Source organism: Pseudomonas botevensis, assembly GCF_019145475.1.
Lineage (GTDB): Bacteria > Pseudomonadota > Gammaproteobacteria > Pseudomonadales > Pseudomonadaceae > Aquipseudomonas > Aquipseudomonas botevensis.
Map to the genome: position 1 here is coordinate 1 of NZ_JAHTKI010000020.1, position 88,038 is coordinate 88,038.

General features: G+C 59.7%; 57 protein-coding genes and 2 pseudogenes. 40 read left to right on the forward strand and 19 right to left on the reverse strand.

Annotated features, from left to right (window positions below; all coding sequences use genetic code 11):
* Positions 1-418: 418 nt before the first annotated feature.
* Positions 419-1,597, forward strand: a complete 1,179-nt coding sequence (locus KVQ74_RS21930) for an ATP-binding protein (RefSeq protein ID WP_225930133.1) — start codon at positions 419-421, stop codon at positions 1,595-1,597.
* A gap of 147 nt (positions 1,598-1,744) precedes the next feature.
* Positions 1,745-2,497, forward strand: coding sequence for a hypothetical protein (locus KVQ74_RS21935; RefSeq protein ID WP_217833459.1), 753 nt, complete (start codon positions 1,745-1,747; stop codon positions 2,495-2,497).
* A 165-nt stretch (positions 2,498-2,662) separates the two neighbouring features.
* Here the strand turns inward: KVQ74_RS21935 and KVQ74_RS21940 are convergent, their stop codons facing one another.
* Positions 2,663-2,974 carry a hypothetical protein gene (locus tag KVQ74_RS21940; protein ID WP_217833461.1) on the reverse strand — a complete coding sequence of 104 codons (312 nt, stop codon included), beginning with the start codon at positions 2,972-2,974 and terminating at the stop codon, positions 2,663-2,665.
* Between the two features lie 490 nt (positions 2,975-3,464).
* Positions 3,465-4,952: a hypothetical protein gene (locus KVQ74_RS21945; protein WP_217833462.1), complete on the reverse strand. Its 1,488-nt coding sequence runs from the start codon at positions 4,950-4,952 to the stop codon at positions 3,465-3,467.
* A gap of 310 nt (positions 4,953-5,262) precedes the next feature.
* Here KVQ74_RS21945 and KVQ74_RS21950 point away from each other — a divergent pair, with 310 nt between their 5' ends.
* Together KVQ74_RS21950 and KVQ74_RS21955 are read left to right on the forward strand one after the other, a co-directional pair.
* The gene (locus KVQ74_RS21950; RefSeq protein WP_217833463.1) at positions 5,263-5,550 is read left to right on the forward strand and encodes a hypothetical protein; all 288 of its coding nucleotides are present in this window, start codon (positions 5,263-5,265) and stop codon (positions 5,548-5,550) included.
* A gap of 473 nt (positions 5,551-6,023) precedes the next feature.
* Positions 6,024-6,383, forward strand: coding sequence for a DUF6124 family protein (locus tag KVQ74_RS21955; protein ID WP_217833464.1), 360 nt, complete (start codon positions 6,024-6,026; stop codon positions 6,381-6,383).
* Positions 6,384-6,626: 243 nt separating this feature from the next.
* Here the strand turns inward: KVQ74_RS21955 and KVQ74_RS21960 are convergent, their stop codons facing one another.
* Complete coding sequence (locus KVQ74_RS21960) at positions 6,627-7,037, reverse strand: hypothetical protein (RefSeq protein ID WP_217833466.1); 411 nt, start codon at positions 7,035-7,037, stop codon at positions 6,627-6,629.
* Entirely contained in the window at positions 7,034-7,507 is a 474-nt protein-coding gene (locus KVQ74_RS21965; protein WP_217833467.1) for a hypothetical protein, read from the reverse strand. Before KVQ74_RS21965 ends, KVQ74_RS21960 begins: the two co-directional genes overlap by 4 nt.
* A 650-nt stretch (positions 7,508-8,157) precedes the next feature.
* On the opposite strand from KVQ74_RS21965, the gene KVQ74_RS21970 reads away from it, so the two are divergent.
* The 3 genes from KVQ74_RS21970 to KVQ74_RS21980 are packed head-to-tail and all read left to right on the forward strand — an operon-like array spanning position 8,158 to position 15,130.
* On the forward strand, positions 8,158-11,289 hold the full coding sequence (locus KVQ74_RS21970; RefSeq protein ID WP_217833468.1) for an RCC1 domain-containing protein: 3,132 nt from the start codon (positions 8,158-8,160) through the stop codon (positions 11,287-11,289).
* Positions 11,290-11,342: 53 nt separating this feature from the next.
* Positions 11,343-13,223 (forward strand): RCC1 domain-containing protein, encoded by a 1,881-nt coding sequence (locus KVQ74_RS21975; RefSeq protein ID WP_217833469.1) that lies wholly within the window; start codon positions 11,343-11,345, stop codon positions 13,221-13,223.
* A gap of 56 nt (positions 13,224-13,279) precedes the next feature.
* Positions 13,280-15,130, forward strand: coding sequence for an RCC1 domain-containing protein (locus KVQ74_RS21980; protein WP_217833471.1), 1,851 nt, complete (start codon positions 13,280-13,282; stop codon positions 15,128-15,130).
* A 59-nt stretch (positions 15,131-15,189) separates the two neighbouring features.
* On the opposite strand, the gene gspI is transcribed toward KVQ74_RS21980, so the two are convergent.
* Positions 15,190-15,576, reverse strand: coding sequence for a type II secretion system minor pseudopilin GspI (gene gspI, locus KVQ74_RS21985; RefSeq protein WP_217833472.1), 387 nt, complete (start codon positions 15,574-15,576; stop codon positions 15,190-15,192).
* Positions 15,577-15,721: 145 nt separating this feature from the next.
* Here gspI and gspG point away from each other — a divergent pair, with 145 nt between their 5' ends.
* From gspG to KVQ74_RS22080, 20 genes and pseudogenes are all read left to right on the forward strand, one after another.
* Positions 15,722-16,180: a type II secretion system major pseudopilin GspG gene (gene gspG / locus KVQ74_RS21990; RefSeq protein WP_217833474.1), complete on the forward strand. Its 459-nt coding sequence runs from the start codon at positions 15,722-15,724 to the stop codon at positions 16,178-16,180.
* An 8-nt stretch (positions 16,181-16,188) separates the two neighbouring features.
* Complete coding sequence (gspK, locus tag KVQ74_RS21995; RefSeq protein ID WP_217833476.1) at positions 16,189-17,142, forward strand: type II secretion system minor pseudopilin GspK; 954 nt, start codon at positions 16,189-16,191, stop codon at positions 17,140-17,142.
* On the forward strand, positions 17,139-18,305 hold the full coding sequence (gene gspL, locus KVQ74_RS22000) for a type II secretion system protein GspL (RefSeq protein ID WP_217833478.1): 1,167 nt from the start codon (positions 17,139-17,141) through the stop codon (positions 18,303-18,305). The genes gspK and gspL overlap by 4 nt, the downstream gene beginning before the upstream one ends.
* Entirely contained in the window at positions 18,298-18,843 is a 546-nt protein-coding gene (gene gspM, locus KVQ74_RS22005; protein ID WP_217833479.1) for a type II secretion system protein GspM, read from the forward strand. The genes gspL and gspM overlap by 8 nt, the downstream gene beginning before the upstream one ends.
* A complete protein-coding gene (gene gspD, locus KVQ74_RS22010; RefSeq protein ID WP_217833480.1) occupies positions 18,840-21,206 on the forward strand; it encodes a type II secretion system secretin GspD in 2,367 nt (788 codons plus the stop codon). The genes gspM and gspD overlap by 4 nt, the downstream gene beginning before the upstream one ends.
* Positions 21,203-22,609 carry a type II secretion system ATPase GspE gene (gspE, locus tag KVQ74_RS22015; RefSeq protein ID WP_217833481.1) on the forward strand — a complete coding sequence of 469 codons (1,407 nt, stop codon included), beginning with the start codon at positions 21,203-21,205 and terminating at the stop codon, positions 22,607-22,609. Before gspD ends, gspE begins: the two co-directional genes overlap by 4 nt.
* Complete coding sequence (gene gspF / locus KVQ74_RS22020; protein WP_217833482.1) at positions 22,609-23,820, forward strand: type II secretion system inner membrane protein GspF; 1,212 nt, start codon at positions 22,609-22,611, stop codon at positions 23,818-23,820. The genes gspE and gspF overlap by 1 nt, the downstream gene beginning before the upstream one ends.
* Before the next feature lie 408 nt (positions 23,821-24,228).
* Positions 24,229-25,335, forward strand: coding sequence for a substrate-binding domain-containing protein (locus KVQ74_RS22025; protein ID WP_217833483.1), 1,107 nt, complete (start codon positions 24,229-24,231; stop codon positions 25,333-25,335).
* Between the two features lie 190 nt (positions 25,336-25,525).
* Complete coding sequence (locus KVQ74_RS22030) at positions 25,526-38,020, forward strand: filamentous hemagglutinin family protein (protein WP_217833484.1); 12,495 nt, start codon at positions 25,526-25,528, stop codon at positions 38,018-38,020.
* 237 nt (positions 38,021-38,257) lie between these two features.
* A complete protein-coding gene (locus tag KVQ74_RS22035) occupies positions 38,258-39,949 on the forward strand; it encodes a ShlB/FhaC/HecB family hemolysin secretion/activation protein (protein ID WP_217833515.1) in 1,692 nt (563 codons plus the stop codon).
* Positions 39,950-39,991: 42 nt separating this feature from the next.
* Entirely contained in the window at positions 39,992-52,936 is a 12,945-nt protein-coding gene (locus KVQ74_RS22040; RefSeq protein WP_217833485.1) for a two-partner secretion domain-containing protein, read from the forward strand.
* The gene (locus KVQ74_RS22045; RefSeq protein ID WP_217833486.1) at positions 52,933-53,367 is read left to right on the forward strand and encodes a hypothetical protein; all 435 of its coding nucleotides are present in this window, start codon (positions 52,933-52,935) and stop codon (positions 53,365-53,367) included. The genes KVQ74_RS22040 and KVQ74_RS22045 overlap by 4 nt, the downstream gene beginning before the upstream one ends.
* 17 nt (positions 53,368-53,384) lie before the next feature.
* The gene (locus tag KVQ74_RS22050) at positions 53,385-53,780 is read left to right on the forward strand and encodes a hypothetical protein (protein WP_217833487.1); all 396 of its coding nucleotides are present in this window, start codon (positions 53,385-53,387) and stop codon (positions 53,778-53,780) included.
* Positions 53,780-54,160 (forward strand): hypothetical protein, encoded by a 381-nt coding sequence (locus KVQ74_RS22055; RefSeq protein ID WP_217833488.1) that lies wholly within the window; start codon positions 53,780-53,782, stop codon positions 54,158-54,160. Before KVQ74_RS22050 ends, KVQ74_RS22055 begins: the two co-directional genes overlap by 1 nt.
* 24 nt (positions 54,161-54,184) lie before the next feature.
* Positions 54,185-54,610, forward strand: coding sequence for a hypothetical protein (locus KVQ74_RS22060; RefSeq protein WP_217833489.1), 426 nt, complete (start codon positions 54,185-54,187; stop codon positions 54,608-54,610).
* A gap of 288 nt (positions 54,611-54,898) precedes the next feature.
* Positions 54,899-56,584, forward strand: coding sequence for a glycohydrolase toxin TNT-related protein (locus KVQ74_RS22065; RefSeq protein ID WP_217833490.1), 1,686 nt, complete (start codon positions 54,899-54,901; stop codon positions 56,582-56,584).
* 1 nt (position 56,585) lies between these two features.
* Positions 56,586-56,993: an Imm63 family immunity protein gene (locus KVQ74_RS22070; RefSeq protein WP_225930131.1), complete on the forward strand. Its 408-nt coding sequence runs from the start codon at positions 56,586-56,588 to the stop codon at positions 56,991-56,993.
* 46 nt (positions 56,994-57,039) lie between these two features.
* Positions 57,040-57,393 (forward strand): annotated as a pseudogene (locus KVQ74_RS29660) (polymorphic toxin type 43 domain-containing protein); the annotation flags it as partial.
* Positions 57,356-57,698, forward strand: a pseudogene (locus tag KVQ74_RS29775) (cytidine deaminase-like fold-containing protein). The pseudogenes KVQ74_RS29660 and KVQ74_RS29775, both read left to right, overlap by 38 nt.
* Positions 57,699-58,103 (forward strand): DUF6911 family protein, encoded by a 405-nt coding sequence (locus tag KVQ74_RS22080; RefSeq protein ID WP_217833491.1) that lies wholly within the window; start codon positions 57,699-57,701, stop codon positions 58,101-58,103. It begins immediately after the preceding pseudogene.
* Positions 58,104-58,633: 530 nt separating this feature from the next.
* On the opposite strand, the gene KVQ74_RS22085 is transcribed toward KVQ74_RS22080, so the two are convergent.
* A complete protein-coding gene (locus KVQ74_RS22085; RefSeq protein WP_217833492.1) occupies positions 58,634-59,536 on the reverse strand; it encodes a LysR family transcriptional regulator in 903 nt (300 codons plus the stop codon).
* 109 nt (positions 59,537-59,645) lie between these two features.
* On the opposite strand from KVQ74_RS22085, the gene KVQ74_RS22090 reads away from it, so the two are divergent.
* Genes KVQ74_RS22090 through KVQ74_RS22100 form a run of 3 tightly spaced genes read left to right on the forward strand, consistent with a single transcriptional unit; the run spans position 59,646 to position 61,911 of the window.
* On the forward strand, positions 59,646-60,542 hold the full coding sequence (locus tag KVQ74_RS22090; RefSeq protein WP_217833493.1) for a pirin family protein: 897 nt from the start codon (positions 59,646-59,648) through the stop codon (positions 60,540-60,542).
* 38 nt (positions 60,543-60,580) lie between these two features.
* Positions 60,581-61,048, forward strand: a complete 468-nt coding sequence (locus KVQ74_RS22095) for a pirin family protein (protein ID WP_217833494.1) — start codon at positions 60,581-60,583, stop codon at positions 61,046-61,048.
* A gap of 2 nt (positions 61,049-61,050) precedes the next feature.
* Positions 61,051-61,911: an SDR family NAD(P)-dependent oxidoreductase gene (locus KVQ74_RS22100; RefSeq protein WP_217833495.1), complete on the forward strand. Its 861-nt coding sequence runs from the start codon at positions 61,051-61,053 to the stop codon at positions 61,909-61,911.
* Between the two features lie 81 nt (positions 61,912-61,992).
* On the opposite strand, the gene KVQ74_RS22105 is transcribed toward KVQ74_RS22100, so the two are convergent.
* Together KVQ74_RS22105 and KVQ74_RS22110 are read right to left on the reverse strand one after the other, a co-directional pair.
* Positions 61,993-62,151 carry a DUF2986 domain-containing protein gene (locus tag KVQ74_RS22105; RefSeq protein ID WP_217833496.1) on the reverse strand — a complete coding sequence of 53 codons (159 nt, stop codon included), beginning with the start codon at positions 62,149-62,151 and terminating at the stop codon, positions 61,993-61,995.
* A gap of 6 nt (positions 62,152-62,157) precedes the next feature.
* Positions 62,158-64,737: an EAL domain-containing protein gene (locus KVQ74_RS22110; RefSeq protein WP_217833497.1), complete on the reverse strand. Its 2,580-nt coding sequence runs from the start codon at positions 64,735-64,737 to the stop codon at positions 62,158-62,160.
* A 388-nt stretch (positions 64,738-65,125) separates the two neighbouring features.
* Here KVQ74_RS22110 and KVQ74_RS22115 point away from each other — a divergent pair, with 388 nt between their 5' ends.
* Both KVQ74_RS22115 and KVQ74_RS22120 read left to right on the forward strand, forming a co-directional pair.
* On the forward strand, positions 65,126-68,173 hold the full coding sequence (locus KVQ74_RS22115; RefSeq protein ID WP_225930132.1) for an EAL domain-containing protein: 3,048 nt from the start codon (positions 65,126-65,128) through the stop codon (positions 68,171-68,173).
* Between the two features lie 105 nt (positions 68,174-68,278).
* Positions 68,279-68,539: a DUF2790 domain-containing protein gene (locus tag KVQ74_RS22120; protein ID WP_217833498.1), complete on the forward strand. Its 261-nt coding sequence runs from the start codon at positions 68,279-68,281 to the stop codon at positions 68,537-68,539.
* Between the two features lie 45 nt (positions 68,540-68,584).
* Here the strand turns inward: KVQ74_RS22120 and KVQ74_RS22125 are convergent, their stop codons facing one another.
* From KVQ74_RS22125 to KVQ74_RS22145, 5 genes are all read right to left on the reverse strand, one after another.
* Entirely contained in the window at positions 68,585-69,517 is a 933-nt protein-coding gene (locus tag KVQ74_RS22125) for a LysR family transcriptional regulator (protein ID WP_217833499.1), read from the reverse strand.
* Positions 69,518-69,618: 101 nt separating this feature from the next.
* Positions 69,619-70,572, reverse strand: a complete 954-nt coding sequence (locus tag KVQ74_RS22130) for an aldo/keto reductase (protein WP_217833500.1) — start codon at positions 70,570-70,572, stop codon at positions 69,619-69,621.
* A gap of 15 nt (positions 70,573-70,587) precedes the next feature.
* A complete protein-coding gene (locus tag KVQ74_RS22135) occupies positions 70,588-72,087 on the reverse strand; it encodes an efflux transporter outer membrane subunit (protein ID WP_217833501.1) in 1,500 nt (499 codons plus the stop codon).
* A 19-nt stretch (positions 72,088-72,106) separates the two neighbouring features.
* Positions 72,107-73,582: a DHA2 family efflux MFS transporter permease subunit gene (locus tag KVQ74_RS22140; protein ID WP_217833502.1), complete on the reverse strand. Its 1,476-nt coding sequence runs from the start codon at positions 73,580-73,582 to the stop codon at positions 72,107-72,109.
* Positions 73,582-74,718, reverse strand: a complete 1,137-nt coding sequence (locus KVQ74_RS22145) for an HlyD family secretion protein (RefSeq protein WP_217833503.1) — start codon at positions 74,716-74,718, stop codon at positions 73,582-73,584. Before KVQ74_RS22145 ends, KVQ74_RS22140 begins: the two co-directional genes overlap by 1 nt.
* Here KVQ74_RS22145 and KVQ74_RS22150 point away from each other — a divergent pair.
* The 3 genes from KVQ74_RS22150 to mug are packed head-to-tail and all read left to right on the forward strand — an operon-like array spanning position 74,717 to position 76,105.
* Positions 74,717-74,935 (forward strand): hypothetical protein, encoded by a 219-nt coding sequence (locus KVQ74_RS22150; RefSeq protein WP_217833504.1) that lies wholly within the window; start codon positions 74,717-74,719, stop codon positions 74,933-74,935. The two genes, KVQ74_RS22145 and KVQ74_RS22150, sit on opposite strands and share 2 nt — an antisense overlap.
* Positions 74,936-74,969: 34 nt before the next feature.
* Positions 74,970-75,593: a TetR/AcrR family transcriptional regulator gene (locus tag KVQ74_RS22155; protein ID WP_217833505.1), complete on the forward strand. Its 624-nt coding sequence runs from the start codon at positions 74,970-74,972 to the stop codon at positions 75,591-75,593.
* A gap of 8 nt (positions 75,594-75,601) precedes the next feature.
* Positions 75,602-76,105 carry a G/U mismatch-specific DNA glycosylase gene (gene mug, locus KVQ74_RS22160; RefSeq protein WP_217833506.1) on the forward strand — a complete coding sequence of 168 codons (504 nt, stop codon included), beginning with the start codon at positions 75,602-75,604 and terminating at the stop codon, positions 76,103-76,105.
* 88 nt (positions 76,106-76,193) lie between these two features.
* Here the strand turns inward: mug and KVQ74_RS22165 are convergent, their stop codons facing one another.
* The 3 genes from KVQ74_RS22165 to KVQ74_RS22175 all read right to left on the reverse strand — a co-directional run bounded on the left by KVQ74_RS22165 (position 76,194) and on the right by KVQ74_RS22175 (position 82,056).
* Complete coding sequence (locus KVQ74_RS22165; protein ID WP_217833507.1) at positions 76,194-77,699, reverse strand: MBL fold metallo-hydrolase; 1,506 nt, start codon at positions 77,697-77,699, stop codon at positions 76,194-76,196.
* On the reverse strand, positions 77,689-81,327 hold the full coding sequence (locus tag KVQ74_RS22170) for a S8 family serine peptidase (RefSeq protein WP_217833508.1): 3,639 nt from the start codon (positions 81,325-81,327) through the stop codon (positions 77,689-77,691). Before KVQ74_RS22170 ends, KVQ74_RS22165 begins: the two co-directional genes overlap by 11 nt.
* A gap of 75 nt (positions 81,328-81,402) precedes the next feature.
* The gene (locus KVQ74_RS22175) at positions 81,403-82,056 is read right to left on the reverse strand and encodes a TetR family transcriptional regulator (RefSeq protein ID WP_217833518.1); all 654 of its coding nucleotides are present in this window, start codon (positions 82,054-82,056) and stop codon (positions 81,403-81,405) included.
* A gap of 112 nt (positions 82,057-82,168) precedes the next feature.
* Between KVQ74_RS22175 and KVQ74_RS22180 the strand changes: the two genes are divergently transcribed.
* Positions 82,169-82,825: an O-methyltransferase gene (locus KVQ74_RS22180; protein WP_217833509.1), complete on the forward strand. Its 657-nt coding sequence runs from the start codon at positions 82,169-82,171 to the stop codon at positions 82,823-82,825.
* A gap of 287 nt (positions 82,826-83,112) precedes the next feature.
* Here the strand turns inward: KVQ74_RS22180 and KVQ74_RS22185 are convergent, their stop codons facing one another.
* On the reverse strand, positions 83,113-83,853 hold the full coding sequence (locus KVQ74_RS22185; protein ID WP_217833510.1) for an SDR family oxidoreductase: 741 nt from the start codon (positions 83,851-83,853) through the stop codon (positions 83,113-83,115).
* Between the two features lie 97 nt (positions 83,854-83,950).
* On the opposite strand from KVQ74_RS22185, the gene KVQ74_RS22190 reads away from it, so the two are divergent.
* The 3 genes from KVQ74_RS22190 (at position 83,951) to KVQ74_RS22200 (ending at position 85,911) form a co-directional block, all read left to right on the forward strand.
* Complete coding sequence (locus KVQ74_RS22190) at positions 83,951-84,862, forward strand: AraC family transcriptional regulator (protein ID WP_217833511.1); 912 nt, start codon at positions 83,951-83,953, stop codon at positions 84,860-84,862.
* 170 nt (positions 84,863-85,032) lie between these two features.
* Positions 85,033-85,434, forward strand: coding sequence for a hypothetical protein (locus tag KVQ74_RS22195; protein ID WP_217833512.1), 402 nt, complete (start codon positions 85,033-85,035; stop codon positions 85,432-85,434).
* An 84-nt stretch (positions 85,435-85,518) separates the two neighbouring features.
* The gene (locus tag KVQ74_RS22200; RefSeq protein ID WP_217833513.1) at positions 85,519-85,911 is read left to right on the forward strand and encodes an Imm41 family immunity protein; all 393 of its coding nucleotides are present in this window, start codon (positions 85,519-85,521) and stop codon (positions 85,909-85,911) included.
* A gap of 12 nt (positions 85,912-85,923) precedes the next feature.
* Here KVQ74_RS22200 and KVQ74_RS22205 read toward each other — a convergent pair whose 3' ends face one another.
* Positions 85,924-86,301, reverse strand: a complete 378-nt coding sequence (locus tag KVQ74_RS22205) for a c-type cytochrome (RefSeq protein WP_217833519.1) — start codon at positions 86,299-86,301, stop codon at positions 85,924-85,926.
* 442 nt (positions 86,302-86,743) lie between these two features.
* On the opposite strand from KVQ74_RS22205, the gene KVQ74_RS22210 reads away from it, so the two are divergent.
* The gene (locus KVQ74_RS22210) at positions 86,744-87,652 is read left to right on the forward strand and encodes an alpha/beta fold hydrolase (protein ID WP_217833514.1); all 909 of its coding nucleotides are present in this window, start codon (positions 86,744-86,746) and stop codon (positions 87,650-87,652) included.
* Between the two features lie 149 nt (positions 87,653-87,801).
* On the opposite strand, the gene KVQ74_RS22215 is transcribed toward KVQ74_RS22210, so the two are convergent.
* Positions 87,802-88,038, reverse strand: a 237-nt coding sequence (locus KVQ74_RS22215; protein WP_404822719.1) for a DUF6124 family protein, incomplete at its 5' end; no start/stop codon positions are given.

Genomic DNA, 88,038 nt, shown 5'->3' on the forward strand with positions numbered 1-88,038 from the left:
GAGGTTGGGGGTGGAGAGATTGGGGGAGGGGGTGGAGATGCCTAGGTTGGTGAGACCGTGAGTTGTGGGAAGGATATAGTAGTTTTGCTGTTTTAATCGGGGTAGTCCGCACTGGGACGACTGGCTCAGAAAGATCTGGAAAAGAGAAGTACGAGTAAGCAAAGAATGTTGTGGTCACTTTCGATCATAATCAGAAAAAATAGGTACCGGTCTGTTTTTTGCTAAATAACCACGCCCCTATTTTGCGTTGCATTTTGGTCCGTCCCCATTTTGGCCATTGTGGATATCTAGTAGTATGCGGGCCACGAAGCTTGGGTGAGCCCGGGCTGCCCCGTCACATCACTGATGGACTTCTATGTCGCTTAGGAAAGAGATAACCGAGGTGTTTACGCCTCGGCGCAGCGAAGTAAACGTGAACATGTATGTGCATCGGCCAAGGCTTGAGCTAGAGCTATCGCGTGCATTCAAGCGAAATTCCCATACGCTCATTTTTGGTGAAAGTGGCAACGGGAAGTCCTGGCTTTACAAAAAGGTTCTTGAAGATGACGGGATCACCTACGTGACCGTCAATTGTGCGAATGCTGCCCGCATCAAATCTCTGACTGCTGAAATTTGCAACTGCCTCATAGCTCCAGGTACGGCCGTAAGTCTGGGGTACAACGTCGAGAAAGTGTCGGAGCTTTCTGCAGCTTTTTTAAAAGGTGGGCTGAAACAGAGTGATCGTTACGACGTCACCCAAGAAGAACCACTACTCAAGGCCTTCAAGCTGTACGCATCTGCGAACAATGCAAAAAAAATAATCGTGCTGGACAATCTAGAATCGATATTCAGCTCCGAGGAACTGATGGATGAGTTGTCGAACATCATCATCCTTCTGGATGACAGTCGATACGCCGAGTGCAACATAAATTTTCTAGTTGTTGGGGTTCCTAATGGGGTTCTCCAATACTTCCGTGAAATAAAAAACGCAGAATCCGTCGCCAATAGATTGCAAGAAATTCAAAAAGTAAGTGGCCTTGATTCAGGCCAAGTGCGTGAAATTGTGAGTAAGGGGTTTGCGCATCTGCAAATACCTCTTTCCGGCGCCTCGCTAATTGAGATATCGGAGCATGTATCGGATGTGACGCTGGGCATCGCGCAGCGCGTTCACGAATTCTGTGAGCACCTTGCATACGCGATCCAAGACAATAAGTGGACGTATATACCGAAAACGCTCCAAATAGCTGATCTTGCATGGCTGACGGCTGGATTACGGCATGCCTATTCTGTTGTAGAAAAAAATCTGAATAGCCGTGAAACTACCGTTGCACGACGTAATCAGGTGATTTACTGCATTGGTAAGGTTAAAAGGCACGAGTTTGACTCAAGTGACATCGACAGGCTTGTCAGAGAGAACTTCCCTCGAACTGTACCCAATACCAACATGGGCATAGGGTCAATTTTGGCTGATCTCACTGGGGGATCAAGTCCTCTTATTTTAAAAAATGAGCACACTGGTGGTTACTCGGTGAAGGACCCTCGGTTTATTATGTGCATAAAGCTAATGTTGTATACGGATTCAGCTGAAAAGGTCCAGTGCCGAAAATTTCAAGTATAAAGAAACTCCTGTTTAGGAGGGATGTTTGGAAAGTCGGGGGTAAAAGTAAAATCACCCATTTTTGAGGTAGGGGATAGGGGCTTTTTACCTATGTATAACGGAATTTAGGGTCACCAAATGCTTTGGATAATAGCCACGGGATATACTATGCTAGTAGGTTCTATTGCCTACGCGGCGTACCAGTTAAAGTTGATTAGCGTAATCTTAGATAATCTGCCTGGAATTGCTGAGAATGAGGAGTTCCTCAAAAATTATGCTGTTCAAATAAAAATTAATAAATTTTTGGAAAGGATTTGGCCCGGAGTCAAGCGTGCTGGGCTTTCAGGTGTATCGAGTGGGGTTCATAAGGTTGTTAATTTTTTGTTTCTATTTTTGCTGTTGCTCCAGTTTTTCTTTTCCGACTTTTTATCGTTTGCAGCTCCAGCTATGTTTCTTTCTTTGGGTTTTTTGGCGGCCATCGGAAATGCTCTTCAAGATAAAAAACGCAGTGTAGAAATAAATAAAAAAGTTTTGATGCCATTTTCTATATTGTTCCCTCTCTTTGTTGCCTATCACATTGATACATCCGAAAAGTTATTAAAAATGAAAGCCGTATTTTCTGCCCAGACCATAGGGTATGAAGCTACGTTAGCGTCTATGGTTGTAGGGTTGGGTTTGTTTTGTTATTTTGGGCTAAATGTCATTGATCGTTTTCAGCGAGTTATAGTCTTTTGGTTGCTGAATAGGGCGTTGATTCTATCCAAGAATATGGTTTTGGTTGGTGTTAATCCAACTATGCCCGGAGAAAAAGAAATGCGAGCAATAGCGAAAGAAGCAATAGTGGTTACAGCTAAGAATATGACAATTTTTGGCGTGGTAGTCGGTGCGTTAGTGGCGCTTGTTAGGCGTATGGTGGAGTGATGCTGTAGATTCTAGGTCTGATTTATTCCTGAAGTTAAATTATTCCCCATTGGTTGCATCGCAAGAAAAAAAGGAGGGGGCTTATTTATTTCTATGAAATAAATAATCTATCTTGTTTTTTAAAAAAAATAAATCAGTCTCCTTTGTTCTTTTGAATGATTATACTCAGTCAGCCATTTTTGTAGTGAGTGCTCTAAGGTCATCTATATATGGGATCACCCCTGCTTCGATGAATCGTCCATCAATATCAAAATTTTGCATGGCTATTAACTTAAGGTTGGCGGCGCGAAAAAGTAACTCGCGTGTTTTTGGAAAAAATTTTGATACATAATCAGCGGAAAATTTTTTTCGAAAAACTATGTAGCGTTGTGCATGCTCTTTATCTGATTCTTGCGTGCTTTCGCTGTTGAATTTTTCACTCTCGCTGGACAGGAATTTTGTAACGAGCTCCAAGTGTTTCTTAATGTCAGTTTTCAATGTTCGCTCTAATGCCAGGCGTTTAGGGGCTTCCGCAGCCTCACTTGTTTTTTTCTTCCAGAGCAGCGTTATTTTGTAATAGTTGGATGTTTTGTTTGGATAAAATGGATGACGAATCCTTTAGCGACTGTAGAGTCTGGCTGATAATCGAAGCATCTCGTTCCGCCCATTGACGATCCACTATCGTGGTTGCAACGGCCAGGACCGAGAGGGCAACGAATAGTCCTGCCACGACCATTTTTGTACTTCTCGATTTTGGGGATGCAGTGATACGACAACCCCTATAACGCCGAGAATTATCCCGATTACACCAGCACACACACCGATAAACGTTTCCATTCTACGTCTCCCAAAAAATCGGAGTCAGTACACAAATCGAGCCACGATGACCTCAACGATTCGTATGCGGGAACGATTGTTGTTACTCCTCCAATTTGTTGCATTTTTGTCATTTTTCAATACAAATTAAATCAAGTTGACCGGTTTCCAGTTAGTTCGTTGGGTCCGGTGCGTCCGATTCATAAGGGGCATCCGATTTCGGTGAGGGCACACAGTTTGTTGCTTGTGAAAATTCATCTTTGAATAGTTCTGAGTCATCAGTGATACCGCCCATAGCTGGCAGGTGCAGTTTGATTTCGTCGCCATCCGAAAATACTTTTCCTTCGGATAGTTTGAAAAGTAAGTGAGTTATATCTTTAAGCGGAGGTGGCTCTTCCATGGCGTTTTCTTCTGAAACATCAGTTTCATTGTCAGAGTTATCGAGCTCTGAATTGTCCGATGGTAGGTTTGAAATAACAGTCGCTTTTATTTTTACAAATTTGTTATCTGATTTTCTCATGGTCAGATAGTAGGTTTCTGGTTTTTCGTCTTGGCTAATTGCAAACCACAGATAGTGTTTCCCATTGATAATTCCCTCAGCTTCTCTGAGGTTACGAGGATCCTGCATGTAAGCAAGGTATAGGGTTTTGGTACGTTCATCGAATTTCATTACAGGCCCTTTAAAAGGAACCATCCATGTGTCGTTGTCAATCGTAATAGTGCAAACACTTCGCTCGCGAATATCCTTTTCAATGTTTTTGTCTGTGATGGGGATGATTTTTATGTCACCGTCAAATCGATCAATTCCATTTTCTTCAAACCATTTTTTTGCGTGAAACGCCGGGAACCAATCAAATGTATAGCTTTCGTCTAACAAACCATTGTGAAATGCGCCAGATGGTAGCTTTGTCCAATCATCACCATGCGTGAGTATTTCAAGCGACTTTCGAGCAAGCCACTCTTTTACGCTGTCGTAAGTGATGTTTGTCGAAAATTGCGGGCGCATGAAGGGCACACCGGAATACATGGAGTCTTCGGCGGTAAAAATTATATTTGAGTCAATAGGGGATAAGTAAACAACTCCGCGCTCACCCCCGCTGGTAAATTGCCTCTCGACTCCATAGAGCATCAATTCTTCAGTTTCTTTGTTGCTTTTCAGGTGCGCAAATCCAAAAAAATGAAGATTGGCACGAATTAAATTTTCTCCTTCAAGAGAATTCAGTTCTGTCTGGATGCCAGTAAGCTTTATACTTGCGCCGACTTGATATGGGGTATTCGCTCTGATCTCGAATGCGCTGATGATGTTTAAATTATCTGCTATTTTGTAAGTTGCTGCTATATATTGCTTTCCTGTTTCGATGTCGTAATAACCAAGAGCGGCTACGGTTTTTGAGCCATGTTGAGTCATTCTTGCATATTTGATAGCTGTGGCTGAGTCATCAAACCCATAGTATTTTGCTCTTGTCCAATCGATGGCTTCTTTCCAGAAATTGCTGGCGAGTGTGATACCTAGTCCGGCTACTAATGCGATAAGTGCTGTTTTCCAATAGTCAAGGATGGCCAAGATCAGACCTTTAATGACGGGTTGTCCCCCTCTAGTGTTCTCTTTGGCTGTCTTTGTATTGCTTGAATCGTCCGGTTCGGGTATGTGCTCGGTCATGACCTCTCTCCATAAATTAGTCATTCAAGAGACCACAGCAAGATACGACATTCGCATACAGTCAATGGTGAATGGTGGGACGTATTTTGTGCTAATGATTTCTGACTATAGTTCAGTTTCTTGAGTTTTGATTTCAATACTCCTACGCGACTGGTAAGGCGATCAGGGAGGATTGAGCATGCTGCACAGTGAGTTTTTGGCCGAGATCAGCAGGATTCAGAAGCAATATGGGGACTGATTAACTTTCTGAAATTCAATCAGTCTCCTTTCATGCTAAAACTCTTCAGCCTCCACCATCGGCGTAAAAGGAATGAAAAGGAATCTAATCGTAGCGATGCTCGCCGTAATGATGGTGCTCTACGTCGGCTACTACGAAGCCCTTGAGGACGGGGGCATCGAGACCATTGTCTTCATCAAGAACCACCCCACGTTTCAGATGAGGTTCTACAACATTCACGCTAACGATGGAGAGATCAGAAAGGTAGAGCGCCTGACGGCAGAGGAGCGGGGGTGGATTATTGATTACTGCAGGTACCGGTTGGGGATCGACACCCACCTTAAAACTCAGGATGACGTCGAGATGTGCCGGCAAAAATAGAGCTGTTCATCTGGCCTAGGTTGTCAGTTACGACTGGCAATCTGGGCCATTTTCCTCCATCTGTTGGGATAACGGGACGGATCTGTTGAAGGATAAGTGACGGAATGAGGCCTTGATAAACACCAATGTTTAAAAAGACATCTCCAGACACTCTCTCGGGCTACATATCCTTGCGCCGTTGCCTACAGCTACGCCAGAATCCGCCGGCTTGTGCGCTTTGTACCTGGTCTTTATCGTCTATGGGTCGCTGGCAACCTAGCGACCGGGTTTAGCGACCCGACCAGGTATAAGTTCAACGACGCTCCAGCTTGTCGCAGACTTTTGCGATGACGATATGGTGGCTGTGCGTGGGAGACCTTCGGGTCTGCCGGGTCTTATACCTCTCGGTTCGCTAACCCGCGTACAGCTGCCACCCTTACTTGTTTAGCGACAGGTGTTGGTGGTTTCACCAGGTATAAAAATGGAGCTTCACCATGATCAAACCAACACCCAACCCGCCCGAAACCGATTCGGTTTCCCCCTACGAATCCATCGACTCCAGAAAACTCCACGAAGCCGCCGACCGCGCGCTCGACCATTACCTCTGTCCGCCCGGCTCCTCGCCGTCCCCACGTAAAAATCGTGGGATGTATGCCGTGACTGCGGACAACAAAAACGAAGAACTGCTGATCGATGCCAGTGAAACACTCGCTTCGGCCCAAACCATTGCCCATAACGTCGCCAGTCTGATGCCGGCTTCGCAGCGTCGGGCGTTGTTGGGGATTGCGCAGTTGATCATGCTCGGGGAGCTGGCGGTGAATCGGGCGTTGGATAATTTGCAATTGCCAGGGTGAGGCAGACCTCGGGATCGCCTGCTGATTGAATGGGTGTGAATTCTGGCGCCTTCGCGAGCAAGTCGAATCGTCGCACCGTCGCTCCCACAGGGTTTTATGTTGTTCACAGATAGTGTGTAGGACGCTGAAATCTGTGGGGGCTGGGCTGGCAGAGATGGCGATGGCACATGCGCTGTTTCTGATGCCTGGTCGTCAGTGGGGAAAAGGGGACTGATTCATTTCAATCGATCCCCTTTTTGTTTCTTAACCCGCGTCGCCGCTATCTGGCTCTGAAGATGCATCCGGACATTCATCGGCCCATCGCGTAACCGTCATGTCTTTGAGCTGCTCACCCATGGTGTCGACGCGCAAGCAGGCGCCTTTCTTTGAGTAGAACAGGATGCAGCGCGAGCTATCAAAAGAGCAGGTGTCGAGTTCCAGGAAGTTGCGTGCAGCCAGCTCCCGCTCGACACCGCTGTATTCATAGCCATCGCCGGTGTGCATTCGGGTTGGCTTCCATCCTTGTTTGATCAGCTTGGATCTGGCCGACACCAAGGGCTCATCGACGGCGATGCCTGCTGGTCCATATTTGTCGTTCGCCGCTTGAGAGCCATCAGCGAACGCGACGCTTGTACCCGTGCAGCAAATGGTAATGAGGAGGATCGGGGCCTTCATTTAGCTGTTCCCGTGATTTTTCTTGCGGCGTAGTAAATGGCGGCTATCAAAAAATTCTTGAGTTCCCACGCCCAGGCGCCCAAGAGCATGCAGATAACCAGAAAAGTAAAATACTGATGGAAGTCCGTGTGGGGCACTTTTTGTGTGCTTTTTCCAACCAGTCCGAGACTCATCAGGCTGATGCAAAAAGCAGACATGCACCGTAAGGCGAGATAGCAAAGGTCTTTGATGTCGGTCGTGTACACCCAGCTCTTTGCAGATTCAGAAAACAAGGCAGACCACACCAGATGGAACAAGCTTGCGTAGATGAAGCTCAGGCTAAGCCGTTGTGCCACGTCAATGCCGGAACTCAGGAAAAACTCGGAATAGAAATGGTCGAGAGAAACGCCCACTGGACGCAATAGGTCGAGGAAGGGAAACAGGGCAACCCCACCGGCGAGATAGATAGCGAAAAAAGCGATGGTTTTCATCTCGCACTCCATTGCGCCATTTAACCGCTCGATTTGTGCCAGTGAAGTGTCTTGCTCTCTGTGCATCAACCTGGCTAACGGGATCGGCTGACGATTTTTCGGCCGGGGGAAGCCAACAGCATAGTCATCCTGGCCACTTCCGGTAATTCATTCGGCGGAGATCAGAAGGGTAGAGCGCCTGACGGCAGGATTGTGTCAGCCCCGCTGAGGCCAATGCCACCTCACCCAGCCCTTCCGAAACCTTGGACCGCCCGGTGGGAGTGGGAGCTGACCGAGGTGTCTTTGTGGAGGTCAGTTAAACAGCGTTCAAAAAGTCGCTTAAAACAGTCGCTTAAAACAGTCGCTTAAACAGACGGATTACCAAACGTCAGTGACTAACCCGCGTCGCCGCTATCTGGCGACTGGTCGTTTGCGCGAAATTCGTAACGCCTTGGACTGGCGGATTTTCTTGTGCAGGCTGCCAAACCAGATCGTTGTTTTTCAGTGACCCTCACCGGATGGAAAGGGCGTCGGCTGCGGTTTCACGTGGTCACCCGTACATGCCGTTCGTCTTAAACCTTTATGCACCTGTCAGATCTGACAGGTGACTGCGCCTGCGTTTCGAGCCATTAATCACTCCGTCGTCACGTACCTCGACCGGAGTCCTGCGCATGTCTACCACCAACCTGCCTGGCAACACCCCGCTGATTCTGGATGAACTCGACTGTCCCGGTCGCACGGGGCCTGATTCTTCGATACCTCCGGTTTGGGGCCTCAACATCGCCGCCGTGCTGGGCAACTTTCCCCGTCAAGGGTTGCTGTGCCGGATGGGGCCTTGGGGGGCGATGGGCGAGGGCGACAACGTGACGGTGTTCCTGGACCCCGGACAGCAGGTGTTGCAAAAAACCGTACAGAGGGACGAGGTCAACACGTTACTGCAGATGTTCGTGCCGGCGGGACGCATTAGCGAGGGGCGGCACGCCATGTCATACAGCGTCAAGCGATTGGGCCAGGTTGTAGAGCCATCCCAGGTTCTGGAGGTGATGGTCAAACTTACCCGGCCCGCCGGCCACGACGATAACGACGAGCCTGGTCACTCGAAACTGGTCATGCGCCTCCCGCCGGAAATCGTTGAAGGTGGCATCGACAAGGACAACGTGGCTGATGGCGTGGATATCACCATCGAGCTTTATCCGAACGTCCATGTGGGCGATGTCATTCAGGTGAGCTGGGGTGGTGTGTTTGTGTTGAGTTCGCCACTGACTCAGGACCAGGTCGATGGCAAGACTCCGATCGTTGTACACATCGACGAAGCCACTATCCGTGAGGCGGGCGATTCCGATGATGTCGGCGTGGCCGTGGCTTTCGAAGTCTACGACATGGTCGACAACCGCTCCGAGGACTGGAGTCCCGCCCAGCGAGTGATCGTGGTCGTGGACGCGAGCCGCCTTATCGCGCCACTGCTCAAGGAAGCGCGCAACAATGTGCTGAATCTCGACGAGTTGGCAAGCGCTGACGGCACCGCGCAAATCTGGGTCATGGCCGGCGGTCAGTTCACGGTTGGCGACAGGCCTGTCATCCGGGTCAAGGGCTCACCGGTGGAGGGTGTGCCGATTGATGTCGAGTTCAGCGGTGAACCGCTGATCAGCGTGCCGACAACTGCGGAAATCCCGATCGCCAATGACGTGCTGCGACAATTGGCGAAATCGCAGATGGCCTTGTCCTATCGACTGGAAAAAGCTGACGGCTCCGCAGCTCTGCACTCAAAGACGCAATTCATCAGCGTCATCGGCGAAGTAGAACAGCTGGCGGCACCCAACGCGCTGGAGGCTGTCAGTGGGGCGCTCGACCCGGCATTGGCTCGGGTGCGGGTGGAGATTCCATTTGATAAGTCCTTTACCTCCGACGGTGTTCTCAAGCTGTTCTGGCTCGGCACTGGCCCCGACCTGATCCCGTACCTGCCCGATCTACCGCTTCGACCGATTACTAACGGTGAGATCGTTGCGGGCAAACCGCTTGTGATCGAAGTTAGCGGTGAGCATTTGGCCCCGATCAACGGCGGCAAGCTGGAACTTTATTATCAGTATCTGACTGACGACACAGTGCTGAGCACTCTCAATCGGGTCAATGCCACGCATGCCGTACGCGAATCTATCCACGCCGATGAGCTGCGAGTCGGCGAGCCACGCCTGGAGCTGCCCCAGCCGGAAGTGGCCGGGGTGCTGGATGGTGCTCTGCCGGCCGACACCGCCGGCACGACCCTGAAGGTGACGTATCTGGGCACCGTCAAGGATGATGAGGTGGTCTATGAATGGGTCGGCTCGCAAACCGGTACGGCTACCGATTCGATCAGACTGAATTCGCTCACCGCCGCAAAGCCGGTGCTGTTCAACATTGACGCGACCCTGATCAAGGGCAACGAGGGCGGCGAGGTCTCCGCGTCGTACTTCATCAAGCGGGCGGCGGGGGGCACCAGTTATTCAAATCCGCTTGAGTTTGTAGTTGGCGAGGTTGCCAGCGATTTGCACATTGTCGGGCAAAGATCTCAGACAGGGATTCATTACCACGCCAACCCCAGCCGGCTCATGGCTTCGGCGTCGGTCGGCGATGAGTTCGCATGGAGTTATCTGGACGAAACGCAGAGCGTTTCAGGTACTGCGTTTCTTGATGAAAAGCCGGAAAAGGCGCTGGTGGTCACCGTAAAAAAAGACGGCAGAAACATCGCGCGCAAAGTGTTGCGTCCGAGCAATGTCACGGGTGTTTTCAACCTGAATGGTCGTCACAGCGGCTGTATTGTCAAAGACGATGGCAGCGTTTTCGGGTGGAGTGACAACAGTGAAATGCGGCCTCCTGCCGGGCTCGCGGGGGTGCGTTGTGTGACCGCCGGTGGACAAGCGTTTGCCGCATTGAAGAAAGACGCCACCGTCACTGCATGGGGGGCACCCGCTCATGGCGGAGTCATTGCTCCCGATATCGCAGCACAACTGACCAGGGTCATCAAACTGGCGGCCACCGCCGGAGCCTTTCTCGCCTTGCGTGAAGATGGAACGTTGGTGGCATGGGGACATCCAGAATACGGCGGAGTAATTCCGGACGCCGTTGTTTCGCAACTCACGGCAGCTGACAAGATCATTGGCAACACGGCTGATTTCAGTGCGGTGCTGCGTGATGGTCGGGTCATCAGTTGGGGTGCCGGTTTTCCTGATGGTCAATGGATAACGGGGGCCAATGGTGCAACTCAGCTCTGTGCCAGCGACCGCGCATTCAGCGCACTCAAGCCTGACCGAAGCGTATTTGCATGGGGATCGGCGGACCACGGGGGGGCGCTGCCTGGACCCCTGACCAATGTGACGTTCATTGCGTCCACCAGTGCTGCATTCACTGCGTTGAAAACCGATGGTTCTGTGACGGCCTGGGGGCATCAACGGTTTGGCGGTGATGCCCCTCCTGAGCTGCGGCAGGTTCAGCACCTGACCGGGTCAACCACGGCTTTCTGTGCTCTTAAGGCAGACGGTTCACTCGTCGCCTGGGGAGAGCCGGGCGAAGGTGGAACAGTGCCACCGGGATTGAGTCCGGCCACTTCAATATCCGCCTCTTACGGCTCTTTCACTGCGCTGTTGAACAATCAGCTCGCGGTGTCGTGGGGCGTCAATGCTTCATCACCCGATCTTGCATCCGTTGTTTGTGCCTATGCCGCCGGTCCTCATGTGGTGGTGCTCGGTGCGGGGGGCACCGTGCAGGCGGCAGGTCCCAATCCTCCCGATCTCGAGAACTTGACCGGAAAGGTTTCATATTTCGAGTGATTCACCATCAATCCTTCCCTTCGAAAGGGAAGCTGGTTCGAGGAGTTTTCGTCATGAACATGAATGTCGAAGCGATACCTACGGTCAAGCAAGTCGCGGTCATGGGTGAACCCTTGGTCGGCGGAACGGTGAGTGGCAGTTACCTCTATGAAAATCCGGATGAGAACCCTGAGGGCGCATCGGTTTTCCGTTGGTACAAGGGGGGAGCGGACGGTAGCGTTATCGCCAATACCCTCGATTTGACGCTGACCGCAGAGCACTCGGGCATCAGTCTGGTCTTCTCGGTCACGCCAGTGGCGGCGTCGGGTGAGCAGGGTGTTGAAACGTTTTCCGATCCCGTGGAGGTTATCCGGGACGGATTCCAGAACATTTCGGACGAGGAGAGTGAGAACAGTTTTCTGAAACAGCGGGGTCAGTTCGCATTCCATGCCGAAGAACCCAAGGACAGGGTCTTTACGTCCACCGCCGGCGCATTCGCCCTGAAAAACAGACTTACGCAGAACGTTATGGTCGTCGGTACACAGGCTTTTGGAGGGACGGTGCCCCCGGAGCTGGTCACCTACCTGCAAAACAACCCGGCCATCACGATGTTCTCGACGCAGAACAGTTTCGGGGCGTTGGTTCCGGTGCTGGGGCACAACCAGCTGCTGGTCTGGGGGCCTGGAATACCGGCTGCTTTGCCCAACCTTCAGGACATTCGGTCGGTTTACAGCAATGGCTCCTCGCTCGCGTTTATCTATGAGGATCCCGCTCCCGGCGAAAACACGATTGGCGCGGTAGGGACCGCCGCCACGGGTGGCGAAGTACCCGTCGAGATACAGAACAAGCTGATGTTCGACCGTCCCCGTGCGATCTACGCCACCCTCGATGCCTTTGCGGTGCTGACCGAAGCCGGTCGGGTATACGTGTGGGGTGCCGCAGCCAACGGTGGTTCGATTCCGGTCGATATCCAGACGCAACTGAACAGCATGAAAGTGCAGCGTATCGTGGCGTCTCGTACGGCGTTCTGCGCCGTGACCGCCAGTGGGGAGATCATCGGTTGGGGGGCGAATGGCGTCATTCCCGCCGCCGCACTGGAGAAGATCTATGACGACGACGGTGCGCTCAATGTGATTGCCAATGACAGTGCCTTCGTAACGATCACCAAGGGCCGGCGCAAAGCTGTGACATGGGGGCTGGCCGCACATGGAGGAACCATGAGCGAGTACGCCGCCAGTCTGGCAGCTCGGGGGAATCTGGCGCTATGTACAGCCGCACCCTGGGCGATGTGCCTGATCAATGAAAGCGGGCAAGCGGCGGCCTGGGGATCCGCTGCCCATGGCGGCGGGGATATTCCTGCGCAAGGCCAGGACGCAGAAGCCGTTGACCTGCCGTTGAACGCTCAGGCACTGCTTGAGCACGCCGACGTTGAAACGCAGATCGAGGCGATGTTCAGCAACGCCAGGTTTTCCAAAAGCTTGCAAAGCAGGGTTGGTTCCCGCGTCACGTTGCTGGACGGCGAGGAAATCCAATTGGTGCGCAACGATGGCAGCTTTGTATTGCTCAGTCGTCATCCGGATGGCCGGACAAAAAACGTGGTCGCCTGGGGGGTGGCGGCAGCGGGCGGCACGATTCCCGGCGATGTCAAACAGACGCTGATGGCAAGCCGGATTCGCAAGATCTTCAGCAGCAATGGCGCGTATGCAGCGCTGGTCGATCAAGGGATGACCGAGGGTGTGGTCGTCGCTTGGGGGCGAGCCACCCAGGATGGCGGAACGATACCCGATGCGCTGCGCTCCGCCTTAAGCGGTGGTGTTGTCGAGTTGTACACCATTCAAGCCATGCCCGTACCTAACGGAACGGCTGCCGCTGCTTTTGCCGCACGTAAATCGAACAACAAGTACGTGACATGGGGCGCTCACGTCAAGAATGAAGAGTTCGATCCTTCAGTCTGATCAATGAGCGTTTTTGTGCAACGCAACGCCATTCCCTCTCGCCAAGGAAAACTGAGATGAATACGAGAGCCGAACCTGTCGCCCGCAATGTCATCATCATCGGAGAAACGCTGACTGGTGGTGTCGTGCGCGGCAGCTACAAGTATGAAAATGCCGATGAGAACCCTGAAGGCACCTCCCTGTATCAGTGGTATCTGGACGACTCGCCGATAACCGGGCCGGCAGGCACTGCAGTTGATCTGAGAATCAAGGAAGAGTACAGCGGACGATCCGTTGTGTTTGCGGTAACGCCTGTCGCGTCCACGGGCGAAACCGGCAAGGAGGTGCGTTCTGACGCCAAAAAGGTGAGCTCCGATTTTCAGGGCATCAGCCATGGCGAAAACGAAAGCAGCTTTCTGAAACAGGTCGGTAATTTTTCCGTGCATATCCCAGAACCGTCAGATCGAGTGCTCGTCTCCACGGGCGGTGTATTTGCGCTGCTTGATCCTGTTACCCAACAGAGTTACATCCATGGCCAGTCGGGTTGGGGATTCCCCGTACCATCCGACATTATCAATTTTCTAAAGAACAACCCGGCCACTCGGTTCTTTTCAACTGAAAGGGATTTTGGCGCACTGGTAAACAACGGACCAGGCAATCAGCTCCTGGTATGGGGCACCAATATTCCGGCTACTCACTCGGTAAAGCTGACGGACATCAAATCGGTCTACAGCAACCGCGTGTGTTTTGCGTTTATCTACAAAGAGGGTGCGCCTGGCTCCGATCGAATCGGTGCAATCGGCTTGAAGGGTTCCGGCGATGTCATTCCCGACCTGATTCAGCGAGCGCTGTGGTTCGATGAACCCGTCGCCATCCATGCCACGGAAAATGCCTTCGCGGTTCGAACGGTAAACGGCAAGGTCTACGCGTGGGGCAATGCGGCCAATGGCGGCACGATCGACGCACAAGCCCAGTCGTACCTCGACAATATGTTTGTCGAGCGGATCGTTGCCGCTGCGGCTGCGTTTTGCGCTATCGGGCGCAATGGCGAGATTGTTACCTGGGGGGTGGGGCCGAACGGCGGGGCCATTCCGGCAGCCAAGCTGGAGTCGATTCTCAACGATGGCGGCGTGATCTCGGTAACGGCAGCCACCACCGCATTTTGTGCAATTACCCGTGACAGAAGGAAGGCCGTCAGTTGGGGGCTGGCAGGTGAGGGCGGCACAATGTCCGAATCGGCGTCGTTGATCGCCGTGCGCGGCGGGGTAGTGATATGCAAGGCCACGCGGTGGGCATTCTGCATCATCACTGAGCGTGGAGAGGCAGAGGCTTGGGGAGCCCCGCAATACGGTGGCGCATCACTGACTCAAGCCGTGCGCGACGAAATTGAGGCAGCAGTCAAGGATACCCAGCCAAGGCCGGCAGACAGCAAAGGTCATGTCGGCAGCAGAGCCATTACGGTTCCCGGAGTGCTGAGTCTCTACTCCAATGACGTGAGCTACTTCCTGCTCAGTCAGCATGAAGATGGTCGAACCCGTGCAGTGGTGGTCTGGGGGGCGAAGGAACATGGCGGCGAAATGTCTTCGGGCGTCCGCCAGTCACTGATGGCCAGCATGATCATCGGCGTGTATTGCACGAATGGCGCCTATGGTGTCGTAGGTGCGCAAGGTCCTGTGTATGGAGCCGTGATGGTGTGGGGCGCGACATTGGCCATGGAAGACGCCGGGGAGATTCCACCGGAACTCGCTCAGTATCTGCGCAGTGATGTTGTGGAACTCTATTCAATCAAACGCTACCCGTTCTACCAGGCTCCACCCCCGATCCCGCCTCGTCCCGACCCATCCTTTGCAGCAAGGCGCCGGGATGGCAGCTATGTGCTTTGGGGGGGAAACGTCGACAATCAATATTACAAGCCCGAGCCTGAGTGATTCGTCGTTCAGGTCGATGGATCGTGCAAGACGCCTCACCCTGTCCCTCCGTAAGAGGGCTAGGGTGAGGGCTGCTCCAGTCGATTCAACACAGTCTCGATCCGCGCCAACGCCGGCCCCTCCCGACTCCGATCAAACACCTGCACCCCAACCCTGAGTAACCGCCCATTCTCCGCCACCCCAATCACCTGCTCACACCGCAACAACAACCGCCCCTGATCACACTCCAGCACCTTCATCCCCATCGGCAATCGCCCCTCCAGCCGCAGCTCCGCCATCCGACTCTGCGCCGCAATCATCGCAATCGAGCGATCCCGCAATATCCCGCTGCTCTGTGTCATCAACCCCGCCACGCGCACGGCGGCGGACAGGGCCACGGCGATGATCGCCAGCGCCACCAGCACTTCAATCAGGGTAAATCCAGCTTCTCGGGAGGGGGCGCGCATCGGGTTCTCGGGGCTCGGGCAGCCCTTGAAGCTAACGCCCGCGCTTGACCGCTTGACGACCAAAACTCCCGAGGATTTTCAACATCCCTGACATATCTTCTTGCAACACTGCGCGTCGAATTGAATCAAGCCAGGAAATGACGAGATGGATATCGTGCAGTTCAAACAGCCTGTTCAACCGCCCCGGCTGCCGCGCGCGCAGCAGGGTTTTACGCTGATCGAAATCATGGTCGTGGTGGTGATTCTCGGGATTCTCGCGGCGATGGTGGTGCCCAAGGTGCTGGATCGGCCGGATCAGGCGCGGGCCACGGCGGCGAAGCAGGACATCGGCGGTTTGATGCAGGCGCTGAAGCTGTATCGCCTCGATCACGGTACGTATCCGACCATGAACCAGGGCCTGAAAGTGCTGGTGGAGAAACCGGCCGATGCGAAGAACACTAACTGGCGTTCGTATCTGGAACGCCTGCCGAACGATCCCTGGGGACGTCCTTATCAATACCTCAACCCCGGCGCCAACGGCGAGATCGATATCTTTTCCCTCGGCGCCGACGGCCAGCCTGACGGCGACGGCGTGAATGCCGACATCGGTTCCTGGCAGTTGTAAGGCCGCCCATGAACAGCCGACCGGAACAGCAGGGGATGGCGATCATCAGCGCCTTGCTGATTGCCGCCGTGGTGGCGGTGATTGCGGCGGGGATGCTGACTCGCCAGAGCGTGTCCACCCGTGCGCTGGAAGCCGAGCAACTGCGCGTGCAGGGTCGTTGGTTGCTGCTCGGCGGGCTGGAGCTCAGCCGCCAGTTGCTGTGGGACGCTCGCCAGCGCGACCCGTTGACCCGACTCGATCAGCCGTGGGCGCAGCGTCTGCAAGCCCAGGGTTTCGACGGGCGGCTGGAGGACGAGCAGGGCAAGTTCAACCTGCGCAACCTGGTGGCCAACGAACGGGTCGACGAGGCCCAGGTCGAGGCGTTTCAGCGTCTGTGTGAGCTGATCGGTGTCAGCGGCGCGTTGACCCAGCGCATCACGACGCGGGTGATCGCCTCCTATCCTCATCTGCTGAACGCGCCCGTGGCAGACAAGAATCTGGCGAGCAGCAGTTTCGACAGCGGCCGTAGTACCTCGCCGGGGGCTTCGCGCAAACCGCAGCCGCCGAGCTTGCCGATGCTGCGCACCCTCGACGATCTGCGCAGTGTCGACGGGGTCAACGATGCGGTCATCGGTAAACTGGCTACCTACGTGACGGTGATCCCGGCCACCACCTGGCTCAATGGCAACACCGCCACGGCACCGGTGCTGGCGGCGTATGTGCCGGGGCTGTCACTGGAGCGCGCGCAGGCATTGATTAACGAGCGCGACGCCGGACGCTGGTTCATCAACCGGGGCGACTTCGTCAACCGCCTGCGCATGCCGCAACTGGACATGATCACGGTCAAGGTCGGCATCACCAGCGAATGGTTTCGCCTGCGTGGCGAGGCCCGTCGCGAGCAGCGCCGGGTCAATCTCGATGCGTTGCTGCATCGCGGCGAAGACCGGTTGCCGCAAGTGATCTGGTCGCGGGTGGGTGTATGAGCCAGTTGCGCGTGAGCCTGTCGCCACTGGCGCAGTTGAGCCCGGAGAGCGAATTGAGCTGCGTCTGGCTGGATCGCCAGGGCCAGGTGACGCGCGAAGAACGCCTGCGCCTGAACCAACTGCCGAAGCAGCCACTGGTGTGTTTTCTCCATCCCGCCGACAGCCTGCTGGCGAGTATCGACCTGCCACCCTTGCCGGCGAGCAAAACCACCGCCGCCGTGCAATGCGCGGCCCAGGCCTTGATGCTGGGTGACAGCAGCCAGATGCACATTGCCCATGGCCCGCGAGATGCGACGGGGCAGGTACGGATTGCCTGGCTCGCGCTGAAGGATCAGCAACAGCTGTTTCAGGTGTTGCAGCAAAACGGTCTGAGTGTGAAAGGCCTGTACCCGGCGGCCTATGGTTTGCCGGTGATGGCCGGTGGCGTCGGTTGCCGCCATGACGATCATCTGCTGTCGCGCGAAAGCCTCGATGCGGCGCAGGTGCAGCCGCTGATCGACGAGGACTGGTCGCTGGAGTCCGGCCTGCCGGTGAACTGGATCGGTGCAGCGGCGCCGGAGGGTGTGCAGTCGGTATTGGCCGACAACCAGCGCTGCGCCGGACCGCTACCGGGTTGGGGGCTGCACAACGGCATGCAATCCCACGGCAGCGAACATCGCGGCTGGGGCCGGGCACTGGGCTGCTGCGCGGTAGCGCTGGCGGTGTGGGTGATTGGCCTGAACCTGTACGCCGCCCGCGAGGCCGGTCAGGGCCAGCAACTGAAGGTGCAGATGAGCCAACGGGTCAAACAGGCCTTTCCGGAATTGCCGGTGATCCTCAATCCGCTGCAACAGGCTCGCCAGCAATTGGCGGCGCGCAAAGAGGGAGCGGCGGACGATCCCGCGCAACTGTTCAAGCGACTGGTGTTGCAGGCCGGCAGCGGCATGCCGTTCATGGCTGGCAGCGTGGAGCGGCTGGTATTCGCCGAGGGCACGTTGCAACTGACACAACTGGCCGATGCGCGGCGGGTGGGCGGCGACAAATCCTGGCAAGACACCCTGGCCCAGGCCGGCATCAGTGCCAGCGCCGACGACGGCGGCTGGACCTTGCGTCCTTCCGGGGACGTCAGCGCCGCAACCACTGACGCCGATGCCGACGACAGCAGCGGAGCAGAAGATGAATAACCCGTCGCTGGCGATGTATCGCGCCCGTTGGCAACATTTTTACAGTCAGGCGCGCACCCGTTGGCAGGCCCTTGCACTGCGGGAAAAACGCATGGTCGGCGGCATGGCCGTGGTTGTCGTCAGCCTGCTGGTGTGGGTCGCGTTGATCGAGCCACCGCTGAAAAAGATTGCCTACTGGCAAGCCGAAACGCCAAAGCTGCGGGCGCAGACCGAAGCGCTGGAGGTGCTGCTGCGCGAGGTCAACGTCAGACCGGACGGGCAGCACCTCGAACAAGCGCTGCAACAGACGCTGCAGGCCAGCGGCCTCAGCGGGCATTTTCAGCTCAAGCCTGCGCAGCCGGGCACTTGGGAGTTGAGCTTCGACGCGGCCCCGGCCGATGCCGTGCTCGACTGGCTGCTGAGCAATCCCGCGCAATTTTCGCTGCAAGTGGTCGAGGCCCGGTTGCAACGGGCCGACGCCACCACCGATGACACCGCCGGCACTCTGTCGGGCACCGTTCGCATGGATCAGGCGCTGGGCGCTAAGGAAGCTTCATGAAGGGGTCAGGATCCAAACGCATGGCGCTGCCGATGCTGTTGATGGCACTGAGCGCGTGCAGCACCACCACCGCGCCGAATCAACCGCCGTTGCTGGTCGACAGCGAACTTGGCCGGCCCTTGGGCAACACCCAGCGCAGTGGCGACGCGGTGCTGGACCGCGAGCGCGCGCAAGCACAAGCCCGGCCGGCGCCCAAGCAACTGCACAACATCACCGAACGGGCGCGCAGTGGCGGGGCACGCGGCAGCGCATTGCCGGCCAATCCACTGGGCGATCAACCGGTGACGCTGAACTTCGTCGACGCCGACATTCAAGCGGTGGTGCGCGCATTGTCCCGCTCCACCGGGCAGCAGTTTCTGGTCGATCCTCGGGTCAAGGGCAACCTGACTCTCGTGTCCGAAGGGCAGGTGCCGGCGCGTCAGGCCTACGACATGCTGCTGGCGGCGCTGCGCATGCAGGGCTTCAGCGTGGTTGATGTCGGCGGCGTCGCCCAGGTGGTGCCGGAGGCGGACGCCAAGTTGCTCGGTGGGCCGATCTACAGCGCCGACAAACCGGCCGGCAACGGCATGCTCACCCGCACCTTTCGCCTGCAATACGAGAACGCGGTCAACCTGATTCCGGTGTTGCGTCCGATCGTGTCGCCGAACAATCCGATCAACGCCTATCCGGGCAACAACACCATTGTCGTCACCGACTATGCCGAAAACCTGACGCGTGTCGCGCAACTGATTCAGGGCATCGACACGCCAAGCGCCATTGACACCGACGTGGTGCAGATCCAGAACGGCATCGCCGCCGACATCGCGCCAATGGTCGCCGACCTGCTCGACGCGCCGGGCAATGATCCGACGCAGAAAATCGCCGTGATCGGCGACCCGCGTTCCAACACCATCATCATTCGCGCCGGCAGCCCCGAGCGCACGGAGCTGGCGCGCAACCTGATCTACAAACTCGACAACGCCCAGAGCAACCCGAGCAACCTGCATGTGGTGTACCTGCGCAACGCCCAGGCGGCGAAACTGGCCCAGGCCCTGCGTGGGTTGCTGACCGGCGAGAGCGACAGCGGCACCAGCGACAATGCGCGTTCGGTGCTCAGTTCAATGGGCAGCAGCAGCGGTTCCGGCGGTCAAAACGGTCAGAGCGGCACGCAAACCACTGGCACGACATCGACCGGTTCCAACGGCAACACCGGGGGCAGCTACGGCCAGACCGGCAACTCGACCAGCAGCAGCGGCAGCGCCCAAAGCAGCGAACAGAACGTTGCCTTCAGCGCTGGCGGGGTGACGATCCAGGCCGACGCCACCACCAACACTTTGCTGATTTCCGCGCCGGAGCCGCTGTATCGCAGCCTGCGCGAAGTCATCGACCTGCTCGACCAGCGCCGCGCCCAGGTGGTGATCGAAAGCCTGATCGTCGAAGTCGGCGAGGACGACGCCAGCGAGTTCGGCGTGCAATGGCAGACCGGCAACCTCGGCGGCAACGGTGTGATTGGCGGAGCGAATCTTGGCGGGTCCGGGATCAATACCAATGGCAAGACCAGCATCGACGTGCTGCCGCAAGGCTTGAACCTTGGTTACGTCAACGGCACGGTGGACATCCCCGGCATCGGCAAGATCCTCGACCTCAAAGTGCTGGCCCGGGCCTTGAAGAGCAAGGGCGGCACCAACGTGCTGTCGACGCCGAACCTGCTGACCCTGGACAACGAAGCGGCGAGCATTTTTGTCGGCCAGACCATTCCGTTTGTCAGCGGCAGCTACGTCACCGGCGGCGGGGGCACCAGCAACAACCCGTTCCAGACCGTGACCCGTGAAGAGGTCGGCCTGAAGCTCAATGTGCGGCCGCAGATTTCCGAGGGCGGCACGGTCAAGCTCGACATCTATCAGGAAGTCAGCAGCATCGACGAGCGCGCTTCCGCTGCCGCCACCTCGGCGGGGATCGTCACCAGCAAACGTGCGATCGATACCAGCATCCTGCTCGACGATGGCCAGATCATGGTGCTCGGCGGCCTGTTGCAGGACGGCTACAGCCAGAGCAACGATGCGGTGCCCTGGCTGTCGACCCTCCCCGGCATCGGCGCGCTGTTTCGCAACGAACGCCGTTCGATCACCAAGACCAACCTGATGGTGTTCCTGCGCCCGTACATCATTCGCGACAGCGAAGCGGGGCGCAGCATCACCCTCAATCGCTACGACTTCATGCGCCGCGCCCAAGGCGGCCTGCAACCGGAACGCAGTTGGGCGATGCCGGACATGCAGGCGCCGCAATTGCCGAGCGCGGCGCAAGGTGTACCGGCACCGAACGCCGTTTCCGGCCCGCGCGCGACGATCAAAGCGGTGCCGCTCGAGCCAGGGCCACGGTTATGAGCAGCCTGCCGTACGCCTGGGCCAAGGCCCAACGCATTCTGCTGTGCGACGGCGTGCTGACGGTGTGCCCGTCGACGCCGGGCTGGTCGATCAGCGAGGTGCGCCGACAGTTCGGCCCGACGCAGCTTGCGCGGGTGCGGGATGACGAACTCGATGGCCTGCTCGCCAGTGCCTACGCCGATACCGGCAGCGCGGCGGCGGTGGTCGGGGCGGCGGAGAACGAAGTCGACCTCGATCGCCTGATGCAGGACATGCCGGAAATCACCGACCTGCTCGACACCCAGGACGGTGCGCCGGTGATTCGCATGATCAATGCCTTGCTCACCCAGGCCGCGCGGGACGAGGCCAGCGACATTCACATCGAGCCGTTCGAAACCCATTCGGTGGTGCGCTATCGGGTCGACGGCACCCTGCGTGACGTGGTGTCGCCGCGCAAGGCGTTGCACGGCGCGCTGGTGTCGCGGATCAAGATCATGGCCCAGCTCGATATCGCTGAAAAGCGCCTGCCTCAGGACGGGCGTATTGCGTTGCGGGTGGCCGGGCGGCCGATCGACATTCGGGTGTCGACGGTGCCCACCGGTCATGGCGAACGGGTGGTGATGCGTCTGCTCGACAAACAGGCCGGACGCCTGCAACTGGAAACCCTGGGCATGGACGCGCAGGTGTTGGCCAAACTCGACAACCTGATCCGCCAGCCTCACGGCATCGTGCTGGTCACCGGCCCCACCGGCAGCGGCAAGACCACCAGCCTCTACGCGGCGCTGGCACGACTCGACGCCAGCACCAGCAACATCCTCACCGTGGAAGACCCGGTGGAATACGACCTGCCGGGGATCAGCCAGATTCAGGTCAACGCCAAGATCGACATGACTTTCGCCCTGGCGCTGCGGGCGATTCTGCGTCAGGACCCGGACATCATCATGATCGGCGAGATCCGTGACCTGGAAACCGCACAAATCGCGGTGCAGGCGTCGCTGACCGGTCACCTGGTACTGGCGACGCTGCACACCAACGACGCGGTGTCGGCGGTCAACCGCTTGATCGACATGGGCGTCGAACCGTTTCTGCTGGCCTCGTCGATGCTCGGTGTCCTCGCGCAACGGCTGGTGCGACGGCTGTGCAATCAATGCAAACAGGAAGATCCGGCGACGCCGGGGACGTGGCGTCCGGTCGGTTGCGCGGCGTGCAATCACACCGGCTACAGCGGTCGCACCGGCATTCATGAGCTGTTCTGCATTGACGACGACATCCGCACCTTGATTCACAACGGGGCAGGGGAGCAGGCCTTGCGCGCGGCAGCGCAGCAGGCCGGGATGTTCAGCCTGCGCGAGGACGGTGAGCGCTGGATCCGCAGCGGCGCCACGGCCCCTGAAGAAATCCTGCGCGTGACACGGGACGCCTGATGAATCGCTATCGTTTTGAAGCCGCCGACGCCAGCGGCAAGATCGAAACCGGGCATCTGGAGGCGGACAGCCAGGGCGCGGCGTTCGGCGTGTTGCGCGGCCGTGGTCTGACGGCGTTGTCGGTGCAACAGGAAAGCAGTGTCGCCCACAGCGCCGGGGGTGGATTGTTCAGCGCCAGGCTCTCGGACAACGATCTGGCCTGGGCCACCCGGCAACTGGCAAGCCTGCTCGGCGCCAGCCTGCCACTGGAAGCCGCGCTGAGCGCCACGGTCGAACAGGCGGAAAAAAAGCACATCGCCAATACCCTCAGTGCGGTGCGTGCCGATGTGCGCAGCGGCATGCGCCTGGCCGAAGCACTGGCGGCGCGGCCTCGGGACTTTCCCGACATCTACCGCGCACTGATCGCGGCGGGGGAAGAGTCCGGCGATCTGGCGCAGGTGATGGAGCGGCTGGCGGACTACATCGAGGAGCGCAACAACCTGCGCGGCAAGATTCTCACCGCGTTTATCTACCCCGGCGTGGTCGGGCTGGTGTCGATCGGCATCGTGATTTTTTTGCTCAGCTACGTGGTGCCGCAGGTGGTGAGTGCGTTTTCCCAGGCACGCCAGGATCTGCCGGGGCTGACCCTGGCGATGCTTACTGCCAGTGATTTTATCCGCGCCTGGGGCTGGTTGTGTGCCGGGCTCATGGCCGGGGCGTTCTGGAGCTGGCGTCTGTATCTGCGCAATCCGGCGGCGCGGCTGAGCTGGCATCACCGGCTGCTGCGATTGCCATTGTTCGGGCGCTTCATTCTCGGTCTGAACACCGCGCGTTTCGCTTCGACCCTGGCGATTCTCGGCGGTGCCGGGGTGCCGTTGTTGCGTGCGCTGGAGGCGGCGCGCCAGACCCTGTCCAACGACCGTCTGAGCCTGAGCGTCAGCGAGGCCACGGCCAAGGTCCGCGAAGGGGTGAACCTGGCGGCGGCGCTGCGGGTGGAGAACGTGTTTCCACCGGTGCTGATTCACTTGATCGCCAGCGGCGAGAAAACCGGCGCACTGCCGCCGATGCTCGAGCGCGCGGCGCAAACCCTGTCCCGCGACATCGAGCGGCGGGCGATGGGCATGACCGCGTTGCTCGAACCCTTGATGATTGTGGTGATGGGCGGGGTGGTGCTGGTGATCGTGATGGCGGTGCTGTTGCCGATCATCGAGATCAACCAGTTGGTGCAATAGTCACCTCGAAGTGTCCCTCGTGGGAGCCGGCCCGCCCGCGAAGAGGTCGGCCCCAACAATAAATTCCGCAAATTTTTTCACCCGCCGGGCATCACCCGAGTGCCGTCCCAGCCATCCTCGGGTTCTCCTTTCTGTCATCTGCGACGGCCCTTCAACGGCTCCAGCCCGTTTCGCCGCAAAGCCCGGTCCAGACAGGCCCGAGCGGCCGCGAAACACCCGAGAAAATCGCCTTGAAATCAGCCCTCGGCTCCCGAGGTTTTTTCCTTTATCTGTCACCGGAAACTGCGAATTTCTCAGTGCGACTCAACCACGGACCCCGCTTGCGAAGGTCAGCGGTGAGTCCTCCCAGTGTCATGCAAGAAACCTGAAACCCTCAGTCCACAACCTGTGTTGAAAAGGAGATTCTTCATGTTCAAGCGCACTCTGATCGCCGCCTCACTGACCATCGCTGCTTTGTCTTGCGCCCAGGCCATGGCCGCTAACGTAACCGGTGGTGGCGCGACTCTGCCTGCCGCTCTGTACAAAGGCTCTGCCAACAGCATCCTGCCTGCCAACTTCAGCTACCTGGGCACCGGTAGCGGCACTGGCAAGTCCGCTTTCCTGACCAACAACTCGGCACTGTTCAACACCACCGGCACCGTTCACTTCGCCGGTAGCGACTCGATCCTCAGCGCCACTGAAATCAGCACCTACAACGGCGCCTTCGGTGCTTCGTACGGCCCGCTGATCCAACTGCCATCGGTGGCCACTTCGGTTGCCATCCCTTACAAGAAAACCGGTCAAACCGCGCTGAACCTGACCAGCGCCCAACTGTGCGACGTGTTCTCGGGCACCGTCACCAAGTGGGGTCCGCTGCTGGGCACTTCTGACAACACCGACATCCGCGTCGTGTACCGCAACGTTTCCAGCGGCACCACCGAGATCCTCAGCCGTCACCTGGCGTCGATCTGCCCAACCAAGTTCACCGTCAACTCCACCTTCACCAACGCACGTCTGCCAGCCGGTTCCGCGCTGCCATCCAACTGGGTAGGCGTGGCTGATACCTCCGCCGTTGCCTCGACCGTGAACGCGGTTGACGGTTCGATCGGTTATGTCGGTCCGGACGGTGTCAACGCTTCGAGCAACGCTGTGGTTGCCCGCGTCAACGGTGTTCAGCCGACCACCGCCAACGTGACCGCCGCGCTGTCGACCGCTCCACTGCCAACCGCACCCGCCAACCCGGCTCAGTGGGCACCAGTGGTTGCCAATCCTTCGACCGGCTACCCGATCTCTGCCTACACCAACTTCATCTTCGGCCAGTGCTACAAGGATGCAACCGTGGCGGCTGACGTGAAGGCCTTCCTGACCCAGCACTACAGCGTGCCAGGCAACACCGTCGCTACCGTGGCTCACGGCTTCAGCGTGGTTCCGACCAACTGGAAAAATGCTGTAACCGCCAACTTCGTCACCAACTCCACCGGCAACAAGCTGGACATCAACAACGCCAGCGTCTGCAACACCATCGGCCGTCCATAAGCGTCACGATTCACCCCGCCGTACCGATGGCAGCCCCTTTTGGGGCTGCCATTTTTTTTTGCCGCGGCGCGCCGTTACACCGCCATCGTGAAGTTTGTGTGACATCCGTTCGGTCGCGCGCCTCGCCAACCGCCTATGTCGTAACAGCAGGTTGTTGCCGACCTGCGGCCAACAAAAGGATCTCGTAGTGATGCTCGCTCGCCCGTCCCGTCGTCGTACCCCCGTCCAGTCCTTCCCGCGTGATGCCGTGGACCCGGCGCTGTGGCTGCTCAAGCCGCTGGCGCAGGCCGTGGCGTTGTGCCTGGTGGCGGGCAGTGCGCACGCGCAGACGGCGTTCAGCTCAAGCTGGTTCGCCGCCAAGGGGGCTGCGCAACAGGCGGCCGCCGCGCGGCCGAGCGTGGGCGGCTTGCCGGGCATGACGCCGCCGCTGGCGCAGCAGCAGAAAGCCAACCAGCAGTTGCAGCGCTCGATCCAGACCCTGAACAACACCGTGGCGGCGATTGCCGCGCAACAGGCCGCGCAAGCGGCCGGGCGGGCTGCTGCCTTGGGGACGGTGCAGTTTGTCCCGGACGGTCTGGGCGAGGGTGGTCTGAAGGTCGACACCAGCCTCACGCAAGGCTGGCAGAACGCCAAAGGCCCGCAGCAGACCCAGGCGGACGGCAAGACCAACGTGCGCATCGAGCAGACCGCTGACAAGGCGATTCTCAACTGGGAAACCTTCAACGTCGGACGCAACACCACCGTCGAATTTGCCCAGCAGGCCAATTGGGCGGTACTCAACCGGGTCAATGATCCAAGTGCCCGGCCAAGCCAGATCCAGGGCCAGATCAAGGGCGACGGCACGGTGATGCTGATCAACCGCAACGGCATCGTGTTCAGCGGCAGCAGCCAGGTCAACGTGCGCAATCTGGTGGCCGCGGCGGCGAACATCACCGATATCCAGTTCCGTGATCGCGGCCTGTACTTCGACAGCACCGGCAGCCAGCCGACCTTCACCGACGCCGCCGGTCAGATGCTGGTAGAGCGCGGTGCCTCGATTGAAACCCGAAAACCCGCGACGTCCACCGATGCCGGCGGCTATGCCTTGCTGCTCGGCAGCGAAGTGCAGAACGACGGCAGCATCAGCACCGCCAAGGGGCAGACAGTGCTCGCTGCCGGTGATCGTTTCTATATCCGCAAAGGCTCGGGCACCGAGGGGAACGGTTTCTCCACGACCTTCGGCAGCGAAGTCGTTCCCGGCTTCAAGGCTGACAGCAACGCCGGCAAGGTCAGCAACAACGGCTTGATTCAGGCCGCCACCGGCGATATCACCCTGACCGGTCATGACGTTCAGCAAAACGGCGTGCTGCTGGCCAGCACCTCGGTTGCGACGCGCGGCACGATTCACCTGCTCAACCCGGCCAGCGACACCAGCGGCAGCGTCACCCTGGGTCAGGGCAGCGCCACCGCGATCATGCTCGACAGCAGCGACCTGACGGCACTCGACAGCCAGCACAAGGCCGCGCTGACCGGCGTCGACGCCAACAACCGGATTCGCGGCGACCAGTCGCGTATCGACATCCAGAGCGGCGGCAGCGTCGAGTTCCAGAACGGTTCGATCACCCTTGCCACCGGCGGCCAGATCGCGGTGGCGGCGGGGCGGCGCAGTCTGGTGCGCGACGGCGCGATGATCGATGTGTCCGGCGCCATCGGCGTGAAAGTCGCGATGGAATCCAACAACATCAAGATCAACGTGCAGGGCAACGAGCAGCGCGATGCGTCGGTCAACCGCGAAGGCGCGGCGCTCAACAGCAATGACGTGTGGGTCGATGTGCGCGAACTGGTGTATGTGCCGGCGGGCACCAACGGCTATGCGACTGATCGTTGGTACACCGCCGGTGGCCTGCTCGAAGTGGGCGGTTACCTCGGCACCCAGGGCCACAGCGTCGGTGAATGGATGGCCCAGGGCGGCACGGTCAGTTTCGCCGGCAACGATGTGGTCAGCGAGAAAGGCTCGCTGATCAACCTGTCGGGCGGCACCCTCGACGTGCAGAGCGGCGAGATTCGCCAGAGCTGGTTGCGGGGCGCCGACGGGCGTCTGTACGAAGTGTCGAAGGCCCCGGGGGACATTCTCTACAGCGGTTTGTACAAGGGTTATGAGGACACCAGCCAGCGCTGGGGCCAGACCGAGTATTACTACAGTCCGCTGATTGCCCCGACCAAGCGCCAGGAAGCGGGTTACACCGTGGGCCGCGATGCCGGGCAATTGGTAATCGCGACCGGCAACGCGGTACTCGACGGCCAGTTGCTGGGCGAGGTGTATCAGGGTGAGCGCCAGACCCGCACGCCGCGCGCCGGACTGGATGGTTATGAGCAAAGCCAGACCGCGCTGGCGCGGCGTGGGCAACTGATCGTCGGCCGTTACGACCCGGCTTACGTCGCCTCTGCCGGTGGCTTGCTGTACAGCCTCAATCCGTTGCTCGATCGCGTGCAGATTGGCGGCGAGCGTCCGCTCGCTGAGGACGATCTGCAACTGACCGGCGCGGTGTCCGACGCGCGCAAGGGCAAGCTGTTTCTCGACACCGATCAACTCAATGGTTTCCGCCTCGGCGCGCTGAAGGTCGCGGCCAAAGACCGGATCGAAGTCAACGAGGCCGTCAGCGTGGACACTGGCGGCGACATCACCCTGTACGGGCCGGATGTGCAGGTCGATGCCAACCTGACGGCACGCGGCGGCAGTCTCCACTTGGGTAACGTGCTCAATCAGTTGCTGACCAGCACCCGCACCGACACCCAGATCACCGCGCAACCCGGCAAACCGACGCAGGTGGCGGTGGGCGAGGGTGTGCAGCTCGATACCCGTGGCGTCTGGAGCAATCTGGGCACCGATCCGGACGACGGCGCGAGCCTGGCTTATCTGAACGGTGGGTTGATCTCGATCCGCAGCAGCGCTGACATCGACATCGGGGCGGGCAGCCTGCTGGATGTGTCCTCCGGCGGCGCGGTGCTGGCCAACGGCAAGACGCGCGGCGGCAAGGGCGGCGACGTGACGCTGGAGTCCAGCGCCAACACCGTCGCCGGCACTGCGAAACTGAAGTTTGACGGCGACGTGCGTGGTTACGGCGTAACGGGTGGCGGCACCCTGACGGTTCAGGCCGGCAAGGTGCTGATCGGCCAGACCGACGAGGCACTGACTGACGCCACTCTGCAACTGGCACCCAGCCTGTTCGACAAGGGTTTCTCTGCCTATAACCTGATCGGCCTGAACGGCTTGACCGTCAGCGACAACACCCGAATCGATGTGAGCATGCCGGTCTATCGCTTCGGCGAATCGGCAGCGGGCCAGGCCAGTGGCGTGGACCCACGCTCAGCCCTGGAACTGTGGACGCCGGCGCTGTATCAGGAAGATCCGCTCAAGGGCGTGCTGACCCGCCGGGGCGGCGCGAGTCTTTCGTTGCAGGCCGGGGCGAGCCGGATCGATCTGGTCGATGCCGCCAACAGCACGCTGACCATCGGTCGCCAGACGCGCATCAGCGTCGATCCGGGGCAGCGCATCAACCTGCGCGGCGGCGGCCAGATCACCGTCGACGGCGAACTCAATGCCTGGGGCGGGACCATCGATATCCGCCAGCAGCAGTTCGGCGCGGTCGATCCGGCGACGTTCGCGCAAAACTTCGATCCCAAGGCCCATGACCGTTCGATCTGGATTGGCGAGCAGGCTGTGCTGGATGTCGCCGGACGCGCGGTAACCGCCACCGATGCCCTGGGGCGCACTTACGGACAGGTCGACAAGGGTGGCAGCATCGTCATCGGCGGTGAGATCAATTCGAAGCTGGCCACGGCGACGGCGGCCGACGCATACGTCATCGTCCGCCCGGGCGCGCGGCTGGAAGCCAGCGGCACCGAAGCGGTGCTGGATATCGCCGGCCAGGGTCCGACCCGTATCGCCACGGATGGCGGGCGGATCAGTTTGAGCGCCTACAATGGCCTGTTCATCGACGGCCGGTTGCACGCAGCAGCGGGTGGCGCCGGAGCGGCTGGCGGGCAGTTGGACATCGCCCTGGAAACACCGCTGTATCGCCTGCCTGAAGCACTCAACGAGGTGCGCCTGCCCAGGGAAATCATCATCGGGCAGCAGGCCGAACAATCGCTGCTGCCGACAGATCTGCAACCGGGAGAGTCCAGCCCGGAACTGCAATACGGGCGCGCGCGCCTGAGCGCCGATCGCTTGATGTCCGGCGGTTTCGACAACCTGAATCTTCTGAGCAACGGATTGCTGTCGTTCGACGGCGATGTCGATCTGCACATGAACCAGAGCCTCAACCTGTACGCCGGGGCGATTTCGCTGGCGGAAGGTTCGGCGGACACTGCGCGGATCAACCTGTCGGCGCCTTACATCCGGCTGTCCGGGGTGGGCAATTACTTTGCGATTCCCGGCTCGTTGCGCCCACGGGTGATCAACAGCCCGACCACGCGCCTGTCGTCCGCGCAGCTCACGGCCACGGCCGATCTGCTGGACGTTGTCAACAGTCTGTCGTTCGGCGCCAAAGGCAGCATTGCCCAGTTGAATGCGCCGGACTCGCAGGTCAGTCGGCGTGGATTCGATCTGGTGTCGCTCGACAGTCGCGGCGACCTGCGCTTTCTGGCGCCGACCGACAAGCAGGTGAAATCCCAGTTGTGGGCCGCCGGTGACCTGAACCTCACCGCCGCGCAGATTTATCCGGCCAGCGATACCGCCGCCGAAGTGCGCGTCGGCTATCAGGGCGGCACCGACGACCCGGTGCATACGCTGCGCGTCGGTCGGCATGGGCCGGCACCCACTGCGTTGCCGTACTCGGTGTTCGGCAGCCTGTCGCTGATCGCCGGCAACATCGAGCAGGGCGGGGTGATTCGGGCGCCGTTGGGCGCCATCAGCCTGGGCGATGAAATCTTCACCAAGACCCGTGAGCTGAGCTTGCTGCCGGGCAGCGTCACCTCGGTCAGCGCTGCCGGGCTGGTCATGCCGTATGGCGGCACCACGGACGGTATCGACTACCGCTACAACGGTGAGTCGGTGGTGCTGCACGGCATTGCCGGCGGCCCGGCAGGCGTCACCCTGAAGTCGCAATACGTGGACGTGCAAAGCGGCGCGCTGATCGATTTGTCCGGCGGCGGCGACTTGCGCGGTGCGGGCTTCGTGTCCGGGCGCGGCGGTTCGACCGACGCCCGTTTCAACCCGTTGGTGCGCAATGCCAGCGACGGCACTTTCAGCCTGCCGGGGCTGGCCAGTAACCCGGTCTATGCCATCGTTCCCGGCAATCAGAGCGCCTATGCACCGATGCTCGGCGAGAGCGGCGCGGTGGACCCGCGTATTGGCCAGCAGATCACCATTGGCGCCGGCGTGCCGGGGCTGGCGGCGGGGACCTACACACTGCTGCCGTCGACATTCGCCTTGCTCCCCGGCGCGTTCCGCGTGGAGATCAATGGGCAGACCCCGCAAAGCCTGGCCGGCAATGCGTTGAAGATGCGCAATGGTTCGTGGAGCAGCGCCGGGCTGTTGTCGGTCGCCAATACCGGTCTGCGGGACAGCGTCGCCAATCAGCTGATCGTGACGCCGGCCGATGTCTTGCGCCGTTATTCGCAATACAACGAAACCAGCTTCACCCAGTTCATCAAGAGCGATGCGACTCGCCGTGGCGTGCCGAGGGCGCTGGCGCCGATGGACGGGAAAACCCTGAACCTGGAATTGCTCCAGGGCGGAGAGCACGACGTTGCCGTGGACTTCAACGGTCAGGTTCTGTTCAACCCGACCGAGGGCGGCATGAAGGGCGGGGCGGTGGTTCGCGGCGGGGCTTTCAGCTTCGAGATCCTTGGCGGCGGACATACCCGCACGCCAGGTTTCAGCGGCGTTTCGTTGTATGCCGATACGCTCAACAACCTCGGCGCCGGTCGTCTGACCATCGGCGCCCGGCCAACGGTGGACTACGCGTCGGCCGGCAATATCATTTCGTTTCTCGGCAGCACCTCCGACATCACGTTGCGCGAAGGCGCGGTCTTGTCGGCGCCGGAAGTGCTGTTGCGCACCAACACGGCGGACGGCGGCATCACCGTGGAAGCCGGCGCCGGGATCAACACCCTTGGGCGCGGCGCGGTGCCGTACGATTCCTCGACCGGGTACATCTACCAGACCGGTGCCGCCAGCCTGCTGTTGCTGTCCAACGGCTGGACCAATGTCCTGGCCCCGGAAGCCAGCAGCGGAAGTTCGGCCTCCGGCAGTCTCACCATCGGTACGTGCCAGGCGACGGCCTGCGATCAGCCGACGGTGCTGTATTCCGCCGGCAGCATCACCGCCGCCACGGACAAACAATTCGATCTGGATGAGGCGGTGCGTTTCGGCACGCGGCATCTGACCCTGGCCGTGGGCGCGGTCAATGCCGGCAGCGCCGAGGCGCTGGCAGCGGCGGCGGGTCGTGTGCCGTCGGGTCTGACCCTCAGCCAGAACGTGCTCGATCGCCTGCTTCAGGGCGATACCCAATTCGGTGCCCCGGCACTGGAAACCCTGAGCCTGACTGCGCGGGATTCGTTCAACTTCTTCGGCAACATCACCCTCGATACGCTGGACCGGCAGACCGGCCAGAGCCTGTTGCAGAACCTGGTGCTGACGACCCCGGCGATCTACGGGCAGGGCGAAGCCGACGACGTGGCGACCATCCGCACTGCCAACCTGATCTGGAACGGCGCCACGCAGAAACCTGCCAGCGTCATCAGCGGCGGCGCCGGCAGCGGCCGCGGCACCCTGGACATTCAGGCCCAGCGCATCGAATTCGGCTACGGCCCGAACCCGCAGGCGAGCGGGCTGGATCAGAACGATCGTCTGGCGTTGGGTTTCAGCAACGTCAACCTCACGGCCAGCGAACGCATCACGGCCAACCACAAGGGCAGCCTCGCGGTGTATCAGGAGCAGGGCGTCTATGACCCGGTCAAGGGCTACGTCTACAGCGGCGGCAACCTCAACCTGCACACGCCGTTGCTGACCGGTGAAGCGGCGTCGGTCAACACCCTCAAGGCCGGCAACAGCCTGACCCTGAGCGGTGCCGGGACGGCCCCGGTGGCCAATGCGCTGGGCGCGGAACTCAATCTTGAGGCCCGCGATGTCGTGCTCGACAGCCGCATCGCCCTGGCCAGCGGCAAACTGCAGGTCAAGGCTGAGGATGACCTGACCCTCAGCGGCAACGCGCAACTGGATCTGGCCGGGCGCACCTTGCCGTTCAACGACGTGAACAAGTACAGCTGGGGTGGCGACGTCGCGCTCTACAGCCACAATGGCAATATCCGTCAGGCCAGCGGGTCGCGGATCGATCTGTCGGCGCAGAACAATCAGGCCGGCAATCTGAGTGCGGTGGCGCTGGCGGCGGATGCCGGCACGGTCGATCTGCAAGGTGCAATCCTCGGCGCCAGCAGCGGCTATTACGACGCCGGAGGCACGCTGGTGCCGTACAAGGCCGGTGGCGTGGAGATTCGTGCCCAACGCCTGGGCGGCGATCTGAACGAGCAATTTGCTACGCTCAACCAGCGCCTGAACGCGGGCCAGGTGTTCGGCAGCCGCAGCTTCCAGCTCAAGCAGGGCGATCTGCTGATCGGCGACGGCCTCAAGGCTGGTGAGATCAATGTGTCGGTGGACAATGGCAGCCTCACGGTCGGCGGTTTGATCGATGCTAGTGGCGAGCGGGTCGGCAGCATTCGCCTCTCGGGGAAAAATGCCCTGACCCTTACCGGCAACGCCGTACTCGATGCCCATGGCCGCGTGCTGCGGGTCGACAGCTACGGCAAGATCATCGATGCGCCGAACCGCGCCGTGGTCGAACTCAATGCCGCTGACGGCCCGCTGACTCTGGCCTCCGGCGCCCGCATCGACCTGCGCCACGGCACCGATGCAGCCCTCGGTAAACTGCCGGGGCAGAACGACGGCACCGCACGTGGCACGCTGGAACTGAACGCACCGCGTCTGGGCACCGATGACATCGCCATCGATGCCAGCGGCGCGCTGAGCATTCAGGGTGCGCGCTCCATCGGCCTCAACGGCGTACGTCGCTACACCGATGCCCGCGATGGCGTTGATCCGGCGGCCAGTGGCCGGCCGTATCAGGTGATCGATCAGGCGCTGTTCGACCGGATTGACGCAGACAACGGCGCATTCATCGATGCGGCGCTGAATAACAGCGATCTGCTGCAACGCAAACTCGCCGGCCTCAATAACGCCACCTACGCCGATGCGTTCCATCTGCGTCCGGGCGTGGAGATTGCCAGCCAGACGGCTGACGGCGATCTGGTGGTGGAGGGCGATATCGATCTGTCCCGTTACCGCTACGCCAGCCTCAACCCGCATACGCAGAAAACCGCGATTTATGGCTCCGGCGAGTCCGCCAGCCTGGTGATGCGTGCCGGCGGCAACCTCGACATCTACGGCAGCCTCAACGACGGTTTCGCGCCGCCGCCGGAGACTGTCGATGATGCCGGCTGGAAACTGCTGCCGGGCGTGCAGCCATTCGGTGGCGACCTGATCGTGCCGGGCACGGGCGTGACCCTCGCCGAGGGTACGCAATTTCCGGCGGGCACCACGTTGAACTATGACTTGCCGATTCAGGCGACGACCTTCGCCAGCGGCACCTTGCTGCCGACGGAGGGCGTGCTGGCCGGCGACTACACGCTGGCGGCCGGCACCGTGTTGTCCGGCGCCGTCCACGATGCGGCGGGCGATTTGCTGTACGCCGCCGGGACCTTGCTCCAGGACAGCGTGACCCTGCCGGCCGGCAGTCGCCTGGGCGCCGGTATCCGCTTGAACAACGCCACCGCCCTGCAAGCCATGCTCTGGCCCAAAGGCGTGCCGCTGCCGGGTGCGGTAGGTGCGGACAACAAGGTCGGCGGGGTCAAGTTGAGCGGTGCGCTGGCGTTGCTGCGCGGCTCGCTGATTCCGTCCCTGACCGACGTGGTACTGGCCGATGGCACGCAGTTCATCGAACTGCGCGGCTACACCAACACCACCCAGCAAGGTCGCAACTGGGCCATCGCGAGCATGCTGCCGGCGGGCAGCTCTTCGTGGTCACTGCGTCTGGTGGCCGGCGCCGATCTCGAGGCCGCCGACAGTCGTGCCCTGAAGCCGCTGACGGCCGACGGCAACCTGCGCCTGGCGGATACCCATTACGGCTTGAAAGTGGTGGAGAAAAAACTCGACACCGTCTGGGCCGAAGGCAATCCGCTCGGCTATCCGGCGGGCGAAGTGGTGAAAGACGAGGACATGTTCTATTGCGACGTTCTGCCCGGTGCCTGCATCGCGCCCGCCAAATTCCTTTGGGCCGAGGGCAACATCCTGGGCATGACGCCGGGCACGCCGATTATCGACGACGACCTGTTCTGGTGCGATATCGACCCGAACTCCTGCACGCCGAACAAGGGCGGGATCACCGTCACCACCCACTCGCAAATGTTCAGCGTGCTGCGTACCGGCACCGGCGATCTGGATCTGCTGGCCGCCGGCAACCTGAGCATGGACTCGCCGTTTGGCGTGTACACCGCCGGTACTCAGTCCCGCGATGTCGATCCGCAATACAACCTGCCACGGGGGCGGCTGTCGGACGACGGTTCGGTGCTGGGCAGTCAGGGTGGCGATTACGAAAAATGGGTCAACGGTGGCAGCGACAGTCTCTATCAGGCCTGGTATCCGGAATTGGGCGGCAACCTGACGATCAATGCCGGCGGCTCGGTGTCCGGGGATCTCGAGGGACGCCGGGGCGTCAACTCACAAGCCGCATTGCGCGAGCAGGTGGCCAGCGTGTCGGTGGGCAACTGGCTCTGGCGTCAGGGCAGCGGCAACGCGGATGTGCCCGCCGCCTGGTGGATCAACTTCGGCAGCTACGCGACCCAGCCGTTGCCGGATCAAAGCGTCGACACCGGGCCGTATCTGGTCGGCTTCACCGGGTTCGGTGCGCTCGGTGGCGGCAACGTCAGCCTGCGCGCGGGGGGCGATGGCGGGATGCTCCGGCCGTTGGGCGACAGCGGTGTGAATCCGCGCAGTCAGGGGCTGATCGTCGCGGTCGGCAGCACCGGACGGGTGGGCAGCGACGGCAGTCTGCAACTGACCGGCGGTGGCGATCTGGATGTGCGCATCGGCGGCACCTTGAATCCGTCGCTCGAAGCGCGCTCGGGTAAAGCCGGCGTAGCCGCGCCGCGTCATGATCTGCAAGGCGCCCTGATCAACCTGCGGGGCGCGGCGCAATTGACGGGGGGCGCGCTGGGCGCGATCAACCTGCAATACGGCGCCTATTCCGCTTATCAGGACCCGCGCGAAGTGCGCGCCTTCGACCCGTTCACTGCGACCATCGGCAATGCCGGCGGTGGGCTGGTGCTGATTCCCGGGGATTCGGGCATGCGCCTGAGTACCCGGGGTGATCTGGTGCTGGGAGGGACGGCGGATCCGGGACGGGTGCGTTTGCAGAACTCCACGCCGTTCACCGACGCGGACGGTGTCGAGCACACGGGCGGCGGCCTGAGCAGCTTCTCGCTGTGGACCGATCACACGGCCATCGACCTGTTTTCCGCTGGCGGCAATCTCACGCCGAGTACGCAGATGGCCGAGGTTACCGAGGGCGGCACCCTGACCACCGGGACCAACACGTCACCGACCGACGGCCGCTTTGTCTATCCGTCGATCCTGCGCGCGGTCGCGGCGCAAGGCTCGATCTATGCCGGGCCGTCCGCCGCCTACAACATCTCCAGCGTCTATCCGCTCCTGAGTTATTCGCTGTTGCTGGCCCCTTCGCATGCCGGGCAACTGGAGTTGCTGGCGGGCAATTCGATCTATGCCGGCGGCTATGGGATCAACCAGTCCGGCGCGAGCCTGTCGGCCATTGCCACGCCGTTTGCTCCGGCCTTCGACGGCTACGCCAGCAGCAGTGCCAACCAGCCGCTCGTGAGCAATTACGGCAGTGATGGCAATCGGGCAAACCGCAACATTCGTTACCCCTTGTTCGCCTTCGGTGCCGACAGCTATTCCGGGTCGAGCGGTGTGCAGGCACCGGCGCGTTTCTATGCCTTGAACGGCGACCTGATCGGTATCCGCAGCGGCGAGACGTTGAGTTTCGATCCGTCGAAACGCACCTGGTACGAAGCCGCAGGCCCGGTGTGGATGCTCGCCGGGCGCGACATCGTGGCGTCCGGCAGCTACCTGGGCCAGACCGTTGCCGGGGCGAGCGACATGGGCGACGGCGTCGACAGCGTCACCTCCACCGGCAACCTGTTCATTCACAACGACCCGCGTGATGTGTCGCGGGTTTCGGCGGGGCGCGACATTCTCTACAGCAGCTTCGACATCGCCGGCCCCGGCGTGCTGGACATCAACGCCGGGCGCAACATCCTGATGGAGGATCGCGCCAGCATCATCAGCCTCGGGCCTCTGGTGGCGGGGGACAAAACTCCGGGTGCGAGCATCGTGCTGCAGGCCGGCGCAGGCGCCCAAGGGCCGGATTATTCGCGGTTCATCGCGCGCTATCTGAACCCGCAAAACCTCGCCAGTCCGGACACCGCCCTCAGCGGTCAGCCAGGCAAAGTGGTCAAGACCTACCTTGGCGAATTGCAGAGCTGGCTGACCCTCGGCTACGGCTTCAGCGGCAACGAAGAACAGGCCAAAGCCTTCTTCGCCGCGTTGCCGGGTGCCGAGCAGGCGGTCTTCGCGCGGCAGGTGTACTTCGCCGAACTGCGTGCCGGCGGCCTCGAATACACCGACGCCGATGGCCCGCGCAAAGGCAGTTACCTGCGCGGCCGCAACGCCATTGCGGCGTTGTTCCCGAGCGTTGATGTGGCTGGCAACCCGATCCGCTACGACGGCGACATCACCCTCTACGGCGGTGCCGGGGTCAAGACCCTGTTCGGCGGCGACATCCAGATGCTCACGCCGGGCGGCGGCCAGGTATTCGGCATCGAAGGCGCGGCACCGCCGTCCACGGCGGGGATCATCACTCAGGGTTCGGGCAACATTCAGCTCTATTCCCAGGGCAGCATCCTGCTGGGCCAGAGCCGGATCATGACCACCTTCGGCGGCTCGATTCTCGGCTGGTCCGCCGAGGGCGACATCAACGCCGGCCGCGGCTCGAAAACCACCGTGGTCTACACCCCGCCCAAACGCGTGTACGACACCTGGGGCAACGTGACCCTGTCGCCTTCGGTGCCGAGCACCGGTGCCGGTATCGCCACTCTGAACCCGATTGCCGAAGTGGCGCCGGGCGACATCGACCTGATCGCGCCGCTGGGGACCATCGACGCAGGCGAGGCGGGGATCCGCGTCTCCGGCAACGTCAACATCGCCGCGCTGACAGTGGTCAACGCCGCCAACATTGCGGTGCAAGGCAAGGCCACCGGCGTTCCGGTGGTGGCAGCGGTCAACACCGGCGCCATCACCTCGGCCAGCTCCGCCGCATCCTCCGCCACGCAAGCGGCAGAAGACGTCGCGCGTCAGCAACAGGCCGCCTCACGACAAAACCAGGCCTCGGTTTTCACCGTGCAAGTCATCAGCTTCGGCAGCGAACAACTGGCCCCCAACCGCGACGGCGCCAGCCGCGCACCCGCGCCGGGTTACAACCCGAACAGCCCGGTGCAGGTGTTGGGAGCAGGGGCGCTGGATGACCAGGCCAAACAACAGCTGACGGAGGAGGAGCGCGGACAGCTGACGTTGTAAGGACTCTCGTGGCAGTACGCTTCGGGCGGCCGGTTGGCCGCCCTTTTTTTGTCCCTCGTGCGGGAGTTCGGCGTTACTCGTTGTGGCGTTTTGGGTCAAGAAATACGCCACTCCAGAGGATGAAATTAGTTTCATGCGTGAGAAATTGACGCCATTAAAGCGCCACCATAGCATCGCCGAAAATTGATGGCGTAGTGCCTTCATGGAGGGGCGGGCATGCGCGTTTCAACTCTCAGGATGAGCACCTCTCTGGCGCTTTTCATCATCGCTCAGGCCAGCATTATCGATGCCCAGGCAGCGCCGACTCCCGGTGAACAAGACCTGATCCGCGACCGCCAGGATCGCCTGCTTGAAGAGCAGCGCCAGCGTCTTGAAGAACTCAAGGCATTGCCGGGTAACGGTGCGGCACCGGCAGCACCGGCCATTCCTTCCGATACCCGTTGCTTCCTCATCAAGGACATCGAACTCAAAGGCGCGCAGAGCCTGTCAGCCGCCGAGCGCGAGCGCTTGCTCAAGCCTTATGTCGGTCAGTGCCTGGGCGTTCCCCAGCTCAATGAGCTGCTCAAAGTCATCACCGATCACTACATCGAAAAAGGCCTGGTCACCAGCCGTGCTTATCTGCCACAGCAGGATCTTTCCAGCGGTCACCTGCGTGTGCTGGTGGTCGAGGGCAAGCTCGAAGGATTGAAAGGCGCGCAGGGCAGCCGGCTGTCGGACCGTGAACTGGCCATGGCTTTTCCGGGTAAAACCGGCGAGCTGGTCAATCTGCGCGAGATCGAACAACTGGTCGACCAACTGAATCGCCTGCCATCGAATCAGGCGCAGATGGAGCTGACGCCGGGCAATAACGTCGGTGGCAGTGAGGTGCTGGTCAAAAACACCCCGCAAAAACCCTGGCGCGCCGGACTGTCCCGCAGCAATGACGGCCAGCGCAGCACGGGCGAGCAACAGTGGGACACCACGCTGGATTGGGACAGCCCGCTGGGTCTGGCCGATCAGTTGTCGTTGCGCGGCGGTCACGATGCGGTGAGCGATCACCAGCATACGTCCGACAACGCCACGCTCAATTACAACCTGCCGTGGGGCTGGTGGAATTTCAGTTATGCCTACAGCCAGAGCAACTACCGCTCTCAGGCGCAGGCCAATGGTTTCAACTTCAAGCAGACCGGTGACAGTCAGAACCATCAATTCAAGGCCGAGCGGGTGATCTACCGCGATGCCGTGAGCAAGACGTCCCTGAGCGCCGACGTGTCCCACCTGAGCACCCACAATTTCATCGAAGACAGCAAGCTGGCGCTGAGCAGCAACCAACTGAGCGAGGCGCAATTGGGGTTCAACCACGGACGGCGGGTCGGCTCTGCCTTCGTCAACCTCGACCTGGGCATGCAGGACGGTATCGGCGCTTTCGATGCCCAGAGCAACGACCATCCGGGACCGGGCGAACCGGATGCACGCTACCGCAAATACACCGGCACCCTGAGCTACTTGCAGCCCTTCAAGCTGTGGGAAGAGTCGCTGAGTTTCAGCAGCCTGATGACCGGTCAACGCAGTGAAGACGTGTTGTTCAGCCCACAACGCCTGAGCCTGGGCGGGTTGTCGTCGATCCGTGGTTACAAGGATCAGCAGTTGTCCGGCGACAGCGGCGGCTACTGGCGCAACGACTTGCGCTGGAGTCGACCGGTGAGTTGGGCGTGGCTGAGTCCAGTGCTGACGGAATACGGCAGCAGCCTGGGCTACGACCAGGGCGTGATCAGCCACGATCGCTACAACGGCACGCAACACGGCCGGTTGTCCAGTGACTCGATCGAGCTTTTCGCCAAGGGCCAGCACCTGGCGGCGAGTGTGACCTTCGCCCATTCGCTGGAGCGCCCCGACGCGTTGAGCGAGCGTGAAGCACCGATCTATTTCCGGCTGGATGTTCTTCTCTGATTCGCCTTTTCCCTTAAACAGCTGCCACTTCGAGACCTCGACATGGACGTTCGCCAACTTGCCTTCCTGGCTCGCCAGCCCTCTGCTGCCCTGAAGTCCCGTGAGCGCTTTCTGGGCATGTCCAAACGCGGGCTGGCGTTCATCCTGGCCAACGCCATGTTCTGGCAACCGCTGCTGGCGCAGGCGGACGGGATTGTGGTCAGTGCGCCGGGGACCAGTCTCGGGCAGGCGGGCAATGGCGTGCCGATCGTCAACATTGCTGCGCCGAACGCCTCGGGTTTGTCGCATAACCAGTTTCACGATTACAACGTCGGCGCCCAGGGGCTGATTCTCAACAACGTCGCGGCACAAACCGGGTCGACGCAGTTGGGCGGGATCATCGTCGGCAACCCGAACATGACCAACCGGGTCGCCGCGCAAACCATCCTCAACGAAGTCAATGGCGGCAGCCCCAGCCAGCTCAACGGCTACACCGAAGTGGCCGGACAGTCGGCGCGGGTGATTGTGGCCAACCCGTATGGCATTGGCTGCAACGGCTGTGGGTTTATCAATATTCCTCGGGTCACCCTCACGACGGGCACGCCGGTGCTGGACGGCGCAGGCGGTCTGGATCATTACCAAGTGGACGGCGGCAGCGTGTCCATTGACGGCGTGGGCCTCAACGCCAACAACATCGACAGCTTCGAGATCATCACGCGATCGGCGAAAATCAACGCGGCCATCCAGGCGAACAATCTCGCCATTGTCGCCGGCCGCAACGATGTCAACGCACAGACCCTGGCAGCGACGCCACGTGCCGCCAGCCCGGCAGATGCTCCGGCACTGGCCATCGATTCCAGTGCCTTGGGCGGAATGTACGCCGGGGCGATCAAACTGGTCGGCACCGAAGCGGGGGTCGGGGTGCGGCTGGCAGGCAACCTGGCCGCCAGTGGCGGTGACATCCAGCTCGACGTCAACGGCCACCTGAGCATGGCCCAGACCGCCGCCAGTGGCGCGGTGAATGTCAAGGCGGCGAGCCTCGATGTCAGCGGACCGGTGTATGCCGGCAGCAGCCTTGCCGCGACCACTTCGGGCGATCTCAATACGCAACAGAACCTCGCGGCCCGCGATCGCATCAGCCTTTCAAGCGGCGGGCAACTGAGCAATCAGGCGGTGATCGAGGCCGGTCTGAATGCCGACAACAGCCGTAACGCGACCGGCGATGTGAGCATCACGGCACAAAACCTGAGCAACACCGGCAGCATCATCGCCAGTCGCGGCTTGCAGGCAACGGTGGCGCAGACCCTGTTCAACCAGGGCGGAACGCTGAGCGGGCAGGGCAGCACGCAAATCTCCACCGCGACACTCGATAACCGGCAGAAAGGTCGCGTGTTGAGCCAGGGCAACCTTGGCGTCACGGCGAGCCAGTTGTTGAACAGTCAGGGAGGCCTGATGACCAGCACCGGCAACCTCAGTGTGAACGCCGGGTATGCGGATAACAGCGGCGGCGAGCTGTCCAGCCTGGCTGCCAGCACCTTGCAGGTGGCGACTCTGGATAACGTCGCCGGATTGATCGGTGCCGGGCAGAACCTGAGTATCACCGCCAGTGGTCAGATGAATAACCGGGGTGGACGGGTTCTTGGTCAGCAGAACCTGCAGATCGGCGCGGGGGCGCTGGACAACAGCCAGCAGGGTTCGCTGGTCAGTCACGGGACCTTGGACCTGAACCTGGCGGGCACGCTGGACAACCAGCAAAAAGGCCAACTGCTCAGTGGTGGAGCGCTCACCGCCCGAATGGCCGGGCCGCTGCTCAATCAGTTCGGGTTATTCAATGCCGGTGGCAATCTCGCAATCAGCGCTGTTTCGCTGGATAACCGCAATGGTGAAGTGTCGAGCCTGGGTGGCCTGACGGTGAATACTGGCCTGGCGGACAACAGCAGCAATGGCCAGATCCTGGCCAACGGTGATATCGCACTGATGCTCACGCGCTTGAACAATCAGCTCAAGGGCGTGATCGCTGGCCAGCAGAATGTGCAAATCAATGCCGGCCAACTGGACAACAGCGGGGCTGGCAGCCTGTATGCCAAACGCAACCTCAACCTGGTCCTCGCCAGCCAACTGAACAACACTCAAGGCACGTTGCGCGGCGACGGCACGGTCAATGTGCAAGCGCAAAGCCTGGGGAACAACGGTGGCAGTATTTCCAGCGCGGGCGGCTTGAGCATCGCCAGCAGCGGGGCGATCGCCAACGAGGGTGGAGCCTTGCTCACCGATGCCGGCCTGACGCTGACCAGTGGCAGCCTCGACAACAGCCAGCAAGGTCGTATTGCCGGTAAAGGCGTGGTGCTCAAAACCGGCGACTTCGCCAACCAGCAAAGTGGCAGCCTGACCAGTACCGGCGGGCTGGTGCTTACCGCCGGACAAGTGAATAACAGCGCGGCTGGCCGCATTGCCAGCGCCATGGCGTTGACCGCGACCATTGCCGGTCTCGATCAGCACACGGGTGGTCAATTGTTCAGCAATGGCGATGTCAGCCTGGACCTGAGCAATGGTCAGTTGAATAACCAGGGTGGTCTGATCACGGCGCCAGGTCAATTGCTCCTGAAGAACCTGAGTGCCGTCGCTAACCAGGGTGGTGAGATTTCCAGCGCCAAGGCATTTATCCTGGCCGCGCAGAGTCTGGACAACACCGGCGGCAAGCTGATCAGCAATCAGGCATTGACCGTGCGAATCGATCTGGCCCTGGCCAACGTCCGGGGGCTGATCTCCGGGGTCGGTGTGGATATCGGCGCTGCTCGGCTCGACAACAGCAATGGCAGCGTCAGCAGCGATGCCGACCTGAGCCTGAAACTCAGCGGTGCGCTGCTCAACCCGAATGGCGAGTTGTCCAGCACCGGTAACAGCACGATTGCCGCCATGAGTCTGGGCAATGCCGGCGGGCAGGTGATGGCTGACCAGCGCCTGAGTCTGGCGATCAGCGGTGCCGTGGATAACCAGGCCGGTACATTGGGCGCCGGGCAAGGGCTGAGCGCCAGCGTCGGGAGCCTGGACAACAGCCAGGCGGGCAGCCTGGTGACTGACGGCAACCTCGACTTGGATGTCGATACGTCGCTCAACAATCAGAGCGGCGGCAGCGTGCAGGCCAAGGGGCTGATGACTATTCAGAGTCAGAGCCTGGACAATCGCGGCGGTGCCATCAACGCCGGCAAGGACGTGCAACTGTTCATCGATCAGTTGGATAACGGTCAGCAAGGCCTGCTCGGCAGCAAGGGCGGCATCGCGTTCACCGGCCAGCGTCTGGATAACCAGGGCGGATTGCTCAGCGCCGTGGGCCTGGTGCAACTGCAAGCGGGGGTGGTGCTCAATAACGCCGGTCGCATCGCCAGCCAGAGTGACCTGATCGCCAACATCGACGCATTGAGCCAGCAGGGCGGGCAATTGGTCGCCCAGGGCGCCCTGACGCTGACGGGTTCTACGCTGGATAACCGTCAGGGTGGGCTGGTCGGAGCGACAAAAGCGCTGAAGCTCACGGTGGGTGATATCGATAACCGCGCTGGAGAAATCTCCAGCGCGGCGGATGTCAGCATCGTCGGCCAGCAACTGAACAACAGCGACGGTGGCAAGGTTGTGGCGGGCACCGCGCTGGGGTTGACCGTCGCCAACCTGATCAATCAGAGCAAGGGCCTGCTTTTCGGCGATACGCTCAGCCTCGACGGCACGAGCCTGAACAATGCCGGGGGGACGCTTGCCAGCCAGAATGGCCTGGCCATCAAACTTGCCGGCGATCTGGATAACAGCGCCGGTCTGCTCAGCAGCGAAGCGACCCTGACGGTCAACGCCGCCAGCCTGAACGACAGTGCGGGCAGTCTGAGCAGTGCCGGCGCGCTGAACGTGACGACCGTCGGCGTGTTGAGCAATCAGGGCGGTTCGATGACCACCGACGCCGGGTTGACGCTCAACAGTGGCAGCCTGGATAACCGAAACAACGGCGTACTGTCCGGCAAAGGCGCCACCCGGGTCACTACCGGCGCTTTCGACAACAGCCACGGTGGCCGCCTGACCAGTGCCGACACCCTGGGCCTGAGCGCGGCCCAGGTGACCAATCAGGACACTGGCCAAATCGCCAGCGCCATGGCCTTGACTGCAGACGTCACCGGCCTCGATCAGCAAGGCGGTGAACTGTTCAGCAATGCCGCGCTGAGCCTGGATCTGCACCACGGTCAGTTGAACAATCAGGGCGGATTGATCAACGCCCCCGGCACGTTGCTGCTGAAAAACCTCACGGATGTCGCCAACCAGAATGGCGAAATCTCCAGTGCCCAGGCTTTCACCGTCGATGCCCGCTCGCTCGATAACAGCAACGCAAAGTTGCTCAGCAATCAGGCACTGACCCTGCATCTGGCGCAGGCGTTGACCAACCTCAACGGGGTGATTTCCGCTGCCGCGCTGGACATGCGCAGTGCCAGCCTGGACAACACCAACGGTTTGATCAGCAGCCACGATGATTTGAATCTGGCAGTCGATAACGCCCTCACCAACCACAACGGCACCGTGATCGCCGACGGCAATCTGCTCCTCAGTGCTGGCGTTACCGACAACAGCCAAGGGCAGATCGCAGCCAGGAAAGACGCCACCGTCACCCTTGGCAGCTTGCAGCAGCACGCCGGGCAATTGATCGCTCAAGGTCGCCTGAGCCTGACCGCCGACACGCTGGACAACAGTCTGAGTGGCTTGATCGGTGCAACCAATGCGCTGGATCTCAAGGTCGGCAGCGTCGATAACCGTGGTGGCGAAATCTTCAGCCAGGGCGGCCTGACGCTGCTCGGCCAGCAACTGGACAACAGCGACAGCGGGCAGATCTTTGCCCAGGACACGCTGGCACTGAAGGTCGATCAGATCATCAACCGCAACAAGGGCCTGCTCTCCGGCAAGGCCGGTCTGAGTGTGCTCGGCACCGGTCTGGACAACACCGGCGGCACCTTGCTCAGCCAGCAAGGTATTGACGTCGGCCTCGGCGCTACGCTGGATAACAGCCTCGGTCTGTTCAGCAGCGAAGGCACACTCGGGGTTCGTGTGAACGCCCTGATCAACACTGCCGGCAGCCTGTCCAGCGCTGGCACTCTGAGCGTCAGCAGCATGGGGGCGATCCGCAACGAGGGGGGTCAACTGGTCACCGACGCCGACCTGAACCTGCACAGCGCCAGCCTCGATAACAGCCAGTTCGGCACCATCAGCGGCAAGGGTGCCGTCAGCGTTACCACCGGCGCGTTCGACAACAGCCATGGCGGCAATCTGGGCAGCGGCAGCACCCTGACGCTTGATGCCGGGCAGGTCACCAACCAGGACAACGGCCATATCGGCAGTAACGCGGGCCTGACCGCCCACGTTACCGGCCTGGATCAGCAGGGCGGCCAATTGTTCAGCAACACCGGACTGACGCTCGACCTGAACAACGGTCAATTGAACAATCAGAACGGTTTGATCAACGCGCCGACTCTGGTGCTGAAAAACCTCAATGACGTCGCCAACCAGGGCGGGGAAATTTCCAGCGCCCAAGGGTTTACCCTCGCGGCGCAACACCTGGATAACAGCAGCGGCAAGTTGCTGAGCAATCAGGCGGTGACCCTGCGCATCGCTCAGGCATTGAGCAACGTCAAAGGCCTGATCGCCGCCGCCAGCCTCGACGCGGCGGCAGCCTCGCTGGATAACAGCGGCGGCACCATGACCAGCCGTGGCGACCTCACGCTGAACGTGAGCGGATTGTTGAGCAACCAGAACGGTGGCCTGATCAACGCTGCGCAGGCGCTCAATATCGGTTCTGCCGACCTGGACAATCAGAGTGGCGAACTGCTCGGCGGCACAGCGCTCACCCTTGACGCCGCCGCCCTGGACAACCGCAACAATGGCCTGATCAACAGCCAGGGCGGCTTGAGCCTGACTGCCGACAGGCTGGATTCCAGCAATGGCGGTGAAGTGTCGGCGGTCAGCGACATTGGCCTGAACCTGGGGGCCTTGACCCAGAACGGTGGCCGCCTACTGAGTAATGCCGGGATCTCGCTGGATCTGCGCGGCAGCGACCTGAACAACCAGAACGGTCTGGTCACCGCCAAGGGACCGTTGAGCATCAGCCATCTGCGTGACCTGAACAACCAGGGGGGCGAAGTCTCCAGCAGCCAGCGCTTCAGCCTGGCCGGACGGACCTTCGACAACAGCGGCGGCAAACTGATCAGCAGCCAGCAGCTCAGCCTCAATGTTGGCAGCCTGCTCAATCAGAATGGCCTGATCTCCGGTTGGCAGGGGCTCGACCTCAGCGCCGCCAGCCTCGACAACCGTAACAACGGCACGCTCTCGAGCCGCAACGGTGACTTGAGCGTCAATGTCAGCGGCGCGCTGCTCAACAGCGGCGCCGGTGCGCTGGTCAGTCAGAACGCGCTGATGGTCAGCGCTGCCAGCCTCGACAATAGCGGCGGCATTCTGTCCAGCGGCACCGGCCAGACACTGACCGTGGCTGGCCTGCTCAATAACGGGCAGAACGGTCTGATCGACAGCGGCGCGGCCCTCATCGTGCAGGCGATGACCCTCGGCAACGCGGCGGGCGTTATCAATGCGCAACAGGACCTGAGTTTTACCGGCAGTACGCTGGATAACAGCGCCGGGCACCTGGTCGGTAACGGCGCAATCACCCTTGACCTGCTCGCAGTCCTGAACAACACCAATGGCAAACTGGCCAGCGCCGGCCCGTTGTTGATCCAGCACAGCAGCCAGATCAACAACCAGGGCGGTCAACTGGTCAGCCAGGGATTGCTGACGCTGTTTACGGGTGGTCTCGATAACAGCAATCGAGGGACCGTTGCCTCCGGCGGTCAGCTCTTGCTCACCGCCACTGGCGCGGTGCAGAACAACGCCGATGGTTTGATCTACAGCCAGAACGGCGCTCTGCAACTGCAAGCCGCCAGTCTGGCCAACAGCCAGGGCGCACTGCAAAGCCTGGGCGCCCTGGGGCTTGGCGTTTCCGGCGACATCGACAATCAGAGCGGCCGGATTATCGCTCAGGCCGGTGACTTCACCGTCAGCGCCGGCAATCTCGACAACCGTGGCGGCGTCCTGGCCAGCTTGCAAGGCGCGTTCAGTGCTCACCTCACGGGTGTGTTGAAAAACGGTTACGACCTGGCCAACCACAATCAGGGGGGCATTACTCAGGCACAAAGCCTGAGCCTCACCGCGCTGGCCGGCATCGACAACTACGGCGGGCGGATCTCCGCGCAAACCGGCGATGCGCTCATCCATACCGCTGACTTCGACAACCGCAACGGCGGCCTCTACGCCACGGGTCGGGTCAACGTCAGCGCCAACAACTTCGACAACAGCGGCAGCAACGACGGCCAGATTGCCGGCAGCCAGATCGACCTGACCCTCAGCGGTGCCCTCAACAACCAGTTGGGCATCATCGAAAGCGACAGCACCCTGGCGATCAGTGCCGCGAGTCTCGACAACCGCACGGGCCAGTTGCGGGCCTTGGGCACCAGCGGCAAAACCAACTTCCAGATCGGCGGCGTGTTCGACAACAGCAACGGCACGCTCGAAACCGCCAACGTCGACCTGACCCTCGGCGCCGGCAGCTTCCTCAATACCGGCGGCAGCGTGCTGCATGTCGGCACCGGCACCTTCGATATCTCCACCGCGAACGCCCTGGCGGCCGGCGGCACGCTCGTCACTCGTGGCGGCCTGACCCTCAACGCCGACAGCTGGACCAACAGCAGTGTCATTCAGGCCGGACGCCTGAACGTCAACGTCAACAACTTCGTCCAGACCGCCAGCGGCCAATTGTTGGCCTCCGACAGCTTCACCGGGAGCGGGGGGAACTGGCATAACGACGGGTTGATTGCCAGTAACGGTAGCCTGGCCCTTGCGCTGGGCGGTGCCTATAACGGCAACGGCAGTGTGAGTGGTGCCGGCAATCTGAATCTGAGCGCATCGCAGATCGATCTAGCCTCTGTGGCGAGCATCACCGCTGGCACGAGCGCAACCGTGAGTACGGGTGGCAGCCTGACCAACCTTGGCCGCCTCACTTCAGCCGGGGCGCTGACCGTCAATGCGGGTTATCTGAATAACCAGGGCACGTTAGGCAGCGCCGCCAATCTGCGCGTGAATGCTACCTCGCTGTTCAATCAGAACGGGCTGATCTTCAGCGGCGGCGACATGGCGTTGCGGGTGAATGACTTCACTAACCGTTATGCCGACGTCTACAGCGGTGGCGACATCAGCATCGCCAGGGACGATAACAATGGACGCAGTGCCTCGATCTCCAACGTCTCCGCGTCCATTGAAAGTGTGGGCGACCTCGTCCTGTCAGCCGACAGCATCGAGAACCGCAAGGACGTGTTTCAGGCTACGGGCGGTTTGGTCTCCGGGTATATCGGCGTGCAGTGCTACACCTGCTCGACACTCGAACCGCTTGCCCAGGTGGGAGCCGACAGCTATGCGGTCTGGGTGGAAAACTATCAGTCACAGATCGTTCAGGATTCCCCATCGGCCAGCATGACGGCGGGGCGCAACTTTCTGGCCAGCGGCGGGGCGTTTCTCAATCAGGCATCGACCCTCAGCGCAGGCAACAACCTCACGCTCGACCTGCAGACTTTCACGAACCAGGGGGCTTCTGTAGGTGACTACACCGTGCGCCGATCCATCGCTCTTTCGGATCAGCAGCAGACTTCCGACTTTGGTCTGTGGGCTTCGATTATGGCTTACAACGCGGCCAATGATCCGGCCTACGATCCAGGCGTCGCGGGATACGTCGGTGGCAGCGATCCGACATTTTCCCGGCCCAATATCCATTTCTGGAACAGTTCCGGCACTGAATCCGTCGTGCAGGTACAACCGCACCCTGGCGGCAAGAACCTGGAGACCTACATCCGATTCGGTGAGGTACATATCAGCGTGCCCGCAGGTTCCCTGTGGTACGACTTTGCGCTGCCTCACTACAGTGACGGCGTGCGCGCCGCCGCACCGGACGCGATCCAGTCCGCAACCCCGTTCGACACCCTGGTGACTTACAACAGCCCGACGTCCTACGCCAGTGCGGTGGTGCAGGCAGGTGGCTCGGTGCAGGTCAATGCGGCACAAAACCTGACCAACAGCGTCGTGCGTGAGGGCGTTACAACGGGAGCCACGGCTTCACGCGTCGGCTCGACCCAGCTCAGTGGGCAGCCTGCGCCGACCATCATCAATCTCAACGCCCAACTCCCGCCCAACCTGGCTCAACAGCAAGTCAACCCGCTGACCCTGCCAGGCTTCAGTATGCCAACCGGCCAGAACGGGCTGTTCCGTCTGAGCGGGCAGGACAGCAGCGCTACCCAGGCCTCTCTGACCAGCAGCGCTCCGCAAAGCTGGACCTTTGGCGGTGCAAGCATTGCCTCGACGCAACGCAACCAGGCCGTGCCGAATGTTCAGTCGCTTGATCTTCAACTGGGCAATCACACCCAGGAATCAGCGGCTGATCGTCACTTGTCTAATGACGTCCGCCAGGTCAACGCGATTGCCGGTGGCGCGTCAACCATCAGTGTCACCGCGCCAGCCGATGCCGGCACGGGCGCCATCCCGTTACCGGTACACAGTTCGGACTCACGCGACCCGGCAGTCATGAGCGGGATCACGGGGTCGAACCTTGCGGGCCTGCCTGTCGCTGCCGGCGTGCTGCCCGCGCCCCCACTGACGGTCGCCCCGGCTTTCGCTTCGACAACCCCATCAACGGTTCCCTCGCAAATCACTACGGCCGGCAGCCAGACCGTTGCCCGCGTACAAGGCTTGCCGAGCAGCACCGGCCAGTCCCAGCCGCAGAAGTACCTGATCGAAACCAACCCGGCGCTCACCGACCTCAAGCAGTTCATGAGTTCGGATTACCTGTTGGCCGGCCTCGGCTACAACCCGGATGACAGCGCCAAGCGTCTGGGAGATGGTTTCTACGAACAGCGACTGGTCCAGCAAGCCGTCGTGGCCGGCACCGGTCAGGCGTTCATCGACGGTGAAACCTCGAACGACGCCCAGTTCAAGTACCTGATGGACAACGCCATCGCCAGCAAGAACGAGCTGAACCTGTCCGTGGGCGTAAGCCTCACCTCGGAACAGGTCGCCGCACTGACCCACGACATCGTCTGGATGGAAAACGAAGTCGTCGACGGTCAGACCGTCCTGGTGCCGGTGCTGTACCTGGCCAACGCCAACAACCGCCTGGCCCCGAACGGTGCCTTGATCCAGGGCAGCGATGTAACCCTGATCGCCGGGCAGAACCTCGACAACGCCGGCACCCTGAAAGCCACCAACAACCTGTCTGCTGCCGCTGGCAACGACCTGGTCAACAGTGGCTTGATCCAGGCAGGCAGTCGCCTCGACCTGTTGGCGGGCAATGACGTGGTCAATCAGGCCGGTGGCATCATCACCGGGCGCGACGTCAGCGTGAAGGCTGTCGACGGCGATGTGATCAACGAGCGTACGGTCACCAGTCACCAAGTCAGTGACGGTAGCTACAGCCAGCAGACCGACGTGGTCGACAGCGCGGCGCGTATCGAAGCGGCAAACAGCCTGGCGATCAGTGCCGGTCGCGACGTCAACAACAGCGGCGGGGTGCTGAGCAGCGGCGCAAACACCACCATCAACGCGGGTCGAGACGTCAACATCACCTCCGTCCAGCAGGTCGTCAGCAATAACTATGGCGCTGATCGTTACGACCAGACGGTCACCCAGTACGGCTCCAGCGTGGCGGCAGGGCAGGACCTGAGCATTCAGGCCGGCCGCGACGTTTCGGTCATCGCCAGCCAGATCGACGCCAAGCGCGACATCGCCATCGCAGCCACAGGCGACTTGACCCTGGCATCGGCGGCCGATGAGCAGCATTCGTACAGCAAGACCAAAAAGGTCACGACCCAGGAAGACCACGTCACCCAGGTTTCCACGACGGTCAATGCCGGCGGCAGTGTTGCGCTAAGCGCCGGTCAGGACCTGACGCTGGTTTCCAGCAAGGTCGACGCGGGAGATGAGGCCTATCTGGTCGCGGGTGACAAGCTGCAGTTGCTGGCAGCGCAAGACAGCGACTACTCGCTGTACGACATGAAGAAAAAAGGCAGTTTTGGCAGCAAGCAAACCCAGCACGATGAAGTGACACAGGTCACCAATGTGGGGAGCGAGATCAAGGCCGGCGGGGATATCGGTTTGATCAGCAGCGGCGATCAGCGCTATCAGGTTGCCGATCTGCAGAGCGGCAAGAACCTGACGTTGCAAAGCGGTGGGGCCATCACCTTTGAAGGGGTGAAGGACCTGCATCAGGAGACTCACGAGAAAAGCAGCAACAGCCTGACCTGGACGTCGATGCAAGGAAAAGGCTCGACTGACGAAACCCTGCGTCAGAGTGCCCTGGTCGCCCAGGGTCAAGTGACCATCAATGCGGTCAACGGGCTGCATATCGACATCAAGCAGATCAACGAGAAAACCGTCAGCCAGACCATCGATACCATGGTTCAGGCCGATCCTCAGTTGGCCTGGTTGAAAGACGCCGAGCAACGCGGCGATGTGAACTGGCAACAAATCAAGGAACTGCACGACTCCTTCAAGTACAGCCATTCGGGGCTGGGAGAGGGGGCAATGCTGGCGATCATTATCATCGTCTCGGTGCTGACGGCGGGGGCGGCGAGTACTGCGATAGGTTCGTTGGCTGAAGCCGGGGCCGGCAGTGGCACGGCGTTGGCGGCAGGTGGCAGCGAAGCCATGATGGCGGCGGGTACGGCCGTCGGGACGGCTTCTGCGGGCTGGGCCAACGTGGCACTGACGGCGGCAATGACCTCCATGGCCAGCACGGGGGCTGTCAGCTTTATCGATAACAAGGGGAATCTGGGCCTCGCGTTACAAGACACGTTCAGCAGTGACAGTTTGAAAAATGCGGCGATAGGAAGTTTGACTGCCGGTGCGATGAGCTATGCGGACAGCAGCTGGTTCCAGACACCAAGTGGCGCAAGCAACGGCGGTTCGCAAGTCACGAGCGTGGGGCCAATCCAGAATCCCGGTTATTCGGGCGATATGCTCAACTGGGGTAATGCTGAGCAAACGGTGATGCGCAGTGGCGCGCATGCGTTGATCGGCAGCGGCATATCAACAGCCGTCAATGGTGGCAGTTTTGCCCAAAATCTGGGTGGGGCGCTGTTGGGTGAGGGGACGGATCTTGCCACGGCTGCCGGAAACAAGGGTATTGGTGACCTTGCCCAGGAATTGAATGTCGATCCTGGAAGTGCGCAGACCATCTTCCTTCATGCGGTGTTGGGTGGACTCATATCGGCAGCCAAAGGCGAGGGCTTCACCAGCGGGGCCATCGCCGGTGGCGCCGCAGAAGGACTGACACCCAAGGCTAACGAGCTTTTGGCGCGGTACGTCAGTGAGAATTTCAACGCCGATGATCTGAGTGTGCAAGGCAGTCAGAACAAGATCGCTACCGCCCAAATGATCGGTTTGCTTTCTGCAGCGCTGGCAGGCGGCAATCCCAATACCGGCAGTCTCATTGGTGGGGCGGGCGAAAAGTACAACTCACAAGAACATCATCCCAGTGGCACATCGGAGGTGGATGTCGAGCTGAGGAAAGAGCTTGGGGAGCATGTGCCTGACCAGGAACAAGAGGCGCTTGGAGACGATACTATCCCTATAGATCCTGGCCTCAGTCCTGGAGCTGCGGGAGCGATTCTAGGTGCAAAGGGGGGCGCTTCGGAGGTCTTAACAGCCGCAGAGAACACCCCGCTCGGGTTGGGCTCGACAGGGCGCACAGTTGCTAATAATCTAAACGAGCAACTGGCAATGAAACAAGTTATGTCCAATCCAGCAGTTGGGTTAGAGTTACCTCTTCCTTTGCGAGATCCTCGCTGGCCTGCTGCCGACGGCTGGGTGAAAATGTCTCAGAATGTCAATGGTGTGGAAGTGCACTATGTTCGGAATGCAGTTTCCGGTTTCGTAGATGATTTTAAATTTAAGTGAATATTATGCGCGTAGTTTGTCAGGCAAATACTGGAGCTAGCGTCCCCGAGGACATTCGGTATCGTGGCGAAACGGATAGAACTGAGTTCGCACCGTTGCGAATTGGAGTAGAGTATATTGTCTACGGCTTAATGTTTATGTGTGGGCGGATTGATTTTTTGTTGTGTTCCGATTCGACTGGTCCTTATTGGATGCCTCATTGCTTATTCACAGTTCTTGATAAATCAATTTTGCCCTGGGAAATATGTTTGAGCGGACAGAGTCAAGATTATGAGGAGTTGTTTTCTACCTTTGGTATATCGGCGCTTGTTGGCTACGAGTCTCTGGTTTGCGACTATCAGCACTATCTGGGGATTCTAGAACGCGACCCAGTTCATCTTCAGCGCTTCTTTGAAGAGAAAAAAATTATAGATCAGCAATGCAATCCTTGAAGTGAATAAAGCCTGCTTTGCCAACTACAGAATTTTTTGTTGGTGCAAAAGAAACCTTGCCTGTGGCAACCGATCTTGGGAAAGTTTCATTTGATGCTGCTGACGGGGTCGGAACCATATACTCCCCGAAAGTGACGATGAATGCCGGTGAGGTTATATTTGACGACTTTGCTGTAGGTACATCGAAAGGTTTTATTGGCTATGGTCCGGATGGGGCTTCCGAATTAGTGGGGCCGCTTAAAAAACTCCTAGAGTACACTCAGTCTCAAGGTGCCAAGACAGTCACCCTTAAAGGCTATTACGCGTCAGAGGAAGGCGCAGCATTAGGGGGCGGGAAAGTGGGCGAGCAATTCTCTTTTAGTTTTCCAGCTACCAAAGAAGGACTTAGAGATTTTTTGAAGGGGCTAAAGTAGTGAACCATCCAAAGGCAGCGAGCAAGCACCTGAAAAGCCTCAATGTGTCTGGTTATGGAGGTTATATACCTCTCAGTATTGACTCTGAACTGGGTCAGGGCGTATATGAAATTGATTTAGATGACTGTGCCTTAAATATTTTTGAAAAAGGCGTAGCTATAAAGTCTAAGGAGAAAAATGTTGGTGTTCTTTATTCTGATATATTGAAGATTACTAGTCATCTATCTGCGGCGGTGTTTTCGCAGGCTTCGGCGACCCATAATGTGAATATTTCAATTCCTTTAGAAATTCATCTTTCGGAGGGCGTTGTGGTTTTTGAGGTTCAGTTACTGGTTTATTCTAGGGTGCTAATTGTTTTAAATGATATGTGGCGAAGTTAAAAAAATAAAGGGTCAGCCAGCTTGGTGCAAAAGGTGCTGCTGCGGCTACGGAGGGGGGCTGACTTTTATGTCACCCCACAAGGAACGGCTATACCAGCGACCGGTTATCGAGCAGTCGGAGTTCCGGCTGTCGAAGAGGCGTTAACGGGTACAATTGCTCCTCGCAGCCCTACTTATATTACATTTGACAACATTAAAAAATATGACGCCGTCCGAAGCTCAGGGCCTACTACAACTGCCCGAACCCCCACCAACTGGGTTAGCTTTGATACTCTACCATTAGTAAATGACTTGAAAATTCCAACTGGAAAGTGGAATACGACCACAAACTTGGAGCCGATTACCAACACATTCCCTGAGTGGGGGCGTGGTGGAGGAACTCAAGCGATTACTAATCAATCGATCAAAATCAAGGACTTTGGGACGCTTCCTGAAGAAGGTGAGAAATGAGAGGCGTAGACTATTACTACTCAGAGATACAATGAGAGCTGTTTTTGTTTAATATGGACATGGCCAAAGAATTTAAAATTTACTCTGAGATGCACAGCCCACGGAGGTATTTCTATGGTTGGAACAGCGACGTATGCATAACCAATTGCCAGTAAGAATAAATAGCTTGTTGACTGATTTTTGTTGGGAAATAGCCTGACGCTTTTGGATGACTTGGTAAAAAATAAACTGCAACGATTACTACCAGAACAACAAAGACACAACTCGACTGGCTGGTGAGTTGGGAGTATGGAAGGGTATGCGCTGGCAGGCTTCACCGCCGGGATAGGCAATACGCTGCCTTACAACCCCGAGGAGTTCAGCGTCGACACCCTTGAAAAGGCCGGGGTTACGTCAGTTGCCGACGCAACGGCGAAAACCGTCCTGGAAGGCGGGAGCCTGAAGGACAACCTGGTGGGTTCTCTGGCCGGCGCGGCGATCAATGTTGGAGGCGCGACATTGGCCAACGATATCGGGGGCACGACCTTACCCGATGGCTCGCTGACAAAGATTGGCCTGCATGCGTTGCTGGGCGGAGTCCTGTCCGTGGCCCAAGGGGGTGATTTCAGAACGGGAGCGCTGGCGGCAGGTGCCGACGAGGCGGCCGTGACAACGTTGTCCGACTGGATCATGCCAGACCCGTCCACCGCTGACGCCCTGACCACGCAAGAAGGACAGCAAAGACTGCTCGCTGCCTCCGGACTGATCGGAGTGCTGGCCGCGACGGCAACTGGTGGTGATCCATCGATCGCTGCTTCTGTTGCGCAAAACGCTACGCAGCACAACTTTCTGGGCGCGAATTCGCAACAGAAACGGGATGACGCTCGCACTGCAATGGAAGAGGGTGATCGCTCGCCGCAAACCGAGAGCGTAGTGCGTACGACTGAACAGACGGACCAGCGTAGCGATGGCTTGCTCGACAAATACCTTGCCGATCCTGACTCGCTGACTCCTGAGGAGAAAACCAGGTTTGATGGCTATTTGGGGACGTACTACACGGAGCAGGCGGCCCAATATGGCCCCGAACAAGCGCTCTCGCTGGTAGGCGACCTGCTGGCAAACGGAAATCCAGACAAAACCTACGATTTCCCTTATGCCGGCACCGCTGAACAGAGAACCGCAGCGGCCGATGCGCAAGAAGACGCCGCCGGTGGGCTATTGCCATTACTGCTCAATCCTCGGCAGAAAAGCGGGAATGAAGAACTCTACAACCTCACGACCCAAAACCAGCTGATCACGGAAGAACAACAGGGCCTGTCGAACATCGGTACACCTGCTTTGTATGCGTTGCCGGGAAGCCTGGGGCTAGGTATCGCGGCTATCGGTCTGGAAAACAGCGTGGGCCAAATTGGCTATGGTGTGTGGCAGGCAAGCACTGGTGACTACACAGACGCTGCCGGGAATATTATCTTGGGAGGGCTTGGAACCGCTGGTGCTTGGGGGGTTAGGGAAGGAGGACTCGGGGCGGCTGGAGGTGTTGAGGACGCTGCGGTAGTTGGGGGGGTAAAAGTAACTCCGCCAGAGACTCAAGCATCGACCGGCGCCATTGCTGATAACGAAGCAGGAGGGTTTTCTTATTACGACCAGTTTAAGAAAGCTGACGGTAGTTGGGATTGGCCGAAAGAATTGGGCTTCTCTGGTAACTCTGTTAAGAATACATTGCCAGTTGGTACTAAATTGGACCGTTATGGTGGCCCTGAAGGCTATTTCTTATCCCCTCAAGGTGTTCCGTTTGATCAAAGAGCATTGGCGCCTGGCTCAAGAGCTGGAGGATACTATCAGTATGAAGTGCTCAAGCCATTGCCGGTCGTTCAGGGGGAGATTGCTCCTGCATTTGGTCAGCCTGGAGGCGGGACTCAAATTTTACCTGACCTTTCTGAAAGGTTTAATGTTGATCGATTAGTGAAAGAGGGTTATCTGAGGAGAACTAATTAATATGAACTCAGTCATGGAAGAAATACAAAAGGCCATTTACTCGCTGGGTGAGCGAATTGGTGCTCCAAGGTCTCTTTTGGTTGTTAAAAGAAGTTCTTCAGAAGATGGAAGTCCTCATGTGGAGGTTAAGTCGGACGAGTTTAATTATGTATGCTCAGAGAGGTGTTTTGAAATATACAGAAGACGCACAACCTCTTTGGATGAGTTGCTGTATTGGATAATTAGTGGTGTAGCCTTTAAATTGGCTTCGGACTACGAATTGGCTAATAGAATTGTTGGTGTCGACTCGCGGAGACTGCTTTTTTCACAATATGTATCAATTCTTGGGCGGATCAGTGAAGAGTGGAAAAAAAAGGCCTCTGACGAGGTGGAGTTAATATTAATTAATGCACCGTACTTGGATGTATAGAAGTAAGAAATGATGAGTAGGTGAAAAGTATGTAGGAAGTGGCAGTGGGCCGGATAAGGAATTCTTAGAAGTCAGTGATGCATATTCACCCGCCAAATCTGTACAAGGGTTGAGTAATTCAAAACCGATTGATTTTGTTTACGATTCGGCTATTCAACGATTCATCATGGGACGGAATCAATTTGGGCATGAGGGGATATTGGATGTTGGAAGAATCCCTTCATCTGACGCTATCGTCGGCGGCGGGATCTGGAAGGAAAATGGAGTTCTTCGAACCTATGAATGGAGCGGACATTACGGGGTGAACTGGACTCCCGAGCTTCGTGAGCAGTTCAAGTCCTTTATGAGCAGCCATGGCGTGGATGTTAACCAAACTGCCAGGCCCATCTCCCCAGCCTGATCCAACTCAACCTACCCTGATTGCTGATAGGGTTGCAGATAAAACTACGGCTAATGCAGGAAAAGAATATCCAAATGGAAATATGGCAGATGCTCACGCAGAAATTGGCGTAATTCAGCAGGCCTACAATTCCGGCAGAACCGTTGGTGCAGAGATGTCCATGCGGTTATTGCAAGGGCGACATTGCTGCTGCGGAAGAGGCTGGGTTGAAATCTCTTACTGCCCAAGCTGTAGATGATAAAAGCGGACTCCCTAAAACTTGCTACTGGAATCCGGGTATTAAATCTATAAAGGAGAAAAAATAAATGAAATTAGGTGGCTATATTGTCGATGCCAAGATGGGGCGTCTACAGATTCCGATTGTTTATAATCCGTCGCCTTTAGATCTTGAAGTAGTTATTAGTCAGTTTTCCACCCAGGATGGTGTTGCTTGCTTGTACCTTGAAGATGAGCCAGATCATGGCCCTTATGAACTAAATTTGTATGCCGACTCAGGTAATTTTTTTATTATGATGAATCAGTATCTTGAAAGTGGTGAGCATGAAGTTGAAGTGATTAATAATCCCAAGGCGGGGGCGGAAATGGTCGATATTTTAGGTGACCTTTATCCTGCAAGTGCTATGACAAGAGATATAAATTTGATATTTGTATTTTTTACAGAGTTTTTGCGCTCACGAGATGTTGGTTCGGATTTTCTTAAGATTAGTTAACTGTGAAAAAGATACCTCTATGACTACGGGTAGTGATGATGTCCACGTTGCGCCATAATGGTATGGAAACGACTAGCTACTGCTCGATAGGATATGGGAATATTTAACAGTATCAAGTGCTAAGGTGAACTATGTTTTATTGGAAAATTGGACAGAGTGATGGTGTTTGTTCACTACGAGTATGGGCCTTACATTGGCATTTAAATATTATGATGCGGGCTCGCTGGAAATCTGTTGAACGAAAAATATTTCGTACTGTATTGGAAGTCGACACCTCGTGAGCTGGTCGGCGATGGAGTGAATGTTATTTTGGGAGTGCTGCGGACCTTGTGAAACTACAATTTATTTTTTATTCAATTTTTTGATTGATTTTTTGTGAAAAATTGATTGTGAATGCCATCAGAAAGGTGGTATTCAAAAAGGTCCCGGCCCCTCGCGTCCTATTTATTACTGAGTTCAACTATTCCCAGCAATTCAATCCTTGCCCTGCTACGAAAAGCTGATGTAACCAAACCACTTCTCGTCCTGCACTAAAGCCTCTCATCCCCCCCATTCATCCTCTCAATCACCAACCCGATAAACGCCGACACCGCCAGCGGCAACTGGCGTCGGCTCGGGTACAGCACATTCAGACCAAACCCTTTCGGCTGGTATTGCGCCAGCACCGGCACGAGGGTGCCGGCGTTTATCTGATGGTTGGCCATCACCGGTGGCAGCAGGGCGATGCCCAGGCCGGCGACGGCGGCTTTGCGCAGGGCCTGGGCGGTGTTGCCGCTGAAGCGGCCGGCGACTTGCACTTCTTCCTCGCCATTGGGGCCAACCAGGTGCCAGGTGGCGTGGCCGCTGGGTTGGGCGGAGATTACGCAGTCGTGGTTCGCCAGGTCTTGTAGCGTTTGCGGGGCACCGCGTCTTGCGATGTAGGCGGGGCTGGCGACCAGTCCGACGCTGCGGGGATCGAAGATCTTGCGGCCGATATAGCCGGAGTCGCGCAAGGGGCCGCCGCGAAAGGCGACGTCGATCTGCTCGGCAATCAGATCTGCCTTGGCGTCGCTGAGCACGAAATCGAGGCGCACCCGTGGATGCGCCGCGAGAAATTCGGCCACCCATTCCATCTGAAAGAAATCGAAAAAATCGGCGGGGGCCGCCACTCGCACCCGTCCGCTGGGCTCGTCGCTGCCGGTCACCAGGGCCTGCCCGGCTTCGAGCAGGCCATCCACCGCTCCCACGCAACGATCATGAAAAGCCTGGCCGGCGCTGGTGAGCGTGAGCTTGCGGGTCGAGCGTTGCAGCAGGCGTGTTTGCAGGTGCGCTTCGAGCTGCTGGATGCGCCGGCTCACGGTATTGGGCGGCATGCCCAGCCGCCGTGCGGCTTCGGCAAAGCTGCCGCAGCGCACGACCTGGACAAACATGGCGATGTCATTGAGATCGAGCATGGTGATTCCTGACACTGATGGATGAGTGCAATCCAATTGTATCGGCTAATCAGGTAATCGGCCTGACTCTATTGTTCGAGCCATTCATCCATTCTTGCGAGCAACCACCATGACTTTGCACCCGCAATCCCGTTCCGAGCGTGACCCCGAGACTCGCCGCGCCATCAGCTACCGCACGACCGGCAGTGGACATGGCGCGATTGTCCGGTTGATGAGTCCTTCCGACCTGGGGCATCTGATCAAGCCGTTCGTATTCCTCGATCTGTTCGAAGGCGAGAGTTCGTTCATCAAAGGCATGCCCATGCACCCCCATTCTGGGATTGCCACGGTCACCGTGATCACCGAGGGCAATCTGCGTTTCGAGGACGCGGACTCGGGCAAGGGCATGATCGACTACGGCGGCGTCGAGTGGATGCGCGCCGGTGGCGGGGTGTGGCACGGCAAGGAAATGTCGGCCGGTACGTCGAAGCGCATCCAGGGCTTTCAACTGTGGGTTGCGCTGCCGCCTGCGCTGGAAAACGCCAGTGTCGACAGCCAATACCTGGAGTCGGGCGCGATGCCTGAAGCGGGGCCGGCGCGGGTGATTCTCGGTGCCTATCAAGGTGTGCAAAGCCCGGTTCGCGCGCCGGACGGCATGAACTATCTGCTGGTCACGCTGCGCGCCGGTGAGTCCTGGACCTATGTGCCGCCCAAAGACCATGAGTCGCTGTGGCTGAGCGTCAGCCGTGGAGCCCTGGCCGCTCCCGGTCTCGTCGACGCCGGAGAAATGGCGATCTTCGAACCGGGCAACGACGCCGTGACCCTGACAGCCCTGCAACAGGACGCGGTCTTCGTTATCGGCTCGGCCACTCCGCATCCCTATGAGTTGGCGTTGGGCAACTACTCGGTTCACACCAACCCGCAAGCCCTGCGTGCCGGCGAGGAAAAAATCGCCGAGATCGGTGTCCGGTTGCGCGAGTACCTGCGACAGCCCAACGACTCGGCCAGCGTGCCGGTTTTCAGATAAGCCGGGCGTCAGGCCCAACCGGTCATTCAGGAGTTGAAATGGTAGAGCATCGAATCAAGGCCGATCTCGGCGGTGGCGACTTTGGCTGGCTCAAGGCCCGGCATCACTTCAAGGTCACTCCGGACGGCAATCCCGTGCACCGTCCGTTCGGCGCGCCGGTGGTCTGGAATGACGACGAGATCGCCCCCGGCATCGGGTTCCCGATGCACGGGTATCAAAACATGCAGATCGTCAGTTACGTGCTGGCCAGCGGCATGCCCGGCGATGAAAGCGCCTTGCCCATTCGCGCCGATGCCCGTGTGCCGGGGGCGACACTCAAGGGCGGTCAGCGCTTGAGCAGCGATTGCTCGGGCACGCGTCACGCCTATCTGGTGCCGACCCTTGGCGCAGTGAATGTCAACGGCGAACGGGTTGAGGCCGGGGACGGTATCGCCATGACCGCAGAAGCGTTGCTGGTGGTTGAAGCGCTCGACGACACCGAAGTGGTCATGGTCGAGGTATTTTGAGCATGAACACGATCATCATGACCGGCGGGACGTTTGGTCTGGGCGAAGCGGCTGCGCAGCGTCTGGGCGCAGCCCCTGGCACTCGCCTCATCGTGGGCGGACGGGAAACCGCCGTGCCGCTGGATCTGGCGAGCCAGAGCAGCGTCCGGCAGTTCGCCGGGCAAGTGCTCGACACCTTGGGCAAGACCAGGATCAATGCACTGGTCCTCAACGCCGGACTCAGTTTTCCGACCACGGCGCGCACCGTGGACGGTCATGAAACGACTTTCGCGGTCAATCACCTGGGGTACTACCTGTTATTGCGGCTGCTGGCGCCATCGCTGGCGCGCAATGCCATTGTGCTGCTGACCACCAGCAACACCCACGATCCACGGTTCAGCCCGGTTGCGCCGTTTGCGTTTGTCGATGCCCATCAACTGGCGCAGCAGGACCTTGGGCGGAGCGCGGGTGGCGAGGTCGAGTTCGAAGCGGGATTCCGCGCCTATGCCACTTCCAAACTGTGCAATCTGCTGACGGCCCGAGCCTTCGCGGCGTCGCCCGTGGTCAGGTCCCGGCGCTTGCGGGTGATCGCCTACAACCCGGGTTATACCCCCGGCACCGGCCTGGGACGCAATTTGCCGAACGGAACGCTTCCGGGGCCGGCCATGGCGTTGAGTCCTTATTTCGCTGAAAGCATGCGCGTGCAGGCGGGCGAGGTGCTGGCCGATCTTGCATCGGGGCGCCTCGCGCCGCCGAGGGGGCGTCTGTATGCGTCGTTGGTCAGAGGTGAGCTGACATGGCCGCAGCCCTCCGACCTCGCGCGCCGTGACGACGTTGCGCAGCAGTTGTGGCGTGACAGCGCGGTGCTGACGGCGATGGCGTGAGCGGTGTCCGATGGGCTATCGGTGGCGGCGTCAGGGCAGGGCGGGAGAGCCGGATCGATCGACTCTCGCGTTGACTCGGGATCAGCTTTCGGTGGCGGTGACGGCCTCATCGCTGGCTTCGGCCGCCAGCTTCAAACGATCCGCCTTGCAGATGTACTTGGGCTTTTTCGGCGCCAGTTTGGCGCTGGCCTTTTTGGCCTTGGCCTTGAACAGCTGCTGTAATTTTTTCTGACGATTCATGCGGGTTTACTCGACTTGCAGGTTCTTGAATGGCGCCAGCTTAATCCATTGCGCGAGCGCCTCGCCAGGCAATGGCGCCGAGAAGAAGTTGCCTTGGCCGATCTCGTAGCCCTGGGCCTTGAGAATGTCGCGCTGATGCGCCGATTCAATCCCCTCGGCCACCACCTGCAAGGAAAGCCCCTTGCCGATACCGATCACCGATTCGCTCAAGGCGCGGCATGAGTTGTCATGTTTCAGGTCGTCGACGAAACTCTTGTCCAGCTTCAACTCGCTGATGGGCAGACGCCGCAGATAGCCGAGGCTGGAATAACCGGTGCCAAAGTCATCGATGGCCAATCGCACGCCCAGGACGTGCAGGTCGCGAATGGTTTTTTCGGTGGCCAGACTGTTGGAAAGCAATACGCCTTCGGTCACTTCCACGCACAAGTCGGCGGGTTGCAAAGCGCAGCGTTGCAATTGTTGATCGATCAGCCCCGCCAGATTCAGATTGTGAAAGTTGATTGGCGATAGATTGATCGATATCGACGGCACCCTCAAACCTTGTCGACGCCACTCGGCGAGCTGCTCGCAGGCCTCGCGCAACACCCATTGGCTCAAGTCATTGATGAGTCCGCATTCTTCGGCAAGCGGAATGAATTGCAGCGGGGAAATAGTGCCCAGCGTCGCGTGCGACCATCGGGCCAACGCCTCGACACCGACCAGCCGCCCACTCGCCAGATGGATCTGCGGCTGATAATGGAGTTTCAGGTCATTGCCGGTGAGGGCTTCACGCAGCGCCGTTTCCAGCATCAATCGTCCTTGCGCGATCCTGTTCATCTCTTCGAGAAAGAAAGAAAAACTGCCGCGCTCGGTGCGTTTGGCCTGGTACATGGCGATGTCGGCGCGGTGCAACAGGCTTTCCATGTCTTGACCATCACCCGGAAACAGACTGATCCCGATGCTCGCCGAAACCACGACCGAGGTGCCCGCGATCGTCGTCGGGCTGCTCAGGATGCTCCGCAGACGCTCCAGAAAAACCGTGACATGTGTCGCGTTCATCCGTGGCAGGACCAGCACGAATTCATCACCGGACAACCGCCCGACAAAGTCAGATTCACGCAGCACGCTGCGCAAGCGTTGCGCCATGACCCGCAGCAACTCGTCCCCCGACGCGTGACCGAGGGCGTCGTTGACTTGCTTGAAGCGGTCGAGATCGACAAACAGCACGGCGAGTTCGGCGTTCTCCCGTGCCATTTCGAGAATGCAGCGCTGTGCCTGGGACATCAGGAAGTTGCGATTGGGCAGGCCGGTCAAGGCATCGTAGAAAGCCATTCTGCGAATCGATTGCCGGGCTTCTTCCCGTTCCAGCGCCAACATGCACAAGTGCGTGCCCGCCGCCACCAGATGGGTGTGCAGCGGATCGGGGCCGCGACATTCCCGGAAGTACAGCGCGAACGTCGCCACGATCCGTCCGGAGCCGTTGCGCACGGGGATCGACCAGCAGGCGCGCAGGCCCGACTCTTTCGCCAGCGCCTTGTAGTCGGCCCATAGCGGGTCGTTGTTGATGTCCGTCACCAGCACTGGTTCGCCCCGGTAGGCGGCGGTTCCGCACGACCCGGCGACGGGGCCGATCGATAAGCCCTCGATGGCCCTGGAGTAATGCGACGGCAGACCCGGACTGGCCAACGGGTGCAGAACGCCTTCCATGTCCACGCCCAGGATCGACACGATCACCTCGGGAGCGATGCGCTCGATTTCCTGGCACATCAGCGTCAGCACGCTCTCCAGCGACTCTTCTTTGAGCAGCGCGCTGATGACCTTTTCCTGCAGCACCTCATGCAGCTTTGACTGGGTGATGTCGGTCAACACGATCACGATGTTATCGATCTGCCCCTGGGCGTCGAACACCGGCGTCGAGGACACGTGGACCCACAGTCGCTGACCGTTGCGCTTGCTGATCAGCGCGCTGTCTTCGTGGGGCTGACCGCAGAGAATCTTTTCCAGCCTCGGCTCCGCAGGTGCCTGGGCGTGGATATCCGAGACGAAGAACGTCAACGGTGATTGCCCGATCACGTCCTCGCGGGAATAACCGAGCAACCGGATGAGTCCGTCATTGACATAGATCAGCCGTGCATTGGCATCGACGATGCAGGTGGCGGAACTGGTGACATTGACCGACATGGACAGCAAGCGGTGTTCGATGTCTTTGAGGCGCAGTTGCGTGACGTCCTTGAGGAAGGCCGCGTACAGGATTCGCTCGCCGAGGGCGATTTTCGAGATGGACATCGTGCCCCAGCGTTCTTCGCCGTCCTTGCGCACGATCTGGATGTCGCGGCTGACCCCGACAATCTTGTTGATCCCGGTCTCGCGGTTGGCGCGGACATAGTCATCGTGATGGGTGCGCAGGGGATACGGGACCAGGGTGCTGACGTTGCTGCCCAACACTTCCAGACGTGGGCAGCCCCAAAACCGTTCGGCAGCGGTATTGAAGAACACCACACGGTTTTGATCATCGATGATCACCACGGCGTCGATGGCCTGTTCCAGGGTCTGTACGAAGAAGTCTTCGGCCTCGTCGCCGCTCGTCAGTCCGACTTTTGCATTCATTGCTGCCAGTTTCCATGCAACCACCGCGCTTTATCCGTAAAGGCCTGTGGGACACCCTGAAACCCTCTAGACCGGAGGGGGAACGCGTACATTTGACGTTGAAAAAACGCGAGTTCAATTGCCCGATTCAAAAGCTGAGAATAGTCGTGTTGTGGCGAACTTACGAAAAACGCGGCGCAGGTCGCGACTTACTCTCCGCATTGCCTCCATGATAATCATTGCGATGAATAATCATCCTTCCCGCGGCAGGCTCTTTGGTATGCCATAAACAGCAACTTGAATCGGAATGACTGATTGTCAGACACGTTTTTGTAAGCATCTAAGAGGAAAGGAATTTAGTTGGATTTTCTGACCGTTTGACCAATAACGACTGCAAAAAAACAGGTCGATGCGCAGATTTAACCATTTCAATCCAACATGGCTTTCTTATAGAATTCGCCGCCTTGATGGCTCCTCGCCATTAGCGTCTCCCGAAACGACAACTCTGCCATACCGCGCGGTGACTTTCTATCCGGTACAACCCTGCGCATTAAAACCCTCTAGTACGAGCCTGGACCGCTGGCCAGAAACTTTCGGCCGGGCTGATTCTTTTACAAAATTTCCCTGGCTGTCCAAGACAGAGGAGGATTATTTGCTTCGCAAGCTCGCAGTGCCTCGTGGTTTGAGGACGGTCCTGGCTACCGCTCTGGTATTTCAATGTGCAACTTTAATCCTTAGTTTCTGGCTGGTGACCAGCAACCAATCGAGTATCGGAACCCTGTCCAATGTCGCAGTCGACCAAGTCGATGCGGTGGCGGAAACCGTTCAACACTTGATGGAGGCGCGGCTGTCCCTGTCGCGCGCCAACACCCGTATCGTACTGTTCAATTCCGTTCCACAGGAGATGGTGCAGCACGCGCGTATGGAGTTGACCCTGGCGAATGAATCGTTCGACCGTTTTCTCACTCGCACCCGAGTTGATGAAGAAAACCATATTCGCGTCCAGGCACTAAAAGATGTCTATTCGCGTTATGTGAATGTACTGAATCAATTGCTCAAGTACACCGGGGCTGGCGATGTGCAATGGGCACTTGCGCAACCGGTACAGGATATTCAAGAGGAATTTTTACTGGAACAAAAGAACTTCATAAGATATGGCAATAGCGTCAGCAAGACTTCACTTCAGTCGATGGGTGACCGATTTGAAATATATATGGCTGCCGCCGCGATGATTCTTTTTCTGGTATTGGCGACGACCTTTTTCTTTTTGTACATCATCAAGAAAGTAGAAAAGAGCCGGCTGCTTAAAATTGCAGTCAATAGAACCGACAGCGCCATTGTCGTAACCAACTCGAATGGCATCATTACGTATGTCAACGAAGGCTTTGTGCGTATGTTGGGTTATGAGGCATCCGATCTGGTAGGGAAGAAACCGGACGAGGTGTTTTATGGTCGGCATACCGATCAGGATGCGATCTTTTCCTTTAGAAACAGCATCCAGAGCGGCGTCAGTCACACCACTGAGTTGCTGGTCTACAACAAGTCAAAGAATCCTTTATGGGTGCGTGTGGTTGCCAACCCGGTGTTGGACCCTGAGGGCGTTCAACAGGACGTCGTGGCGATCGTGACAGACATCACCGAAGCCAAGATGAACGACGAGTTGCAGTTCAAGGTGCTGAGCGCCATGGCCCGAGAAGAGTCGCTTCCCGATGTCATGAAGCTGATTTGTCTGGAAATCGGCCGTATCGCCCCCGAAATCGGTGTTTCGATCAGGCAGTTCGATGAGCATGGCTGCCTTCCGCTGGTCGCGGAGTTCAACTTGCCGGAAGGGTTGATTCAGTCATTGGAGAACCTTGCCGAGCGCTCCATCCTGAAAAAAATGGATGCGCAACAAAGTATCATGTTGAACTTCACTGATCCCGCATCGTACACGGGCGATTGTGTCGATCATGAACTCTCGCAATCACTCGGTTTTACCGCTGGCTGGATCAATACCATTCGCTCCAACAACGGACGCATCCTGGGCACGTTGACCCTTTATTATCGCGAGAATCACCTTCCGGCAGCCCAACAGTACCGGTTGCTGGAAACCAGCCTGAAACTGTGTGCGCTCGCCCTGGAGCGCGATAGTTTCATCAACGATATTGAACGGCTGGCCTATTACGACAGCCTGACGATGTTGCCCAATCGGCGCATGTTGATGATGAAAGCCAACGCGATGATTGCCAATGCTCAACGCGCGCAATCTTCCATGGCGGTGTTGTTCATCGACATTAATAAATTCAAGCAGATCAATGACTCGCTCGGGCATGCCGCCGGGGATTTGCTGCTGTCGGAAATTGCCAGGAGACTTCAGGGTTCGGTACGGGGCAATGATTTTGTCAGCCGCCTTTCCGGGGACGAGTTCGTGATTATTCTTTCGCCTTCCAATGCCGAACAGTCGATTGCCTTTTCAGAAAGAATGATGAGCAAACTGGCGGAACCGATGATGTTGAACGATGTAAAAGTCGTGCCTTCCGCCAGTATCGGCATCGGTATTTACCCCGACCACGGCAGCGACATTCAGTCGTTGCTGTTACATGCCGACCAGGCGATGTACAAGGCCAAGTCGGCCGGTCGTCAGGTCATTGAAGTCTTCGATCCGGTGGTTACTCCTCCGGTCGAGGACGAGCTGACATTGAGCCTGGCAGTCAAGGATGTGCTGGCGTCGGATCAACTGGCGATGCATTACCAGCCCCAGATCATGCTCGACGACTACCGGTTGTTTGGCGTCGAGGCGTTGGTGCGCTGGTGTCATCCGCAACTTGGAGACATTCCGCCGAGCCGCTTCATCCCCTTGATGCGCGATGAAGGCATGATGCCCGAGCTCAATCGCTGGGTACTCACCGAAGCCTGTCGGCAGATGGTCCAATGGCGCGACGCCGGGCTTGTGGTCCCGCACATGTCGGTCAATATCTTTCCGGTGGCCTTTCGCGACAGAGCCATTGTCGAGTTCATCCAGACGTTACTGGCCAGACATGAATTATCACCTTCCTGTCTGACGCTGGAGGTCACCGAAGACTTCATCCTGGACGCGACCGACACGGTGATATCGGTCATCACCGAGGTCCGGCAACTGGGGGTCAGTCTGTCCATTGACGATTTCGGCACCGGTTACTCCAGCCTGAGCTACCTGCTGCGCCTGCCCGTCAACGCGATCAAGCTGGACAAGAGTTTCATCGACGATATCGAAAAAAGTGCAAGCGCCCGCACGCTCGTTCAGTCGATTGCGGGTATCTGTCATAGCCTGCAATTGAACATCGTTGCCGAAGGGGTCGAAACCGAGGGGCAACTGGAGATCCTTCGAGAGCTGGGCTATCACGTCGCGCAGGGTTATTGCTTCTCTCGTCCGCTGGAGCCGGAGGATCTTGCGCTGTGGGTGCATGAGCGTTCGCATTCATACCTCTCCCGGCAATAGTCTTTGTCCAGCCGGCCGATTTTTCCCCTGTCGGCTGATCCCTAACATCGTCTCCAGGCCGCCAGCAATCAGGCTCCAGCGGCCTTCAACGAGACGGTGAACATCATGACCTTGAAGAAAACGGCGCTGCTTTTGATCCTCGGCACCTTCGGCGCACATGCTTATGCAGCGGACAGCGCAGAAGCCAACGCCACCCCGATCGAAACCTATGATTACGCGACCAGACTGGATATCGAACACGTCATCTCCATCACCGAACCCGCCAACGAATGCGCGCCGGTTCCGGTACAGATGACCTACGAAGACTCCTACGGCGAACGCCATGTTCTGCAGTATCAAGTGATGGGCACCGGCTGCTCCAGTTGAGTCCGGTGCAGACGATGGAGGGTCGACACTCCATGTCTGCGGCACTCAGTTTTTAGCGCTGACGATGGCCTGATTCGCCGCAAGCATTTGCGGAATCGATTGCTTGAGAAACTCCACCCACGTCTTGATTTTCGCATCGACGAACCTGCGCGACGGATAGATCGCGAACAGGTTCAACTCCTCCAGCCGATACTCCGGCAATATCCGCACCAGCGTTCCCGCCCGTAATCCCTCCACGGCCGATGCAATCGGCTGGATACCGATTCCTATGCCTTTCCTGATCGCAATGCTCATGCCGTCGGCGGTGTTGATGTGCAGGGGCGACACGGGAATAGTGATGGTTTCCATGCCGTCGGGTCCTTCGAACGTCCAGTTCTCCACGGGCATGACCGTGTTGACGATCCGTAGGCACTCGTGTTCGCACAGCGCGGCGGGGGAGTCGGGTGTGCCGTGTTTTTCCAGATAGGCCGGCGCGGCGCAGAGGATGCTGTAGGTGATGCCGAGCCGTTGCGCGACGAAGCCGGAATCCGGCAGGTCGCGGGCCAGCACGATGGACATGTCGTAGCCTTCCTCGAGCAGATCCGGGACGCGATTGGTCAGGGTCAGGTCGAACATCACCGTGGGGTGAATCTCGCGGTAGCGGGCGATGGCGTCGATCACGTAATGGTTGCCGATGGCGGACATGGTGTGGATCTTCAGCCGGCCAACGGGCAGGGTCTGGGCGGCCCCGGCTTCTTCATCGGCCTCGCGCACGTCATCGAGGATTTTTTCGCAGCGTTGCAGGTAACGCACGCCGGCTTCGGTGAGGGCCAGGCGGCGGGTCGTGCGGTTGATCAGGCGGGTGTGCAAGCGTGCTTCGAGGCTGGAGACAGTTTTGGAGACGTTGGTTGTGGTGGTGTCGAGCAGTTCGGCGGCGGCGGTGAAACTGCCGGTCTGGGCGACTGCACTGAAGAACCGCATGCTCTGGAAGACGTCCATGGTTTTGGCCTTGTTGGGGTGCAGGGATTATAGGTGCGCGGCCCGGAAAAACAGCCCTCTCCCGGAGAGAGAGGGCTGCGACCTGAATCACGCGCAAAACTTCAAGCCGAACGCGCCGGAATAAACCCCGGAACCCCAGTCTCCACCACCGAATTGAAGCGAATCCGCGTCGTGATCTCGTCCTTGATCTCATGCATGGCCCGATGCGGCAGGGTGCTGATGTCGACGTTTTCCTGAATATGGCTCGGCGTCGCCGAGGTCGTCAGAAACGCCGTGCCGCGCTGCACCGCCCAGGCCAGCAACACCTGCGCCGGCGTTTTCTGCACACGTTGGGCGATGCCGGTAATCACCGGCTCCTGCAGCACATTTGGCACCATGCCATGCCCCAGCGGAGCAAACGCAAGAACGATAATCCCGTGCTCTTTGCAGAACGCCAGCAGTTCCCATTCTGGCAGGTACGGGTGCGACTCGATTTGCACCACCGCCGGTTTGATCCGCGCGACGGCGACGATTGCCTTGAGGGCGTCGAGGGTGATGTCCGACAGACCGATGGACTTGCAACGGCCTTCATCGACCAGGCTTTCCATGGCGCGCCACGTCTCCAGCAGCGTCACGCCGCCGTCGTAGATGACGTGCCCGTAAATGTCCCGTGGGTCCTGATCGTCCCCGGCCTGGAACGCGAACGGCGTGTGGATCAGGTAGCAATCGATGTAGTCGACCTGCAGCCGCTGACAGCTCGCTTCGAACGCCGCTCTGACCCGCTCGGGACGGTGGTTGGTGTTCCACAGTTTGGTGGTGATGAACACCTCTTCGCGGCGGATGCGGCCTGCGTCGAAGACTTGCTGGAAGGCCACGCCAATCTGCTCTTCGTTGCGGTAGCGCTCGGCACAATCGAAGTGGCGAAAACCGGCCTCCAGCGCACATTTGACCGCCTCGGTGGTGGTGCCCGGATCGCGGAACAACGTGCCGAAACCCACCGCCGGCATCGCGCCCGCACCATTGTTCAGCGGCAATCGTGTGTCGCGCAGTTCATCGCGAATGACTTCGTAGCTCATGACGTTTCTCCGTCGTTAAAGCGGTTGTTGATCGGTGGATGTCGAGGCCTCGCGGGCGGCCATTTTCTGCTCGAAGGCGCCGACAGAATTGCCGCCCAGCGCCACGAACAGGCGCACAGTGTCGAGGTAGCGCGCCGTCTTGACCTGGATCTGCCCGAGCAGCGCCTGCTCATAGGCGCGCTCGGCTTCCAGCACCTGAAGGATGCTGTTCTCGCCTTGGGCATAGGCCTGCTGGTTCAAGCGCAAGCTGGTTTCAGCGGCACGCAGGGCGTCGTCCTGAGCGAGGTTCTGCTCGGCGCCGTGGCTGATCGCCTGCAGGGTGTCCGCGACCTGCCCGAACGACTGAATCAGCGTTTGCTGGTAGCGGGCGAGGGAGGCGTTGTAGCCATCGACCGCCGCCTGGCGTTCAGCCTTGAGCGTGCCGCCGTTGAAGATCGGTGCGGTCAGCCCGGCAGCGAATCCCCAGAGCGCGGCGCCGCCATTTCCGGACGCCGCTTGCGCCAGCGAAGCGGACAGCTCGACATGCGGGTACAGATTGGCGGTCGCGACGCCGACCGCGGCGCTGGCGATGTGCAGTTCCGATTCGGCTTGCAGCACGTCCGGGCGGGTGTGGGCCATCTCCGAGGGCAGGCTGACCGCGATGTTCGACGGCAGGTTGAACTCGTCGAGGCTGAAGTCCGGTGCGATCCAGTCAGCCGGGCCTTTGCCGGCCAGGATCGACAGCGCATGCCGGGCCGCATCCCGCTGCTGGGCGAGGGGCGGCAGCAGCGTGCGATCCTGGGCGAGGCGGGTTTCGGCCAATGACACATCGATCTGGGTAGTCGTGCCGTGCTGCTGGGCCATCCGCACCAGATCGAGGTTCTTCGTGTCGTTCGCCAGCAGGGTTTCCACGGCCTTGATCTGCGCGTTGGCAGAGGCGAGCAGCAGTGCCTGACTGGCAACGTCGCCGGTCAGCGTCAGGTACGCGGCTTCGTAGCGATGGGTTTGCAGTTGGGTCAGCGCCTGTTGCTCTTCGACCAAGCGCTTGTTGCCGCCGAACACGTCCAGGTCGAACGCGACCCGTGGGCCAATGGCGTAGAAGTTGTTGGCGGTTGGCTGCGGCCCGTTATGCGTGCGCTGGCGCCCGGCCTGCGCGCCGAAATCCACCTGCGGGTACAACGCACCTTCCGCCGCTGCGACGGAGGAGGCGGCCTGGCGGATGGTCGCGTCGGCGGCCACCAGTTCGAGGTTGCCGTCGATGGCGCGGCGCACCACCTGATCGAGTTTCGGCGAACGGAACGCTGACCACCAGTCACCGTTCAGCCGTTTGCCGAGGTCGATGTGCTGATTGCCGGGCGTGGTTTCGGTCCCGAGTTGCTGCTCGGCCTGCCGGTCGTAATGCTGCGACTTGCTGGCGATATCGGGGCGCTGGAAATCGGGGCCGACGGTGCAGGCGGACAACAACACCAGTGCCGCCAACAGGGTGATTTTCGTCGGCAACGCTGACCGACTGATGAAGCGCGTAGAAGATTTCATGTTCCGGACTCCACGAAAATTAGTTGGTCGCAACGGGTTTGCGCAGCAACAGCACCAGCGGGCTCACCACGAGCATCGCCGCCAGCAAAATCTTGAACTGACCCATCACCGCGATGAACGCCGCCTGGTGGGTGACCAGATGGTTGAGCCCCTCAAGCGCCGACAGCGAGGTTGGCAGCGCCTGGTGATAGGGCGTCAGGTTGCTGACCAGCGCCGAGTGCATCGCCTGGGTGTTGTTGAAGAAAAAGATCTGCACCACCGCCACGCCGAGCGTGCTGCCGTAGACGCGGATCAGGTTGAAAATGCCGGTGGCTTCGGGGCGCAGCTTCGGATCGAGCGTGCTGAACGCGACCTTGCTCAGGGCCGGCATCAAGATGCCCAGGCCAACCCCCTGAATGAATCCGGTGATCGCCACGGGCGTCCAGTCCATCAGCGGCGAGTAACCGAGCATCAACCAGTTGGCGTACGCCACCAGCGCCACGCCGAGGGCCACGAACAGCCGTGGATCGATCCACGCCGGTGCCCGACCCATCAGCAGGAACGCGCCCACCAGAGCGACGCCGCGCGGAGCGGTCATGAAGCCGGTGGTGTCCGGCGGATAACCGAGGATTTCATCGAGCATCGGTGAGGTCAGGGCCATGGTCGACAGCAGCACGAAACCGAAGGCAAAGAAGATCGCGGTCGAGCACAGGAAGTTGCGGTCGGCGAACAAACCCTTGTTGATGAAGTGCGCCTTGCGGGTCAGCACATGGACGCTGAACAGGTACAATCCCAGTCCGCAGACCAGCGCTTCGATCCAGATTTCCGGTGAGTCGAACCAGTCCATGCGCGCGCCCCGGTCGAGGAGCATTTGCAGGCCGATCATGCCCAGGGTGAAGCTGCCGAAACCGAAGAAGTCGAACGACGGGCGCGGATCGGCTTTTTTCTCGGCGAGCAGCAGGCTGACCACCATGAAGATGTACGCGGTCAGCGGCAGGCTGAGGTGGAACATCGGCCGCCAGTCGAAATACTCGCAGATCCAGCCGCCGAGACTCGGGCCGCTGACGATGCCCAGCAGCACCAGTGCGGTCCATTTCGGCGCGAAGGCCGGGCGATGCTCGACGGGCAGCGTTTCCACGGCAATCGCCATCGACAGCGGCGCCAGAACGCCGGCCGCCAGGCCTTGCAGGACACGCGCACCGATGAACTCCAGCGGCGTAGCGGCCAGGGTGCCGAGCCACAGACCGAGGGCGAACAGGGCGAGCGCGCTCTGGTAGACACGCTTCAGGCCAAAGCGTCCGGCCAGCCACTGCGCCACCGGTGTGGTGATCGCGCTGGCAGCCAGGTAGGCGGTGAAAATCCACCCGGCCTGGTCGTCGGTCATCGACAGGCTGCCCTGAATCAGACGCAACGCAGCGTTCGGCAACGGCAGATTGGCCGACTGCATGTATGTGGCGAGCAGGGCGACCAGGCGCAACGAGCGCGCATCGGCCGCCGTGGCGGTGTGGGTGTTCATCACGAGTCACCTGCGGTCAGCAACGACTTGAGCGGATGCCACCATGGCGTGCGATGCCCGGTGTCGATGGTGACCGTGGCGCTGGTGCCGGAGAACAACTGCACCGTTGGATCGAGTTCGTCCAGCTCGAGTCGCACCGGAACCCGCTGCACCACTTTTACCCAGTTGCCGGTGGCGTTTTCCGGCGGCAGCAGGGCGAAGTCGGAACCGGCACCGGGGCTCATGCTGGTCACGTGCGCCTTGAACCGGCGATCCGGGTAGGTATCGATGGCGATGGTCGCGGTCTGTCCGGGGCGCATGTGGGTGAGCTGGGTCTCGCGGAAGTTGGCTTCGACCCAGATGTCCCGCTGGGAGATCAGCGCAAAGGCGGGCGCGCCGTTGTTGACGTAGTTGCCAACCTGCAAGTCATCGACTTTGGCGACGATGCCGTCGTCCGGCGCCCTGACCGTCGCGTAGGACAGGTAGAGCCTGGCTTCGTCGAGCTGAGCCCTGGCCTCGCGCACGGTTGGATGATTGTCGATCGCGATGTCCGGATCGCCATTCAACGCGACGACGGTGCTGGCGATCTGTTGTTCGATTGCAGCGATGTGCTGCCGCGAGACTTTGAGGTCGGTTTCCGCACGCTCGTAAATCGCCTTCGAGACGAACTCGGTGGCGACCAGCGCTTTCTTGCGGGCGAACTCTTTCTGGTCGTAATCCGCCGACGCTTTTGCCGATTGCAGCTCGGCCTGTTGCTGGCGGTAGCTGGCCTTGAGGCCGTCGATACGCAAGCGGGCGTTGCCCAGTTGCGCTTCGGCGCGGTCGACGGCGATCTGCAACGGGGCAGGATCGATGCGGAACAGGATCTGACCCTTGTGCACCGGCTGGTTGTCCTCGACGGCGATCTCGACTACTTGTCCGGAAATCCGCGCGTTGATCGAGGCCTTGGCCACCCGGGCGTAGGCGTTATCGGTGGAAACGAATGGCTCGTTGGCCAGGTAATGGCTGTAGCCGACGGCGGCAAAAAATGCCGGGACGCCGGCCATCAGCAGCGGTCGCAGTTTCTGCCTGAGGGGCTTTTTCGGCGGTGCGTCGGCCAGGGTTGGGCCGGGGTGTGGGTTGGCTTTTGTCGCTGAGAGATCGAAGGGCTGGGTCATGATCAAATCCACCTGTAACCGGGAAATCGGGCCGACCTGTGCAAGCGGCCCGGACGTCATTCATTGCGGTGAAAAAACAAGCCGAGTGCGGTGGTGGAGGATTGCTCCGCTGCCGCTGTTTCGTCGTCGCCAGACCCGGTTCGAGCTCCGCTACAACAAACCTGCCTATCAAGGAATTTTTGATTCCTTAATTTTGTGCGATGGTGTAAGAATATGAGCGACCCCACTTTCCTGCAAGGATTAAATGCGAGATGGCACAAAATAAACCGACAGAAGGAAAAGGCCGCGGCCGCCCGCGTGCCTACGATCCGCAAACCGCGTTGCAACAGGCGCTCGGGGTGTTCTGGAATACCGGCTACTCCGCCGCTTCGCTGGACAGCATCGCCAGCGCGGCCGGGATGAACCGTCCCAGCCTGTATGCCGCGTTCGGTGATAAACATGCGCTGTACATCAAGGCGCTCGACCAATATTGGGAAACCGCCCACGCCGCCATGCAGGCTGTGTTGAAAGACAGCAGCCTGACCCTGGAGCAGGCGCTGACCGGGTTTTACGAAGGCCAGTTGGCGATCTATTTCTCGGGTGACGGCCAGCCGCGCGGCTGTTTTGCAATCGGCACGGCGACCACCGAAGCGGTCGAGGATCCGGAGATTCGCCAGGTGCTGTCCTTGCGGCTCAGCCAGCTCGATGCTGATTTGCAAACGCGTCTGCAACTGGCGATCGACGCCGGCGAGCTGAAAGCCGATGCCGACCTCGCCGCGCTGGCGGTGCTCGCGTCGTCCCTTTTGCACAGCATTTCGATCCGCGCACGGGCCGGTAAGTCCCGCGAGGAGCTGGCAGCACTGGCGCGCAGCGCCGTCAGCGTCATCTGTGGGTGATGGCGTCCATGGCAGCGCTTGAAGACATTCTGGCGGACGGTCTGTCGGTGGTTTTCTGCGGGATCAACCCCGGACTGCTCGCAGCGGAGCAGGGACATCACTTTGCCGGACGGGGTAATCGCTTCTGGCGCACGCTGCATCTGGCCGGGTTCACGTCGCAGGAAGTGCGGCCGGAAGAGGATCGGTCAATCCTGCAATACGGCTGCGGATTGACCGCCGTGGTGGAACGACCGACCGCGCGAGCGGATCAGTTATCGGCGAATGAATTCACAGCGGCGGCCGCGAGCTTCGAGCACAAGATCGCCCGCTGTGCGCCGCGCTTTGTGGCATTTCTGGGTAAGGCGGCGTATGCCGGATTGTCCGGGCAGAAAGTGCTCCAGTGGGGGCCTCAGGCGCAGACGTTTGGCGGTGCGCAGGTGTGGATTCTGCCCAATCCCAGTGGGCGTAATCTGGCGTTCAATCTGGAGCAACTGGTGGCGGCGTATCGAGCGCTTTATCTGGCGACGAACTGAAGCAAGCGCCGTGGACGGCAAATGCCTCGGGCCGGCGGCTCATCCAGGGATGATTCCGCCGGGGCTCGCTCAGGGCGACCTTGCGACGCTACGCAACATCAAACTCAACCCACGTCCGCCGCTGGTCGCCGCCCTTGCCCACGAACCCCACCCGAACCGCCTGAATGGACCCGGACGGTGTCGCGAAGGGCGCCTGGCCTGCCAGCAGTTTCGGGTCGTCAGCGCGAATGACGCGCGGGCCGCACTGGGCATCCAGTGCCGTCAGGAGCGAGTGATACGGCATTTCGCCCCAATGCACATTCTCCGCGTCGGCCTTGTTCGTGGGGATGAAGGCGGTGAGGTCCTTGCTCGTCATCAGCTCAAGGCCTTTGGCCTTGGCCGTCGCGTTCTCGCTGCCGTGATGGCCGACCTTGTAGTAGACGGTTCGGTTCAGCAGGTCCGGGCCGGTCACGGTGATTTCTTCCGACATCTTCCAGTTCGCGTCCTGCCAGCTCAGCCAGTTGCCAATCTGCGCGTCGGCGGCGAAGAGGAAAACCCGGCCGGTGTCGACGATCTCGAAGGCGAGCACCAGGCTGGTGTTGTTGATCTTGTTGTCGAGTTGCATCGCCAGTGAGCCGGCGGAGCTGAGCCAGTCGTAGTCGATCCGCCGCCACGCCTGATTGGTCTCGTTGGCGTCGGTGGTGCGCACGCGTTTTTTCGAGGCGATCAGTGGCGCCCGCTCACTCGGGCCGTAGTAGTGCAAGTACGCGAATTCGGCAGGCCCCTTGGGCGGCTTGACCACACGCGAGATGCCGTTGAGTGGAGTGCCCAGGCTGGGGTCGAACGGTGCTGTCAGGTCGGTGAAGTCGCTAGTGGAGGCCGCTGCGGCGAACGCGCTGGAGAGCGTGTCGGCAATGCGCAGGCCGTTTTCGTCGCTGGACATCGCGTAGCGCTCGCCCACGCGGTCCACGATGTTGAAATAGTCCGGGTTGCGCGACGGCGCGAGAACGTAGGCACGTATCGCGCAGGCGCTGGGAATGTCGAGCGGCGCTTGCGCGGGCTCCAGGTATTTGATGGCTTTTTTGGCGAGCCCGGCAGCCGTATCTCGCATGCCGCGTACCGTTTCGCCCTGGGCGCCGAAGCTGAATGCCAGGAGTTCGTCGATGCCTTCGCGCAGCGGTGCGGCCGACTTTGCCTCGTCCAGGTGCGCCACACCATGCAACTGGCGGCTGGCGCCTGAGAGCGCACTCAGTGCCTGCTGCTTGAATTTGTCGAGCTTTTGCGCGTCGGGATCGGTCGGCGACTCCGTCCAGGCCATCCACACTTCGTCGATATGGAAATCGGCAAACCGGTTCGCCGAGGCCCTGAACGCGGAGATGTGGTCAGTGTGCTCGTGGGTCAGCACCAGCACATCGATTTGACCCTTGGTCACCGCAAAAACGTCGGCGACGATGTCGTCGATGATTTGCGACCCGCCCTTGATCGAGGTGTGAATCCCGCAATCGATGAGCATCCAGTAAGGGTTGCCGTCGGCTTTCTCGAAACGCAGCAAATGGCAGTCACCAATGCCTTGGCAATAGTGGCGAATGGTGAAGCCCGGGTTCTTATTGGGCATGGCCGAACCCTCCGTTGTGTGAGTGCAGGAGCGCGAACGGCTCGCTCGGGGTGGTCGCAAAGTAGAGCGCTTGCAGTGCCCCCATGGAACCGCTGGACGCCTGCTGCCGTTGCCGGGCCAGGCGGCTGTCGCTGCCACTGTTCTTGACGATGGCGTAACGGACTTCGCAATCGTTCTTGCGCGGATCGAGAATCAGCGTCGTGCCGCCCCTGAACCACATCTGCGGGCCGCCAGGGTCATTCGGGTCAACCGGGACGCGACGGCGTTGCAGGATCGTCGCCACCACCTCGATCTGGAAGCCGCCATCGGGCGTCACACGGCGCGCCGGGCGAACGCTGGGCACGTCGAAGGTGGTTTCGCCGGGGGCTGCGGGACCCACAATCACCCCATCCGAGGAGTATTTCGGCACATCGGGAAGCAGGCCGAACTCCACGCACAGTTCCGGGTTCTTTTTCAGCAGATCCGAGAGACGTCTCCACAGTTTCCAGCGATTTTCTTCGTTGAGCCTCTGGACGGCCTCGCGATCAAGCTTGAGATCCCAGCCAAAGTCGAGGTCTGCCACCAATCCCGCCAGCCACTGCGGTTTTGAATTGACCAGCGTGCCCCAAGCCAGCGATTCCTCCGACACCGTGCGCACGTCGCGCGGCAGCAGATTGCGTTTGCGGAAAGCGTCCATGAAGGCGACGCGGTAGTGGAATCGGTCCACGGCGACCAGGTCGATATCGGCGGTGATGAGCGCGCGCAGATACTCGCCAAACGTGATATCGACAGCGGGGCAGTAATCCAGCGCGCGAATGCAGATGCGCAGCACATGGCGGGCAGTCTTGCAGGTTTCCTCCGTCAGCCGTTCCACCAGGTCATGGGGCAGGGCGCCCTTGGGCAGCAGACCGGTGCCGTTGGTGGCGATACGGATAAGATCGGCGGTGCGGCGGTCGACGATGCTGAGGAACGCCTCGTACACCGCCGACACCAGGATCGAGCCTCGGTCGTGCATTTCCATGTCGTCGGGATACTTGGGCTTCGGGCCTTTGGCGAGATAGTCGCGCAACGGGCCGCCACGGTTGGTGCCCTCGCCGAACTGTTTGGCCAACGCGCCGAGCAGGCGGGCGGCGTCCATCACCCCATGCGCCTGACGCACCTGAAAACGCACCAGCTCGGGAATCGAGAAGTGCTGGAAAAGCGCCACGATGTCGGCGAAGGCCTCGTGGAAGGCAGGCACGTCCGGGTTCGAAGCATCCTGGAAGCGACGGTGCAAGCCGTCCAGCAGCGCGTGGGACATTTCGTGGGCAATGATGTCGCTGGACAGGCACGAGAACACCATCGTGCCGCCGGGCGTGGCACCGGTCGGGTCGGCCTGCGACTGGAAGTAGCCGAACAGCAGCGCCACTTTGTCCGGGCTGTAATAGGCGTTGTCGGTGCGCAGGGCATGGGGGTAGATGCGCAAGCGCCGCACCGTGTAAGGCTTGAACTCCACCTGGCCCTTGCTGTTGGTAGATGTTGCCCAACGTGCGGCCCAGAGCACCCGCCGGCCAAGGGCTTCCTCGAAGTTCTTGATGGTCTTCATGGCCACCGCGTAGACCATCTGCTGATGGAATTCCGGATTGCCTTCGGAGGGCGGCCATCCATCTTGAGCCAACAGTTTTGGCTCGTTGAGGTTGACCGGATCGTAGAGACGATTGGACGCCGGATCGACATCGACGATCTCAAGGTACTCGCCGACCGGGCCGGGCTTGAGGTCTTCCTCCCACGGGACGTTGATGACCGTCTCGTTGATCTCCACAGAACTCAATGTCTTGGCGATGGAGGGGTCCAGTGCGTACACCCGCAAGCGTCGCGGCGGCGTGGGCAGCACTTTGGCCTTGCGTTCGATTTGAGATCCCGAGGGAATCGCCGCAGGCCCGACGCCTGCGGCGGCCTGCTTGCGACCCAGTTGCTGCTCGAGGAAGGCCTTCAACGGCGCCGAAGGATTGCCCGAGTCGAGTGCCGCTTCCAGATAGCGGCTGCGCAGGGACGCCGCCACGCCGGTGGCGGCGTCGTTGTCCGGGATCGCCTCGTCCACCTGTCGATTGATCTGTGCCATCTGGGTCAATTCAAGCGCAAACATTTCCAGTGTCGCCGGCGTCTGTCCAGCGGCGAGACTGACACCGCCGACGCCGAAGATCAGGTTGATCCAGCCCCAGCTGGGTTCGGCTTTTGAAGTCTTCTTGAGATCAGCGACGGCAGGGGGCGCGATCTGCAGCAATGCGTCGGCCTGTAGCACCCCTCGTCCAATTTTTTCGAGCGTTTCACCTTTGCCCATGACCGCCGTCGTTTGTCGCGCAGACTGAAACAGCGCCCAACGCGCAGCCTCGACACGCATCCACGGCTCGGGGTACGCCGCGAGGGCCTGAGCATGTTTGGCCATCCACAGCGCGACGGCAGCGGCCAGTTGTGGGGTGGCCGATGAGGTGCCCGCGCCGTCCATGCTGACGAGTTTGCCGCACCCGAACTCCGCCCACGGCACGTTGGGCGTGAAGGCGCCCATTGCCGTCTGCATTTTCGACGCTGGCCCATAGTTGCCTTGCATGGTGCCAAGGTTAAGTCCGGCGTAGGCCCGGCCGTCAGCCATCACGCCGCAGGCTGCAAGGACACGCTGGAAGCGTGCCGGGAACACGATGGAACCCGGGGTCGGCAGCTTGGCGTAGTTGTTGCCTGCTGCGGTGACCATGAACAGGCCACGCTCATAGGCCAGATTGACCGCGTCGGCGAGGGCGCGAGACGTCAGGCCGCCCATGCTCATCGACAGTACATGCGCGCCCTGATCCACCGCGTACTGGAAGCCCTGAACCATGGTGCTGGTCGAGAATCGCACCACCCAGTCGGCAATGCGTATCGGGATCACCGTCGCGTGAGGGGCGCCACCGACGAAGCCGCTGAAGCCTTTTCCGGCCGGAACGTTGGTGATCTGATTGCCGGCCAGCAGGCTCAGCGTGGCGTGCCCATGGCCCTGGTTGCGAATGGCGTTCCAGCCGTCCGGCGTGCGGTCGGTGGCATCATTGAGCCGGCCCGGATCTCGAAAGTTGCGCTGATTCAGCAGGTCCAGATTTAGCGGCAAGCTGGCGTGCTTGGGGTCATAACCGGTGTCGAGATGAGCGATCTTGATGGCCTGCTGCTGGGCCGGGGTGACATTGTTCCGTGCATTGCCAAGCTGTGAGTACTGATTTTGCAGATGCCAGTCGTCGCCGGCAGTGGAGACAGCTTTTTCGCCCGAACCGTCCTGAGGATGAAAGGTGCAGGCCGCTGCGGCCGCCAAGGCTTGTGCCCCCGGCGTCTGCTCGGTAAACCAGGTTTGCTCGGTGTCCGGCTCGATGAACTCGATTGGCGTGCCGCCACCCGCTGCGGCGGCGAAGGCTGCCCCTTGGGCGAGCATGGCATGGGCGGCGTCCCAAGGATTGGCCGCTGGCGGCAGCGGCGCGCGATACCAGGTTGAACCGTGCGCGGCCGCCATGCCTGCCGCGCCGGCCGGGGCCGGTGGAGCGGGGATTTTCAGGATTTCCTCAAGGGGCGGGCCGCCGACGGCTGCTGCGAGTCCCTGATTCTGTCCTGCGCTTAAGCTCCCGCGGATCTTGACCAGCAGTGCCTGTCCCATCGCTCTTCTCCCTGTGTGCGTTGAATCATCCTAGCGCACTGGAGGAGGATTGATGGCTGAATGCCTTCAAAATTTCTACCGTTCATCTTTGGGCGTTTTCGGCTGCGCGAGCGCAACGACATACGCCTGAAACATATCCGCCATCCCGTCGCCACAAAGCGCAATTTCCTCCTCGCTGCGCGGGGTTCCCGAGAAGTCCTTGCCCACCGAACTGAGCGTCCGCAGGATCAGATCGCAGGCCAGCGCGCGGGTCGGATCGCTGGCCTCGGGCAGCAACTGGAGGATGAACGTTTCAAAGATCTGCTTGCCGGCCGCGCGCACCTCGTGAGCCTCGGGCGCATCGCGGTAGAGCGGGGCGGAGTCGTGCAACGCGCCGCGCATCTGTGCTTCTTCGCACTCCGATCGGATAAAGGCGTGCACCAGCGTGCGCAGGCGATCCAGCGGCGGCTCTTCAAGGTTTTCCAGAATCCGCCGCAGCATGGCGGTGGTCTCCAGCCATTCATCGCTCTGCAAGCGGAACAGGATCGCGGCCTTGTTGGGGAAATACTGGTACAGCGAACCGATACTCACCCCAGCCTTTTCCGCGACGCGGGCGGTGGTGAAACGGGCGGCGCCTTCCTTGGCCAAAACCTGAGTAGCCGCTTGCAGAATCGCCCCGACCAACTCCGTGGAGCGCGCCTGCTGCGGCTGTTTGCGTGAGGAAATACGGGCCTTCTGGCGCTCGGTCATAGGGGGCTCGGAGGTTGGGGGAGAACGCGAATAGCGCAGGCGACGAATCACTCGCATCATTTAAATGCGACGAATTGCTCGCATCTTAGTCCCCAACCGACGGAAAGCAATCATGACGACTTTGACCACTGAGCCCCTGGCGACCCTGATCGAACGCCTCTACACCCAGGCCGGCGCCGCCACCAGCCCGGTGCTGAACACGGTGTCGCACGAAGAGCGCGAACGCCTGATGCACAGCAAAACCGAATACCTCGAACTCTACGCCATGCTCAAAGACCTGTGGCTGCCGGTCTCCCGCGACACCGGCAAGCTGCTGTACATGCTGGCCCGCAGCACCAAAGCCAAGGCCATCGTCGAATTCGGCACCTCGTTCGGCCTGTCGACCCTGCACCTGGCGGCGGCCCTGCGCGACAACGGCGGTGGCGTGCTGATCGGCAGCGAATTCGAACCTTCGAAGATCGCCCTGGCGCGCAAACACTTCGTGGAGGGTGGCGTCAGCGATCTGATTGAAGTTCGCGAAGGCGATGCGCTGGTGACACTCGCCAGCCACCTGCCGGAGACTGTCGACCTGCTCCTGCTGGACGGCGCCAAGGCGTTGTACGGCGATGTGCTGGGCCTGGTGGAAAAACACCTGCGCCCCGGCGCGCTGGTGGTGGCGGACAACACCAACTACTGCCCGGAATATCTGGCCCATGTGCGGGCGCCGGGGAACGGGTATGTGTCGGTGCCGTTTGCCGATGATATTGAGGTGTCGATGCGGTTGGGGTGAAGCGTGTTATTGCGGGGCCACCGATCCGGTGGCTCCCCGCTGCGGGCATGCTTTCTTCCTGAAAAAACGCCCAAGGGTTTGGCGCGTCCTGGATGTTTAGGGCGGCTTACTGCCTTGGGCGGGATGTGGGCAGCGTAGGTCGCCACAACGAAACGATAGAGCTTGAAGAATCACCCGACAAGGTGACACTTTCCGGTGAGTTTGTAGGTAATGACGCAGGGATGTGTAGCCTTGATCTGTCATGCATTTCTCGGGCGATCAGCGCTCGATTGAGTCGCTGACGAGATCTATCGCAACCCACTCAACGCAATTGCGTCAGCCCCCGCCGGGAAGCGAAGCTGTCCCGACACATCGTTCGCGGCGCGCCAAACCGCCTCCGCCACATCACTCTCGGTAGTGACCGGCGAGGTGCCCAGCGAATTGAAGATCTGTTGCGCAATCGGCACGTAAGCCTCTGGAATCAATCCCGCCATGCGCACTTCTCCATTGGCGGTGAAGCGTGTCGTCGGTGCATAACCCGGTTCGACCAGTTTCACCTGGATGTTGAACGGCGCAAGCTCCAGCGCGAGTGAACCGCTGAAACCCTCGATCGCCTGTTTGCTGGCCGTGTAGGTCGCGACCATCGGCATCGGGGCAAGTGTTGCACTGGAGGTGACATTGATTACCACGCCGCCACGACGGGCGCGGAACTGTGGCAGAACCGCCTGAGTCAGGGCCATCACCCCGAAAGTATTGGTTTCGAACAGCTCACGGGTGGTGGTCATCGGGGTGGCTTCGAAGGCGCCGAACAGACCGATCCCGGCGTTATTGACCAACACATCGAGGGGGCCGCTCGTTTCCAGTGCGGCGCGAATACTTTCAGGCTCGGTGACATCCAGGGCCAGGACGCGCAAGCGATCGGAGCGGGGCAGCAGGTCTTCGCGCGGTGCGCGCATCGTGGCAATCACATTCCAGCCTTGCGCGAGAAAGTGACGTGCAGTCTCCAGGCCATAGCCAGAGGAGCAACCGGTGATCAGAACAGTCTTCATGGGGGCATTTCCAGGTAGGTCAGGTAGCGGCTACGATAACGGCGCCTGGCGAGACTCCCCATAATCACAAGTCCACTATTCATTCGCGAAAGTCCCTATGAGCGATCCTCTGTCCGATGTCATCACGTTGCTCAAACCTCGCGCGGTGTTCTCCAAGGGCATCAGCGGCGCCGGACGGTGGGCGGTGCGCTACTCGGCGTTTGGCTTGCCGAGCTTTTGCGCGGTGCTGGAGGGGAGCTGTCTGCTGGCCGTGGACGATCAACCGGTTCTCACGCTGGAGGCGGGTGACTTCCTGTTGTTACCCAGAACGCCCGCGTTCACGATGTCCGGTTTCGATCCCGTCGAGCCGCTGCACATTCAGCCACTCAAAGCGGTCACGCCGATCGACGAGGTTCGCCATGGCGATCTCGACGCGCCAGCCGACGTGCGTTTGCTCGGAGGCCATTTTGTCTTTGAATCCCCCGATGCCACCCTGCTGGCGCAAATGCTGCCTACGCGCTTGCATGTGCGGGACAGGGAGCGCCTGACGACGCTGGTTCGCTTCGTGCGTGAGGAGTCCATGGGGCAGGGCGCCGGGCGTGAGTTGATCCTGACTCGCCTCGTGGAAATGCTGCTGATCGAAGCATTACGCGCGACACCCGAAGCGGAGGCGCCACCAGGGCTGATTCGCGGCCTGGCCGACCCGCGTCTGGCGAAAGTCCTGCAACAGATGCACGGCGACATCGCGTGCCCGTGGACCGTGCCGCAGCTGGCAAAGATTGCCGCGCTGTCGCGCTCTGCGTTCTTCAAGCGTTTCAATCACACCCTCGGCCAAGCCCCCATGGAATATCTGCTGGCCTGGCGAATGGCCGTCGCCAAGGACCTACTGCGCGGCTCGGCGGCGGGCATGATCGAAGTGGCCGAGCGAGTCGGCTACAGCTCGGCCAGCGCATTCAGTACGGCATTCAGCCGACACATGGGCGTATCGCCCAGCCATTACCGGAGCGAAGGGGGCAGGGCTTTGGCTTAGCGCTGAGAAAGCTGCGTTGGCGAAATTGCAAGATCAACGCGCGACGGGTTATATGATGCTGTGCAATATCACCCGGCGTTTGATGCCACGGAGTGAATGCGCGAAAGACTTCGAGGCCGGCACTGCTAGAGTGGCGCCAATCAGGCAAATGAACGGGTGCGAGATCGCCAATGAGCAAACTGGGTTGTAAATGCGGCTACGTGATCGTCGACCAGACTGACAGCTTGCCCTATAAAGCCCGCCTGCTTCGCGACGAAGCAGAGGAGGCGTATTGGCGTGAGTTCGAGCGCCAGATCAAGACTTTCGTTGCTGCGGTGGAAGCAGGAGACAAGGCATGCTACGTCGCTGAGTACGGTACACACTCTCCATGGATCAAATCGTCGGATCTTCTGATCAACCGCCTGAGTAGCATCCAGGCTCACCACGAAACCACCATTTACGAGTGCAAGGGTTGTGGTCGCTTATGGTTGCAAAAGCCGGATAGCAAGCAATTTGTTTCGTATACCTCTGAAGAAAACGAATACCGGGCCATTCTGGCCGCGGCTTCAGGGGATGGTGATCAGATTGATTGAGAAGCCATAAATCGCCAGTCCTTTCTGGATACGACTCTGATAGTCCATTAGTCTGGCGCCGGATCTGAACAGGACGCTGCTTTCATGGATGCACATTTCATCATCGACAGAAACTCCGCCAGGTGCGAAGCCTTCGACGACGACTCCTTCATCGGGCAATTACACGAAGCGCAAATCGTGGCGCACGATGAGTATTGGCAACTGGAGTGGGCGCTTTATCAACTGGCGACCCCAGAACACTTCACCCAAGAGCTTTCGCAAAAAGTGTTCAGGATATTCAGCTTTAGCTCCCACGCGCTGGCGAGCCACTTTGATCGCAAGGATTTATTCAAAATTCGAAATCTGAAAAGAAAGCAGGTCTACGAATTTCGTTTTCGATTCAAATTGGTTTTCGAAGGCTTTTTTGCCCAAAAGATGCCGAGCCCGGACTATTTTTCCGAGGTGAATCCACTGTTGCTCGGCAGCTCTGACGATTGACTCGACTCAAGCTCAGCGTTTGCTTGCAATCAAACCGACCATGTACTCATTCAGATCGCGAAAATCCTTAACGCTCCAGGCATGCGGCGCGATCTTCACGCCATTCTCCTGCAGAGTTTTCGGAATCAGATTGCCGTTCGGACGCAGGATGACCGACGACACAATCACGCCCGGATAATCATTGAGCCGTTTCTTGAACGCGGCAGTCGTCAGGTCCGGCGTGGGCGGATTGCTCTTGTGAGCCAACGGCCCGGTGCCCTTGATATCTGCTCCGTGACACACCGCGCATCGCTGCACATAGAGGGTCTTGCCGTTGGCATTCTCTGCCAGGGAAACGGGTATTGGCGTGAGGGATGAAGCAGCCAGTAAAGCGATGAGTACCGTTTTCATTTCCATGGGGTTTGAACCGAGACTGTCCGTTGTGCTCGCGAACGATCAACTGGCTTGCGGTATTGCTTGCTAGCCGCCAACGTTCGAATTGTGCGCGGTGTTATAGCTGAAAACGGCGTCTACACCCAACCTCCCCATACCCGTCTCTTGCTGTGAGTCCTTCAGGAAGAAGTTCGCTGTCGTGTTGTTCGCCGTTCTGTTCCGGGCCGGATGCGCCAACCAGAAATTCAAACCCGCATATCGCACCCAGATCCATGCCGTGAAAACTCTGCCGGTTTCGTGGAAGCCCCGGGAAATGCGCTACATGGGCCGCGAACAAGCCTGGGGCGGTAGCGTTGCCCTGGCGAATTTCCAGCCTGCCAGTAAGCGAGCCGTCCGCCACGCCCCTGCGAACAGCACAAACAGGTCTACGCTCCTCCAACCACCCACTGGAGACGCCGTGATGATCCGAGCCTTGTTGATCGCTTCCCTGTTCGTTGTCGTCAGCGCTCCAGCGCGTGCCGACGTGAGCGCATTCCCGTCGTCGTTTCATACGCAAGACATCGCGGTAGAAGGGGCGAAAATCCATGTGCGCGTGGGCGGGAAGGGGCCGGCCGTGGTGCTGCTGCACGGTTTTGGCGACACCGGTGACATGTGGGCTCCACTGGCCGCCGACCTCGCCAAGGATCACACCGTCGTCGTGCCCGACCTCCGTGGCCTCGGTCTGTCGTCGCTGGCCGAAGGTGGCTACGACAAGAAAACCCAGGCCGGCGACGTGCATGGGGTGCTGACGACGCTGGGCATCAAGAACGCGGTGATCGTCGGCCATGACATCGGCACCATGGTCGCCTTTGCCTACGCCGCGCGTTATCCGCAACTGACGGACAAACTGGTGGTGATGGATGCGCCCGTGCCCGGCATTACCCCGTGGAACGACATCGTCCGCTCGCCGATGCTCTGGCACTTCGACTTTGGCGGCCCGGACGCCGAGCGGCTGGTTGCCGGTCGTGAGCGAATCTACCTCGACCGTTTCTGGAACGAGTTTGCCGGCGACCCCGCCAAGGTCGACGAAGCGACCCGCCAGCACTATGCCAAACTCTACGCCCGCCCAGGCACCATGCACGCCGCATTCGCCCAGTTCCGCGCCATCCGCCAGGACGCGCAGGACAACGAAGCGACCATGCAAAACAAACTGACCATGCCGGTACTGGCCGTCGGCGGCGAAAAGTCCTTCGGCAACAACGAAGCCATCGTCATGCGCAATGCCGCCGTCAACGTCAAGGAACTGGTCATCCCCGGTGCCGGGCATTGGCTGATGGAGGAGGCGCCGACTCCCACCATCCGCGCCATTCGCGAGTTCATCAGCCTGTGAGGGCTGACGCGATCGACGTGATTTGGCTGGAGTCTGCCTCGGCGATCGGCTGAATCTTCACCGGGCGACTGGCGTCATCTGGCCGACGACCGTCTGCTGCAACAGACAGTCGCCGGCCATCGCTTGATCCGGCTGCAGGGGGCGAGCCGTTACGTCAGCTCGACATGATCCAGCGCCTGATTCACCGCCAACTCCGCGACCATCACCACCTGCGCGATCCCCAGCGCTGTCTTGCGATGCGAGTGATCGAGGGTGGCGGCAAAGTTGCTCAGCATCTCGGTGACCGAACCGAGGTTTTCGCTGGCGTTGGCGAGCAGGGATTCGGTGTTGTACTTCGGATTGGCGAGGTACATGGCTTCGGGTTCGTTGCAGGACGACATGATCCG

Coding starts and splice junctions, on each gene's coding strand:
- KVQ74_RS22100 (WP_217833495.1), top strand. CDS start 61,051: ATGAACACGATCATCATGACCGGCGGGACGTTTGGTCTGGGCGAAGCG.
- KVQ74_RS22085 (WP_217833492.1), bottom strand. CDS start 59,536: ATGCTCGATCTCAATGACATCGCCATGTTTGTCCAGGTCGTGCGCTGC.
- KVQ74_RS22095 (WP_217833494.1), top strand. CDS start 60,581: ATGGTAGAGCATCGAATCAAGGCCGATCTCGGCGGTGGCGACTTTGGC.
- gspM (WP_217833479.1), top strand. CDS start 18,298: ATGAATAACCCGTCGCTGGCGATGTATCGCGCCCGTTGGCAACATTTT.
- KVQ74_RS21955 (WP_217833464.1), top strand. CDS start 6,024: ATGATCAAACCAACACCCAACCCGCCCGAAACCGATTCGGTTTCCCCC.
- KVQ74_RS22110 (WP_217833497.1), bottom strand. CDS start 64,737: ATGAATGCAAAAGTCGGACTGACGAGCGGCGACGAGGCCGAAGACTTC.
- KVQ74_RS21945 (WP_217833462.1), bottom strand. CDS start 4,952: ATGACCGAGCACATACCCGAACCGGACGATTCAAGCAATACAAAGACA.
- gspF (WP_217833482.1), top strand. CDS start 22,609: ATGAATCGCTATCGTTTTGAAGCCGCCGACGCCAGCGGCAAGATCGAA.
- KVQ74_RS22065 (WP_217833490.1), top strand. CDS start 54,899: ATGGAAGGGTATGCGCTGGCAGGCTTCACCGCCGGGATAGGCAATACG.
- KVQ74_RS22035 (WP_217833515.1), top strand. CDS start 38,258: ATGAGCACCTCTCTGGCGCTTTTCATCATCGCTCAGGCCAGCATTATC.
- KVQ74_RS22080 (WP_217833491.1), top strand. CDS start 57,699: ATGAAATTAGGTGGCTATATTGTCGATGCCAAGATGGGGCGTCTACAG.
- KVQ74_RS21960 (WP_217833466.1), bottom strand. CDS start 7,037: ATGAAGGCCCCGATCCTCCTCATTACCATTTGCTGCACGGGTACAAGC.
- KVQ74_RS22030 (WP_217833484.1), top strand. CDS start 25,526: ATGCTCGCTCGCCCGTCCCGTCGTCGTACCCCCGTCCAGTCCTTCCCG.
- KVQ74_RS22070 (WP_225930131.1), top strand. CDS start 56,586: ATGAACTCAGTCATGGAAGAAATACAAAAGGCCATTTACTCGCTGGGT.
- KVQ74_RS22150 (WP_217833504.1), top strand. CDS start 74,717: ATGATCAAATCCACCTGTAACCGGGAAATCGGGCCGACCTGTGCAAGC.
- KVQ74_RS22145 (WP_217833503.1), bottom strand. CDS start 74,718: ATGACCCAGCCCTTCGATCTCTCAGCGACAAAAGCCAACCCACACCCC.
- KVQ74_RS22210 (WP_217833514.1), top strand. CDS start 86,744: ATGATCCGAGCCTTGTTGATCGCTTCCCTGTTCGTTGTCGTCAGCGCT.
- KVQ74_RS22105 (WP_217833496.1), bottom strand. CDS start 62,151: ATGAATCGTCAGAAAAAATTACAGCAGCTGTTCAAGGCCAAGGCCAAA.
- KVQ74_RS22040 (WP_217833485.1), top strand. CDS start 39,992: ATGGACGTTCGCCAACTTGCCTTCCTGGCTCGCCAGCCCTCTGCTGCC.
- KVQ74_RS22185 (WP_217833510.1), bottom strand. CDS start 83,853: ATGAAGACTGTTCTGATCACCGGTTGCTCCTCTGGCTATGGCCTGGAG.
- KVQ74_RS21980 (WP_217833471.1), top strand. CDS start 13,280: ATGAATACGAGAGCCGAACCTGTCGCCCGCAATGTCATCATCATCGGA.
- KVQ74_RS21975 (WP_217833469.1), top strand. CDS start 11,343: ATGAACATGAATGTCGAAGCGATACCTACGGTCAAGCAAGTCGCGGTC.
- KVQ74_RS22205 (WP_217833519.1), bottom strand. CDS start 86,301: ATGAAAACGGTACTCATCGCTTTACTGGCTGCTTCATCCCTCACGCCA.
- gspK (WP_217833476.1), top strand. CDS start 16,189: ATGAACAGCCGACCGGAACAGCAGGGGATGGCGATCATCAGCGCCTTG.
- KVQ74_RS22140 (WP_217833502.1), bottom strand. CDS start 73,582: ATGAACACCCACACCGCCACGGCGGCCGATGCGCGCTCGTTGCGCCTG.
- mug (WP_217833506.1), top strand. CDS start 75,602: ATGGCAGCGCTTGAAGACATTCTGGCGGACGGTCTGTCGGTGGTTTTC.
- KVQ74_RS21935 (WP_217833459.1), top strand. CDS start 1,745: ATGCTAGTAGGTTCTATTGCCTACGCGGCGTACCAGTTAAAGTTGATT.
- KVQ74_RS22025 (WP_217833483.1), top strand. CDS start 24,229: ATGTTCAAGCGCACTCTGATCGCCGCCTCACTGACCATCGCTGCTTTG.
- KVQ74_RS21965 (WP_217833467.1), bottom strand. CDS start 7,507: ATGAAAACCATCGCTTTTTTCGCTATCTATCTCGCCGGTGGGGTTGCC.
- KVQ74_RS22175 (WP_217833518.1), bottom strand. CDS start 82,056: ATGACCGAGCGCCAGAAGGCCCGTATTTCCTCACGCAAACAGCCGCAG.
- KVQ74_RS21950 (WP_217833463.1), top strand. CDS start 5,263: ATGAAAAGGAATCTAATCGTAGCGATGCTCGCCGTAATGATGGTGCTC.
- gspE (WP_217833481.1), top strand. CDS start 21,203: ATGAGCAGCCTGCCGTACGCCTGGGCCAAGGCCCAACGCATTCTGCTG.
- KVQ74_RS21970 (WP_217833468.1), top strand. CDS start 8,158: ATGTCTACCACCAACCTGCCTGGCAACACCCCGCTGATTCTGGATGAA.
- gspG (WP_217833474.1), top strand. CDS start 15,722: ATGGATATCGTGCAGTTCAAACAGCCTGTTCAACCGCCCCGGCTGCCG.
- KVQ74_RS22195 (WP_217833512.1), top strand. CDS start 85,033: ATGAGCAAACTGGGTTGTAAATGCGGCTACGTGATCGTCGACCAGACT.
- gspL (WP_217833478.1), top strand. CDS start 17,139: ATGAGCCAGTTGCGCGTGAGCCTGTCGCCACTGGCGCAGTTGAGCCCG.
- KVQ74_RS22180 (WP_217833509.1), top strand. CDS start 82,169: ATGACGACTTTGACCACTGAGCCCCTGGCGACCCTGATCGAACGCCTC.
- KVQ74_RS21930 (WP_225930133.1), top strand. CDS start 419: ATGTATGTGCATCGGCCAAGGCTTGAGCTAGAGCTATCGCGTGCATTC.
- KVQ74_RS22190 (WP_217833511.1), top strand. CDS start 83,951: ATGAGCGATCCTCTGTCCGATGTCATCACGTTGCTCAAACCTCGCGCG.
- KVQ74_RS22125 (WP_217833499.1), bottom strand. CDS start 69,517: ATGGACGTCTTCCAGAGCATGCGGTTCTTCAGTGCAGTCGCCCAGACC.
- KVQ74_RS22120 (WP_217833498.1), top strand. CDS start 68,279: ATGACCTTGAAGAAAACGGCGCTGCTTTTGATCCTCGGCACCTTCGGC.
- gspD (WP_217833480.1), top strand. CDS start 18,840: ATGAAGGGGTCAGGATCCAAACGCATGGCGCTGCCGATGCTGTTGATG.
- KVQ74_RS22090 (WP_217833493.1), top strand. CDS start 59,646: ATGACTTTGCACCCGCAATCCCGTTCCGAGCGTGACCCCGAGACTCGC.
- KVQ74_RS22170 (WP_217833508.1), bottom strand. CDS start 81,327: ATGGGACAGGCACTGCTGGTCAAGATCCGCGGGAGCTTAAGCGCAGGA.
- KVQ74_RS22165 (WP_217833507.1), bottom strand. CDS start 77,699: ATGCCCAATAAGAACCCGGGCTTCACCATTCGCCACTATTGCCAAGGC.
- KVQ74_RS22130 (WP_217833500.1), bottom strand. CDS start 70,572: ATGAGCTACGAAGTCATTCGCGATGAACTGCGCGACACACGATTGCCG.
- KVQ74_RS22115 (WP_225930132.1), top strand. CDS start 65,126: ATGCGCAGATTTAACCATTTCAATCCAACATGGCTTTCTTATAGAATT.
- gspI (WP_217833472.1), bottom strand. CDS start 15,576: ATGCGCGCCCCCTCCCGAGAAGCTGGATTTACCCTGATTGAAGTGCTG.
- KVQ74_RS22155 (WP_217833505.1), top strand. CDS start 74,970: ATGGCACAAAATAAACCGACAGAAGGAAAAGGCCGCGGCCGCCCGCGT.
- KVQ74_RS22135 (WP_217833501.1), bottom strand. CDS start 72,087: ATGAAATCTTCTACGCGCTTCATCAGTCGGTCAGCGTTGCCGACGAAA.
- KVQ74_RS22200 (WP_217833513.1), top strand. CDS start 85,519: ATGGATGCACATTTCATCATCGACAGAAACTCCGCCAGGTGCGAAGCC.